The sequence below is a fragment of the Actinomadura chokoriensis genome, from assembly GCF_039529475.1.
GTDB lineage: Bacteria > Actinomycetota > Actinomycetes > Streptosporangiales > Streptosporangiaceae > Spirillospora > Spirillospora bangladeshensis.
In genome coordinates this window covers 57,398-168,758 of the sequence record NZ_BAAAMW010000003.1, presented here as the reverse complement: position 1 = coordinate 168,758, position 111,361 = coordinate 57,398, and the positions used below count along the sequence as shown (strand labels likewise).

At 71.6% G+C, this 111,361-nt stretch carries 108 protein-coding genes, 1 tRNA gene, 2 pseudogenes and 1 riboswitch (1 of these 112 only partly in view); of the genes and pseudogenes, 71 read left to right on the top strand and 40 right to left on the bottom strand.

All coding sequences use genetic code 11. The annotated features are described in order from the left end of the window. A protein-coding gene (locus ABFX46_RS08760; RefSeq protein WP_346040846.1) for a cellulase family glycosylhydrolase crosses the window boundary here: on the bottom strand, positions 1-1,001 show its 5' portion. 865 nt of this gene lie to the left of the window's left edge; only the first 1,001 of its 1,866 coding nucleotides appear in the window; it begins with the start codon at positions 999-1,001; the stop codon falls past the left edge of the window. Positions 1,002-1,078: 77 nt separating this feature from the next. Between ABFX46_RS08760 and ABFX46_RS08755 the strand changes: the two genes are divergently transcribed. Together ABFX46_RS08755 and ABFX46_RS08750 are read left to right on the top strand one after the other, a co-directional pair. Continuing rightward, positions 1,079-1,693, top strand: a complete 615-nt coding sequence (locus ABFX46_RS08755) for a TetR/AcrR family transcriptional regulator (protein ID WP_346040845.1) — start codon at positions 1,079-1,081, stop codon at positions 1,691-1,693. A gap of 197 nt (positions 1,694-1,890) precedes the next feature. Further along, positions 1,891-2,700 carry a transporter substrate-binding domain-containing protein gene (locus ABFX46_RS08750; protein WP_346040844.1) on the top strand — a complete coding sequence of 270 codons (810 nt, stop codon included), beginning with the start codon at positions 1,891-1,893 and terminating at the stop codon, positions 2,698-2,700. On the opposite strand, the gene ABFX46_RS08745 is transcribed toward ABFX46_RS08750, so the two are convergent. Both ABFX46_RS08745 and ABFX46_RS08740 read right to left on the bottom strand, forming a co-directional pair. Continuing rightward, positions 2,701-3,393 carry a hypothetical protein gene (locus tag ABFX46_RS08745; protein ID WP_346040843.1) on the bottom strand — a complete coding sequence of 231 codons (693 nt, stop codon included), beginning with the start codon at positions 3,391-3,393 and terminating at the stop codon, positions 2,701-2,703. Beyond that, a complete protein-coding gene (locus ABFX46_RS08740; protein WP_346040842.1) occupies positions 3,390-4,043 on the bottom strand; it encodes an RNA polymerase sigma factor in 654 nt (217 codons plus the stop codon). Before ABFX46_RS08740 ends, ABFX46_RS08745 begins: the two co-directional genes overlap by 4 nt. 117 nt (positions 4,044-4,160) lie before the next feature. Here ABFX46_RS08740 and ABFX46_RS08735 point away from each other — a divergent pair, with 117 nt between their 5' ends. From ABFX46_RS08735 to ABFX46_RS08720, 4 genes and pseudogenes are all read left to right on the top strand, one after another. Further along, a complete protein-coding gene (locus ABFX46_RS08735; RefSeq protein WP_346040841.1) occupies positions 4,161-4,694 on the top strand; it encodes an RAD23 family protein in 534 nt (177 codons plus the stop codon). Next, positions 4,664-5,176, top strand: a pseudogene (locus ABFX46_RS08730) (polysaccharide deacetylase family protein); the annotation flags it as partial. The gene ABFX46_RS08735 and the pseudogene ABFX46_RS08730, both read left to right, overlap by 31 nt. 685 nt (positions 5,177-5,861) lie before the next feature. After that, complete coding sequence (locus tag ABFX46_RS08725) at positions 5,862-6,857, top strand: glycosyltransferase family 2 protein (RefSeq protein WP_428831227.1); 996 nt, start codon at positions 5,862-5,864, stop codon at positions 6,855-6,857. Between the two features lie 204 nt (positions 6,858-7,061). Then, positions 7,062-7,670, top strand: coding sequence for a TenA family protein (locus ABFX46_RS08720; RefSeq protein ID WP_346040840.1), 609 nt, complete (start codon positions 7,062-7,064; stop codon positions 7,668-7,670). Here the strand turns inward: ABFX46_RS08720 and ABFX46_RS08715 are convergent. Together ABFX46_RS08715 and ABFX46_RS08710 are read right to left on the bottom strand one after the other, a co-directional pair. Next, positions 7,667-8,752 (bottom strand): alkene reductase, encoded by a 1,086-nt coding sequence (locus tag ABFX46_RS08715; RefSeq protein WP_346041414.1) that lies wholly within the window; start codon positions 8,750-8,752, stop codon positions 7,667-7,669. The two genes, ABFX46_RS08720 and ABFX46_RS08715, sit on opposite strands and share 4 nt — an antisense overlap. Positions 8,753-8,757: 5 nt before the next feature. Further along, positions 8,758-9,156: a RidA family protein gene (locus tag ABFX46_RS08710; RefSeq protein ID WP_346040839.1), complete on the bottom strand. Its 399-nt coding sequence runs from the start codon at positions 9,154-9,156 to the stop codon at positions 8,758-8,760. A gap of 96 nt (positions 9,157-9,252) precedes the next feature. On the opposite strand from ABFX46_RS08710, the gene ABFX46_RS08705 reads away from it, so the two are divergent. After that, on the top strand, positions 9,253-9,690 hold the full coding sequence (locus ABFX46_RS08705) for a MarR family winged helix-turn-helix transcriptional regulator (RefSeq protein ID WP_346040838.1): 438 nt from the start codon (positions 9,253-9,255) through the stop codon (positions 9,688-9,690). 157 nt (positions 9,691-9,847) lie between these two features. On the opposite strand, the gene ABFX46_RS08700 is transcribed toward ABFX46_RS08705, so the two are convergent. From ABFX46_RS08700 to ABFX46_RS08690, 3 genes are read right to left on the bottom strand one after another with little or no spacing between them, the layout of a single operon-like run. After that, positions 9,848-12,121, bottom strand: coding sequence for a heavy metal translocating P-type ATPase (locus ABFX46_RS08700; protein ID WP_346040837.1), 2,274 nt, complete (start codon positions 12,119-12,121; stop codon positions 9,848-9,850). 31 nt (positions 12,122-12,152) lie between these two features. After that, positions 12,153-13,097: a hypothetical protein gene (locus ABFX46_RS08695; RefSeq protein ID WP_346040836.1), complete on the bottom strand. Its 945-nt coding sequence runs from the start codon at positions 13,095-13,097 to the stop codon at positions 12,153-12,155. A gap of 55 nt (positions 13,098-13,152) precedes the next feature. Further along, positions 13,153-13,359 (bottom strand): heavy-metal-associated domain-containing protein, encoded by a 207-nt coding sequence (locus ABFX46_RS08690; RefSeq protein WP_346040835.1) that lies wholly within the window; start codon positions 13,357-13,359, stop codon positions 13,153-13,155. A 192-nt stretch (positions 13,360-13,551) separates the two neighbouring features. Between ABFX46_RS08690 and ABFX46_RS08685 the strand changes: the two genes are divergently transcribed. Next, a complete protein-coding gene (locus ABFX46_RS08685; protein WP_346040834.1) occupies positions 13,552-14,415 on the top strand; it encodes an Fpg/Nei family DNA glycosylase in 864 nt (287 codons plus the stop codon). An 82-nt stretch (positions 14,416-14,497) separates the two neighbouring features. Next, on the top strand, positions 14,498-15,334 hold the full coding sequence (locus tag ABFX46_RS08680) for an LURP-one-related/scramblase family protein (RefSeq protein ID WP_346040833.1): 837 nt from the start codon (positions 14,498-14,500) through the stop codon (positions 15,332-15,334). Positions 15,335-15,697: 363 nt separating this feature from the next. On the opposite strand, the gene ABFX46_RS08675 is transcribed toward ABFX46_RS08680, so the two are convergent. Then, positions 15,698-15,967, bottom strand: coding sequence for a hypothetical protein (locus ABFX46_RS08675; RefSeq protein ID WP_346040832.1), 270 nt, complete (start codon positions 15,965-15,967; stop codon positions 15,698-15,700). Continuing rightward, the gene (locus tag ABFX46_RS08670; RefSeq protein ID WP_346040831.1) at positions 15,964-16,230 is read right to left on the bottom strand and encodes a hypothetical protein; all 267 of its coding nucleotides are present in this window, start codon (positions 16,228-16,230) and stop codon (positions 15,964-15,966) included. The genes ABFX46_RS08675 and ABFX46_RS08670 overlap by 4 nt, the downstream gene beginning before the upstream one ends. Before the next feature lie 327 nt (positions 16,231-16,557). Here ABFX46_RS08670 and ABFX46_RS08665 point away from each other — a divergent pair, with 327 nt between their 5' ends. Beyond that, positions 16,558-17,406, top strand: a complete 849-nt coding sequence (locus tag ABFX46_RS08665; RefSeq protein WP_346040830.1) for a helix-turn-helix domain-containing protein — start codon at positions 16,558-16,560, stop codon at positions 17,404-17,406. Then, positions 17,399-17,599 carry a DUF397 domain-containing protein gene (locus ABFX46_RS08660; protein ID WP_346040829.1) on the top strand — a complete coding sequence of 67 codons (201 nt, stop codon included), beginning with the start codon at positions 17,399-17,401 and terminating at the stop codon, positions 17,597-17,599. Before ABFX46_RS08665 ends, ABFX46_RS08660 begins: the two co-directional genes overlap by 8 nt. 101 nt (positions 17,600-17,700) lie before the next feature. Here the strand turns inward: ABFX46_RS08660 and ABFX46_RS08655 are convergent, their stop codons facing one another. The 3 genes from ABFX46_RS08655 to ABFX46_RS08645 all read right to left on the bottom strand — a co-directional run bounded on the left by ABFX46_RS08655 (position 17,701) and on the right by ABFX46_RS08645 (position 21,286). Further along, positions 17,701-18,567 (bottom strand): hypothetical protein, encoded by an 867-nt coding sequence (locus tag ABFX46_RS08655; protein WP_346040828.1) that lies wholly within the window; start codon positions 18,565-18,567, stop codon positions 17,701-17,703. Positions 18,568-18,658: 91 nt separating this feature from the next. Beyond that, positions 18,659-19,786, bottom strand: coding sequence for a helix-turn-helix domain-containing protein (locus ABFX46_RS08650; protein ID WP_346040827.1), 1,128 nt, complete (start codon positions 19,784-19,786; stop codon positions 18,659-18,661). 201 nt (positions 19,787-19,987) lie between these two features. After that, entirely contained in the window at positions 19,988-21,286 is a 1,299-nt protein-coding gene (locus ABFX46_RS08645; RefSeq protein WP_346040826.1) for an FAD-binding oxidoreductase, read from the bottom strand. A gap of 274 nt (positions 21,287-21,560) precedes the next feature. Here ABFX46_RS08645 and ABFX46_RS08640 point away from each other — a divergent pair, with 274 nt between their 5' ends. Beyond that, complete coding sequence (locus ABFX46_RS08640) at positions 21,561-22,268, top strand: response regulator (RefSeq protein WP_346040825.1); 708 nt, start codon at positions 21,561-21,563, stop codon at positions 22,266-22,268. 25 nt (positions 22,269-22,293) lie between these two features. Here ABFX46_RS08640 and ABFX46_RS08635 read toward each other — a convergent pair whose 3' ends face one another. Further along, positions 22,294-22,755: an SSI family serine proteinase inhibitor gene (locus ABFX46_RS08635; protein ID WP_346040824.1), complete on the bottom strand. Its 462-nt coding sequence runs from the start codon at positions 22,753-22,755 to the stop codon at positions 22,294-22,296. A 49-nt stretch (positions 22,756-22,804) separates the two neighbouring features. On the opposite strand from ABFX46_RS08635, the gene ABFX46_RS08630 reads away from it, so the two are divergent. The 4 genes from ABFX46_RS08630 to ABFX46_RS08615 all read left to right on the top strand — a co-directional run bounded on the left by ABFX46_RS08630 (position 22,805) and on the right by ABFX46_RS08615 (position 27,692). After that, positions 22,805-23,137 carry a rhodanese-like domain-containing protein gene (locus tag ABFX46_RS08630; protein ID WP_428831234.1) on the top strand — a complete coding sequence of 111 codons (333 nt, stop codon included), beginning with the start codon at positions 22,805-22,807 and terminating at the stop codon, positions 23,135-23,137. A 45-nt stretch (positions 23,138-23,182) separates the two neighbouring features. Further along, positions 23,183-23,299: riboswitch (TPP riboswitch) on the top strand. After that, positions 23,292-24,695, top strand: a complete 1,404-nt coding sequence (locus tag ABFX46_RS08625; protein WP_346040822.1) for a purine-cytosine permease family protein — start codon at positions 23,292-23,294, stop codon at positions 24,693-24,695. Its footprint overlaps the riboswitch before it by 8 nt. A 76-nt stretch (positions 24,696-24,771) precedes the next feature. Continuing rightward, complete coding sequence (locus ABFX46_RS08620) at positions 24,772-26,778, top strand: sensor histidine kinase (protein ID WP_346040821.1); 2,007 nt, start codon at positions 24,772-24,774, stop codon at positions 26,776-26,778. Positions 26,779-27,149: 371 nt separating this feature from the next. Beyond that, positions 27,150-27,692 (top strand): ATP-binding protein, encoded by a 543-nt coding sequence (locus ABFX46_RS08615; protein WP_346040820.1) that lies wholly within the window; start codon positions 27,150-27,152, stop codon positions 27,690-27,692. Positions 27,693-28,133: 441 nt separating this feature from the next. Here the strand turns inward: ABFX46_RS08615 and ABFX46_RS08610 are convergent, their stop codons facing one another. After that, positions 28,134-29,342 (bottom strand): arginine deiminase, encoded by a 1,209-nt coding sequence (locus ABFX46_RS08610; protein ID WP_346040819.1) that lies wholly within the window; start codon positions 29,340-29,342, stop codon positions 28,134-28,136. Positions 29,343-29,372: 30 nt separating this feature from the next. Between ABFX46_RS08610 and ABFX46_RS08605 the strand changes: the two genes are divergently transcribed. The 5 genes from ABFX46_RS08605 (at position 29,373) to ABFX46_RS08585 (ending at position 34,762) form a co-directional block, all read left to right on the top strand. Beyond that, on the top strand, positions 29,373-30,626 hold the full coding sequence (locus tag ABFX46_RS08605; RefSeq protein ID WP_346040818.1) for an MFS transporter: 1,254 nt from the start codon (positions 29,373-29,375) through the stop codon (positions 30,624-30,626). Between the two features lie 63 nt (positions 30,627-30,689). Further along, a complete protein-coding gene (locus ABFX46_RS08600; protein WP_346040817.1) occupies positions 30,690-31,310 on the top strand; it encodes an RNA polymerase sigma factor in 621 nt (206 codons plus the stop codon). After that, on the top strand, positions 31,303-32,214 hold the full coding sequence (locus tag ABFX46_RS08595) for a CU044_5270 family protein (protein WP_346040816.1): 912 nt from the start codon (positions 31,303-31,305) through the stop codon (positions 32,212-32,214). The genes ABFX46_RS08600 and ABFX46_RS08595 overlap by 8 nt, the downstream gene beginning before the upstream one ends. A 305-nt stretch (positions 32,215-32,519) precedes the next feature. Continuing rightward, on the top strand, positions 32,520-33,704 hold the full coding sequence (tuf, locus tag ABFX46_RS08590; protein WP_346040815.1) for an elongation factor Tu: 1,185 nt from the start codon (positions 32,520-32,522) through the stop codon (positions 33,702-33,704). Between the two features lie 179 nt (positions 33,705-33,883). Beyond that, positions 33,884-34,762, top strand: a complete 879-nt coding sequence (locus tag ABFX46_RS08585; protein ID WP_346040814.1) for an endonuclease/exonuclease/phosphatase family protein — start codon at positions 33,884-33,886, stop codon at positions 34,760-34,762. Between the two features lie 96 nt (positions 34,763-34,858). Here the strand turns inward: ABFX46_RS08585 and ABFX46_RS08580 are convergent, their stop codons facing one another. Together ABFX46_RS08580 and ABFX46_RS08575 are read right to left on the bottom strand one after the other, a co-directional pair. Continuing rightward, complete coding sequence (locus tag ABFX46_RS08580) at positions 34,859-36,415, bottom strand: long-chain-fatty-acid--CoA ligase (RefSeq protein ID WP_346040813.1); 1,557 nt, start codon at positions 36,413-36,415, stop codon at positions 34,859-34,861. An 85-nt stretch (positions 36,416-36,500) separates the two neighbouring features. After that, on the bottom strand, positions 36,501-36,671 hold the full coding sequence (locus ABFX46_RS08575; RefSeq protein ID WP_203596397.1) for a hypothetical protein: 171 nt from the start codon (positions 36,669-36,671) through the stop codon (positions 36,501-36,503). A 196-nt stretch (positions 36,672-36,867) separates the two neighbouring features. On the opposite strand from ABFX46_RS08575, the gene ABFX46_RS08570 reads away from it, so the two are divergent. After that, complete coding sequence (locus ABFX46_RS08570; RefSeq protein ID WP_346040812.1) at positions 36,868-37,620, top strand: response regulator; 753 nt, start codon at positions 36,868-36,870, stop codon at positions 37,618-37,620. Next, entirely contained in the window at positions 37,617-38,732 is a 1,116-nt protein-coding gene (locus ABFX46_RS08565) for a sensor histidine kinase (RefSeq protein ID WP_346040811.1), read from the top strand. The genes ABFX46_RS08570 and ABFX46_RS08565 overlap by 4 nt, the downstream gene beginning before the upstream one ends. Here the strand turns inward: ABFX46_RS08565 and ABFX46_RS08560 are convergent. Then, complete coding sequence (locus tag ABFX46_RS08560) at positions 38,729-39,094, bottom strand: hypothetical protein (RefSeq protein ID WP_346040810.1); 366 nt, start codon at positions 39,092-39,094, stop codon at positions 38,729-38,731. The two genes, ABFX46_RS08565 and ABFX46_RS08560, sit on opposite strands and share 4 nt — an antisense overlap. A gap of 221 nt (positions 39,095-39,315) precedes the next feature. On the opposite strand from ABFX46_RS08560, the gene ABFX46_RS08555 reads away from it, so the two are divergent. From ABFX46_RS08555 to mptB, 3 genes and pseudogenes are all read left to right on the top strand, one after another. Then, positions 39,316-39,651: an STAS domain-containing protein gene (locus ABFX46_RS08555; RefSeq protein ID WP_207923771.1), complete on the top strand. Its 336-nt coding sequence runs from the start codon at positions 39,316-39,318 to the stop codon at positions 39,649-39,651. A 143-nt stretch (positions 39,652-39,794) separates the two neighbouring features. Next, the gene (locus tag ABFX46_RS08550; RefSeq protein WP_346040809.1) at positions 39,795-40,526 is read left to right on the top strand and encodes a glycosyltransferase family 2 protein; all 732 of its coding nucleotides are present in this window, start codon (positions 39,795-39,797) and stop codon (positions 40,524-40,526) included. Beyond that, positions 40,523-41,677: pseudogene (gene mptB, locus ABFX46_RS08545) on the top strand (polyprenol phosphomannose-dependent alpha 1,6 mannosyltransferase MptB); the annotation flags it as partial. The gene ABFX46_RS08550 and the pseudogene mptB, both read left to right, overlap by 4 nt. Before the next feature lie 178 nt (positions 41,678-41,855). On the opposite strand, the gene ABFX46_RS08540 reads toward mptB, so the two are convergent. Continuing rightward, complete coding sequence (locus tag ABFX46_RS08540; RefSeq protein WP_346040808.1) at positions 41,856-44,108, bottom strand: hypothetical protein; 2,253 nt, start codon at positions 44,106-44,108, stop codon at positions 41,856-41,858. 53 nt (positions 44,109-44,161) lie between these two features. Here ABFX46_RS08540 and ABFX46_RS08535 point away from each other — a divergent pair, with 53 nt between their 5' ends. The 8 genes from ABFX46_RS08535 to serS all read left to right on the top strand — a co-directional run bounded on the left by ABFX46_RS08535 (position 44,162) and on the right by serS (position 53,217). Then, on the top strand, positions 44,162-45,466 hold the full coding sequence (locus tag ABFX46_RS08535) for a glycosyltransferase 87 family protein (RefSeq protein WP_346040807.1): 1,305 nt from the start codon (positions 44,162-44,164) through the stop codon (positions 45,464-45,466). Continuing rightward, positions 45,466-45,921 carry a DUF4446 family protein gene (locus tag ABFX46_RS08530; RefSeq protein ID WP_163055740.1) on the top strand — a complete coding sequence of 152 codons (456 nt, stop codon included), beginning with the start codon at positions 45,466-45,468 and terminating at the stop codon, positions 45,919-45,921. The genes ABFX46_RS08535 and ABFX46_RS08530 overlap by 1 nt, the downstream gene beginning before the upstream one ends. A gap of 92 nt (positions 45,922-46,013) precedes the next feature. Then, entirely contained in the window at positions 46,014-46,955 is a 942-nt protein-coding gene (gene pheA / locus ABFX46_RS08525) for a prephenate dehydratase (protein ID WP_346040806.1), read from the top strand. A 58-nt stretch (positions 46,956-47,013) separates the two neighbouring features. Beyond that, the gene (locus ABFX46_RS08520; RefSeq protein ID WP_346040805.1) at positions 47,014-47,736 is read left to right on the top strand and encodes a DsbA family oxidoreductase; all 723 of its coding nucleotides are present in this window, start codon (positions 47,014-47,016) and stop codon (positions 47,734-47,736) included. Between the two features lie 85 nt (positions 47,737-47,821). Continuing rightward, complete coding sequence (locus ABFX46_RS08515; RefSeq protein WP_346040804.1) at positions 47,822-49,417, top strand: hypothetical protein; 1,596 nt, start codon at positions 47,822-47,824, stop codon at positions 49,415-49,417. A 28-nt stretch (positions 49,418-49,445) separates the two neighbouring features. After that, positions 49,446-51,083 (top strand): hypothetical protein, encoded by a 1,638-nt coding sequence (locus ABFX46_RS08510; RefSeq protein ID WP_346040803.1) that lies wholly within the window; start codon positions 49,446-49,448, stop codon positions 51,081-51,083. A 14-nt stretch (positions 51,084-51,097) separates the two neighbouring features. Continuing rightward, positions 51,098-51,904 (top strand): class I SAM-dependent methyltransferase, encoded by an 807-nt coding sequence (locus ABFX46_RS08505; protein ID WP_346040802.1) that lies wholly within the window; start codon positions 51,098-51,100, stop codon positions 51,902-51,904. Positions 51,905-51,957: 53 nt separating this feature from the next. After that, on the top strand, positions 51,958-53,217 hold the full coding sequence (serS, locus tag ABFX46_RS08500; RefSeq protein WP_346040801.1) for a serine--tRNA ligase: 1,260 nt from the start codon (positions 51,958-51,960) through the stop codon (positions 53,215-53,217). Positions 53,218-53,267: 50 nt separating this feature from the next. On the opposite strand, the gene ABFX46_RS08495 is transcribed toward serS, so the two are convergent. After that, positions 53,268-54,146, bottom strand: a complete 879-nt coding sequence (locus tag ABFX46_RS08495; protein ID WP_346040800.1) for a tyrosine-protein phosphatase — start codon at positions 54,144-54,146, stop codon at positions 53,268-53,270. A gap of 126 nt (positions 54,147-54,272) precedes the next feature. Here ABFX46_RS08495 and ABFX46_RS08490 point away from each other — a divergent pair, with 126 nt between their 5' ends. Then, a complete protein-coding gene (locus ABFX46_RS08490) occupies positions 54,273-55,076 on the top strand; it encodes a Cof-type HAD-IIB family hydrolase (RefSeq protein ID WP_346040799.1) in 804 nt (267 codons plus the stop codon). A gap of 48 nt (positions 55,077-55,124) precedes the next feature. Here the strand turns inward: ABFX46_RS08490 and ABFX46_RS08485 are convergent, their stop codons facing one another. Beyond that, a complete protein-coding gene (locus tag ABFX46_RS08485) occupies positions 55,125-55,667 on the bottom strand; it encodes a bacterial proteasome activator family protein (RefSeq protein WP_346040798.1) in 543 nt (180 codons plus the stop codon). Between the two features lie 13 nt (positions 55,668-55,680). Then, on the bottom strand, positions 55,681-56,637 hold the full coding sequence (locus tag ABFX46_RS08480) for an NAD(P)H-quinone oxidoreductase (RefSeq protein WP_346040797.1): 957 nt from the start codon (positions 56,635-56,637) through the stop codon (positions 55,681-55,683). A 172-nt stretch (positions 56,638-56,809) separates the two neighbouring features. Here ABFX46_RS08480 and ABFX46_RS08475 point away from each other — a divergent pair, with 172 nt between their 5' ends. The 4 genes from ABFX46_RS08475 to ABFX46_RS08460 all read left to right on the top strand — a co-directional run bounded on the left by ABFX46_RS08475 (position 56,810) and on the right by ABFX46_RS08460 (position 59,559). Further along, entirely contained in the window at positions 56,810-58,765 is a 1,956-nt protein-coding gene (locus tag ABFX46_RS08475) for a MinD/ParA family ATP-binding protein (protein WP_346040796.1), read from the top strand. Positions 58,766-58,808: 43 nt separating this feature from the next. Next, complete coding sequence (locus tag ABFX46_RS08470) at positions 58,809-59,186, top strand: cupin domain-containing protein (protein WP_346040795.1); 378 nt, start codon at positions 58,809-58,811, stop codon at positions 59,184-59,186. Positions 59,187-59,259: 73 nt separating this feature from the next. Continuing rightward, positions 59,260-59,348, top strand: a tRNA-Ser gene (locus tag ABFX46_RS08465). Positions 59,349-59,391: 43 nt separating this feature from the next. Next, positions 59,392-59,559, top strand: a complete 168-nt coding sequence (locus tag ABFX46_RS08460) for a hypothetical protein (RefSeq protein ID WP_203596398.1) — start codon at positions 59,392-59,394, stop codon at positions 59,557-59,559. 16 nt (positions 59,560-59,575) lie between these two features. Here ABFX46_RS08460 and ABFX46_RS08455 read toward each other — a convergent pair whose 3' ends face one another. Continuing rightward, positions 59,576-60,316, bottom strand: coding sequence for a M15 family metallopeptidase (locus tag ABFX46_RS08455; RefSeq protein WP_346040794.1), 741 nt, complete (start codon positions 60,314-60,316; stop codon positions 59,576-59,578). 152 nt (positions 60,317-60,468) lie between these two features. Here ABFX46_RS08455 and ABFX46_RS08450 point away from each other — a divergent pair, with 152 nt between their 5' ends. Then, complete coding sequence (locus ABFX46_RS08450) at positions 60,469-60,888, top strand: hypothetical protein (RefSeq protein ID WP_346040793.1); 420 nt, start codon at positions 60,469-60,471, stop codon at positions 60,886-60,888. Between the two features lie 6 nt (positions 60,889-60,894). Here ABFX46_RS08450 and ABFX46_RS08445 read toward each other — a convergent pair whose 3' ends face one another. After that, positions 60,895-61,356, bottom strand: a complete 462-nt coding sequence (locus ABFX46_RS08445; RefSeq protein WP_346040792.1) for a MarR family winged helix-turn-helix transcriptional regulator — start codon at positions 61,354-61,356, stop codon at positions 60,895-60,897. Positions 61,357-61,523: 167 nt separating this feature from the next. Here ABFX46_RS08445 and ABFX46_RS08440 point away from each other — a divergent pair, with 167 nt between their 5' ends. From ABFX46_RS08440 to ABFX46_RS08425, 4 genes are all read left to right on the top strand, one after another. Beyond that, positions 61,524-61,898 carry a pirin family protein gene (locus ABFX46_RS08440; RefSeq protein WP_346040791.1) on the top strand — a complete coding sequence of 125 codons (375 nt, stop codon included), beginning with the start codon at positions 61,524-61,526 and terminating at the stop codon, positions 61,896-61,898. A 141-nt stretch (positions 61,899-62,039) separates the two neighbouring features. Next, positions 62,040-63,269, top strand: coding sequence for a helix-turn-helix domain-containing protein (locus ABFX46_RS08435; protein ID WP_346040790.1), 1,230 nt, complete (start codon positions 62,040-62,042; stop codon positions 63,267-63,269). 233 nt (positions 63,270-63,502) lie between these two features. After that, positions 63,503-63,742, top strand: a complete 240-nt coding sequence (locus ABFX46_RS08430) for a hypothetical protein (RefSeq protein WP_346040789.1) — start codon at positions 63,503-63,505, stop codon at positions 63,740-63,742. Next, entirely contained in the window at positions 63,739-64,122 is a 384-nt protein-coding gene (locus ABFX46_RS08425; RefSeq protein ID WP_346040788.1) for a hypothetical protein, read from the top strand. The genes ABFX46_RS08430 and ABFX46_RS08425 overlap by 4 nt, the downstream gene beginning before the upstream one ends. 116 nt (positions 64,123-64,238) lie before the next feature. On the opposite strand, the gene ABFX46_RS08420 is transcribed toward ABFX46_RS08425, so the two are convergent. The 6 genes from ABFX46_RS08420 to ABFX46_RS08395 all read right to left on the bottom strand — a co-directional run bounded on the left by ABFX46_RS08420 (position 64,239) and on the right by ABFX46_RS08395 (position 70,331). Continuing rightward, on the bottom strand, positions 64,239-65,330 hold the full coding sequence (locus ABFX46_RS08420) for a phage tail tape measure protein (protein ID WP_346040787.1): 1,092 nt from the start codon (positions 65,328-65,330) through the stop codon (positions 64,239-64,241). Positions 65,331-65,340: 10 nt separating this feature from the next. Then, positions 65,341-66,768, bottom strand: coding sequence for a phage major capsid protein (locus ABFX46_RS08415; protein ID WP_346040786.1), 1,428 nt, complete (start codon positions 66,766-66,768; stop codon positions 65,341-65,343). Between the two features lie 276 nt (positions 66,769-67,044). Next, positions 67,045-67,320, bottom strand: coding sequence for a hypothetical protein (locus ABFX46_RS08410; RefSeq protein WP_346040785.1), 276 nt, complete (start codon positions 67,318-67,320; stop codon positions 67,045-67,047). 1 nt (position 67,321) lies between these two features. Further along, positions 67,322-67,591, bottom strand: a complete 270-nt coding sequence (locus ABFX46_RS08405) for a hypothetical protein (protein WP_346040784.1) — start codon at positions 67,589-67,591, stop codon at positions 67,322-67,324. Positions 67,592-68,391: 800 nt separating this feature from the next. Next, positions 68,392-68,634, bottom strand: a complete 243-nt coding sequence (locus ABFX46_RS08400) for a hypothetical protein (protein WP_346040783.1) — start codon at positions 68,632-68,634, stop codon at positions 68,392-68,394. Between the two features lie 209 nt (positions 68,635-68,843). Next, on the bottom strand, positions 68,844-70,331 hold the full coding sequence (locus ABFX46_RS08395; RefSeq protein WP_346040782.1) for a recombinase family protein: 1,488 nt from the start codon (positions 70,329-70,331) through the stop codon (positions 68,844-68,846). Positions 70,332-70,528: 197 nt separating this feature from the next. Between ABFX46_RS08395 and ABFX46_RS08390 the strand changes: the two genes are divergently transcribed. The 3 genes from ABFX46_RS08390 (at position 70,529) to ABFX46_RS08380 (ending at position 73,181) form a co-directional block, all read left to right on the top strand. Then, the gene (locus tag ABFX46_RS08390; protein ID WP_346040781.1) at positions 70,529-71,101 is read left to right on the top strand and encodes a pirin family protein; all 573 of its coding nucleotides are present in this window, start codon (positions 70,529-70,531) and stop codon (positions 71,099-71,101) included. A 307-nt stretch (positions 71,102-71,408) separates the two neighbouring features. After that, a complete protein-coding gene (locus tag ABFX46_RS08385; RefSeq protein ID WP_428831233.1) occupies positions 71,409-72,593 on the top strand; it encodes an ATP-binding protein in 1,185 nt (394 codons plus the stop codon). 288 nt (positions 72,594-72,881) lie between these two features. Next, a complete protein-coding gene (locus ABFX46_RS08380; protein WP_346040780.1) occupies positions 72,882-73,181 on the top strand; it encodes a hypothetical protein in 300 nt (99 codons plus the stop codon). Between the two features lie 145 nt (positions 73,182-73,326). Here the strand turns inward: ABFX46_RS08380 and ABFX46_RS08375 are convergent, their stop codons facing one another. Next, entirely contained in the window at positions 73,327-74,145 is an 819-nt protein-coding gene (locus tag ABFX46_RS08375) for a MauE/DoxX family redox-associated membrane protein (RefSeq protein ID WP_346040779.1), read from the bottom strand. Beyond that, positions 74,142-75,095 carry an RlpA-like double-psi beta-barrel domain-containing protein gene (locus ABFX46_RS08370; RefSeq protein WP_346040778.1) on the bottom strand — a complete coding sequence of 318 codons (954 nt, stop codon included), beginning with the start codon at positions 75,093-75,095 and terminating at the stop codon, positions 74,142-74,144. Before ABFX46_RS08370 ends, ABFX46_RS08375 begins: the two co-directional genes overlap by 4 nt. Before the next feature lie 266 nt (positions 75,096-75,361). Here ABFX46_RS08370 and ABFX46_RS08365 point away from each other — a divergent pair, with 266 nt between their 5' ends. The 3 genes from ABFX46_RS08365 to ABFX46_RS08355 all read left to right on the top strand — a co-directional run bounded on the left by ABFX46_RS08365 (position 75,362) and on the right by ABFX46_RS08355 (position 79,352). After that, positions 75,362-75,841, top strand: a complete 480-nt coding sequence (locus ABFX46_RS08365; RefSeq protein ID WP_346040777.1) for a SigE family RNA polymerase sigma factor — start codon at positions 75,362-75,364, stop codon at positions 75,839-75,841. A gap of 86 nt (positions 75,842-75,927) precedes the next feature. Continuing rightward, entirely contained in the window at positions 75,928-77,550 is a 1,623-nt protein-coding gene (locus tag ABFX46_RS08360) for a long-chain fatty acid--CoA ligase (protein WP_346040776.1), read from the top strand. Between the two features lie 191 nt (positions 77,551-77,741). Continuing rightward, positions 77,742-79,352 carry an RNA polymerase sigma factor gene (locus ABFX46_RS08355; protein ID WP_346040775.1) on the top strand — a complete coding sequence of 537 codons (1,611 nt, stop codon included), beginning with the start codon at positions 77,742-77,744 and terminating at the stop codon, positions 79,350-79,352. A gap of 22 nt (positions 79,353-79,374) precedes the next feature. On the opposite strand, the gene ABFX46_RS08350 is transcribed toward ABFX46_RS08355, so the two are convergent. After that, positions 79,375-80,130, bottom strand: coding sequence for a MerR family transcriptional regulator (locus ABFX46_RS08350; RefSeq protein WP_346040774.1), 756 nt, complete (start codon positions 80,128-80,130; stop codon positions 79,375-79,377). A gap of 62 nt (positions 80,131-80,192) precedes the next feature. Between ABFX46_RS08350 and ABFX46_RS08345 the strand changes: the two genes are divergently transcribed. The 14 genes from ABFX46_RS08345 (at position 80,193) to ABFX46_RS08280 (ending at position 94,791) form a co-directional block, all read left to right on the top strand. Further along, the gene (locus ABFX46_RS08345; protein WP_346040773.1) at positions 80,193-81,173 is read left to right on the top strand and encodes an adenylate/guanylate cyclase domain-containing protein; all 981 of its coding nucleotides are present in this window, start codon (positions 80,193-80,195) and stop codon (positions 81,171-81,173) included. A gap of 317 nt (positions 81,174-81,490) precedes the next feature. Further along, on the top strand, positions 81,491-83,047 hold the full coding sequence (locus tag ABFX46_RS08340) for an N-acyl-D-amino-acid deacylase family protein (RefSeq protein ID WP_346040772.1): 1,557 nt from the start codon (positions 81,491-81,493) through the stop codon (positions 83,045-83,047). A 79-nt stretch (positions 83,048-83,126) separates the two neighbouring features. Then, entirely contained in the window at positions 83,127-84,176 is a 1,050-nt protein-coding gene (locus tag ABFX46_RS08335; protein WP_346040771.1) for an ABC transporter substrate-binding protein, read from the top strand. Between the two features lie 2 nt (positions 84,177-84,178). Continuing rightward, entirely contained in the window at positions 84,179-85,738 is a 1,560-nt protein-coding gene (locus ABFX46_RS08330; RefSeq protein WP_346040770.1) for a sugar ABC transporter ATP-binding protein, read from the top strand. Further along, positions 85,731-86,675, top strand: a complete 945-nt coding sequence (locus ABFX46_RS08325) for an ABC transporter permease (protein WP_346040769.1) — start codon at positions 85,731-85,733, stop codon at positions 86,673-86,675. Before ABFX46_RS08330 ends, ABFX46_RS08325 begins: the two co-directional genes overlap by 8 nt. Next, on the top strand, positions 86,672-87,637 hold the full coding sequence (locus ABFX46_RS08320) for an ABC transporter permease (protein WP_163063019.1): 966 nt from the start codon (positions 86,672-86,674) through the stop codon (positions 87,635-87,637). Before ABFX46_RS08325 ends, ABFX46_RS08320 begins: the two co-directional genes overlap by 4 nt. Then, positions 87,637-88,794, top strand: a complete 1,158-nt coding sequence (locus ABFX46_RS08315; RefSeq protein ID WP_346040768.1) for a M20 family metallopeptidase — start codon at positions 87,637-87,639, stop codon at positions 88,792-88,794. Before ABFX46_RS08320 ends, ABFX46_RS08315 begins: the two co-directional genes overlap by 1 nt. Continuing rightward, the gene (locus tag ABFX46_RS08310; RefSeq protein ID WP_346040767.1) at positions 88,791-89,534 is read left to right on the top strand and encodes an MBL fold metallo-hydrolase; all 744 of its coding nucleotides are present in this window, start codon (positions 88,791-88,793) and stop codon (positions 89,532-89,534) included. The genes ABFX46_RS08315 and ABFX46_RS08310 overlap by 4 nt, the downstream gene beginning before the upstream one ends. Continuing rightward, positions 89,531-90,442 (top strand): IclR family transcriptional regulator, encoded by a 912-nt coding sequence (locus ABFX46_RS08305; protein WP_346040766.1) that lies wholly within the window; start codon positions 89,531-89,533, stop codon positions 90,440-90,442. The genes ABFX46_RS08310 and ABFX46_RS08305 overlap by 4 nt, the downstream gene beginning before the upstream one ends. Continuing rightward, positions 90,439-91,650, top strand: a complete 1,212-nt coding sequence (locus tag ABFX46_RS08300; RefSeq protein WP_346040765.1) for an alanine racemase — start codon at positions 90,439-90,441, stop codon at positions 91,648-91,650. Before ABFX46_RS08305 ends, ABFX46_RS08300 begins: the two co-directional genes overlap by 4 nt. Positions 91,651-91,660: 10 nt before the next feature. Next, on the top strand, positions 91,661-92,302 hold the full coding sequence (locus ABFX46_RS08295) for a bifunctional 4-hydroxy-2-oxoglutarate aldolase/2-dehydro-3-deoxy-phosphogluconate aldolase (protein WP_346040764.1): 642 nt from the start codon (positions 91,661-91,663) through the stop codon (positions 92,300-92,302). Further along, complete coding sequence (locus ABFX46_RS08290) at positions 92,299-93,246, top strand: sugar kinase (RefSeq protein WP_346040763.1); 948 nt, start codon at positions 92,299-92,301, stop codon at positions 93,244-93,246. Before ABFX46_RS08295 ends, ABFX46_RS08290 begins: the two co-directional genes overlap by 4 nt. 13 nt (positions 93,247-93,259) lie before the next feature. Then, positions 93,260-93,643, top strand: coding sequence for a RidA family protein (locus ABFX46_RS08285; RefSeq protein WP_346040762.1), 384 nt, complete (start codon positions 93,260-93,262; stop codon positions 93,641-93,643). Continuing rightward, positions 93,643-94,791: a hypothetical protein gene (locus ABFX46_RS08280; RefSeq protein WP_346040761.1), complete on the top strand. Its 1,149-nt coding sequence runs from the start codon at positions 93,643-93,645 to the stop codon at positions 94,789-94,791. Before ABFX46_RS08285 ends, ABFX46_RS08280 begins: the two co-directional genes overlap by 1 nt. Here ABFX46_RS08280 and ABFX46_RS08275 read toward each other — a convergent pair. Next, positions 94,788-96,398, bottom strand: a complete 1,611-nt coding sequence (locus ABFX46_RS08275) for a serine/threonine-protein kinase (RefSeq protein ID WP_346040760.1) — start codon at positions 96,396-96,398, stop codon at positions 94,788-94,790. The genes ABFX46_RS08280 and ABFX46_RS08275 overlap by 4 nt on opposite strands. A gap of 121 nt (positions 96,399-96,519) precedes the next feature. Between ABFX46_RS08275 and ABFX46_RS08270 the strand changes: the two genes are divergently transcribed. The 5 genes from ABFX46_RS08270 (at position 96,520) to ABFX46_RS08250 (ending at position 100,204) form a co-directional block, all read left to right on the top strand. Further along, a complete protein-coding gene (locus ABFX46_RS08270; protein WP_131941955.1) occupies positions 96,520-96,930 on the top strand; it encodes a VOC family protein in 411 nt (136 codons plus the stop codon). A gap of 12 nt (positions 96,931-96,942) precedes the next feature. After that, positions 96,943-97,416 carry a helix-turn-helix transcriptional regulator gene (locus tag ABFX46_RS08265; protein WP_346040759.1) on the top strand — a complete coding sequence of 158 codons (474 nt, stop codon included), beginning with the start codon at positions 96,943-96,945 and terminating at the stop codon, positions 97,414-97,416. A 144-nt stretch (positions 97,417-97,560) separates the two neighbouring features. After that, a complete protein-coding gene (locus ABFX46_RS08260) occupies positions 97,561-98,394 on the top strand; it encodes a CPBP family intramembrane glutamic endopeptidase (RefSeq protein WP_346040758.1) in 834 nt (277 codons plus the stop codon). After that, positions 98,391-99,545: a sensor histidine kinase gene (locus ABFX46_RS08255; RefSeq protein ID WP_346040757.1), complete on the top strand. Its 1,155-nt coding sequence runs from the start codon at positions 98,391-98,393 to the stop codon at positions 99,543-99,545. The genes ABFX46_RS08260 and ABFX46_RS08255 overlap by 4 nt, the downstream gene beginning before the upstream one ends. Then, positions 99,542-100,204 (top strand): response regulator, encoded by a 663-nt coding sequence (locus ABFX46_RS08250; protein ID WP_346040756.1) that lies wholly within the window; start codon positions 99,542-99,544, stop codon positions 100,202-100,204. The genes ABFX46_RS08255 and ABFX46_RS08250 overlap by 4 nt, the downstream gene beginning before the upstream one ends. A 14-nt stretch (positions 100,205-100,218) precedes the next feature. Here the strand turns inward: ABFX46_RS08250 and ABFX46_RS08245 are convergent, their stop codons facing one another. Next, entirely contained in the window at positions 100,219-101,238 is a 1,020-nt protein-coding gene (locus tag ABFX46_RS08245; RefSeq protein WP_346040755.1) for a saccharopine dehydrogenase family protein, read from the bottom strand. A gap of 99 nt (positions 101,239-101,337) precedes the next feature. Here ABFX46_RS08245 and ABFX46_RS08240 point away from each other — a divergent pair, with 99 nt between their 5' ends. Continuing rightward, entirely contained in the window at positions 101,338-102,288 is a 951-nt protein-coding gene (locus ABFX46_RS08240) for a helix-turn-helix domain-containing protein (protein ID WP_346040754.1), read from the top strand. Here the strand turns inward: ABFX46_RS08240 and ABFX46_RS08235 are convergent. From ABFX46_RS08235 to ABFX46_RS08215, 5 genes are all read right to left on the bottom strand, one after another. Then, positions 102,278-103,045, bottom strand: a complete 768-nt coding sequence (locus ABFX46_RS08235) for a hypothetical protein (protein ID WP_346040753.1) — start codon at positions 103,043-103,045, stop codon at positions 102,278-102,280. The genes ABFX46_RS08240 and ABFX46_RS08235 overlap by 11 nt on opposite strands. A 661-nt stretch (positions 103,046-103,706) precedes the next feature. Continuing rightward, positions 103,707-105,818 carry a hypothetical protein gene (locus ABFX46_RS08230; RefSeq protein ID WP_346040752.1) on the bottom strand — a complete coding sequence of 704 codons (2,112 nt, stop codon included), beginning with the start codon at positions 105,816-105,818 and terminating at the stop codon, positions 103,707-103,709. A gap of 245 nt (positions 105,819-106,063) precedes the next feature. Beyond that, positions 106,064-106,759, bottom strand: coding sequence for a YqeB family protein (locus ABFX46_RS08225; RefSeq protein WP_346040751.1), 696 nt, complete (start codon positions 106,757-106,759; stop codon positions 106,064-106,066). 2 nt (positions 106,760-106,761) lie between these two features. Next, the gene (locus tag ABFX46_RS08220) at positions 106,762-107,730 is read right to left on the bottom strand and encodes a hypothetical protein (RefSeq protein WP_346040750.1); all 969 of its coding nucleotides are present in this window, start codon (positions 107,728-107,730) and stop codon (positions 106,762-106,764) included. A 267-nt stretch (positions 107,731-107,997) separates the two neighbouring features. After that, on the bottom strand, positions 107,998-109,437 hold the full coding sequence (locus tag ABFX46_RS08215) for an endo-1,4-beta-xylanase (protein WP_346040749.1): 1,440 nt from the start codon (positions 109,435-109,437) through the stop codon (positions 107,998-108,000). Between the two features lie 406 nt (positions 109,438-109,843). Between ABFX46_RS08215 and ABFX46_RS08210 the strand changes: the two genes are divergently transcribed. Beyond that, positions 109,844-111,262: a non-reducing end alpha-L-arabinofuranosidase family hydrolase gene (locus ABFX46_RS08210; protein ID WP_428831232.1), complete on the top strand. Its 1,419-nt coding sequence runs from the start codon at positions 109,844-109,846 to the stop codon at positions 111,260-111,262. Positions 111,263-111,361 lie beyond the last annotated feature (99 nt).

Sequence of the window (111,361 nt, the reverse complement as noted above, 5' to 3'; positions counted from 1 at the left end):
GGGTCCAGCGTCATCCGGGCGCCGTCGTAATAGTGGGTGTTGAACACCATCCGGGTGCCGAGCCGCCCGACCGTCGTCATTCCGCCCTGCTCGAAGAAGCCGGTGTTCCAGAAGACGAGCGGCTCGGCGAAGGTGGGTTTGGACGTCCAGCCGGCCTGGTCCATGGCCGTGCGTATGCGCTGGTAGAAGGGCATGAGGTAGGTCTTCTCCCAGTCCACGCCGCTCTTGCCGTCGAGGCCGCCGTCGAACGGCTCGTTGAACGGGTCGAGGCCGACGATGTTCTGGAAGGCGGGCTGGGGGAGTTTCTGCTTGAGGTACGCCATCGTCGCCTTGGCCTGGGTGAGATAGGCGTCCTGGACGCCCACCTGGCCGGCCGAGGTGGACAGCACGCGGTTGCGCCAGAAGTCGTAGGCGGCCTTCCGTACGGCGGTGTTCGTCTGCATGTTCTGGCCCCACATGATGCAGATGCCGCACGACTCCTTCGGATAGCCGCCCGCGTCGATCACCCACGTGGGCGCGCCGTCGCCGGTGTACCAACTGCCGGAGTTGAACAGGTGCGAGGAGTAAAGGTCCTGGTGGTAATCGAGCAGGACGTGGAATCCGCGGTCGGTGAACGCCCTGATCTGCGCGATCGCGCGATCGAGATAGGCGTAGTCGATCCGATCCGGCGCGGGCTGGACGCCCTCCCAGCTGATCAGGAAACGGATCGCGTTGGCCCCGGTCAGGTCGCGCATCGCCTGCGCCGATTTCGCGGCGTCGGCCGTGCTGCGGAACGGCAGGAGCTCGTTCTCGTAGAGCTTCGTGCTTCCCGAGACGTTGAAACCGCGGAGGGTGATCTCCCGGCCCGCGTCGTCGCGGAACACCCAGTCCTGCTGTTTCGGGGAGACGACGACGTCGGCGTGTGCGGGGGCCGCGGTGACGGCCGCCGCGCCCGCGGCGGCCATTGCCGCGGCGACGGCGATTCGGAGGGAACGGGCGGACGAAACGCGCTTCGCTGCCATGGCGGGGGCCTTTCCGGGGGCTCTTGCCCAGCAGTGTGCAAGAACCTTCTTGCATCCGCAAGAACTATCTTGCATCCGTGGCATCCCCCACGCGCGAGCGCATTCTGGACGCCGCCCTGGAGCTCATCCAGCAGCAGGGCTTCGGCGGCACGACCGTCACCGACATCGAGGAACTCGCCGGGCTCTCCCCCGGCAGCGGCAGCTTCTACCGGCATTTCCGCTCGAAGGAGGAGGTCTTCCGGGAGGTCTTCGAGCGGGAGCTGGCGCGGGCGCAGCGGCGGCGCGAGGAGTTCGAGCGCGGGCCGGTCGCCGACCCCCGCGAAGCGCTGACGCGCCGGCTCGTCCAGCAACTGGAGTACCTCACGCAGGTCAGGCCGCTGATGAACCTGCTGGCCCGGGAGCACGGCCGGTTCCCCGACCTCACCCGCCGGGTCCGCAGCCTCCTCGTCGACCAGGGCATCGCCGAGGAGGCCGAGCACCTCACCCGCGACCTGCCGGCCGGCCCGGGACGCGATGACCCGCACGCCCTGCTCGCCGTGGTCGTGTCCGCGCTGACCGGCTACGAACTGTCCCGAGGCTTTTTCGGCCGCCCGCCGGCCGACATCGACCCCGACCGCTTCGCCGCCGCCCTCGCCGCCCTCATCACCGCCCGCACCGACCCGCGGACGTCCACCGAACCACCGCGTCGTTGACCTGCGGCGTGTTGTTGTTTTCGACGCGCTCATAACAACAACACGCCGCAGGTCAACGCACTCGGCCGGCCGCCGGCGGCATGACGGGGGCAGGCCGGATGCGGTCAGGGGGGTGGAGGGCTTGATCGTCGGCTGCGACGTTGGTGCCGGGTGCGTCCTGCTCGCTGGGACCAGGGCCGGGGATCGGGGGATGCGGGATGCGGCGACGGGTCGCGGCCGGGCTGGTGGTGGCGTGCGCCGCGATGAGCGGGTGCGCCGGCGGCGGCGACGGGACGTCCATCCTGGCCGAGGACACGCTGGTCGCGGGCGTCCGGCCGGACCTGCCGGGCATCGGCTTCAAGCGCGCCGACGGGACGTTCGAGGGCCTCGACGTGGACGTGTCCCGCTACCTGGCCGACCGGATGGGGAAGAAGGTCCGGTTCGCCCCGGCGCTGGCGCGCGACCGCGAACGCCTGCTCCGCGACGGCGACGTCGACATGGTCCTGACGTTCTGGCTGGAACCCGAGTGGAAGCAGCGGCTCGCGTTCGCCGGTCCGTACATGCTGTCGTACCAGGACATCCTCGTCCGGGACGGCGAGAAGCGCGTCCGCGGGGTGCGCGACCTCGCCGGGCGCCGGATCTGCGCCGTCACCGGGTCGGGCGCGGCGGAGGCGGTGACCGTGGAGCGGCAGGTGCCCGCCGTGCCGGTCGCGGCCCGCTCCTACGGCGACTGCATGACCATGCTCCGGGACGGCCGGATCGACGCGATCACCACGAACGACACCATCCTGGCCGGGCTGAAGACCCGGCAGGGCGACGGGTTCCGGCTGCTGAACTCCCGGTTCGGCGAGCGCCGCACCGGCATCGCGATCCGCAGCGGCGACCCCGGCGGCTGCGAGGCGATCAACCGCGCCATCACCCGGATGTACCAGGACGGGACGATGGCGAAGCTCATGCGCAAATGGTTCGGCGCGTCCGGCCTCGACCTGTCGGACGTGGAGGTCCCCCAGTTCGAAGGCTGCCTCTGACTACGGCACCGGGGCGGGGGCCGGCTGCCGGGTGAGGCCGTTCTCGGCGCCGCGCCCCGCGTTCTCGCCGGCCGGTGAGCCCTGCTTCGTCGTGCCGCCGGGGCCGCGGGTCGGCGTCTTGCGGGGGTTGGCGGTCGGGGGAGTGCCGTTGTTGCTGCCGGGCCCGCGCGGCGGCGCGACCGTGCTGTGCGGGTTCGGGCTGTTCTTCTGCTGCCCCGGAGCGGTGGTCTTCCCGTTCTGCTGCTGCTCCTCCGCCGAGGAGGCGGACGAGGACGGCGAGGGCCTCGGCGGCGTGTGCAGCGGCGACGGCGAGTACTGCGTCGCCGGGGTGTTGTCGTGGCCGTCCCCGCCCTGCCGGTGGTGGCCGGGGGACGGCGCGGGCGCCGGGTCCTGGCCGGGGAAGTGCCCGGTCGCGTACGCGACGCCGCCGGTCAGCAGGATCGTCCCGCCGATCAGTGCGATGACCTTGGCGGTCATGAACCGGCGCAGCACGGCCAGCCGGGACGTGCGCGCGGGGGCGGGGGCCGCCAGGAACGCGGCGACGGCGGCGTCCTCGCCGGTGAGTTCCTCCGGGCGGCCCGGCGCGGCGGCGGCCGACAGCAGGGAGTGCAGGGACGCGTGCCCGCCCTCACCGCCGAGCAGCTGCTCGGCGGTGCGCTGGTCGAGCCGTCCGGCCTCGGTGTGGTCGCTCATGACACCCCCTCAGCGCCGGTACCGCCGCTTTTGTCACCCTTGACGAGCGGCCGGGCCCCGCCCGGATCCGCCGCCCGGGCGGCGCCCGCCCCGCTCGCGCCCTCGGCCGCGCCCTCGGGCAGCCGTTCGGCGAGGCGGCGCAGGCCACGGTACGCGGCGGTGCGGACGGCGCCGGCGCGCTTGCCGAGCACCTTCCCGGCCGACTTGGCGTCCAGCCCCACGACGACGCGCAGCAGCACCGCCTCGGCCTGGTCGCGGGGCAGCTCGGAGATCAGCCGCAGCGCCCCCTCGGTGGCGATGCCGTCCAGGGCGTCCAGCTCGGTGTCACCGGCGGCGGGCAGCGCGACCAGCTCCTCGGCGGGCAGGTCGGAGCCGGGACGGCGGGACTTGCGGCGCAGGTGGTCCAGGGCGCGGTGCCGGGTGATCGTGGCGGTCCAGCCGCGGAAGCCGTCGAGGTCGCCGCGGAACGAGCGCAGGTCGCGGGCGATCTGCAGCCACGCCTCCGAGGTCACGTCCTCGGCGTCCGCGCCGACGAGCGCGCCCGCGAACCGGATCAGCCGGGGCTGGACATCGCGGTAGAGCACGCGGAAGGACTCCTCGTCGCCGTCCTGCGCCGCCCGCAGCGCACGACCGAGTTCGTCCTCGTCCATCGCGCCATTGTGCAGAAATTCTCCCCGTGGTGTGACACGTACTCGTGGGTTGGCGCTGAACGATTGACGCCCGTGTCGCCGGGGGCGTCGCCTCCCCGCACCGAATACTGGACGAACATGATCGGCAACTCCCCGTATGACCGGGACGAACTTCTCGTCACCGGCATCCCGCCGGCCGCGGAGCCGCTGGTGAGGCCGCCGGTGGAGTCCCCGCCGGATCCGGCCACCGATACGAGACCGTTGACGGAGGCGGCTCCGGTCTTCGTCGACGCGTCGGGGTGGCGCGCCCGGCTCGGCCGGCGGCTGGGCCTGCTCGCCGGCGCGCTCCTCGTCGTGTTCCTGGGCGCGCTGGGCCTCGGCATGACGACGGGGACGACCGTCCCGCTGACGCCGTGGAGCGAGCCGTCCGCCCGTCCGCACGTGAAGGTGACCCCGCCCCGGGGCACGCCGTCCAGGACGGCTGAGCCGCCGTCCGCCGCCAGGCCCGGCTCCTCCGGACCCGCCGGGACGCCCGCTCCGTCGACGGCGCCCAGGTCGTCCTCCGCGCCCTCCGCGGGGAGGCCCTCGCCGACGGCCGTGACCTCGACCCATCCGGGCAAGTCCCAGGCGGAACCGCCCGCATGGGGTCGCGGCAACAAGAAGCCCCGCTGACCGTGCGACGGAGTGAGCCGCGGGGCCACTGGGTTCTGCTCATGCTCGGCGGGCTGGCGCTGACCGTGCTCCTCCTGCTCGACGGCTTCGCGCACGGCGCCGTCGGCGAGGCGCCCAGGGACGTCCCCGAGCATCCGGTCCCGGCACCGGCCCAGGTCCGCTCCGGCGGGCCCGTGCTCAACCTCGCGGACGGCACCCCGCGCAGCCGCCGCATGCCGCCGAAGACGATCGCGCTGACGTTCGACGACGGCCCCGACCCCGAGTGGACGCCGCGGATCCTGGACGTCCTGCGCCGCCGCGGCGCCCACGCCACGTTCTTCACCATCGGCGCGCACGTGGCCGAGAACCCCGCGCTGACCCGCCGCATCCTCGACGAGGGCAACGAGATCGGGTCGCACACGTACACGCACGTCGACCTGGCCACCGCGCCCGCCTGGCGGGGACGCCTGGAGATGGACCTCACGCAGCGGGCACTGGCGGGCGCGGCGGGCGTCCACGCCCGGCTGATGCGGATGCCGTACTCGTCCCGTCCGGACGGCCTCACCGAGCCGGAGTGGCGCGCGGCGAAGCGGGCGGGCGGGGACGGGTACATCGTCGTCCTCACCGACCGCGACACCGAGGACTGGGCCCGTCCCGGCACCGACGCGATCGTCCGGACGGCGCTGGAGGCGGAGCGGCGCGGCGAGGGCGCGGTCGTGATGCTGCACGACTCCGGCGGCGACCGGGCCGAGACCGTCGCGGCCGTCGAGCAGATCATCGACCGGCTCCAGCCGCGCGGGTACCGGTTCACCACGCTCACGCAGGCGCTCGGCATGCCCGCCGCGGAGGTCCCGGTGCCGGCCCGCGAGAAGGCCGTCGGCTGGACGCTCGTCGCCGCCCAGCGCGCCGCGTCCGCCCTCACCGGGACGATGGGCGCCCTGTTCGCCGCCGCCGGGATCCTGTACGTGCTGCGGCTGATGCTGCTGCTGGTGTTCGCGCACGTCCACATGCGCCGCGTCCGCCGGCCGGGTCCGCCCGTGATGCCGGAGATGACGAGAGTCGGGGAGCTGCCGCCGGATCCGTTCCCGCCCGTGTCGGTGATCGTCCCCGCCTACAACGAGGGCGGGCATCGCGGCGACGATCGGGTCGCTCCTCGACACCGACTATCCGGGCACGGTCGAGGTCATCGTGGTGGACGACGGCTCCACCGACAGCACGTCCGCGATCGTCGACGGCATCGGCCTACCGGGCGTCCACCTGATCCGGAAGCCGAACGGCGGCAAGCCCAGCGCGCTCAACGCCGGCCTGTTCGTGGCCCGGTCCGAGATCCTCGTGCTCGTGGACGGCGACACCGTCTTCCAGCGCGACACCATCCGGCACCTCGTCGCCCCGTTCACGGACCCGTCGATCGGCGCGGTCAGCGGCAACACCAAGGTCGCCAACCGGGGCGGCATCCTCGGCCGCTGGCAGCACATCGAGTACGTCATCGGGTTCAACCTCGACCGGCGGATGTTCGACGTCCTCCAGTGCATGCCGACCGTGCCCGGCGCGATCGGCGCGTTCCGGAGGTCGGTCCTGGCCGAAGTGGGGTGCGTGCCAGGCGACACCCTGGCCGAGGACACCGACCTCACCATGGCGATCTGCCGCACCGGGGCGCGCGTCGTCTACGAGGAGAAGGCCATCGCCTGGACGGAGACGCCGTCGTCCCTGAGGCAGTTGTGGAGGCAGCGCTACCGCTGGTGCTACGGGACGATGCAGGCGATGTGGAAGCACCGCCGCTCCATCATCGAGACCGGCGGCTCAGGACGCTTCGGACGCCGCTGCCTGCCCTACCTGATGGTCTTCCAGGTGCTCCTCCCGCTGTTCGCACCGGCCGTGGACCTCTTCGCCCTGTTCGGCCTGCTCTTCCTGGACCCGGCCGTGCCCGTCCTCACCTGGACGGCGTTCGTCGCCGCGCAGGCCGCCGCCGGTGCCTACGCCCTGTGGCTGGACGGGGAGCCCATCCGTCCGCTGTGGGCACTGCCGCTGCAGCAGTTCGTCTACCGGCAGCTCATGTACCTGGTGGTCGTCCAGTCGGTGGTCACGGCGCTGCTGGGGTCACGCCTGGGATGGCACACGATCCGGCGCACCGGGACCTTCTCGGGGCCCCGGGAACAATCCCGGGGGCCCGTCGGTTACACATGACAGCCGGTGTGCCTGGTGTCCCCGGGCCTCACCTTTTGCCTTTACGGAATACCGTCCGGCTGGAGCCGTATTGTGCCTTTCGCCGAGAGGCGACCCGCACACCGGCCGCACGACCAGGACCCCGCCGGGTCGCACGATCCGGCGGGGTCTGGTCATATGCGGGTGATGTCCAGGTCAGGCCGGGTCTGGGGCAGACTGGCCGCCATGAGTCTCGCCGCACATCTGGAAGAACTCGGCCGTCCCCTGGTGGAGGAGCAGCTCAAGCACCCCACCGTGGCGGGCATCGCCCAAGGGAACCTTGACGAGGCCGTATTCCGCTCCTGGCTCGAACAGGACTACCTCTACCTGCACGACTACGTGCGCGTCTTCTCCCGCCTCGCGTGGCAGGCCCCCGACGGCCACCTGGGCGACCTCGTGGACCTCGCCTACTCGACGTTCCACGACGAGATGGAGCTGCACCGCTCCCTCTCCGCCGAGTTCAACGCCGACCTGGACGGCGCCGAGAAGGGGCCCGCCTGCGTCGCCTACACCTCGTTCCTGCTGGAGAGCGCCGCCGTCTACGACGAGGGCCTCGCCGCCCTGTACCCCTGCATGTGGGGCTACTCCACGCTCGGGCAACGTCTCGCCGAGAACCCGCCGTCGGAACCGCGCTACCGCCGCTGGGTCGACACCTACGCCGACCCCGGCTTCGCCGACCTGACCCGCCGCATCGCCCAGATGATCGACGAGTCCGGCGCCGACACGGAAACGGCCGAGCGCTTCTTCCTGGAGGGCATGCACCACGAACTCGCCTTCTGGAACGTCCCGCTCTAGACACCGGCGGCGGCGAGGGCCGGGTAGTCGACGTAGCCCTCGCCGCCTCCGCCGTAGATCAGTTCGGGGATGTGCGGGTTGAGCGGCGCGTCCGCGGCGAAGCGGGCCGGCAGGTCGGGGTTGGAGATGAACAGCCGCCCGAAGGAGAACAGGTCGGCCAGCCCGACCGCGACGACCTGCTCCCCGGCCCGCCGCGTCGTCGGCTCAGGCCCGTTGAAGTTCCCGATCAGAGTCCCCGACCAGCGCGGGCGCAGGTCGGCGAGCGCCCCGTAGGCGCCCCGCTCGATGACGTGGAGGTAGGCGAGGCCGAGGGGATCAAGGGCGTCGACGAGCGCGCGGTAGGTGCCCTGCGGGTCCTCCTCGGCGATCTCGTTCTCCGGGTTGTGCGGGGAGATGCGCAGCCCGACCCGTGCGGGGCCGACCTCGGCGGCGACGGCCTCCACGACGTCCAGCGCGAACCGCAGCCGCCCGGCGCGGGAGCCGCCGAACCGGTCGGTGCGCCGGTTGGTGTTCTCGGCGAGGAACTGCTGGATGAGGTAGCCGTTCGCGCCGTGCACCTCCACGCCGTCGAACCCGGCCCGGATCGCGTTGCGGGCCGCCGCGGCGAAACCGGCGACGGCCGCCTCCGCCTCGGCGGTCGTCATGGCGCGCGGCGTCACGTGCTCGACGTCGCCTTCGCGCGTGTAGATGGGCTCGTCCTCGATCCGGACGGCCGAGGGGGCGAGGGGTGTCGCGCCGCCCGGCAGGATGAGCGGGTGCGTCATCCGTCCCACGTGCCAGAGCTGGGCGAAGATCGTCCCGCCGGCGGCGTGGACGGCTCCGGTGACCTCGCGCCACCCGGCGACCTGCGCGTCCGTGACCAGGCCCGGGACGCCGGGGCCGCCCTTGCCGAGGACGTCCGGCCAGAGCCCCTCGGTGACGATCAGACCGGCCGTCGCGCGCTGCGCGTAGTAGGTGCCGGTCAGCGGATGCGGGACGCCGGTCGCGTCGTCGGCGCGGCCGCGCGTCATCGGCGCCATGACGATCCGGTTGGGCAGCGTCAGGTGGCGGCCCTCGTAGGGGGTCAGCAGCGTGCCGGTCATCGCGGTCACCTCGCGACGGTGGTGGTGTCGACCGCGGTGGCCTCGACCTCGATGCGCCAGTCGGGCTGGGCGAGCGAGGACACCTCAAGGAGCGTGTCGGCCGGGTAGGGCTCGCTGAGGAACTCCTCGCGGAGCCGGATGACGTCGTCGAGGTCGGCCGCCATGTCCCGGACGAAGATGCCGATCTTCACGACGTCGGCCAGGTCGGCGCCCGCCGCCGCCAGCACGCGCTGGACGTTCCGGAACGCCTGGCGCCCCTGGTCGAGGAAGCCGCCGGGCACCGTCCGCCCGTGCTCGTCGATGCCGGCCTGCCCGGACACGTGGATGAACCCGCCGGCCCGGACGGCCTGGGAGATCCGGTACGGCTCGTACCAGTCGGGGGTGGTGGCGATGCGCTCGATCATGCACTGCTCCTAATTGCATGTACATGCATGAGTTGTATGTACATGCAGATATTGGCAGTGCATGTACGCTGGTGTCAACCAGGAAGCGGGTAAGGCATGAGCGTGGACGAGAAGGCGCCGGTCACGGCTGACGGTCTGCTCTGGGACGGCGTCGTGACCCTGCACGGGCGCGTCGAGGCCCGGCTCGCCAAGGCGCTGCAGAGCCGCCACGGCATCGGCCTCTCGGAGTACCGGGCGCTGTGCCGCCTGTCCCGCGCGGCCGACGGCGAGCTGCGCATGCAGGAGCTGGCCGACCTCATCGGCCTCAACCAGAGCTCCGTCAGCCGCCTGGCCGCCCGGCTGGAGGCCGCCGGGCTCACCCGCCGCGACATGTGCCCCAAGGACCGCCGCGGCGTCTACACCGTCATCACCGACGAGGGGCGTGCCGTCCAGCGGAACGCCGCCCCCACCTACGCCGAGACCCTCACCGCGGCCCTCGACGACGCCGCCGGCGACCCGGCCCTCGCACCGCTGCTGGCCGTCCTGCGCCCCTGACGCGATCGCCCTCGGAGGATGCCGCGCGCCCGCGCTCCGCGTCGGGCCGCTGCGGCACCTCGGCGCGGTCGTTTCCCGTGAAACAGGCGTGGCGAGATGGTGCCCGCATGCGTGAGCGCGCGGCCCCCGGGTGGGAACCGCGCGCTCACGGGCGGGGTCAGGAGGTCGCCTCGACGGTGGTGTCCGAGGCGGCCGTCAGCGGCTTGAACCGGCGCAGCCGGAGGCTGTTGCTGACCACGAAGACCGAGGAGAACGCCATCGCGCCGCCGGCGATCATCGGGGTGAGCAGGCCGGTCGCCGCGAGCGGCAGGGCCGCCACGTTGTAGGCGAACGCCCAGAACAGGTTGCCCTTGATCGTGCCCAGCGTCCGGCGGGAGAGGCGGATCGCGTCCGCCGCCGCCCGCAGGTCGCCCCGGACCAGGGTCAGGTCGGACGCCTCGATCGCCACGTCCGTCCCGGTGCCCATCGCGAGGCCCAGGTCGGCCTGGGCGAGCGCGGCGGCGTCGTTGACGCCGTCGCCGACCATCGCCACGGTCCGGCCCTCGGACTGCAGGCGCTTGACGACGTCCACCTTGTCCTGCGGCAGGACGTCGGCGATGACCTCCTCGATGCCGACCGTGTCGGCGACCGTGCGGGCCACCGTCGCGTTGTCCCCGGTGAGCAGGACCGGATGCAGGCCCAGGGCCTTGAGCTGGTCGATCGCTTCGCGGGAGGTCGGCTTGACCTGGTCCGCGACGGTGATCACCGCGCGGGCCGCGCCGTCCCAGCCGACCGCGACGGCCGTGTGGCCGAGCGACTGCGCCTTCTCCATGGCGCGCTCCAGGTCGGGCGTGAGGTGCTGCGACCACTCGGCGAGCAGCTGCGGACGTCCCGCGAGGACGCCGTGGCCGTCCACCATTCCCTGGACGCCGAGGCCCTCGATGTTCGCGAAGTCCTCGACCGTGCCCAGCTCGCCGCCCCGCTCGACCGCGCCCTTGGCGATCGCCTGCGCGATGGGGTGCTCGGACGCGTTCTCCAGCGCCCCGGCCAGCCGCAGGACCTCGGCCTCGGTGACGCCGTCGGCGGTGATGACGTCGACCAGGGCCATGCGGCCGGTGGTGACGGTGCCCGTCTTGTCCAGGACGACCGTGTCGATCGCGCGGGTCGACTCCAGCACCTCGGGGCCCTTGATCAGGATGCCGAGCTGCGCGCCGCGTCCCGTCCCGACCATGAGGGCGGTCGGGGTGGCCAGGCCGAGGGCGCACGGGCAGGCGATGATCAGCACGGCGACCGCGGCGGTGAACGCGCCGGCGAGGGGCTCGCCGGTGCCGATCCAGAACCCGAGCGTGCCGACCGCGAGCGCGATCACGATCGGGACGAAGATCCCGGAGATGCGGTCGGCGAGCCGCTGCACCTGCGCCTTGCCGGTCTGCGCCTCCTCCACCAGCCGCGCCATCTGGGCGAGCTGGGTGTCGGAGCCGACGCGGGTCGCCCGCACCAGCAGGCGCCCGCCCGCGTTCACGGTCGCGCCGACCACGGCGTCGCCCGGCCCGACCTCGACCGGGACCGACTCGCCCGTCAGCATGGACGCGTCCACGGCGGACGAGCCCTCCTCGACCGTCCCGTCCGTGGCGATCTTCTCGCCGGGGCGGACGATGAACACGTCGCCTGCCGCGAGCTGGTCGACCGGGATGCGCTCCTCGCGCCCGTCCCGGACGACCGAGACCTCCTTGGCGCCCAGTTCGAGCAGGGCGCGCAGGGCGGCCCCGGCGCGGCGCTTGGACCGCTTCTCGAAGTAGCGTCCGGCCAGGATGAACATGGTCACGCCGGCCGCGGCCTCGAGGTAGATGTTCATCGACCCGTCCGAGCGGGTCATCGAGAACTCGAAGCCGTGCTTGATGCCGAGCTCGCCCGCGGTGCCGAAGAACAGCGCCCACAGCGACCAGCCGAACGCGGCGATCGTGCCGAGCGAGACCAGGGTGTCCATGGTCGCCGCGCCGTGCCGCAGGTTGATCGCCGCGGCCCGGTGGAACGGCCAGCCCGCGTAGACGACGACCGGCGCGGCCAGCGTCAGCGACAGCCACTGCCAGCCCTCGAACTGGATCGCCGGGATCATCGCCATCGCGATGACCGGGACCGACAGCACGATCGAGGTGACCAGCCGCTGGCGCAGCGGCCGCAGTCCGTCGTCCGGCTCGGCCTCCGCCGCCGCGTCCGAGGTGGGCGCGGCGGGCAGCTCGGCGCTGTAGCCGGCCTGCTCGACCGTGGCGACCAGCTCCTCCGGGGACACGCCCGGCGAGAACTCGACGCTGGCCTTCTCGGTGGCGTAGTTGACCGTCGCGGTCACGCCGTCCATCTTGTTGAGCTTCCGCTCGATGCGGTTGGCGCACGACGCGCACGTCATCCCGCCGATCGCCAGCTCGATACGCCCGGACTCGGTGTCCGTGCTCATCGCTCCTCCTCTGCCTCGATCGTGCGGGTGCTCAGTGCGTGTGGGGCTGGTCGTCGTGCGCCGGCTCGTCCGCGGGCACCCCGGCGTCGCCGGCGTGCACGGTGAACTCGGCCGTCCGGACCTTGCCGTCGTGCTTGAAGTCCAGGTACAGACGGTATGCGCCGGTGCTGGGCGCTTCGGCGAAGAACGTGATGCCGGGGCCCGGCTCCGTCTTGCCGTCGCCCGGCTCCCCGTCCGGGTGGACGTGGAGGTAGGCGAGATCGCCCTGGCGCAGCGCGACCAGGTGCCCGTACGCCTCCAGGTACGGCTGCAGGTCGGTGACCGGCTTGCCGTCCTTGCTCACCGTTAGGGTGAGTTCGGTGGACTTGCCGGGAGTGAGGCCGCCGGTGAGCCTGACCTCGTACCCGTCCACCTTCGCGACCTGCTCGGGCTTCGGCAGCGGGGTGCGCCGCAGGTCGCCCGGAGCGAAGACGTCGATGCCCAGGGTCAGCTGGCGCGCCGCGCCCACCGGCTGGACGTCGGTGAAGAACCGGTACACGCCGGGCTTCGGCAGCTCGATCGGCACGGTCCAGACGCCGCCCCCGATCTCCGTCGGGTGCAGGTGCTGGAAGCCGGACAGGTCGCGCTGCGCGACGATCAGGTGCAGGCGCTTGCCGTGCAGCGGCGTGAAGCCGGTGACGGGCTTGCCGTCCGGGCCGTTGATGGTGAACCGGAAGTCGGTCTTCTCGCCGGGGGTCACGGTCGTGGTGCGCGGGGTCAGCGTGTAGCCGTCCTCGGACACCTGGAGCCCGCCCGGGGCGTGCGACGCGGCTCCGCCGCCGCCGTGCCCGCCGCCGTGGCCCTCGGCGCCGCCCTCATGGGAGGCCATCTCCGCGGTGCCGCCGACGGGGCCGGCCGCCTTGCCGATCCCGGCCGCGCCGCCGAAGACGACGGCGAGGCCCAGGACGTACGCGCTCACCTTGGTCGCGCTGTTCATGCCGATTCACTCCACTCGATGCGCGTCAGGGTGCGCCCCCGCAGGGGCGCCCCGGTCATGACTGCAGCTGGTATCCGGCCTCTTCGACGGCGCCCTTGACCTGCGCGTCGTCGAGGGGGGCCTCGCTGGTGACGGTGACGTTGCCGGTCTTGAGGTCGACGTCCACGGCGGTCACGCCGGGGATCTGCTCGACCTCCTCGGTGACCGAGCTGACGCAGTGGCCGCAGGTCATCCCGGTGACGGTGTAGGTGGCGGTGCTCATCGGCGTCTCCTTCTCGTTAGTACCCCTGGGGGGTATCTTCCGCTCCTCATGCTGCCATAACGCTACGACCCTGACAACCCGTACCCCCTAGGGGTTATTTCGAGATCCCGGTCACAGGGATTCCCCAGGGTTGTCCACAGGCGTCCACAGCCCTGTGGACAACCACCCCGCCGGTTCGCCGATACTGAGGGCATGCCTGAGCTACCTGAGGTGGAGGCGCTGGCGGGGTTCCTGCGGGAGCGCGTGGTGGGTCACGTCATCGCCCGCGTCGATGTTCTCGCCATCTCCGCGCTGAAGACGTACGACCCGCCGGTGACGGCGCTCGGCGGGCTGACCGTCACCGGCGCGTCCCGGCACGGCAAGTTCCTCGACCTGGACGTCGATGGGCTGCACCTCGTGATCCACCTGGCCCGCGCCGGCTGGCTGCGCTGGCGGGACGAGATCCCGGTGAAGCCCGCCCGGCCCGGCGGCAAGAACCCGCTCGCCCTGCGCGTCCACCTGGACGACGGCTCGGGATTCGACCTCACCGAGGCCGGGACGAAGAAGGGCCTGGCCGTCTACGTCGTCCGCGACCCGTCGGACGTCCCGGGCGTGGCCTCCCTCGGCCCCGACCCGCTCGGCGACGCCTTCACGCCCGGCGCGCTCGCCGCGATCCTCAACGGCAAGCGCACCCAGATCAAGGGGCTGCTCCGCGACCAGAAGGTGATCGCCGGCATCGGGAACGCCTACTCCGACGAGGTGCTGCACGCGGCGAAGACGTCCCCCTTCAAGATCGCCGCAACGCTCACCGACGACGACGTCTCCGTCCTGCACGAGGCGATCGTCACCACGCTCCGGGACGCCGTCGAACGCTCGCGCGGACTCGAAGCCCAGGACCTGAAGGGCGAGAAGAAGACCGGCCTCCGCGTCCACGGCAAGGCCGGCCAGAAATGCCCGGTCTGCGGTGACACGATCAGAGAGGTCTCCTTCGCCGATTCGGCGCTCCAGTACTGCCCGACCTGCCAGACCGGCGGCAAGCCGCTCGCCGACCGCCGCATGTCCCGCCTCCTGAAGTGAACCGGCCCGCCTGAATCCGGTGGGAAGGCGGCGTATCGTGTCGCGAGCAACCCCCCGCTGATCACCTCGGTCAGGAGCCGCCATGGGATACCCCCCACCCCCACCCGCCGGACCGGGCTACGGTCCGCCGCACCCGGGCTACGGCGCTCCCCGACCGGCCCCCGCCCCGCCCTACCCCCCGCAGCCCGGCTACGGCTACCCGCCGCAGCAGCCCGCGTACCCGCCCCAGCAGCCCGGTTACGCCCAGCCCGGTTACGCCCAGCCCCAGCAGCCCGGCTACCCGTCGCAGCAGCCGCAGGCCCCGCGGCAGCAGGGGTTCCCCGACCTGTACGGTGCGCCGATCCTCGTCTACGACCAGCCGGCGCAGTTCTTCTCGACCGAGGCGAACTACACGATCTGGAGCCCGCAGGGGCAGCCCGCGGCCTACGTCCGGGAGGAGGGCGTGAGCGGGGCCAAGAAGGCGTTCCGCGTCCTCAACCAGGCGAGCCAGACCAAGGCCGAGCGGAAGCTGACGATCTACCGCCCCGACGGGATGCCGTACTTCCTCTTCTACAAGCCGTACGGCTTCATGGGCACGCCCCAGATGCAGGTGCTCACCCCGCAGGGCGGCCTCATCGGCCACCTGCGCAAGCGCGCGCTGCGCGGCTGGGAGATCCTGACCGCCCAGGAGCAGCAGATCGGCTACTACGAGCTGCTGAGCGGCCGGGTCACCGACTGGCAGCAGCAGGAGCTGGCCCGCATGCAGCGAGGCTTCGACGGCTACGGCGAGTTCCTGTCGCAGATGTTCACCGGCGCCGACCGCTACGTCCTCCAAATGCACGTCCAGCCACCCGAACCGATGCGCACCCTGATCCTGGCGTGCCCCCTGGCCTTCGACACAGCCGTCTCCCAAAACCGCAGCCTCGGCGGCTGGATCTAACGCCCCAGGTGGCGGCACCGCGCCCCGCGATGCCGCCACCGCACTATCGGAATGTTCGCCCGAGTCTGCGGAGTCTCCCCAGCGCATGCCGTCGGGTTGGATCAACGGACACGGCGGGGAACGCAACCGATCGGGCCTTGATCTCGACGACCGTGCCGGCGAGGTCATGGCATGGCCGCAACGGATCTCCGCCGGACGAGATGAACCAGGGCACGCCACCCGTCCCCGCCTTGACGCTCACGCAGACGTCGACCCCGGACGCGAGAACGAGCAGTACCGGCGGGACGTCGTCATACCGCGCCCGCGTAGACCAGCCCGCCGCGGCGAGTACCTGGCCCAAGGCGCCGAGGTGATCGGCCGCGTTCACATGTCCCGCCACGTCACCGCGCCGGTCGTCTCGTCCCGCCACGCCTCGCCGACGTGACCGAGCTCGACGTACTTCGCGAACCCGGCCGGCGACAGCCCGACACGTCGCACCACCCCGCGCGCACCGCCCTCCACCTCGCGGAGCGCGTCGTGGACGTCCCTGATCGCCTTGACCCGGTCGTCAGTAACGCCACCCCGCCCACCACCACCAGACCGGACGTCCCACGCGTACAGCTCCATAGGACGGCCCAGGTAGGAACCCGTCACCGGACATACCCGCCGAGGCCGCGCCGGTTTGGCGCACCCATGGGCGACGGGACGCTCGCCCGCCTCGCCTGCGGCACGACCACCCGCTTTGCCGGACGGACGCAGACCGTCCCACGGATCATGTCCGCGAGCTCACGCGGGCTCCCCGCCTCCAGAAGCCGATCGCCCAGCATCGCCCACCAGCGCCCGGTGGAGCCGCCGAACCATGCGATCACTCCAGGGAACAGGCGCTCCAAGTCCCGCTTGACCTGGTCGGTGTCCATGGGGAGCGCGTCGGCCGATGTATCGGCGGGTTGCCGGGCAGGCTGCGCCCCCGGGTTCGGAGCTATCCTCATCCGTACCTCCCTTTCGAGGGTGAGGCCGCGCGGCCGGGCCAGGGCTCCAATCCAGGACCCGGCCGCGCGACGACTTCGGACGCACGAGCGAACACACCCGCCGTCCACTCCCACACCGTGACCGTTGAATCACCGTCTGTGGTCTTGCGTAATAATGACTATGTACAGTCCATGATCACAATGGTCTACGGAAATTATGTTGGAGACTCCTCAAACACCCTGCAATTTGCAAGGACGGAGGGCAGACTGCGGTCCATGGTCCAGCCACACAGCCCGACCGTCCGCGGCCGACGCCTGGCCAGAGAACTGCGCGAACTACGCGAACAGGCCGGATTGCGCCCAGAGGATGTCGCCCGCCGCCTCGGCTGGAGCCGTCAGAAGGTCATGCGCATCGAGCGCGCCCTCACCAAGGCCAGCGGCCATGACCTCAACGCGGTCATGGACCTTTACGGCATCACCAGCCCCCGACGTGACGCTCTGCTCCAGTTGGCCAAGGACGCCTGGAAGCGTGGCTGGTGGACGGCCTATCGCGACATCTTCGCCGGCACCTACCTGTCCCTGGAGGACGAGGCGTCCCAAATCCGCGACTGGCAGCCGCAGGTCGTACCAGGCCCTCTGCAGACTCCCGACTACGCACGTGAAGTCGTTATGGCCTTCACTGATGACGCCTCGGACATCGAACGCCGTGTTGCGGCTCGGATGACCAGACGATCGATCCTGAGCCGTCCCAACACCCCGGAGATTCAGGTCGTCCTTGACGAATCCATCCTGTATCGCAGGGTCGGTGGGGCCGAGACGATGCGTGCCCAGTTCAACTCTCTGCTGGCAGACGCCGACCGCCCCCGCCTGACGCTGCAAGTGCTCCCGTTCGACCGCGGCCGCCATCCCGGCCTCAACGGAGCCTTCGTCATACTGACCTTCGAGGCCGGGCTGGACCCTGACATCGCGTACCTGGAGACGCCGGGCGGGGACATCTATCTGGAATCCGCCGACGATGTGGCACGTCGTAGAGTGACCTTTGACAAACTGTCCCAATTGGCGATGTCCCCGGACGAATCACGGGCGCGTATCCAGCGCGCAGCAAGGGAGATCACAGATGACTGAGACGCCCAGCCGGGCATGGCGCCGCTCCTCCCACAGCACCAGCGGCGAACACTGCGTCGAAGTCGCTGCTCTCTCGGCGAACATCGGCGTACGAGACTCCAAGGACCCGGACGGGCCGAGTCTCGCTTTTGCCCCCGCCACGTGGCGCAGGTTTACACAGCAGGTGAAGGCGGACCGCCTTGATCGAGCGTGACGGCACCTAGGTCGAGGTCACGAGCGGCATCGTCGGAGACTTGGTTGACCTGGACGGATCGGCCACCATCGAGGGCGTTGGCTGTGGCACGGGCCGGACCCTCAGAGGTTGGCCAGCTCCGTTGTCAAGCGGTTGATGTAGGCGGGTGCCGCGAGGCGGATCGTTTCCTCAGGAACGTCACCGGTGTGTGCTTCGACAGCCAGGCTGACGCCAGGTGTGTCGGCCCCGCCGAAGAGTTGGCGGAGTAGTTCGAATCCTTCCGATGCGATGGGGCTTACGCGAGGGTCTTGGACGAGGGCGGTGAGGGTCTTGGCTACTTCACGGATAGGTACGGTGGCCATGATCCGGTAGACATCGCCTGCGTCCTTGTTGGTGAGGCGGTCCGGGTGGGTGTGGGCCTTGGCGTGACGGTCGGCGATCTTGTACGCCTTGGCGATCAGGAGGGCTGCGGGGCCGGCGACGTTGGCAGTCACGCTGCGCTCATCTGCTGGGTCGAGACTCGGGATCACCATTGGGGAGCGGTCGACGGCGCACGCCTCCAGACCGGTGACCCAGCGTGCGGTCATTTTCCCGTGCGGCGGGATCTTGGCGCTCCTGCTTCCGGTCTTGGTGAGAATCTTGCCGACCAGGATGTCCAGCTCAATTGGGACGTCCTGGTCGTCAACCTGCTCGGTGCGTTCCCACAGGCCCGGCTGATTGTCCTGTTTGAGGGTGAATCCCGCAGTCCGCAGCGCTTCGTCGACAAGCGGTTGATCATCCAGCGCGGCAGGGTCGAGGCTCAGATCGGCATCGGAGGTGAAGGGGGCGGCTTGCATAGAGGCGCCGGGCGTACGCAAGTAGACGGCTTGGGCTCCGACAACGGTGAGCGCCTCCAGGTGCGGGTGGAGGGCGGTGAGGCCGTCGAGTAGAACCCGCCGGGAAGCGATGACCAGCTGGTTCCGGTCGAGGCCCTCAGGGGCCTTGGCCATGTCGAACTCCTCCGCTTCTCTGACCGGCCACATGCCTTACTGTGGCCGGCTGATTGCTTTCGGCGTTCGATCTTAGGACCAGAGGACCTGATCAGGATGGCAGTCGGTCCAACTGCCACAGAGAGATATTTTTCTCCATGTAGCCCAGGACGGCTTGTCCCTCTGCGGGCATTCGACCGGGGCCGGAGAGACAATCCACGGCAAGCTGGCTCAAAGCGACCCTGCGGATGCCGTTGTGGTCTGCGGTCCGCTCGAAAACCACCGGATCGTGAGCCCGCAGGAGAAGCACATCGCCCCCCTTGTCGACCCGCAACAGCCGTAGTTCGTCTCCGATCTCGTCGGGCAGGCGTGGGCTACCGGCGGGGTGGTAGAACATCAACTGTCCACCCACAGCCAAGGGCGCCACCGTGCGTGCGGCGTATGACCCAGTTAGGACGATCTGCCGCCTGGATTCCTCGGGGAGTGCGCGCAGGGCCTTGAACACTGCTTCGACGCCGTTCGGGGCGATCATCCTCGTGTAAGGGTTATGCCGCAGAAGGCGGTAGTGATCGGCACGGACGCGCAGGAGTTGCGGCCAGTCCACGGAGGTGATGACTCGGCCATCACGGCGGATCAGTAGTTGGTCCTCCAAGGTGTCGAGAAGCCGGGAGACGTAGGGCAGGCTGAGCTCGGCTGCCTCGGCGAGTTCTGTAGCGCGGTATGGCGGCGTGACGTCGGCGAGGAGCCGTACAAGACGGCCGGCTTTGAGTCCGGCCAGAGTTGCCTTGCTGCTTTTGGCGGTCCTTGACCGGGGAGAGCGGCTTGCGCCCTGGGTGTAGATGGTGATGGCCGGCCGGGAGACACGCAGGGATGCGTTGCGGGTGAGATCGATATATCCGATGCCGTACTCGCGTAGGAGTTCCTGAACGCGCGGCGAGATCCAGGGGGCGACCACCACAAGGTTCGTGTAGTGGTTCACCTGTTGCAGCAAGCTCCACTTGGGCAGCAACTGCTCCTCCACCAGGCGGGCGGAGACGCTCATCTTCAAGTCGATCATCAACTGCGTCAAGACGCTGTCGCCATCCGCCTTCACCTCGACTAGAGCGTCCAAGGGGTTGCCCCCCTTCGCCTCTCGCGTGGGGGGCTGGACGGTGACCTGCCAGCCGGAGCCGAGGAGGTCACGCAAGACTGTCAGCCCCCGCTCGAGGAGCGTGTCCGGAGTCAAGTCGTCGAAGCCCACCCTGCCATCTTGGCATGCGGGTCCTGGCCGCGCTCAGGCAAACTTGCCTGGATGGCCAACTTTTCTCCTTGAGGAAAGTTGGCCATCCAGGCAAGTTTGCTTCGACTGCTACTTGCCTGAGCCGGGCAACTCGAGATTCTGAGCAAGTTGCGGACGGTGTCGGCGCCCTTGGGGATGGGGCTCTTGCGGTCACGGCTGACGTCACTGGTTGAGGACGGGGTGGTTGGCGCGGCAGGTGTTGTGCGGGTCGCGGGAGCGTTTTAGGGCGCGTAGGCGGGTGAGGGTTGGTTCGGGGAACGCGTTGGCGGCGGATTCGTCCCGGGTCAGCAGCGTGTAGGGCTTGCGGCCGGTGATGACGGCGGCGAATCGCTCGGCGAGGTGGCGTTGGCGGGTGCGGGTGGCGTGTGCGAGGTTCGGGTCAGGGCCGACGCCGGTCATCTGGAGGAGGTACGGCTCGGCCAGCGGTCCGCTTGCGCCGGAGGCGGGTTCGGCCAGCGCACCGCCCAGATGCCGGAGCTGGATGGAGATCAGCGGGTCGATCGGCTCGGTGACCAGGCCCTCGTCCAGGCGCGTCAGCAGTTCGGCGCGGATCAACCCGGCGGTCGGGGCGGTCGACTCGCCGGCGATGTCGCCCAGGTCGGCCACCGCCACGAGCCCGCGGTTGTCGCTGATCACGCCGTCGATCCCGTCGAGCCTCCGCACGAGTTCGGCGCCTTCGCCCGGGTCGCCCAGGTAGGTCATGTCCAGTGCGACCATGGGCGGGGCTCCGGGGAAGGCGAACCGGCTGAACCAGACGGCCAGTTCGGGCGGCGCGCCTTTGGTGATCTCTCGGAAGAGCTCGAACACCTCGCCGCCGTGCGCGTCCGGCCAGATCACCCTCCCGCCGTACACGCGGGGCGCCGAATACAGATCGAACTCCAGCGACGTCACCAGGGCGAAGTCGCCTCCGCCGCCCCTCAGCCCCCAGAACAGCTCGGGGTCGGACGTCTCGGTCACCCGGCGCTGGTCTCCGTCGGCGTCGACGATGTCGAAGGCGCGCACGCTGTCGGCGGCCCAGCCGTACTTGCGTCCGAACCAGGACAAACCCCCGCCCAGCGTGTAACCGGCCACGTTGACCACCGGTGAGCTGCCCGCCAGCCCGATCAAGCCATGGGGCCCGGCCTCCGACAGGACCCGCCCCCAGTTCACTCCCGCGCCCACCCGAGCCACCCGTTCGGACGCGCGCACCCGCACGCCGTCAAGACGACCGGTGCGCAGCAGGATCGCACCCTCCACGTCACCCGAGGCGTCATGGCCGCTGGCCTGCGCGGTCACCGTGGACCCCGATCGCCGCGCGTACCGGACGAGCGCGGCCACGTCCTCGGCGTCCGCGGCCTCCACCACGGCCGCCACCGGCTGGTCGACCGCCAGATTCCAGGCCTTGCGCGCCGCATCGAACCCGTCATCATCCGGCCGCCAGACCCGCCCCTTGACCACACTTCGCAGGTCGTCCCCCGCCATACCGGCCCCCTTCCCGGACGACATGAACGGACACTTCCTGCGGCTGCCATGCACGTCTTGCCCTCGGGCACGGGCGACGGCTACGGCGAGTTCCTGTCGCAGATGTTCACCGGCGCCGCAGCCTCGGCGGCTGGCTGTGAGCGCGCCGAGTAGGCGGTGGCTACTACGGCGGCAGTACTTCTCGAATACTGCGTAGAGAGGGTTACGCGGCCGCCCTGCGTCGTTACGGTCGGGGCGTGACGAGGCCGGGCCGCTGCGTGGAAGAGAAGACGGCGTGATCCGCGTGGCGCTGGCGGACGACCAGGTCCTGGTGCGGGCGGGCTTCCGGGCGCTCCTTGAGGACGAGGACGGCATGGAGGTCGTCGCCGAGTGCGGGGACGGCGAGAAGGCCGTGCGCCAGGCCGTGGAGTTCCGCCCCGACGTGATCCTCATGGACGTCCAGATGCCGGTCCTCGACGGGATCGAGGCCACCCGCCGCATCACCGGCGATCCGCGGCTGCGGGACGTCCGGGTGATGATCCTGACGTCCTACGAGTTCGACGACTACGTCTACGGGGCGATCGAGGCCGGTGCCAGCGGTTTCCTGGTGAAGGACACCGAACCGCTGGAGCTGATCATGGGCGTCCGGGCCGTCGCCCGCGGGGACGCGCTGCTGGCGCCCAGGGTGACCCGGCGGCTGTTCAGCGAGTTCGCGTCCCGGATCGCGCCTCCGCCGGCCGCCGCGGAACTGGGGGCGCTCACCGCCCGCGAGCACCAGATCCTGGCGCTGGTGGCCCAGGGGCTGTCCAACGAGGAGATCGCCGGACGGCTGGTGGTGTCGCCGGCCACCGTCAAGACCCATGTGAGCCGCATCCTGGCCAAACTCGGGGTCCGCGACCGCGCGCAGCTCGTCGTCCTGACCTACGAGACGGGGCTGGTCCGCCCGGGGTGGCTGCGCGGCGGCGTCAGGCCCCGGCGGGCGCCGGGGCCTGAACTCGGGTGACCGAACCGGAACGGGGAGGGCTCGGTCAGCGGACCTTTGGGACGTTGCCGAAGACGGGCGCCACTTCGGTCCAGCGGTGGAGCTGGCAGCCGTCCTGGCGGGTGAACGTGGTGTCGATGGCCTTGTCGTGCCAGGTGCCCTTGACCGTGGCGATCTCAGGGCCGCCGTAGATCTTGGTGCACATCTGGTCCTTCGGGACGGGTTTGAAGGGGTCTTCGGCCTTGGTCAGGGACGCGCATGCGTCGGCGGCCTTCGGGTGGGTACCGCCAGGGGGATCGCAGGTCAGCGTCCAGGTCTTGGCGGGGGCCTCCGCGGAGGCCCTGACGGAGATGGTCAGTGAGTCGGCGGGCGTGCCGGAGGGCTGAACGGACGTCGTGCCGGACGGCGCTTCGGCGGGGTTTCCGTTGGCCTGTTCGTCGCCGCAGGCGGCCAGGGTCAGGAGCATGGCCAGCCCGGGCGCGGCGAACAGGAGCGTCCGATACCGCATACGTGATTCGACGCGAGGCGGGTTCGCGCGGTTCCATGGGGGTGTGATGATTTTCGGGGAAGACGTGCCGGGCGTCGACGCGGCCGACGTTCCGCGGGACGGCTATCTGCTGGACGTCCGGGAGCAGGACGAATGGGACGCGGGCCATGCGCCCGAGGCGGTCCACATCCCCATGCGGCAGCTCGGCGACCGCGCCGGGGAGATCCCGCGCGACCGGGAGGTCTTCGTGATCTGCCGGTCCGGGCAGCGGTCCGCGCAGGTGACGGTGGCGCTGAACCAGGCGGGCTGGCTGGCGAAGAACGTCGACGGCGGGATGAAGAGCTGGGCCGAGGCCGGACGTCCGATGGAGGGCACCGGCGACGTCCCGCCCTATGTGGCGTGATCGTCCCCTTGGGGGAGATGACCGTCGGTTGTACGATCGGGTCTGACCGATAACCGCGGGAGCTCGGGCCAGAGCCGGGCTGAGAGGGCGGCCTCCAAGGCGTCGCCGACCGCATGAACCTGTCCGGGTAATGCCGGCGTAGGGAGCGTGTCCCGTGACGTCCGATGTCGAAAAGCGCCCTCGGGGCGAGCGGCCCGCCGACGAGGCCCCCTTCACTCTCGATGAGCCCGCCCCCAAGGTCCTCGGGTTCTGGGACCAGAGCGCGTTCTGGGCCAACCTCGGCGTCAGCCTGCTGGCCTTCTCCGGCGCCTACACGGTGCTGGCGCCGGACGGCGACGGCAGGCCGACCATCTCCATCATGGCCGGAATCGTCGCGATGGCCGTCGGCACGATCATCGGCGGGCTGATGCTGGGCCTCGCCGCGGTCCCGGGGGCCCGCACCGGCCAGCCCGCGATGGTGCTGCTGCGCGGCCTGTTCGGCGCGCGGCTGTCGTACGCGCCGACGGTCCTGAACATCGCGCAGCTCATCGGCTGGGGGACGTTCGAGCTGATCGTCATCGCGGACGCCGCGCAGGAGCTGTGGGACGGGGTGCCCCGCTGGGGCTACGTCGTCGCGGCCGGTGCGATCACGACCGTGCTGACGGTGTGGCCGCTCGGGTCCGTGCGGCTTCTGCGCCGGTATGTGACGGTCGCGGTGGCGATCGCGCTCGTCTACTTCTACGTGGAGCTCGTCCGGCAGCCGCTGCCCGACCTCACGGAGGGCTCGTGGGGCGGCTTCTGGATCGGGGCGGACGCGGCGCTGGCCGTGTCGATCTCCTGGGTTCCGGTCGCCGCCGACTACACCCGGCATTCCCGGACGGAACGGGCGGCGTTCGGCGCGGCGTCCGTCGGCTACTCGGTCACGCAGATCATCGCCTACGTGCTCGGCCTGCTGGCGCTCGCGCTGGTCGCGGGCGACACCGGCCGGGTGTTCGACCCGTTCCTCGGCGCCTCGCTCGGCGTGGTGTTCTTCGCGATCTTCGTGCTGCGGGAGGCGGACCAGTCGTTCGCCGACACCTACTCCACGGCCGTGTCGATCCAGAACCTCTTCCCGCGCGCCGACCGCCGGGTGCTGAGCGTGCTGCTCGGCGCCGGCATCACCGTCCTCGCGCTGGTCCTGGACATCGACGACTACGCGGGCTTCCTGACGCTGATCGGCTCGGTCTTCGTCCCGATGCTGGGCGTCCTGGCCGCCGACTTCTTCCTCGGACGCCGCCGCGACCGCGCCGCCTCTTCCGGTGCGGTGACCCTGTCCAAGGGGGAGGCCGCGGCCGACCTGGACGGATGGGACGTGTCGCGGCGGGCGCCGTCGCGGTGGGGGATGATCGCGGCCTGGGCGATCGGGTTCACCGTCTACCAGTTGATCAACCCCGGCACGGTCGAGCGCTGGGCGGACTTCTGGCGGGACGTCCAGGACGCGCTGCACTTCGCCCCGCAGAGCTGGATGAGCGCCTCGCTGCTGTCGTTCCTGGTCGCGGGGGCCGCCGCGCTGCTCATCGGCAGGATTACCAGACGGTAGCCTTACCAAAAGGTAAGGTTCACGTGGCAATTTTCGATGCAAGTTACCCGGCGCCGTGCCGGAGTCCGGTGGCACGATGACAGGCGTGTACCAGCACGTCCACGATCCGATCGCGCGGGCCGTCATCGAGAGCGCCGCCGACGCCATCGTGGCCGTTGACCAGCGGCATCGGGTGACCGTGTGGAACCCGGCCGCCGAGCGCATGTTCGGCTGGAGCGCCGCGGAGATGATCGGGCGCGTCCCGCCGATCGTCCCGCACGAGCTGAAGGCCGAGCACAACGCCGTCCAGGAGCGGCTCCTCACCCGGCCCGCCGGCGAGGGCGACAACGGGCAGATCTCGATCGCGACCCGCCGCTTCCACCGGGACGGCCGCCTCATCGACGTGCGCATCGACACGAGCCTGCTGAAGGACCCGGGCGGGACGCTGCTCGGCTGGGTGGGCGTGTACCACCCGGTCGAGGAGGACGACATCGTCCAGCACCACATGACCGAGCGGGCGCGGCTCGTCCGGCGGCTGAACGACATCGTCGCCGACCTGAACGCCGAACTCGACCTCGGCGTCGTCCTCGACCGGATCACCACCGCGCTGATCGAGCTGACCGGTGCCGATGCGGGCGGGTTCGTCCGGATCGAGGGCGAGCGACTGCGGCTGGTCAGCATGTCCGGCCTGCCCGAGCACATGCGGGGACGGTCGGCCGAGCTGCGGCCCAGCCTGGTCGGCGAGCTGCTGCGGTCGGGCAAGACCGTCAAGCTCGCGACCGGCGAGCGGCGCCTCGGCGACCTGATCTGGTCCGAGCTGCCCGGTCTGCACACGATCGCGCTCGGGCTGTCCTACCTGCAGAACCGGCCCTACGGGGCGCTCTACGCGCTGTTCTCCGGCAGCAAGGCCGGGCACACCGAGCTGGAGCTGCTCGAACTGCTCGCCGGGCACGCCGGCGTCGCGGTCGGCAACGCCGTCGCGTACGCGGAGGTCGTCCGGCAGCGGGCGCACGAGCGGGCGGTGATCGACTCCAGCGCGGACGGCATCGCCGTCCTCGACCACGACCTGGTCGTCCGGCAGTGGAACCCGGCCGCGCACGCCCTCACCGGCATCCCGCCGGAGGCCGCGATCGGGCACCCGCTGCCGTTCGACATGCCGGGGCTCGGGGAGATGCTCACGTTCCGGCTGGAGTCCGGGACGTGGCTGAACGTGCTGGCCGCCGAGATCGAGGAGACCGGCGAGCTGGTCGTCGACTTCCGCGACGTGTCCGAGGCCAAGGCGCTCGAAGAGGCCAAGGACCTGTTCCTGGCGACGACCAGCCACGAGCTGCGCACCCCGATCACGGTCGTGCAGGGCTTCGCGTCCACGCTGGTCAACCGGTGGGACGAGATGGCCGACGACGACCGGCGCACCGCCGTCGCCACCATCGCCGAGCGCGCCCAGTCCCTCGGCCGGCTGGTCGAGCACCTGCTGCTCGGCTCCCGCGCGGGCGCCGACGAGCTGGCCGTGACGATCGAGGCGTTCGACCTGACCCGGGTGCTGGAGGGCGTCGTCGGCGGGTTCCGGTCCCTGTCGCCGCTGCACCGCGTGGAGCTGGAGATCGCGCCCGACCTGCCGCCCTGCCGGGGGGACGCGATGGCGACCGACATCGTGCTCGGGCAGCTGCTGGAGAACGCGTTCAAGTACTCCCCGGACGGCGGGACGGTCAGCGTCCGCGCCCGCTGCGAGGGCTCCGACATCGTCGTCACGGTCGTGGACGAGGGGATCGGCATCCCGCCCGGCGACCATGAGCGGATCTTCGAGCGGTTCGTCCAGGGCGACGCCGGCGACCGGCGGCGCTTCGGCGGCATCGGGCTCGGGCTCTACATCGTCAAACGGCTGACGGAGGCACAGGGCGGGAGAATCTCAGCTCATCCGGCCGAACGTGAGATAAGTCACACACAATCACGCAAAGTGCCGGTAAGCCGCGAAGTACCAGAAATGGAACGGGCCATCGGCCGTCCGAACGCGCTTCTCCGGTCCGCGGACGGCCGCGGACCCGCAGGTGGTGCGCGTGCGGGCGACGGAACCTGCATGCGGCTCGTGCTGCGCGGCGCCCGATGACCGGTTTCGGTTACTCACCGTGACGACACTCCCTCCCCGGCGGCCGGGTGAGACCGTTGTGACCTGGGCGTTCAGCGGTCTCGACGGGTGGCAACCTTGGCGGATGCGAGAAAGTACGGTGACCGCGGGGTGTGATGGACGAAACGCGCGCGCGAGGAGTAAGTCCGCCGTTGGCTGGATAGATCCTTTGATGGTTGCCGTTGGTGACGAGATTCCGTTCCGGGGGTGATCACCGTGACCGGACGGCCGGTGACTCGTTGTGCAGGTGATGGACTGGATCGTCCGGGTTTCCGGTCGCGTACATCAGGGCATTTCGGTCGTACTGGAAGAGCGACGGCGGGACTCGTCCGAGTAAGCGGAACCACGGGGAGGTGAGGGCGTCGAGCGTCGTACTGCTGCCACACGCACCGTCCAGCGTCGCGGTCGCCCGCAGGCGCCTCAGCTCGGAACTGGCCGACTCGGGGGTCTACGAGACGGTCGTGGACGACGCCAGCGTCATCCTCAGCGAGCTCATCAGCAACGCCCTCCGGCACGCGCGGCCGCTGCCGTCGGGCCAGGTGAGGGTCTGCTGGCTGCGCCGCGGCGACGTCCTCGAACTCGAGGTCAGCGACGGGGGCGCCATGACCGAGCCCAGGCGCGGCCCGGGCACGCTGTCCTCGCTCGGCGGGCGCGGACTCGGCATCGTTGAGGCCCTGTCCGAGGGCTGGGGAGTGCGCCACGAGGACGGCGCCACCACGGTCTGGGCCGTCGTGCGGGCGCCCAAGTCCGCGAGCGGGAGCGGGACGTCCGACCCGGTGGGGATGCACGCGGTCCCTGATCTGGCCGACTTCCCCGACCTCCTGGATGAACCGGACGAAGATCTCTACAACGGAACCACGAATAGAACTGCTCCAAGTAGGGCATATCCGGCATAGGAGGACCCCGCCTGGAAGGAACCCCGCCCTACCTTGTATGGTCCTCTCCAAGCTCGGGCGCTGTCGTGCCCCCGTCGACACCGCCCGAGCTCTATTTATTGTATTTTTCTCCTCCTTCGGGCCTTGGCGGCCCTCCATCGTCGAAAAACACGGCGATCGCTGGCATCGCTTTCGACTCGCCTAGCGGCTCGCTTCGCGATCAGGTTCTTGCTTCGCTCGAACCTGCCTTCGGACGCGATCGCAACGTCCCGCTCCCCGCGACCTCAGCTTCAGGACGTCTGTCTTACTGTCCGCGCGTGGCCGAGGCCCCGCGCCTGGGGTCGCTGCGTGCCTTCCGCCCAGCGCACCTTGCTCCCCTGTGCGCCTTCGACCACACGAGTCTTCGCATCCCGTGCGCCGTTGCGGCGTCCAGGCGTCGCTCGTGCGTTCTGGGGGCCGCCGTTAGATGTCGTCGCGGAGGGTGGGGCAGGACATGCAGCGGGGGCCGCCTCGGCCGGTGCCCAGCTCGCTGCCGCTGATGCGGATCACTTCGATGCCCGAGGCCTCTAGCTGGGCGTTCGTTTCCATGTTGCGTTCGTAGGCGACGCAAAGGCGGGGTGCAACGGCGAGGGTGTTGTTGCCGTCGTCCCATTGTTCACGTTCGGCCGTCACGGGGTCCAGGCCGGTGTCGATGACCTTTAGGCGGTCGAGCCGCATCGCCTCGGCGGCGGCTTCCAGGAAGGGACGCGGCTCTGAAACGCGCAGGTCGCCGTTGGTGAGGGTGACCTTGTGGGCCATCAGGGAGTGCGCGACCGGTGGATACATCACGACCGTGTCCACGTCGACCATGGTGCAGACGGTGTCCAGGTGCATGGTCGCTCGTTCCTGGGCGATGGGCACCGCCAGGACGGTGTGCGCCAGGTTCGCCTTGAAGACCTGGCGGGCCAGGCGTTCCACGCCCGCGGGGGTTGTTCGTTCTCCGGTGCCCACCGCGATTACGCCTGGGGAGAGCAGGAGGACGTCGCCTCCCTCTACGTGTTCCAGGGACGGTGAGTAGACCGGCTCCACGCCTGCGAAGCGGGGGTGGTGGGCGTAGATGAGGGCGGTCAGGGCGGACTCGCGGCGGCGGGCCTCCATGGCGAGGCTCGTCACCGCCACCCGGTCGCCGATCCAGGTGCTGTTGTCGCGGGTGAACAGCAGGCCGGGGAGGGGGTCGATGATGAAGTCGAGCGTGTCCATGAGGCGGTAGACCAGGCCGTGCCCGGACTTCAGCTCCTCGTGGGCCAGGCCGCCGATCAGGGTCTGGGTGAGGTTCTCCGGGTCGAGGTCGCGCAGGCAGTCCTCGACGATGCGGCGGAGCTGGTCGCCCAGGCGCAGGTCGACGGTGGCGTCGGCGATCGCCTGCTCGCGGGCCGGCTCGTACTCCAGGGCGTCCTGCAGCAGCTCGGTCAGGTAGAGGACCTCCACGCCGCGCGAGCGCAGGGCCTCCGCGAACGCGTCGTGCTCCTCCTGGGCGCGGCCGGCCCACGGGATCGCGTCGAACAGCAGCTTGTCGCTGTTGCGCGGGGTGAGGCGTTTCAGTTCCGCGCCGGGGCGGTGCAGCAGGACGGTCCGCAGCCGTCCGACCTCGCTGGTGACCCGGTGCTCGTGCACTGCCTTCGCTGCCGTCACTCTTCGCAGTCTATGTGCCAGCATTCGAGCGTGATCGGACGGAATGCGGCGCTGCCGCTCCACCTGACGTCGGCGACGATGTTGCGCGTGTCGGCGGAGGGTGTCGCGACGGCGCTCGTCCTGACCGTCCAGGCGCGGACGGGGCACGCGGCCACCGCCGGCTACCTGCAGACCGCGATGACGCTGCCGTACGTCCTCAGCGGGCCGATCATCGGGAACGCCCTGGACCGGGTGGGGCGTCCGCGTTCCGTCGCGGTCGCGCTGGCCGGCTGCTACGCCGCCGCGACCGGGCTGCTGCTGGTGATGGCCGGGAGTTCGCCGCTCTACCTCGCGCTGTGCGTCGCGGCCGTGATCGGGTGCACCGAACCGATCGTCGTCGCGCTGACCAGCCTGCTGCCCCGGTTCGTCCCGGCCGGACGGCTCTCGCGCGCTTATGGGCTGGAGGCGTCCAGCTACAACCTCGCGGGCATCGCGGGCCCCGGCCTGGCGGCGGGCCTGGCGGCGCTGGCCGGTGGCGAGTACGCGGGTACGGCCGTGGTCGCCGTCGGCGTTCTCGGCCTGCTCACCTTGCCCCTCCTCCCGTTTCCCGGGCCCGGCGCCGGTGGCGCGGCCACCGGGATCGAGGCGGGGCAGGACCTGCGTGCGGCGACCGAGGCGGGCGACGCGGCGCCGTCCGAGCGTCCCGGCATCGCCTCGGTGATCACGGGCGGGCTCGTCGTGCTGGCCGAGGGACGGGTGCTGCGGGCGCTGACGGTGGCCACCACCCTCGCCTGGACGGGGTTCGGCGGCGTCGCGGTGACGGCGGTGCTGCTCGCCGAGCACATCGGGGCCGCGCCGAGCGCGGGCGGGCGGCTGCTCGTCGCGCTGGCGGTCGGGTCGCTGATCGGGTCGCTGGCGTCCAGCCGGTGGCTGACGCCGAGGCACGCCGAGCCGGTGATGCTCGCCGGGCTGGTCGCGTTCGGGGCGGCGCTCGCCGCGCTCGCCGTGGCGCCGTCGCTGCCGTGGGCGACGGCGGCGTTCGTCGCGGCGGGGATCGCGGAGGGGCCGGTGTTCGCGGCCACGCTGATGCTGCGCCAGCGCGAGTCGCCGCCCGACCGGCTCGGCCAGGTCAACACGACGGCGGGCAGCCTCAAGATCGGCGCGTCCGCGGTGGGCGCCGCGCTGACCGCCGCCGCGGCGGACGCCATCGGGCCCGTCGGTCTGGTGCTGGCGATCGCCGCCTTCCAGTTCGCCGGCGCCGCCGCCGGGTTCGTCCTTCTGCGCGGGACGGCGGGCGACGCGTAGATCGAGGGGACCTGCGGGAGGGCGGTCGGGCAAAAGCCGGTGAACCGACCACGACCGAGAGGCATGAGCATGCTGTCGACGAGCAGATCCTCGCCGCCCAGATCCTCGCCCGAGCCCGACGCGTCCTTGATCGCCGCGTCCCGGGCCGAGCCCGAGCGATTCGCCGGCCTGTTCCACCGGCACGCCCCCGCGATCATGCGGTATGCGGCGCGGCGGCTCGGCCGGGACGCGGCCGAGGACGTCGTCGCCGAGACGTTCCTGGTCGCCTTCGACCGGCGGTCCCACTACGACCTCGCCCGCCCGGACGCGCGGCCCTGGCTGTACGGGATCGCGTCCAACCTGATCAGGCGGCACCGCCGCGCCGAGGTGCGGGCGCTGCGCGCGCTCGCCAAGGGCGGCGTCGACCCCGTCACCGAGCCGTTCACGGACGCGGTGGAGAGCCGCGTCCACGCCGGCCGGCGGTCCCGGGCGCTGGCCGCCGCGATCGCCGCGCTGCCCGCCGCGCAGCGGGAGGTGCTGCTGCTGGTGACCTGGGCCGGGCTGACCTACGACGAGGTCGGCGAGGCCCTCGGCGTCCCGCCCGGGACGGTCCGGTCCCGCATGAACCGGGTCCGGGTGAAACTCCGCCGCGCGCTCGGCGACTCCGCGTCCCCCATCCCGACTGAGGAGCCCCACGATGGATGAACTGATGCTGGTGGAGCGGCTGCGCTCCGAAGTCCCCGAGGACATCGACGTCACCGGCGCCGAGCGGCGCTGGCGGCGAGGGGCGCTCGGCGGGCGGCCCGTCCGGCGGCGGCGCCCGCTGCTGCTGTCCGCGGTCGTCGCCACCGCCGGTGCCGCCGCGCTCGGGGTGGTCGTGCTCGACGGGCCGGACACCGCCCCGATGGCCAACGTGGCCGCGGTCCTCGACCAGGCCGCCGACACCGCGTCGGGCGACCCCGTCCCCGGGCCCGGCCAGATCGTCTACCAGGACACCGTGGAGCGGCGGCGCACCGGCGAAGGCCGCTGGTACCGCGTCCGCACCGAGACCTGGCTGCCGGCGGGCGGCGCGGGGACCGGGCTGATCCGGCAGGAGAACTCGATCAAGGGCGCGGGGCTTCCGCCGGACGGCGAGACGGCCGTCGGCCCGTGCCCGGCCGCGGCGCCGATCGACCGCCCCTATCTGGGCGGCGTCCCCGCCGACCCGGACGCCCTCCTCGACCTCATGAACGGCATGGGCGAGGGCGGCCGGGGAGAGCGGCTGTGGAACGCGGCGTCCGACCTCATCGACCGGCCCGCGCCGCCGAAGGTGCGCGCCGCACTGTTCCGGGCGATCGCCGACATTCCCGGCGTGCGACTGCGCGACGACGGGGTGGACGCGGCCGGACGGCACGGGATCGCGGTCACCCGCGTCCAGGACGGCGTCCGCGACGAGTTCCTCTTCGACCGCGCGACGCACCGCTTCCTCGGCACCCGCACCGTCGTCGCCGAGCCGGGCAACGGCTTCGGTGCGCCGGGCACCACCGTCTACGCCAGTGCCCTGATCCGCACGGAGATCGTCGACCGGGCCCCGGAGCCCGGCCCCGACGCCGAACCCTCCGGGTGTTAACCGGCCCGTCATGAAAAACCGGTCGATTTCGGAGGAAGTCGACCGTAGTGTCCGAGGCATGTTCTTCGCAGCCGGCACCAGGACGCTCGCGGGCATCGCCCCGCTGAGCGCGGTGCCGGCTGCCTTCTCGGCAGCCGCCGCCGACGGCCAGCGCGTTCCCTGTGGGGGGACGACCCCCCACGCCCCCCGGTTCGCTGCGCTCGTCCGAAGCTGACCCCTCTCCGTCCCGCCCTTCCGGAGAACCAGCGGAGGGGGGTGGTTTCGAGCATGGTTTCTCACCGGATCCACCAGTGAGGACAGGGCCGATGGCCAAGCAGGTGTACGAGCGCGACAAGCCCCACATCAACATCGGGACGATGGGGCACGTCGACCACGGCAAGACGACGCTGACCGCGGCGATCACGAAGGTGCTCGCCGAGCGGGGGCTGGCGTCCGCGGTGCCGTTCGACCGCATCGACCGCGCCCCCGAGGAGCGCGACCGGGGCATCACGATCAACGTCGCGCACGTCCAGTACGCGACCGCGACCAGGCACTACGCCCACGTCGACATGCCGGGCCACGCCGACTACGTGAAGAACATGGTCTCGGGTGCGGCGCAGGTGGACGGGGCCGTGCTCGTGGTGTCCGCGCAGGACGGGGCCATGCCGCAGACGCGGGAGCACATCGTCCTCGCGCGGCAGGTCGGCGTCGAGCACATCGTGGTGGCGCTGAACAAGGCCGACACGGTCGACGACACCGAACTGCTCGACCTGGTCGAGCTGGAGGTCAGGGAGCTGCTCTCCGAGTACGGCTTCCCCGGCGACGAGGTGCCGGTCGTGCGGGTGTCCGGGCTGCGGGCGCTGGAGGGCGACCCGTACTGGACGGCCCGGATCGGCGACCTGCTCGACGCGATCGACGGCTACGTGCCCGTCCCGCGGCGGGTGCTGGACAAGCCGTTCCTCATGCCGGTCGAGAGCGTCCTCACGATCACCGGGCGCGGCACCGTCGTGACCGGGGTCGTGGCGCAGGGCGCGATCCGGCTCGGGGACGCGGTCGAGGTCGTCGGCCTCGGCGCGTCGTTCGGCTCCGTCGCGACCGGGCTGGAGACGTTCGGGCAGGCCATGGACCGCGCGGAGGCCGGTGACAACGCGGCGATGCTGCTGCGCGGCGTCAAGCGCGACCAGGTGCGGCGCGGGCAGGTGGTCGGCGCGCCGGGCGCGATCCGGCCGCACGCGCGGTTCCGGGCGCGGGTCCGGGTGCTGACGGCCGCCGAGGGCGGACGGTCCAGGCCGTTCTTCCACGGCTACCGGCCGCAGTTCCACTTCCGCACGACGGACGTGGTCGGCGGCGTCGACCTCGGCGGCGCGGGCGGCATGGCCATGCCCGGCGACACCGTCGACATGGCCGTCGAGCTGGGCCGGCCGGTCGCGATGACCGAGGGGCTCGGCTTCGCGATCCGCGAGGGCGGCCGGACGGTCGGCGCCGGCACGGTCGGCGCGCTGCTCGACTAGCGCCGGCGAGCGGGCGGGGGCCCGGCGGGAGCATCCGCCGGGCCCCTCTAGTCTGGGCCGCGGCGGAAGATCGTCAGATCATGAGTGACCGCGTGGTCGTGCGAAGCGGTGGCGGATGCGATCTTGATGTGGTGAGATTCCGGCATCACCCCCCGCAGTAGCCCCATTCTGGAGAATGTGTGCGATCCCCCCGCGCCCTGATTCCGCTCCTCTCGGTCTGCGCCGCCGCCGCGGTCGTCACCATCGCCGCCGCCGGCGCGAGCATCGAGGGCCTGCCGGGCGGTGGCGGCCCCGCCCACGCCGACGGCGCCGCCGAACCCCCGCCGGCCGTGACGATCAACGCGGTCACCTGGAACGTCTGCGGCGGGCCCGGCTGCCCGTCCGAGACGGCGCCGGCGAAGCTCACCAAGCAGATCGTCCAGCGGATGCACGCCACCGAGGTCGGCGGGCGCAAGGTCAAGACGAACGCCGTCCTGCTCCAGGAGGTCTGCGAAGGGCACGTGCGCACCTTCAAGAAGAGCATGGGGTCGTGGACGTGGGCGTTCGCCGCGTCCCCCGACGGGTCGTCCTGCGCGCAGGGCCAGGGGCGGGCCGGTGTCGCGCTCGGCACCGAGGCGCCGCTCACCGCGACCCGCCAGGCCAAGCTCCCGGCGCCTCCCGGCCGGACCCGCGTCGCGCTGTGCGGCGAGGTCCCGTCCTGGGCGACCCGCGTGTGCGTCACCCAGCTCAGCCAGGCCGAGGGCGACGAGTGGCGGCAGAAGGAGACCCGCGCCCTCGCCGAGATCGCCGGGACCGGCCGCGTCCTCCTCGGCGGCGACTTCGCCGCGGGTCCGGACAGCCCCGCGCTCGACCCGCTCTACGCCGCCTACGACGAATGCGACCAGACCGGGACGTCCCGCACGGGGGCGAACACGCGGCAGAACTGGCAGGGCGCCGCGGTCGAGAAGACCGACTACCTCTTCATCACCAAGTCGGCCGCCGTGTCCTGCAGCGTCCCGACCGACCGCACCACGACGTCCGACCACCGCCCGATGTCCGCCGAGGTCCGCTTCAAGTAACCCACCTGCGGCACGCGCCACGTTGACCTGCGGCGTGTTGTTGTTATGAGCGACGGGATAACAACAACACGCCGCAGGTCAACGGAGGCGGTGGGGTTAGTGGACGGCTCGGTCCTTGCCCTGCCAGTAGGGGGCGCGGAGCTCGCGCTTGAGGATCTTGCCGGTGGGGTTGCGCGGGATCTCGTCGCGGCGCTCGATGGAGGTCGGGCACTTGAAGTGGGCCAGGTGCTCGCGGCAGTAGTCGATGAGGTCCTGCTCGGAGACATCCGAGGTGAGGACGACCAGGGCCTTCGGCGTCTCGCCCCAGCGCTCGGACGGGACGCCGATCACGGCGCAGTCGGAGACGTCCGGGTGGCTCATCAGGACGTTCTCGACCTCGGCCGGGTAGATGTTCTCCCCGCCCGAGATGATCATGTCCTTGACGCGGTCGTGGATGTAGAGGTAGCCGTCCTCGTCGAGGTAGCCCGCGTCGCCGGTGCGGAACCAGTTGTCGTCCGACAGCGCGGTGGCGGTCGCGTCCGGCATCCCCCAGTACCCCTTCATGTTCTGCGGGGTCTTGCAGAGGATCTCGCCGACCTGCCCGGCCGGCACCTCCTCGCCGGTCGCCGGGTCGACGATCTTCAGGGTGGTGGTGGCGTTGGCGAGGCCGGCGCTGCGCAGCCGGTGGGTGTTCGCGCCGTCCGGGTCGTGGTCGGCGGCGGGCAGCATCGTGATCGCGCCGGTGACCTCCGTCAGCCCGTACACCTGCATGAACTCGGTGCCCGGCAGCATCCGCATGGCGCCGCGCAGCACGTCCTCGCTGATCGGGGACGCGCCGTACAGCATGAGCCGCAGGCTCGACAGGTCGCACTCGGCGACCTCCGGGATCAGCTGCATGAACTGCAGCAGCACCGGGACGAGGAAGATGTGCGTGACGCGGTGCCGCTCGATGTCCCGCGCGATCACGGTCGGGTCGGGCTCGCGCGCGATGACGCCCGTGATGCTGTTGTAGATGGCGGAGACCGTGAGGACGTTGCCCGCGACGTGGTACATCGGCATCGCGACCATCAGGACGGACGACTCGTCGATGTCCCACACGTCGGTGGTCACGCTCAGCGCGGCGAGGAAGTTGTCGTGCGTCAGCATGACGCCCTTGGGCAGGCCCGTCGTGCCGGACGAGTAGAGCTGGACGAACACGTCCGCGGTGTCGGGCACGTGGTCGGACGGGGTGTCGGGCGCCCCGTCGACCCAGGCGGCGTAGTCCTGGTAGGCGTGGCCGGAACCGCCGATGACCACCATGTGGTCGGTGTGCTCCAGCTTGCCGGCGATCGCGTCCAGGACGGGGACGAACTCCGGCCCCACGATGAAGACCTTGGCCTGCGCGTTGTTGACGATGTAGGCGACCTCGTCGGGCGCCAGCCGGTAGTTCACCGGGACCTGGACCGCGCCGATGCGCGCCGCGCCGAACAACTGCTCGGCGTATTCGAGGGAGTTCTTGTCGAGGATCGCGACCCGGTCGCCCAGCCCCACGCCCGCGGACGCGAGCGCGTTCGCGACCTGGTCGGCGCGCCGGTCGAAGTCACGGAACGTGACCTCGGCATCGCCCGCGATGTACGCGACGCGATCGGGATGTGAACGTGCGCGCTCGCGCAGCACCTCTGTCAGACCCGGCACGGTTGAGTCCCTTCGCCGATGACCGCCTGGTTATCCGGCATCATGCGGTCACCGGCGACGCCCCGCAAGGGGATTGAGCTGCTTGCTAGTGGCTTTTGGACATTTTGGACACGACGGTTACGGCGAGTACCACGACGACGGCGACGAGTCCGATGAAGAAGAAGAACTTCAGCATCGAGATGACGGCGCCGATGACGGTCATCGCCAGCCATACCGCGAGCACCACGCCGATGATGGTCAGGATCGTCTTACCCATGCCTCCACCGTATGCGCCCGCCCCGCGGAGGTCATCACCCTTGGGAACGAGCCCGGACGGCCCTCGCCCCCACCGCACGGCGGACCCCGACCCTGACGTCCCCGGCAGCGTCACCCTGACCCGTCTCAGGGGCCGAGTCCTTACAGGGTGGTGACGGAATCCCGGGGCGGCGCCGGCGGCACCGTAGCGTTGAGGGGTGAACTCCCCGATCCCCTCCGGGCGCGTCCTGGTGGTCGACGACGATCCGGTGGTGGCCGACGTCGTCGCCCGGTACCTGACCCGCGACGGGCACGAGGTGGTCCGGGCGGCGGACGGGCCGACCGCCCTGCGCAGGGCGCTCGACCATCCGCCGGACCTCATCGTCCTCGACCTGATGCTGCCCGGCATGGACGGCCTGGAGGTGTGCCGCCGGCTCCGCGAGACCTCGACCGTCCCGATCGTGATGCTGACGGCGCTCGGCGCGGAGACCGACCGGCTCGTCGGGCTGGAGACCGGCGCCGACGACTACGTGACGAAGCCGTTCAGCCCGCGCGAGCTGGCGCTGCGCGTCCGGTCGGTGCTGCGCCGGGCGCGCGGCGCGCTGGTGCCGACCGGGCCGTCCGGGCCGCTGCGCGAGCCGTCCGGGCCGCTGCGCGACGGCGACCTCGTCGTGGACGTCGGCGCGCACGAGGCGGGGCTGCGCGGCGAGCGGCTGGCGCTCACGTCCCGCGAGTTCGACCTGCTGGCGTTCCTGCTGCGCAACCCGCGCCGCGCGTTCACCCGCGACGAGCTGCTCGAACGCGTCTGGGACTGGACGTTCGGCGACTCCTCCACGGTGACCGTCCACGTCCGGCGGCTGCGCGAGAAGATCGAGGACGACCCGACGGCCCCCCGCCGCATCGTGACCGTGTGGGGCGTCGGCTACCGCTACGAACCGGTCGCGCCCGCGGCGGCGGAGGACGAGTCGTGATCCCCTTCGAGGACCTGCTGTGGGTCATCTGGTACGCGGCGCTCGCCGCGTTCACCGTCGCGGCGGTGGCGCTCGCCGCCCTGTACGCGCTGCGCGGCCGCTCGGTCGCCACCCAGCTGATCGTGGTGGGCGTCGCGACCGTGCTGGCGACGATCTCCGGCATCATCGTGATCTCGTTCATGATGATCCTGAACGACCATGACCGGGCGGTCGTCCTCGCCGTGGTGACGTCCGCCGGCGTGGTCGCGATGGCGGTGTCGGTGCTGCTGGGGCGCCGCCTGGTGGCCGCGAACCGCACGCTCGTGGAGGCCGTCCGGGCGGACTCGTTCCGTCCGCCGGCCGCGCGGCTGCCCGCGGAGCTGGCCGAGCTGTCCCGCGAGCTGGAGGCCGCCTACGCGCGGCTGGCCGCGTCCCACGAGCGCGAGCAGGCCCTGGAGGCGAGCCGCCGCGAGCTGGTCGCCTGGGTGAGCCACGACCTGCGGTCCCCGCTCGCCGGCCTGCGCGCGATGGCGGAGGCCCTGGAGGACGAGGTCGTCGCCGACGACGACACCGTCCAGCGCTACCACGGCCGCATCCGCGTCGAGGTGGAGCGGCTCACGGAGATGGTGGACGACCTGTTCGAGCTGTCCCGGATCCACGCGGGGGCGCTGCGGCTGTCCCGCGAACGCGTCGGCCTCGCCGACCTGGTCGCGGAGGCGGTCGCGGGCGCCGAGGCGCTCGCCCGCGCCAAGGGCGTGAAGCTGCGCGGCGACGTCCGCGAAGGGCTGCCCGTGCAGGTGGACGCGGGCGAGCTGGGCCGGGCGCTCCGCAACCTCGTCGTCAACGCGATCCGGCACACCCCCGGCGACGGCGCCGTCCTGATCATCGGCGAGGTGCGCGAGGGGGAGGCGCGGGTGACGGTCGCCGACGCGTGCGGCGGCATCCCCGAGGACGACCTGCCGCGCGTGTTCGACGTCGCGTTCCGCGGCGAGGCGGCCCGCACCCCCGGCGGCGGCGCGGGCCTCGGCCTCGCGATCGCGCGCGGCATCGTGGAGGCGCACGCCGGGCGGATCGGCGTCGCCAACGAAGGCCCCGGCTGCCGCTTCGAGGTCCGCCTCCCGCTCACGGCCTAGGTGTCGATGGCGTCGGAGATCGTGCGGAAGGTGGGGCACGGCCAGCGGGACATGCAGGCCCGGCAGCGCCGGATGGGGCGGTCGGGGTCGCTGGTGATGCCGCCGGCCTCCTGCGGGCGGTGCAGGTCGAGCAGCCGGACGCCGAGGTCGGCGAACGCGATGACCTCCTCCCGGGCGCCGGCGAGGAAGGCGAGGTCCTCGCGGGACAGCCGCGTCCGGACGGGGACGAAGCCGTTCCGGTTGACCAGCCGGTACAGCACCTGGGTGGACGTCCGCCACGAGCTGGACTTCGCCGAGCGGGTCCGGATCGCCTCCAGGCGCTCGCGCAGCCGGGTCTCTCTCGGATCGGCCTTCTGTTGCACCCGCTCAGCCTCTCTCACTCCGGGCCCGCGTGCGGCGCGAACCGCCTAGATCGCAGGGCGGGTCCGGCGCCGCCGCAAGGCTGAAATCACGACAATACCCTCCGTAGTTCGCAAAGCGTATGGGGCTGGCAAGCTACCGACACGCCCAGGAAACGCCCACGCCACACGGGACTTGGCGAACAGCCTGGCTCCGGCGCCGTTCGCGAGATAGTGTGCCGGACGTGGAGCTAAACGTCTCGACCGCGTCTCAAGGAGGTCACGCCGTCGTTACGGCGACCGGCGAACTGGACCTGTACACCGCACCCAGGCTGCAGGCGGCCCTCGCGGGGCTGCTCCGCGAGCAGGTCACCCGCATCGTGGTCGACCTGAGCGGCGTCGAGTTCTGCGACTCGACGGGCATGAACGTCCTGCTGTCGGCCATGAAGCGGCTCAAGGAGCAGGGCGGCGCGCTGGAACTCGCCGCCCCGCGCCCGGCCGTCCGGCGGATCCTGCAGGTCACCGGGCTCGACACCGTCTTCACCGTCACGGAGAAGGCCCCGGTGCTGGACGCCGGCTGACCCGCCGGCGGCCGGACCACCGACCGAGTGGCGGCCTGCGGGGTGAACCCCGGGGGTCGCCGCGCGGGCGCGCCGGTAACGGTTCGCGGCGGCATGCCGCGCCGCACGCCCGTCCGGGCCCGTCCCCGACTACCATCGCGGATATGCAGGACGTAGCGGTGATCATCCCGGCCAAGGACGAAGCCGACCGCATCGCGGCCACCGTCAAGGCCGCGCAGGAGCTGCCCGGCGCCGGCCTGGTCGTGGTGGTCGACGACGGCTCCGCCGACGGCACCGGCCGGGTGGCCCGCGAGGCCGGCGCGAAGGTCGTGCGGCACAGCCGCAACCGCGGCAAGGGCGCCGCGATGGAGACCGGCGCCGAGGCGGTCCGGCTCCTCGACGATGGCCGCGACCAGCCCCGCCACCTGCTGTTCCTCGACGCCGACCTCGCCGAGACCGCGCGCGAGGCCGCGCCGCTCGTGCGGCCCGTCCGGGCCGGCGACGCCGACATGACGATCGCGGTGTTCACCACGACCGTGAAGCTCGGCGGGCACGGGTTCGTGGTGCGGCTGTCCCGCGAGGGCATCCGCCGCGCCACCGGCTGGGAGCCGGACGCCCCGCTCAACGGGCAGCGCTGCCTCACTCGCGCCGCGTTCGACGCGGCGCTGCCGCTCGCCGCCGGGTTCGGCGTGGAGACGGCGCTCACCATCGACCTGCTGCGGCAGGGGTTCCGGGTGCGGGAGGTGGAGGTGCCGCTCGCGCACCGCGCCACCGGCACCGACTGGCGCGCCCAGCTGCACCGCGGCCGCCAGTTCCGGGACGTGGCGCGGGCGCTCGCCGTCCGCGAGCCGGCGGTGGTGCGGCGACTCGGCCGGATCCGCGGCAGCCGCCCGTGACCCGTCGTCTCGGGACGGGCGGGCTGTGGGGCATCGGGGTCGGCATCGCCTGCTTCCTCGGCACCGCCCTGCTGGGCCCGTCGGTGTTCGAGCCGGATCTGGAGGGCTCCCGGGGGCAGCCGCCGTACTCGCTGGTCGTCCATCCGTCGCCGTACCTGGTGATCGGGCTGGTCGTCGCGGGGATCGTCGCGAGCACCGCCGGGCTCGCGCTGTGCTTCGCCGCCGTCCGCAAGGGCTGGCGGGTCCCGGCGCGGCCGCTGGTGATCGCCGGGCTGCTGGCGGCGGCCGCGTTCATGGTCATGCCGCCGATCGGGTCCACCGACCATCTGAACTACGCCTCCTACGGGCGGATGGCGGCGACGGGCCACGACCCGTACGTGACCAGCGCCGACGACCTGTCCCGGGACCCGGTCGCCGGGGCGCCCGAGGAGTGGCGGACGACGCCGTCGGTGTACGGGCCGATCGCGACCGGCGAGCAGGCGCTCGCCGCGTGGATCGGCGACGACTCCGTCCGGCTGACCGTGTTCGTCATGTCCGTGGCGAACGTGCTCGCGTTCGCGGTCACGGCGCTGATCCTCTACCGGACGTCCACGACCGGGGAGCGGCGGCTCCGCACCGCGCTGCTGTGGACGTGCAACCCGCTCGTGCTGTTCCACCTGATCGCCGGCGCGCACAACGACGTCCTCGCGATCGCCCCCATGGTCGCCGCGCTCGCCGTGTTCGGGCGGCATGCCGGATGGGTGCGCGCCCTGGCCGCGGGCGCGCTCGCCGGGGCCGGCGCCGCGATCAAGCTGCCGGCCGCGCTCGTCGCCGGCGGGCCCGCCCTGGCGCTGCTCCGCGAGCGGCGATGGCGGTCGCTCGGCCGCCTCGCCGCGCTGGCCGCCGGCGCGGCGGCCGTCACGGCGGCCTCCTACGCGCTCGCCGGGCCGCATGCGCTCGACCAGGTCCGCGAGGCGAGCAACATGGTGTCGTTCGCGACCCCCTGGCACCTGCTGGACGAGTCGCTCGGCAAGGGCTCGCAGCGCGACGTCATCAAGACGGGCGCGATGATCCTCGGGCTGGTGCTGTTCCTGCTGCTCGTCCGGGCGCTGCCCGACGAGGAGGGGCAGGAGCAGCGGCGCTACGCAGCCGCGATCGTCCTCGCCTGGCTGCTCGTCGCCCCGTACGCGCTGCCCTGGTACGACGGGTTCGGCTGGGCGCTGCTGGCGCTGCTGCCCTGGACCCGGATCGACTGGATCCTGCTCGCCCACACCGCCGCGCTCAGCCTCGCCTACCTGCCGGCCCGCGCCCCCGCCCGCATCCGGCTGCCGGACGACCTGGAGTGGCTGTTCACCGTCGTTCGGCCGATGGTGATTCCGTGGACCCTCCTGGCGATCCTGCTGGCGCTGGTGGCGGCGTGTCTGCGTTCCTCAGGTCGATCTCCAGCGACCGCAGCCCGGCCGCGAGCATCAGCGGGGTCGCCAGGCTGAACGCCACCGACAGGATCACCACGCCGGAGTCGTTCACCAGCGTGCCGATGACGCCGACGGCCAGCGCGCAGATCAGCGCCGGGCGCATCGACAGGCTGTGCTTGTAGGCGCCCTGCAGCAGCGACACCCGCCACCGCGTCGGCCGCGCCAGCACGAAGAACAGGAACACGACGGCGGCGGCGACCGCGAGCGTGTACGGCCAGTACCCGAGGCTGTTCAGCATCGCGTTGAACTTGCGGGTGACGATGCCCCAGGCGTCCCCGTCCATGAGGTCCTGCCAGAAGCGGCCGAGGTGCGTCGGGTTGGCGCTCCGCGCGTTCAGGTAGGAGATGAACAGCACGATCGCGGCGCCCGCCGCGAAGAAGATCCCGAGGCGCGGCGCCGACACCCGCTGCCCGGCGACCATCAGGCCGAGCATCGCGAACGCCGGGACGATCGCGAGCACGCCGCCGAAGTCGCTGCCGAACGCGGGCAGCCCGTCCACCAGGACGGCGAACACCCCGATCACGGCGACGATCCCGACCGCGACCGCCTTGCGGCCCTGCCGCAGCGGCCACTCGGTCAGCCACGCCGCCGTCAGGATCGCGGCGACCGCGAACAGCGAGAACGCCTGGTTGCCGAAGCCGTAGAACCGGCCCGCGACCAGTGCCGTGTACCCCATCAGGGTGTTGAGCTGGAGGTTCGAGCCCGTCATCACGTCCAGCGCGAGGACGGCGGTCGTCACCCCGGTGATCGCCAGGCCGGGGACGACCACCGACCGGCGCCAGGGGCCGGCGAGCGCGACGCCCGTCAGCAGCCCGGCGAAGCCGAGCACCGTGCAGATCAGGACGGGCGTCGGATGCTCGGCCCGCCACCACGGCAGCAGCCCGGCGAGGAAGGACGCGCCCGGCGCCGCCCCGCCCAGCAGCGCTATCACGCGGGTGCCGCCCAGTATCCGCGCCCGCGACCGGCGGTCGCCGCCGAGGCGCCGCAGCGCGACCACCGCGATCCCGTACAGGACGAGCTGCGTCGCGAACAGCACCCAGTAGAACGACGTCTGGACGCTCCGGATCGCCTGCGCGGCGACGTCCTCGTCCACGAGCGCGTCGACCCGCTCCAGCGCGGACGCCTTCGACGGCTGCGCCTTCCACACCGACCCGACCGCCTGCTTCGGCTGCGGCAGCCCGAGCAGCTTCAGCGCGGTCGCGGTGACGTCGGTGAGCGTGACCAGCCCCTCCTGCCGGGTGGCGCTGGAGGTCATGAAGCCGGGCCCGTACCCGTCGCCCGCCGCGATGGCGACGCGCAGGTGCGGGACGGTGCCGATGTCCGACAGCCCGGCCAGCAGGATGGTCGTGCCCTGCGGGACGCCCTTCACGACCTGCGCGACCCGGCGGTCGGCGGCGGCCGCCGCGGCGGCGCGCTTCTTGTCCGAGAGCGGGATCTGGTCGCCGTGCGGGTCGACGCCCGCGTCGATGTAGGCGCGGAACAGGTCGTCGACGTCGACCGCCGCGAGCGGGCAGCGCGCCCAGTCGGCGGCGGTGACCTTGTCGGGGGAGGCGACGTAGCGGTCCACCCGGCCGCCGCCGTTGCCGACGCCGAACACCGCGCCGGGGCCGACCGCCAGCGTGCAGCCGCCCGCCTTCTGCACGGCGTCGCCGAGCAGCCCGATCTCGGCGTGGTAGTTGGTGCCCGCGTTGTCGCTCTTGATCGCGGGCCAGCCGGCGGCGATCGCGCCGCCCGCCGGCGGCGGGCCGGTCGGGGAGTCCTGGCCGGGCAGGATCGGCGCGGCCGGCAGCGCGCAGTCGCCGTGCGGCAGCCGCGACCGCTGCCCCGCCGACACCGACAGCCAGCCGTCGGTGGGGCAGGTGTTGACGCGGGTCGTCCGGACGCTGAGGCCCGCCGCCGACCCGCCGGCCGTCAGGTCCCACAGCGCGGGGGTGCCCTGCCGGGTGACGTCGCTCCACATGAGCCCCGGCACCCCGACGATCACCACGCGACCGGTGGCGGCGGCCGTGCCGGCCGCCGGGGCGGCCGCGGGGGCGTCCGCGTGCGCGGGGGCCCAGCCGAGGACCCCGGTCAGCGCCGCGGCGAGGGTCGCGAGGAACACAGCGATCTTCGTTCCCCGGGGCATCATGGCGATCAGGCTACAAGAGGCCCACCACTGTGCAGGGGCCATATCCTGCGGCTGTGGACGGATCGATGGCGCGGCAGGCCGGTGCTGCCCGGGGCGGACGCCTGCACTGGCTGCTCGTGTGCGCGGGGGCCGCCGTCGCCGTGCTCGCGGTCGTGCCGATCGTCACCCGGTGGCTCGGCAACCCGCCCGACCAACGCCTCGTCGACCTGGAGGTGTACCGGGAGGGCGGCCTCGCCGTGCTGCGCGGCGCGCCGCTGTACGAGTTCCTCACGCAGCCGCCGCAGCTGCTGCCGTTCACCTACCCGCCGTTCGCCGCCGCGCTCGCCGTCCCGTTCACGCTGCTGCCCTGGCGGGCCGCGCAGTGGACGTGGGTCGTGCTGATCTACGTCGCGCTGGCGATCGTGGTCTGGTACGCCTTCCGCGACCTCATCCGCCGGACGGGGCGCTGGGCGCCGCTCACCGCCGGCGTGCTGTTCGCCGCGATGGCGTGGCTCGACCCCGTCCGCGACCAGGTCCGCTTCGGCCAGGTCGGGCTGTTCCTGCTGGCCATGTGCCTCGCCGACTGCTGCGCCCGCACGCCCCGCTGGCCGCGCGGCGCGCTCATCGGCCTCGCCGTCGCGATCAAGCTGGTGCCGGGCGTCTTCCTCATCTACTTCCTGCTCACCGGGCGGCGGGACGCGCTGGTCAACGCGGTGCTGACCGCCGCCGCCGCGACGCTCGCCGGGTTCGCGCTGCTGCCCGCCGACTCGTCCGCGTACTGGTTCGGCGCGCTGCTGCAGGGCGGCGACCGGACGGGCGCGGTCGACGGCACCACCAACCAGGCGATCAACGGGATCGTCGCGCGGATCTTCGACGAGGGCCCGGTGCGGACGCTGGTGTGGCTCGTCCTGGCGCTGATCGTCGCGTACGCCGGTTTCCGCTGGGCGCGCCGCGTCACCCTCGCCGCCGACGAACTCACCGGGACGGCCGCGTCCAGCCTGCTGCTCGGGGCCGTCGCGATCGTCGGGCTGCTGTCGGTCGTGCTGTCCCCTGTGGGATGGATTCACCACCTTGTCTGGATGATCGCGGTCATTGGTGCTTTGGCCGGTGACGGGCGGGACACGCGAAGATGTCTGCTCGCGCTCGGCACCTGGTTCTTCTTCCTGTGGCCGCTGCCCTGGTGGGGACGGAACTGGATCGGCCCAGAGCACTCCGCACCGGCGGAATTCGGCGGCCAGGTCCTGCGCGACTCGTTCGGCCTCGCCGCGCTCGCGGCCATGGCGCTGCTCGGCACCTGGCTGGTCAAAAGGGTGAAACCGGACGTGGATCAGGGGGATCCTTCGCAACCGAAGGCCGAGGTGGGTACGCTCGCCCCGTGATGCTAGTCGCGGTGGCCGTAGCGGGCCTGGTCGCCGGTGTTGCGGGGCTGTCCATCGCGGTGGTCGCGCACAACCGGGTGAACCAGGTCGTCGACGAGTGCGGGGAAATGCTCAGGCGCCAGCTCCAGGTCGCCAGCGGATCGGTGGACGAGCGCGCGCTGCGCGACCTCGCCATCGTCCACTACGACGCGCTGAAGGAGATGTCCGGGCACCGGTCGTTCTCCCTCGCCCTGATCAACGCGGTCGGGGACGGAGTGGTCGTCAGCTCCATCAACGGGCGCACCGAGACCCGGACGTACGCCAAGGTCGTCCAGGCCGGGCACCCGGTCGAGACGCTCTCCCCCGAGGAGAGCCACGCGCTGCGCGCGGCCCGGCTCGGCAAGGGCCCGGTCGTGTCGCTGGACGACCCGCTCGCCGACTTCGGCAGCGGCGACCGCACCTCCGCCCGCGCCTGACGCGCCTCGGGGGCGCACGGGCCGCACGGGCTTTACCCGCAGGGAAGTAAACTCGGCGTGTTTCCGCACACCACTCGCCCCGGGGGACTCTCGTGACCGCAGACGACAGGCCAGCGCGCTACGCCTACCTGGGTCCGCAGGGCACGTTCACCGAGGCCGCGCTGCTGACCCTCCCGGGAGCGGCCGAGGCCGAGCAGGTCCCGTGCGCCACCGTCCCGGCCGTCCTGGAGGCCCTCCGCAACGGCGAGGCCGACACGGCCGTCGTCGCGCTGGAGAACTCGGTCGAGGGCTCGGTCCCCACCACGCTGGACGAGCTGGCCACCGGCGAGCCCCTGCAGATCGTCGGCGAGATCACCCTGCCGGTGTCGTTCGCGCTGCTCGTCCGCCCCGGCACGGCGCTGGACGACATCAAGACCGTCGCGTCCCACCCGATCGCGCAGCCGCAGTGCCGCCGCTGGCTGCTGGAGAACGTCCCGCACGCCGAATGGCGCGCCGCCACCTCCAACGCGGAGGCCGCGCAGCACGTCGCCGACGGCCACTACGACGCCGCGCTCGCCGGCTCGTTCGCCGCGGCCCGCTACGGGCTGTCCGTCCTCGCCGAGGACATCCACGACGTCGCCGACGCCGTCACCCGCTTCGTCGTCCTGAACCGCCCCGGCCCGCCGCCCGCCCCCACCGGCACCGACAAGACGACCGTCGTCGCGTTCATCGGCGAGGACCACCCGGGCGCCCTGCTGGAGATCCTCACCGAGTTCTCCGTCCGCGGCATCAACCTGACGCTGATCCAGTCGCGCCCCACCGGCGCCGGCCTCGGCTCCTACCTGTTCTGGATGGACTTCGAGGGCCACGTCTCCGACGCCCGCGTCGGCGAGGCCATGATGGGCCTGCGCCGCGTCTGCGCCGACGTCCGCTTCGTCGGCTCCTATGCGCGCGCCGACCGCGTTCGGCCGGACATCCGCCGCGGCACCCGCGACACCGACTTCACCGAGGCCGCCTCCTGGCTCACATCGATCCGCACCGGCCGCCCGTCCTGAAACAGAACCGGACCTGTGCGTGTTGCATGCGGGTGACGCCGAAGAGAAGGGTGCCCCCGTGCGAGTTGAGATCTGGTCCGACGTCATCTGCCCCTGGTGCTACATCGGGAAGCGGCACTTCGAGAAGGCCCTGGAGGGGTTCGACCACCGCGACCGCGTAGAGGTCGTGCACCGGTCGTTCCAGCTCGACCCGTCCTTCCCCGCCGGTGAGACCGTCGACGTGGCCGACATGCTGGCGGAGAAGTACGGCATGACGCGCGAGCGGGCCGTCGAGATGAACCGGCAGATGGAGCAGCGCGCCGCCGGCGTGGGCCTGGAGTACCGCCTGGAGGGCGGCCGCGCGGGCAACACCGCGGACGCGCACCGGCTGATCCACCTCGGCGCCGAGCGCGGCGTGCAGGACGCGGTCGTCGAGGCGCTCTTCAAGGCCCACTTCACCGACCGCCGCTCGGTCTTCGACCACGACTCCCTGGTGGAGGTCGTGGCGGAGGCGGGCCTGGACGAGGCCGAGGCGCGCGAGGTGCTCGCGTCCGACCGGTTCGCCTCGGACGTGGACGCCGAGCAGCGCGCGGCGCGCGACATCGGCGCGACCGGCGTCCCGTTCTTCGTCATCGACCGCCGCTACGGCGTCTCGGGCGCGCAGCCGACCGAGACGTTCGCGCAGGTCCTCGACAAGGCGTGGGCGGAGGCCAACCCCGCGCTGACCACGGTCGGCGACGACGCCGCCACCTGCACCGACGACGCCTGCGCCGTCCCCGCGGACGACCCTTCGCCCAGGTGACACAAACCGGTCGGCGGGGCCGGTAAACCACTAGTGGATCTTGGACGTCAACTCCACACCAGCAATCAGTGGAGAGGTCCCCCCTGTGCGTCGCTCTTCGGCCATGCTCGCCACCACCGCCCTGACGGCCGCGCTCTTCACCGTTCCCGCCACCGCCGCTCACGCGGACGTCACCGACCTCAGGGCGACCACGGTGTTCGACCGGCTCGACCCCGACCGCATCGCGACCGTGACGGTCACGGCCAAGTCCGCGAGCGGCGTGACCGACGTCCGCGCGAACGTGCGGTATCCGAACGCCCAGTCAGAGGTGTACGCGACGCTGGCGTTCGAGCGCGTGGCCGGCACCGCGAATGACGGCACGTGGCAGGCGCGGTTCCATCCGGACGTGGAGACCCGGCCGGGGAACAGCGCCATCGAGGTGCTGGTCACGTCCGCGGACGGCGCCACGGCGACCGGGTACACGGGCCTCCTCGACTGCTACGTGACGTCCATGGCGGATGTGACGACCGGCCCCGACGTCATCGACGCGGACCGGCCGATCGTGACGACCGCCGGCCGGGTCATGGTGCAGAAGTCGCGCGATGCCGCGCTCGCGCCCGTGCCGAACGTGCTGGTCGAGGGCCTGACCGACGACACGACCGGGCCGGACGGGTCGTTCAGCGTCACGAGCGACGCCCGCAACACCCTCTACGTCCGGATGTTGCGGCAGGGAACGTACTGCTCGACGGCCACGTACGGCACGATGCCCACTGTTGCGAAGCAGGCGACGCAGACGTCCGCGCGGACGACCACGCCGCAGCCGGTCGCCGTCGGCACCAAGGTGTCCGTGGAGGGCACGGTCCTCAGGAACGGTGCCGTCGGCCTCGTCCCGGCCGCGGGTGCGACCGTCGACATCTACCGCGACTACGGGAACGCCGGGCAGCGGCTGCTGGCGATCGGGTACGCGTCCGAGGACGGGACCTTCCAGATCTCCGCCACTCCCGACAAGTCCGGCCCGCTGACCGCGGTGGTCCCCGACACCACCTTCCTGACGGGCAGCCAGGCGGCCGCCGGCGCGGTGGACGTCCGCAGGCCCGTGCAGATCGTCGAGGGGAACGCCTACCCGGAGCCGGGGCGCTACGGTGACGCGCTCGACGTCGTCGGGAAGCTGGTCAGCGGCGGGAACGGCGTCGCCGGCGTCCCGATGATCATGGAGTTCTCCACGGACCGCACCACGTGGAAGAAGATGGCGACGGCCACCACCTACTCCGACGGGTCGTTCCACCTCACGACCTACGACTCGAAGAAGGACGGGTACTGGCGCGCCCGCTACGCGGGCAACGCCGAGTACATGCCGGCGGTGAGCGGCACCGACTACATCGACATCAAGTACCGGACGCAGTGGTACAACTTCAACGCTTCGCCCGAGCCGGTGAAGAAGGGCGCGACCATCACGGTCAAGGGGCAGCTCTACCGGTTCCGCGACACGGCCGGCCCCGGGCCGCACGCGCCGGTCTACGTCTACTTCAAGCGCGCCGGAACGACGACCTACACGCAGGTCGCGACCGCGACGACCGATGGCAACGGCTGGTTCAAGAAGACCTTCAAGGCGTCCGTGGACGGCACCTGGATGGCGGTCTACAAGGAGACCGGCGGCTACCTGAAGTCCACGTCACAGGGCGACTTCGTCGATGTCAAGTGACGCGTTCCCCCCGAGAATGGAGGTCCCTGTGCGGCGTTTAATCGCCCTGCTCACGGTCGTGGTCACGACCCTGGCCCTGGCGTCCGTCCCCGCGACCGCGGCGGCGGAGTACCTGCGGGCACGCGCCGTCCGCTTCCCGACGCCCGGCGCCACGACGAAGATCGAGGTCGCGGCCGACTCGAACATCGACATCACGAAGGTGCGCGCCGTCGTGCGGGCGTACGCCGGCGGCCCGGCGGAGACGCTCACGGCGGACGACTTCGAGCTGGTCGACGGCACCGCGGCGGACGGCGTGTGGCGGACGAAGTCCGCGGTCACGGTCGACCAGGGCCGCTGGTGGGTCGACATCGAGCTGACCAACGCCGACCGGACCGTCATGTACAAGCAGCGCGCCACGATCGACAACGGCCTCGACACGGTGATCACCGACTTCAAGGTCACTCCGGACGTCGTGGACGCCGACCACCCCGAGGTCACCTACACCGGACGGCTGATGAGCCGTACCGCCGGCGGTGACCTGGCACCGGTGCAGGGTGCCGCGCTGGTCCTGTCCGGCGGGGACGGGGCCGACCCGGCGATCACCGGAGCGGACGGCTGGGCACGGGGAACCGTCGACTTCACCTGGTCGGGCAACGCGCTCTTCCGCTATGCCGGAGGTTTCCTGTACCGGCCCACCACGAGCACGGCGGTTCCGGTCTATCTGCGGGAGCTTCTCACCCGGGTCACGGTGAGCGTCCCCGACCGCCTGGTCGTGGGCGACCAGGTCACCCTCAGCGGGCGCCTCGAACGGGAGGACCGGCAGGGGGCCTGGGCGCCGTTGGCGGGCAAGCAGGTCATTCTCCGGTTCGCCCCGGCGACCGGTGGCGACGCGAGGACGGTCGCGACCGCGACGACCGACGCCTCCGGCGACTACAGCGCGAAGGCGACCGTCACCGAGGACGGCACGTGGTCGGCGCAGTTCGCGAAGGACCGGGTCGCTCAGCCCACTGACTACCACTTCTACATCGGGTCCGAATGGTTCGCCGAGCCCCGGGAGGTCGCGCACCGGACGGCCATCACCGGTGGGAACGCGGGACCCGAGCCCGTGGGCAAGGGCGAGATGGTCACGGGGACCGGGCGCGTGATGAACAAGCTGGCGGACGGCCGCTGGGTCCCCAACCCGGGGACCGCGTCCGTGCAGCTCCAGTTCTCCACCGACCGCAAGAAGTGGAGCGCCAAGGGCGCCGCCGGTGTCTGGCGCGACGGAACCTTCGACGTCCAGGGCCGCGCCGACCGCGACGGGTACTGGCGCCTGGTCGTCCTCCGGGACAGCTCCAGCGAGCCGTCCGTCAGCGGCACCGACTACATCGACGTGAGGTACCGGACGCGGATCTTCGACTTCAACGCGGCCCCCGAGCCGGTGAAGAAGGGGCGCACCATCACCGTGATGGGGACGCTCTACCGGCAGACCGACAAGTGGAAGCCCTACGCGTCCAAGACGATCAAGTTCTACTTCCTGCCCAAGGGCTCGTCCAAGTGGGTCTACATGGGTTCGCAGAAGACCGACCGCATCGGCCGTTTCCGGAAGGGGTTCAAGGCGTCCAAGGACGGCACGTGGCGCGCCTACAGCGGCGTCGCGACCAGCTACGCCAAGACCTACCGGGACGACTACGTGGACGTGCGCTGACGTAGGCTGCCCTGGTGGGCAAGGACTTCGATCTTTACGAGCGGGAACTGTGGGCCGGGCGGGCCCCCGCGTACGAGCGGGGGTTCGCCCGGCTCACCCGTTATCTGGTCGGTCCGCTGCTGGACGCGGCCGGGGTGACCGGCGGGACGCGGTTCCTCGACGTCGGGACGGGCCCCGGGTTCGTGTCGCGGGAGGCCGTCGGCCGCGGCGCCGAGGTGTCGGCGATGGACGCCGAGGAGAGCATGGCGGAGACCGCCCGCCGGAACGTCCCCGGCCTGGACGTGCGGGTCGCCGTCCTGCCGGAGGTGCCGTTCGAGGACAGGTCGTTCGACGCGGTCGCCGGGAACTTCGTCATCAACCACGTCGGCGACCCGGGCGCGGCGATCGGGGAGCTGCGGCGGGTGCTGCGGCCCGGCGGCGGGCTGGCGCTGTCCTGCTGGGTGATGCCGGGCAGCGGGGCCCTCGGGATCGTCCGGGAGGCGATCGAGCAGGCCGGGGTGGCGTGGCCCGACGACATCCCCGAGTCGCCGTTCGTCGAGTACGGCGAGGCGGTCGCGTTCCGGCGGCTCGTCGCGGACGCCGGGCTCAGCGACGTCGCGGTCGAGGAGGTGACCTGGGAGCACGTCGTCGACCCCGAGGAGTGGTGGGAGACGGGCGCGCTGTCCAGGGTCGGCACCAACGGCGTCATCGTCGGCCGGCAGGACCCGGAGACCGTCGCCCTGATCAAGGACGCCTACGACACGATCATCGCCGACTACGGCGTCGAGGGCGGCAAGGTCGCCCTGCCCGCCCACGCCCTGCTGGCGAGCGGCGTCCGCTGAAACCGCGGTTATGCGCGCGCGAGGGAAGGTGCCGTAACGGTAGCCTCGGGTCTGTGATTGACCTGCGAGCTCTTCGAGAGGATCCGGAGCGGCTGCGCGCGTCGCAGCGCGCCCGCGGTGAGGATGACGCCGTCGTCGACCGGCTGCTCGACCTGGACGGCAGGCGCCGCTCTGCGCTGACGTCGTTCGAGCAGCTCAGGGCGGAGCAGAAGAGTTTCGGCAAGTCGGTCTCCAAGGCCAAGGGCGACGAGCGCGACGCGCTGCTCGCCCGTGCGAAGGAGCTGTCGCAGCAGGTCAAGGAGCTGGAGGCGGAGGCCGACCGGCTCGGCGAGGAGCTCGACGCCGTGCTGAAGGGCGTCCCGAACCTCATCGAGGAGGGCGCCCCGCCCGGCGGCGAGCAGGACTTCGTCGTCCTGGAGCACGTCGGCGAGCCGACCGCGTTCGACTTCGAGCCGAAGGACCACCTGGAGCTCGGCGAGAGCCTCGGCGCCATCGACATGGAGCGCGGCGCGAAGGTGTCGGGCGCGCGGTTCTACTACCTGACGGGCGTCGGCGCGCGGCTCCAGTACGCGCTGCTGAACCTCGCCATGGAGACGGCGATCGGGAACGGGTTCGTCCCCATGTACCCGCCGGTGCTGGTGAAGCCGGAGGCGATGGAGGGCACCGGGTTCCTCGGCGCGCACGCCGCCGAGGTGTACCGGCTCCCGGCGGACGAGCTGTACCTGGTGGGGACGTCGGAGGTGCCGCTCGCCGCGTACCACATGAACGAGATCATCGACGAGCTGCCGCGTCGGTACGTGGCGTGGTCGTCGTGCTTCCGCCGCGAGGCCGGCTCCTACGGCAAGGACACGCGCGGCATCATCCGCGTCCACCAGTTCGACAAGGTGGAGATGTTCTCCTACTGCGACCCGGCCGACGCGCACGCCGAGCACCTGCGCCTGCTGGACTGGGAGAAGGAGATGCTCGCCAAGGTCGAGATCCCGTACCGGGTGATCGACGTGGCGGCGGGCGACCTCGGCTCCAGCGCGGCCCGCAAGTACGACTGCGAGGCGTGGGTGCCGACGCAGAACACCTACCGCGAGGTCACCTCGACGTCGAACTGCACCGAGTTCCAGGCGCGGCGGCTCGCGGTCCGGCACCGGGACGCGGACGGCAGGAACCAGCCGGTCGCGACCCTGAACGGCACGCTGGCGACGACCCGCTGGATGGTGGCGATCCTGGAGAACCACCAGCAGGCCGACGGCTCGGTGCGCGTCCCTGAGGCGCTGCAGAAGTTCCTGGGGCTCGATGTCCTGGAGCCGGTCAAGCGCTGACCTTCGCTCAACCGGGGCCCGTCCTGCCTTAGGACGGGCCCCGTTCGCGTCTATTGCACGAGGCGTGCGCGGAGGGCCTGCTGTGTGGCGGCGTCGATGCCGAGGCCCTGGGTGAGGAACGCGTCGAAGGTCCCGTAGTCGCGCTTGATCTGGTCGAACGCGGCGTCCAGGTACGAGGCTCGGACGGTCAGGAGGGGTTCGATGAGCGCCGGGTCGATGCCGTACTTGGCGAGTTCGGCGAGTTCTTCCTTGTTCTTGGCGGCGAGTTCCTCGTTGGAGCGCAGGTAGTCGTCGTACACCTGCGCCTTGTCCACGCCCAGGAGCGTCAGCAGGATCGCGGTCATCACGCCCGTCCGGTCCTTGCCCTCGGTGCAGTGGTAGAGGACGGCGCCCTGCCCGGACGCGATGCGCCGCAGCGTGTCCGCGAACTGCTCGCGCGAGGCGGGGTCGTGGACGAAGCCGCGGTAGGAGAGGGCCATGAACTCGCCGGGCTTGTCGTCGGCGAGGATCGCCTTGAGGACGTCCGGCATCAGTTCCAGCAGCGTGAGCGAGACGACGTCGATCGGCGCGGCGACCGGCGCGGTGCCGGCGGGGAGGCGGTCGGGGCCGTCCAGCATCACTTCGAGGCCGGACCGGAAGTCGACGGACGCCGTGAGGCCGAGCCCTCCGAGCTGGGCGATGCCCGCGGGCGTGACGTCGCTGAGGGACGCGGAACGGTAGACGAGCCCGCTGCGCACACGGCGTCCGTCGGCGGTCGTGTAGCCGCCCACGTCGCGGACGTTGACGGCGCCGTCGACCTGGACGGACGCCGGCGTGAAGGCGGGCGCGGCGACCGGTGCGGCCGACGCCTGGACGGGGACGGTGAGCGGACTGAGCACGAGGGCGCCCACGAGGGCGGCCGACGCCAGCCGGGGGAATCTGGCGACCATGGAAGACCTTCCGCGCGACTGCGAACGTGAAGAATCTTCAACCCGGACCGGGCGATCAGTCCAGGCCCAAGGCTCCGATGTCGGCGGCGTCGCTTATGGTTTGTGGCATCTGCCCAGGAAGGTGACATGAGCCAGTCTTCGCCGCGCGTGATCGCCACTGACCTCGACGGCACGATCGTGCGCTCCGACGGCACCATTTCCGCCCGGACGGTCGCGGCCCTGGCCCGGGTCGAGCGGGCCGGGGCGATGCTCGTCATGGTCACCGGCCGGCCGCCGCGCTGGATGACCGACATCGCCGCGGCCGTCGACCACCACGGCGTCGCGATCTGCGCCAACGGCGCCGTCGTGTACGACCTGCACACCGAGACGATCCTGGAGACCCGGGAGATCCCGCCGGACGTGATCGCCGAGGCCGTCGGGCGGCTGCGCGGCATCGCGCCCGAGCTGCGGTTCGCGGTGGAGCACCCGACTGGGTTCTACTTCGAGCGCAGCTACATCCTCGGCCGCTGGGACGCCAAGGACTTCGGCGGGCAGGCCGTCGACGCCGACCAGCTCGTCCGGCGGCCCGGCACCAAGCTGCTCGCCTTCCACCCGGACGCCGACCCCGACACGCTGTCGGAGAAGGCGGTCCAGGCGGTGGGCGACCTGGTCACGGTGACGCACTCGTCCGGGCGGGGGCTGCTGGAGATGAGCGCGCTCGGCGTCACCAAGGCGAGCGCGCTCGCCGCGCTCTGCACCGAGCACGGGCTCGTGGCTGACGATGTCACCGCGTTCGGCGACATGCCCAACGACCTGCCGATGCTCACCTGGGCGGGCACGTCCTACGGCGTCGCGAACGCGCACCCGCTGGTGCTGGCGGCGGTGACGCACAAGACGTCCCGCAACGACGACGACGGCGTCGCCGAGGTCCTGGAGCGCCTGTTCCCGTAGCGACGGCCGCACCCCCTGCCGTGCGGGGTGCGGCCGTTCGCGGTGTCCTTACAGGTACGGGCCGGACGAGCGGTGGCCCGACGGGGGCTCCTCCTCGGCACCGGGCGGCATCATGCCGGCGGGCAGCGCGCGGCGCATCTGCTCCAGCTGCGCCCGCGCCGCCATCTGCTGCGCGAACAGCGTCGTCTGGATGCCGTGGAACAGGCCCTCCAGCCAGCCGACGAGCTGCGCCTGCGCGATCCGCAGCTCCGCCTCGCTCGGCACCGTGCCCTCGGTGAACGGCAGCGACAGCCGCTCCAGCTCCTCGACCAGCTCGGGGGCCAGGCCGTCCTCAAGCTCCTTGATGGACGACTTGTGGATCTCCCGCAGCCGGGCCCGGCTCGCCTCGTCCAGCGGGGCGGCCTTGACCTCTTCGAGGAGCTGGCGGATCATCCCGCCGATCCGCATCACCTTCGCGGGCTGCTCGACCATCTCGGTGATCGACTTGCCCTCGGACTCGCCCCCGCCGGAGCTCTCCATGGCGATGCCGCCGGGGCCGACCACGAGCACCTGCGGTTCCTGTTCGGACTGGTTCTTCGAAGGCTCGCTCATAAACTCCACATCCTCACACGGTCAACAGGATCTTGCCGACGTGACCGCTCGCTTCGAGCAGCTCGTGCGCGCGCGCCGCGTCCGCCATGGGGAAGCGCCGGTCGATGACGGGCCGGACCCGCCCCGACTCCAGCAGCGGCCACACGTGCTCGCGGACCCCCGCCACGATCTCCGCCTTCTCGGGGGCCGGACGGGCCCGCAGCGTCGTCGCGTGCACCAGCGCCCGCTTCCTCAGCAGCTTGCCGAGGTCCAGCTCCGCCTTCGCGCCGCCCTGGAGCCCGATCACCATCAGCCGTCCGCCGGTGGCGAGCGCCTCCACGTTGCGGGCGAGGTACTTCGCGCCGATCAGGTCGAGGATCACGTCGTAGGGTCCGCTGTCGACGAAGTCGTCCTCGCGGTAATCAACGGTCACGTCGGCGCCGAGTTCCCGGCAGCGGGCCGCCTTCTCCGCGCTGCCCACGGTCGTCACCACGCGGGCGCCGCGCGCCTTGGCGAGCTGGATCGCGAACGTCCCGATGCCGCTGCCGCCGCCGTGGACGAGCAGCGTCTCGCCCGCGCGCAGCCCGCCGAGCCGGAACACGTTCGACCACACCGTGCACGCGACCTCCGGGAGCCCGGCCGCCTCCACGACGTCCACCCCGCGCGGCACCGGGAGCACCTGCGCGGCGGGCACCGCGACCCGTTCGGCGTACCCTCCCCCGCTGAGCAGCGCGCACACCTCGTCCCCGACGGTCAGTCCGGTGACGTCCGCGCCCAGCTCGGCGACCCGTCCGGACACCTCCAGGCCCGGGTACGGGGGAGCGCCCTCGGGCGGCGGGTAGAAGCCGAGCCGCTGCATGACGTCCGCGCGGTTCACCGCGCTCGCCGCCACCTCGATCAGCACCTCGCCCGGCTTCGGCTCCGGGTCGGGGACCTGCGTCCACTCCAGGACGTCCGGTCCGCCCGGCTCGCGGATCACGATCGCATGCATACCGATCACGCTACCGGGCGGCCCGGCGACCCGGCCCCGTCCGCCCTCCCGCGCCCCAATGCCGATCTACGTGCGGCATACGTGATATTGGGTCATGGGTATCCTGCGTGGGGGTCGGTTTGCCCACCCGCACCGTGTTGATCATCAGAGGCGTGCCCGAGGGGGAAGAACGGTGGCGAGGAACGAGCACGATGGGCGCTCCCTGGAGGAGCGCCTGGCCTCCCTGGACGCGATGAACGAGGACACGGCGGAACCGTCCCCCGAAGGCGAGAAGGCGGCGCCGCCCGTCCCCGCCGAGCAGGAGAACGTGCCGCCGCCTCCGCCGCCCCCCTTGCCGGGGTCGCCGCAGGCTCCGGAGAACAACCCCTGGCTCGCCGCGCCGCCCGCGTTCCAGGGCGGCCCCGAGAGCTTCGGCCCGCCGCAGCCCCCGCCCTACGAGGGCGGCCCCGTGCCGCCGCCCCCCTACGAGGGCGGGCCCATGCCGCAGCCGTTCGACGGCGGGATGCTGCCGCCGCCGTACTACCCGGCCCCGGCCTACGACCCGTCCCAGCCGCCGCAGCCCCCGCAGCAGGCCCCGGAGCCCCCGCAGGGCCCCCAGCAGTCGCCGTACGACGCCAACGGCAACGCCGCCCCGCCGTTCGACCAGCTGCCGCCCTACCCGTCCGACCAGTACCCGCCGCAGGACGCGGGCGGGCAGTACCAGCCGATCGACCCCGCGACCGGGCAGCCCTACCCGCAGGACACCGACGAGTCCGGGCAGCCCTACGTGCCGATCGACCCGAGCACGGGCCGTCCGCTGGCCCCCGACGCGGGCGCCCCGCAGTTCCCCCCGATGGACCCGAACGCGGGCGCCCCGCCGTACCCGCCGATGGACCCGAATACCGGCCAGCCCTACCCTCCGGCCGCTAACGGCGCGCCGCCGCAGTTCCCCCCGGCCCCGCCGGCGGACCCGAACGCCGGCCAGCCGTACCCGCAGCAGTACCAGCCGATCGACCCCAACACGGGCCAGCCCTACCCGCAGGACCCGAACGCCGCCGCTCAGCCGTACCAGCAGATCGACCCGAACACCGGGCAGCCGTACGTGCCGATCGACCCGAACACGGGGCAGCCCTACCCGGGGTACGGCTACCCGGCGGCGGGCCCGCACGGCCAGATGGTCCAGCAGGGGCAGGGCGCCCCGCCGCAGGAGCCGCAGAACACCGACAGCCTCAGCTCCGAGAACCTCCTGGGCGAGCGGCGCATAGCGCCGTCCTCGGGGTGGCGGCGCGCCATCTACAAGGCGACCGCCGGGAACGTCCACCCGGGCGAGTCGCAGGGCGAACTGCGCCGCAAGGACCTGATCGCCCGCGCCCGCACGCCCGTCGCGGGCGGCCACCACCGGGTCGCGGTCATGTCGCTGAAGGGCGGCGTCGGCAAGACGACCACCACGACCGGGCTCGGCTCGATGCTCGGCTCCTTCCGCGGCGACCGGGTCATCGCGGTGGACGCCAACCCCGACCGCGGGACGCTCTCGGACAAGGTCCGGCTGGAGACGGCCGCCACCGTCCGCGACCTGCTGAACAACCGCGACCAGATCCACCGGTACGCGGACGTCCGCGCGTTCACCTCGCAGAACGAGGCGCGGCTGGAGATCCTCGCGTCCGACCGCGACCCGGCGGTCAGCGAGGCCTTCTCCGCCGAGGACTACGCCGCCGTCGCCGTCGTCCTGGAGCAGTACTACTCGGTCTGCATCACCGACTGCGGCACCGGCCTGCTGCACTCGGCGATGGCGGGGGTGCTGAGCCTCGCCGACCAGCTCGTCCTGGTCAGCTCCCCGTCGGTGGACGGTGCCCGCTCCGCGAGCGCGACCCTGGACTGGCTGGAGGCGCACGACCACGGCCACCTCGTCCGCAACGGCGTCGTCGTCCTGTCGATGGTCCGCAACCGCACCCGCAGCCAGGTCGACCTCGACAAGCTCCAGGCGCACTTCGAGAGCCGCTGCCGCGCCGTCGTCCGCATCCCCTACGACGACCACCTGGAGGAGGGCGCCGAGGTCGAGCTGGAGCAGCTCGCCCCCTCGACCCGCGAGGCGTACCTCACCCTGGCCGCCGTGGTCGGCGACGGCTTCGCCTTCCAACGCCCGCAGTAGCCCTTGCCGTCCGGTCCCGGGCCGGACGGTAAGGTCACGTTCCGTGACTGACGGCGATGGCGTGTACGTGGGGAAGGCCGGGCCGGACGCGGCTCTCGACCGGGGGTGGCTGCTCGGCCATTTCAAGCCGGCCGGCGACCTGCGGCACAGCGACGAGGTCGAGATCAAGTGGGGCGTGCACCCGAAGGGCGAGCGGCGCGCCGTGTGGACGGACGGCGACAAGCGCACCGCCCTGCTCGTCCTGATCGGCGGCCGGTTCCGGCTGGAGTTCCCCGAGCGGAACGTCGTGCTCGCCGAGCAGGGCGACTACGTGGTGTGGGGGCGCGGCGTCGACCACTCCTGGGAGGCCGAGGAGGAGTCCGTCGTGCTGACCGTCCGGTGGCCGTCGATCCCCGGCTTCCGCGTCCCGGACGAACCGTAGGCGACCCGGTATGCGGTCGATGGCAGGGGTCCGCGACCGCTATCGTGGGCGGTGGCCGGGCGACCGGCCGCCGGGAGAGTTCGCATAGTGGACTAGTGCAGGCGCCTTGAAAGCGCCCAGGGCTGGGGACAGTCCTCGTGGGTTCGAATCCCACACTCTCCGCTCCGCCTTACTCGGGCATAAGGGATCCGTTACCCTCTTCGGCATGTCGCAGACACCGAATGATCCGGCGGGCACGACGCACCAGTTCCAGAACTTCGCCAGCCAGGCGCAGCCGCAGAAGTCCGGGCCGAACGTCGGCATGATCGTCGGCATCGTCGCCGTGGTGGCGGTCCTCGCCGTCCTGGTCGGCGCGATCATGATGCTCGGCTAGGCCGGCCGGCGGAAGGTCAGCGGCCCGACGCCGAGAAGTGCTGGTAGTCCTTGGCGCCGCTCCATTCGCCGCCCCAGCCCCAGCCGATCGAGGCGAACGCCTTCACCACCTTGTCGCCCGCGTGGATCATGCCGGGCGCGTCGAGGTCGCGGTTCTTGTACTTCGTGCAGTCCTTGTGGGCGGTGCGCCCGTCCGCGTAGACGTAGGGGTTCTGGCAGGGGTTGATGTCGACGGCGAGGCCGTACGCGTGCTGGGAGAACGAGCTGGACCCGGTCGCGTTGCGGCAGTTGAACGCGGAGGTGTTGTTGGCCTCGATCGAGTCGAAGTCGCTGCCGCCGTACTTGTCGACCGGCTCCATCCGCTCGATCGGGTAGCGCATGGCGTAGAGCTTCTTGAAGACCGAGACGAGGTCGTCGGCCGCCTTGGCGTTGACGACGAGCCGCCCGCCGGTGTGCGGCTTGTCGTCCATGCCCCAGTAGGTCATCTCGATCATCCGGAGCCCGGACGGTGCCACGGGGCAGCCGCGCCGCCAGGACGACCTCAGGTCGCCGGCGGTCACTTTCCTGATGTCGGCCTGGAAGACCTGCTTCGTCGGCGACGGCGACGGCGCCGCCGAGCCGGACGCGGTGGGCGGGGTCGCGGGCGGCGCCGACTCGCCCGAGTCGTCGTCGCCGCGGCCACATCCGGTCGCCGCGAGCGCCACCGTGAGCAGGACACCGAGGAAAGTCGCGCTGGAAATCGGCCCTCTACCTGGCATCTTCGCAGCATACGCAGGCCGAGGGGCGTTCGCGTCGCGGTACCGATTCGCTACGGTGCGTTTGAGGGCGCGCCCGCCGGATAGGGGCGGCGTGGAACTTCAATCGACCGCCGGGCATGTCGTCCGGTGATGTCCGGTCCCAGGGAGCCGGGATGACGGAAGCTCAGGAGAGCGACCTGCCGAGCCTCGAAGACGAGATCTTCGCGGTGGCGCACAGCGTGGAGGTCGAACCGGAGGCCGCGCGGCCGCGGCTGCCGGCGGACAAGGCCCAGGCCGTCCTGGAGCGCGCGGGCGCGTTCCTCGGCCGGGACGTGAAGGCGCTCGCGGCGGGCTTCGGCCTGTTCGTGTTCGTCGACATCGTGATGATGTGGGCGCCGCTGATGATGAGCCGCCGCCCGAGCCTGCTGCCGCAGTTCGTCACGCTGCTGCTGCTCGCGTTCGGGCTGGGCGGGCTGCTCGTCTGGCAGGTCGGCGGCCGGTGGCGGACGTTCGGCATCGGCATGATGCTCGCCTGGGGGTTCCTGACCCTCGTGTCGGTGGGCTTCCTGACCGGGGTGACCGTCCCCCTCTAGCGGGGGTCAGGTCGCGGGGCCGATCCGCTTCAGGACGAGGCTGAACGCGCGCCCGATCGCCTCGAGGTCCTCCGGCTGGACGACGTCGATGAAGAACGTCCGGACGGTCTCGACGTGGTCGCGGGCGGCGCGTTCGAGGGCGGCGTACCCCTCATCGGTGAGGTGCGCGAAGACGCCGCGCTTGTCGTTGGGGCAGCTGTCCCGCTTGACCAGGCCCTTGGCCTCCAGGCGGGAGCAGGTGTGCGACAGGCGGCTGCGGGACTGGCTGGCGTTCTCGGCGAGTTCGGCCATGCGCAGCCGCCGCTCGGGCGCCTCCGACAGCCGGACGAGGATCTCGTACTCCGACACCGACAGGCCGTGCTTGGTCTTGAGGTCGCGGTCCATCGTCTCGGTGAGCCGGACGCTGCCGTCCACGTATGCCCGCCAATCGCGCTGCTGGGCGGCATCGAGCCAGCGAGGTTCGCTCATACCGGAAAGTATAGTTCATATGTTGAACATTCAACTAGTGCGCGCTATCTTCACGGTAGCAGGACGGGCCGACACCGCCCGTCCGCGGAAATAGTTGAACCATCAACTATGTTGCAGGAGGCAGTGCACCGCCCGGCCCGGACGGGCACCCGACGAGGGGAGAACCCATGCCTGCCGTGATGGCCGATCCGCTGACCCTGCCCCGCCTGCCGCTGCTGCCGCAGGAGGACACCGACTGGCGGCGCGTCGCGAAGGTCGTGACCGCCCAGCGCCACCTCGAGGGCGAGGGGTTCCAGGTCAGGCGCCCCTTCCCGGGCATCGACCTGTCCCTGGCCGACCCGTTCCTGCTCCTCGACCACATGGGCGCCGTCGAGTACGCGCCGGGCGAGGCGAAGGGGACGCCTTGGCATCCGCACCGCGGGTTCGAGACGGTCACCTACATCATCGACGGAGCGTTCCAGCACCAGGACACCACGGGCGGCGGCGGTCTCATCGCCGACGGCGCCACGCAGTGGATGACGGCCGCAGTAAGAATCCGCTAACCCGTACCGACTTTCTCCGCGTTCGGAGTCCGTTCGGAGTCCGTTCGGAGTCCGGTCGGAGTCCGGTTCGCAACGCCTATGACGTGGTGAGGCCCTGCACCGTAGCCTGAGAGTGCGACGTCATCAGGAGGTGCAGGGCCTATGCCCGAGAATAACAAGCGGCTCGATCCGGCCGCCCCGTTCGCCGCACGCGTTCAGTACTACCGCGAACGCACCGGTTTCTCCCGGCCGGTACTCGGCGGCCTGGTGGGACGTAGCGGCGAGTGGGTCAAGGGCATCGAGACCGGCCGCCTGCTGCAACCGCGGTTGCCCATGCTGATCAGACTCGCGAACGTCCTGGGCATCGATCTTGAGCGCCTCACCGGCGAGCAGGGGTTGCCGCTCTCGACCTACAGCAAGGCCGCCCACGATGCCCTACCCAACGTCACAGAGGCGCTGACCCGGTACGTAGTCGACACGCGGGACGTGGTACCGCTGACCGCGGTCGAGCTGGCGTCACGCGTCGCGCAGGCGTGGGACCTCTGGCACGGTGCCGCCCGGCAGCGCACGGCGGTCGCCGTGGTCCTCCCCGACCTGATCGAACAAGCACAACTCTCGGTACGGCTCCATGACGGGAACGAACGACGCGCCGCGCTCTCTCTGCTCGCGCAGGTCTACCACCTCGCGCAGCTCTACCTGTCGTTCCAGCCAGCGCCCGAGATGCTCATGCTCACTGGGGACCGGGCAATGACAGCGGCGCAGGATGCAGACGACCCGCACGCAATCACGGCTGCGGCGTGGTACATGAACCACATCTTCCGAGACGCCGGCGAACGCGACGAAGCGCGCATTGACCTCGCGACCCGAGCGAGCAGGCTGCTACGCCCGGACGACGGTGGGGAAGACCTCGCGCAATGGGGCCTGTTGCAACTGGCCATAGCGCTCTCTCACGCGAAGTCTGGCCACGAGGGACACGCGTTGAGCCATTGGGATAAGGCCGCGGGCGCTGCGGACGCCCTCGGGGCGAACTACGCGCACCCATGGCTGATCTTCGGCCGTGGCATGGTGGACGCGTACGCGGTGACCATCCAGGCCGACCTAACGCACGGCGGAGAGGCGACCCGCCTTGCCGGTCGGCTCGATCTCGCTGCGATGCCGTCCGCGACCCGGCGCAGCTTCCACCTGGCCGAGGTCGCGCGCGCCTACTTCCTACGCCGTGAGCACGTCGGCACCGTCCACATGCTCAGGAAGGCGTATCGGGAGTCGCCCGAGACGGCGCGGTTCAGCCGCTTCGCGCGGTCGGCCGTACTGGAGCTGACCGAGACGGCCGGGCCTGCGATCCGTGACGACGTGGCGGAACTCAGCCGTGACCTCGGGCTGAACGCCGCATGATCGTTTAAGGGGTACAACCTGTACCCGTGAACGCCGGGGTATCGACTGCACCCGCTCCGCACATGCGGGCGCGCGTGAATGTGTCGCGTGACACAAGTCGGCCCCGGACGCGGTGATCTGACCCACCGGCCGGGACCTGACCAGGAAAGTAGGTCCTGGCTATGCCAAATCGTATGATCTCTGGCGACCCGCTAGCAGCGCTTGGCGCGCATCTCTCGGCGCATCGGTTCACCGTGGACCTGACGTCCGGCGGGCTCCGGGTCGTGAACGAACACGTTCCCGGATGCTGTGCCGAGGTCGTCCACCCGTCCGTCAGGATCACGTGCCGCAAGCGGCGCGAGGACTCCGGGAACCCGTGGTTCTGGACGTCCTGGCGCGAGCCGATCGCGCCCGCCGACCGGATCACGGATGCCTCCGTGGTCATCCTCGGCTACCTGACGGCGCGTCCCGAGACGGGAAGGCCGAACCGGTGACGGCGCCGTGGATCGCGGCCGAGGTCGACCCTGACCGCGTCGTGGCCGAGCTCGCGAAGCGGTTCCCCGGCATCTCGGCATGGCTCGGGGAGTTCACCGGACATTGGTGGGCCGTCGCACTCGACCGCATGGGCAGCTCCCAGCTCGTCGAAGCGGCGACCCCGGCCGCGCTCGCGAAGCGCCTGGACGAGATCGGCGCGCGGCAGTTCTCGCCCCCGTCCGCGCCGACGTACGCCCGTCGACCGGCCGCCGCGCCCGTCCAGGCGCCGCCGCGGCCGGTGCGCCCTGCAGCGCCGAGCCGGTCCGCGGCGGCGCGTCACGAGCACCGACGCCGAGCCGGTTGGTTCCGCTCCATGATCTGCGCTCTGACCAGCGCCTAGCAGACCGGGGCGGCGATGCGGCGAACCCCCGCGTCCCGTATCGTCGCCTCAACCAGGACGCCGCACGGCTGCGCAGCCTTCCCGGGCAACGCGCAGCCGTGCGGCCCCTTTCCGTCTTAGATCGGCTTGAACGCCTTCTCCGGGCTGCCCTGGCCGTAGACGCGGACGAGCGAGCGCAGGAACGTCAGCGTGGCCCGGTCGGCGCCGCGAGCTTCGAGGACGATCCGGACCTCTTGCGGACCACCGCGGCCGAGCGGAGACACCGCGGCGCCGGTCGGCAGATGAACGACTTCGGGGCCTGCCTCGCCGACGATCGCGAACCCGGCGCCGCGGATCATGCCGCCCTTGGCGAGCATCGGCAGCCGCGGCATGGACCACCCGGCGCCGCCGATACCAGGCACCCACGACGGGACGCGGAACGCGAGCCGTCCGGCCGTCGAGTTCCAGAACCGGCTGATGGCGTTGAAACCCCACCGGAACGGCGCCGAGATCCATTGTCCCACTTTCGAGAATCCAGACGCGATTTTGCCTGGCAGGCCGGAAAGCCACCGCCAAACGGCCAAGCCACCCGCTTTGATTTTGTCCCAATTCTTCGTTATCGCGAGCGTCGCCCATCCGATAGGACCGGCCAGGATTCCGAGCAGTAGCGGCCAATTTTTCTTGGTCCAGTCCCACACCCATTTTATGGCGGACCACACTGCATTGAAGGCGCCCTTGACGATGTTGCGGAACGTCTCCGATTTCTTCCACAGCAGGACCAAGCCGACGCCGAGCGCGACTAGACCGGCGATGATCAGCGGAATCGGCCCGAGCGCTGCCAGCCACGCCAGCGCGGCCTGAATCTTCACACCGATCAGACCGGACTTCATCGCCGTCAACGATGGCACTAGAAAGTTGTAGATCCCCGAGCCGAGGTCACCGATACCCGCACCCAGCGTCAAGAACCCCTCGAAGCTCGGGCCTTTCGCAAGCATCGCCGTTCCCGCCATGGTGTCCTGAACGCCGGTGAGGGTGTCCCGGAATCCCATAGCGCGTGTATCCGCAGTATCTGCGGCATTTCCGAATCGGGTGAGGCCATCCGCGGCCCCACCGTCAACGGTGCTCATCTTCTGTTTCATCCGGTCGATCGATTCGGATGCCTGGTCGAATCCCCCGGACGCTTTGTCCTTCGTGATGAGGCTGAAGACCAGTGACGTATCCGACGCCATCGGACAACCCTTAGGCCGTGGTGGGGACGTTCAGCAGTCGCAGCGCCTCGGGCACGACCACGCCCGAGCCGGTACGCGCGAACAGGAACGCGTGACGCTCCGCGGTCGGCCTCGGCCGGACCGGGTCTGTGCCGTAGGCGGGCAGGAACTCCACCGACGTCCCGACGCGGTCAACGATCACGAACCCGCGTCGGACGTCCCCGTAGACGAGCACGCGATTCGCCTCCGAGACGGCCGGATTGATGACCCCGTCCATGAGGCTGTTCTCGTGCCACCGCTTCCCCAGCAGCATGGGCGGGCTCTGCCGCAGCTCGGGGAACTTCAGCGCCCCGTTCGTGGTCTCCATCTGCCGGAACGCGTTCGCCGTGGCGATGTGCGACATGAACACCGCGTTCGCGCTGAACCGCGCGCCGAGGTCGTCCTGCAGCTTGTACGGGTCGCCGTCGTCCAGGGCCTCGGTACCACCGCCGGTGATCTCCGACGCGGTGCCGGCTAGACCCGTGATGATGCCCTCGGGCTGCCCGATCCCGGTCCCCGTGGTGTAGCCGGTCGCCCACAGGTTGTCGAGCGCGTCCCCCATGACCGTGGTGAGCTGGTTCAGGAAGTCCGGGCCGTCCTGCGCGACCTCGTACGAGAACAGCGCGTCAACGTCCGAAGAGTGCACGGGGATCTCGGCCGGAGCGGCGGCCGGGGTGCCGTCCGCCGCCTCATCGCCCTCGGGCTTCCATTCGGCCGTTGCGCCCGCGGAGGTGATCCCGGTCCACTTGCTCGTCACGGTCGTGACGACGTGGGCCAGGGAACGCAGCGGCGAGGCGCTGCCATCGTTGGTCAGCATGACGACCGGGTCAACGGTCACCGGCAGCACGTAGCCGCTCGTCGTCAGACCGGCGCGGCCTTCCACGCGACGGCGCATCTCGGCGACGGCGCGGAACGCGTCCTGTTCCTCGCCCGTCCACTCCAGGTGTCCGCGCTGTGGGTCCACGGCGAGTTTGGCGAACGCGGACCGGTAGGCCGGGTGACCAGCGGTCGCTGCCCAGAGCGCGGCGGCCTGGCGCTCGGCGTCGGGGCCGGGCGCGTCCAGGAGCGCCGAGACGCGTTCGGCGCCGTGACCGGGGAGCCATCCCCGCCTGACGGCCTGCTCGACCTGCCGGAGCGCCGTCGAGCGCAGGGAACCGGTCGTGCCGTCTGGGCTCGGCACCGGGTCAGGGCCGGAGCCGAATCGGGTTGCGCCGGTACGGGAACGCGACTGCCGGAGACGCTCGGCGCGCTCGGCGTCCCGCTGCGTCCGCAGGTCCTCCAGCTCGGTCGCGAGCGCGTCCCACCGGTCGCGCGCCTCTCCGACCAGATCGGCGTTTCCGGCGTCCTGGTCGAGCGCCTCCAGCTCCCGACCGATCTCGGCAATACGCCGTTCGATCTCTGCGGCGGTCATCTGCGGCATGCGGCCCTCCCTGGGCGAAGACTGTCGGGTCTTCCGCTTCGGGTGTCGGGGCCTTCCATGCGAGGCGTGACGGGCCGTGCGGTGCAGCGTGTCCGGGCGGGCGACGGGGCCTCTGACGAGACGTGCCGCGCCGCTTGCGGTGCTGCTTGACGATCAAGGATACCGGACACCCCCGACACCGCGCCCGAGTCGCTCACGGCGATGCCGGGGAGAGAGAAAGAAAGTGTTGGGCATGGGGCCTTCCGGCCGCCGCTGCCCAAAAAATCCGTGGCGTGGTCACGCGTCGGTGAGGTCGCGCGCGTCGTCCGGGACCTCGGGCACGGCCAGCGGTGGCGGCAGCTCTGTCGAGTCGTCGGCGAGTATTGCGCGCTCGACCGCGGCGAGCGTCCGGCCGCCCCAGTCGAGCCGGATCATGTCGCCTTCATCGAACATCGTCACGCCGTGCTGTCCGGTCGAGCGGCACCATGCGATGCGTTCGGTTCGGTCGGTGTCGGACAGTCCGACGATGCTTGCGGTGATGATCGTTCGTAGCTTGATCTCGAAGGGGGTCACGTCATCTCTCCTTGATCTGCTCGTCAGCCAGCCAGCCGAGCACTTCGACCAGGCCCGCCCGGTGGCCGAGCCGCGCGCGAACGCGTGCGACGTTGCGGCGAGAACGCCGGACCCATGGGCGAGGCAGCTTGAACCAGCCTTCCGCGTCGCGTTCCGCGCGCTCGTCAATGGTTGCCCTGACGACGTCAACGGGTAGGGCGAGGATCAGGGCCAGGCCCTCGATGGTTGGGACGTCTCGGCCGTCTGTGTCGCTTACGTGATACGTCGTCATGGGACCTCCACGGGTCGGTGCCTAGCAGAGGCGCAAACGAAGCATGAGCCGTCCGGATCGAGCACGGTGCGGCAGTGCTCGCATGTCGGTTGTGATTGATCTCTTCGTCGTCTGTCGTCTTCGCTCGCTCGCGCGTGCGCACTACCTGAAGGTCCGTGACCAGACGAGCCGACTACTCCTGTTCTAAGTCCTCCGTCCTCCTCCTTCTCCTCGGGACCACGCTTACCGTGGTCCGTTGTGACGCTTACCGTGGTCCGTTCGTGACGCTGACCGTGGTTCGTTGACGACGCTGACCGTGGTCCGTTCGCCCGTGCTCGATCACGCTTCGGTCCACGGTGACCGTGGTCCGAACGGTCCACGGTCACCGTGGTTCGTGGGCCAGTGAGGTTGAGCGCGTACCGTGCGTTCCGGCCGCCGGGTGCGCTCGCTCTAACGAGTTCGATCGCTCCCGCGTCGGTCAGGTCCTTCAGCGCGCGGTCTACGACGCGGAACGCGGCTCTGCGCTCTCGGATGACGGCCGGGTCGTCATCCTCTGGCGGTATGGTGCGGCCTAGCGCCATCGCTAGAGCCTCGCGGCCGGCGAAGTAGACCGGCGGAAGGTCATCGTCCAGGCTGACAAGCGCCATGTGGACGAATGCCCGCATGGATGCGTGCGACAGGTTGCGCCACATGTGCATTGCGGCTTTGGCGTTACCGGCGCCCATCACGGCCGTCCGTGCTGGCGTATCGTGGTGGTGACGTCTACCTCGCCAGGTCGAACGTTGTGAAGGCCGCCCCTGTCGTCGGGGCGGCCTTTCTCGTCATGCGGCATCCGATGCACCGCCGTCCGGCGTGGTGGCGGACTGACGGAACAGCGCAACGAGGCGGGCTTTCTGCTCGCCGGTCAGGGGCGGGAACGTCTCGACCAGACCACGGATGTACTCCTCGGCTCGCGCGGCCTTGAGAGCCCGTTCAAGATCGGTCGTGTCCGCGTTCGGGTTGCGCCGCTTCGCATTGGCGATGCGTGCGCGGTAATGGGTCCATGAGTTGGGCGACGTGGGCATGACGCTCCGGACATGAGGATTCCGATAACGAACCCGACGTCCAGGCGGCTGTACGGTCGGCTAGTGCCGCCGCATGCGCCTACGCACCGTCTTGGCGGTTTACAGCGACCCGAGGTCAAGCCTCGGGCGCGCTGATGGTCGGCCCATTCGCCGCATTCGGGCGACCCCGACCCCGCTAGGCCATGTTAGCGCATATGTTCGATTCTGATTTATTCCATTTCTTCCGGGTTCTTGAGTCGCACCCATTCCTCAGAGCCACGGGGAAGCACGCGGACGCGCGTCCAGTCGAGAGAGCCGCGGCGGCCGCCGCGCGTCGACGACCGGTCGAGCGCAATCCGTTCGAGGATGACGCCGATGACCTCGCGCTTAGCGGGAACGCTCATCGCCTTCCAACGCGCGTCTACGTCGGCGTCCGGCTCGACCAGTTCCCGCAACGCCCGAGGGATGGCAGCATCACGGGCCCGCCGGTCCGCGTCCGCGATCTTCGGCTTTAGCCTGCGCTCGATCCGGCCTAGGGCATCCTCGGTGATCTTGCCATCGGCCGCCCGGTCAATGAAGCTCTCCAGGCGCGCCCGCAGCTCGGCCGCCTCGCGCTGCGCGTCCACGACGGCCTTGTCGTCGCTCGCAGCGAACGCCTCGTACGCGTCCGGTCGCTTGAGTCGCGCCTTGACGATGCGCTCGATCGGCTCGTTTAGCCACGCCTCGCGGGTGGAGACACAGTCCGTCTTTGAGCAGTTCACCGACCAGGCGTCCGACGCCGTAACGTACCGGCCGGACAGCGGCGCCTCGCATTTCCCGCACTCGGCGAAGTAGGTCAGAAGGTGCACCTGGCGGCCGGGACGCGTCGTCTTCCGCTTCGGGTCAGACAGGGTTCGGACGGCGCTCCAATAGGTCGCCTCCCACTCCGTGTCGTCGCCGTCGTTGTCGAGCGCGGACCATGTCGCGTCGGACAGCTCGCCGTGATGGCTGCGCTTGCCGATGTAGACGGGGTTGGTCGCGACGCGCTTGACGATGTACCGGCTCCATGCCTTGTTGCGCGGGCTCGGGATGCCGCGCGCGTTCAGGTCGTTCGTGATCGTGATGACGGGATCGCCGCCCGCTGTCCGAGTGACGATCTCCCGGACGATCCCGGCCGGGCTGAACTCCTCGCCCGTGACGCTCTCCCGCGGTTCGGTGTCCGGCACCTGGGCGACAAGCGCGCCCGTCTTCGGGTCGTACTGCCGGACGTACCCGTAGGGCACGTGACCGTGCGGACGTCCGGCGCGCGCCGACGCGGCGACGTCGCGTCGCAGTCGACCCGACGTCTTCTCGGACTCGTACGCGTTGTCTACGCCGTCTTCGGCGAGCGTCCGCCAGTCGCGAGCGTTCCGCATGTCGTACGTCCGGCCGTGGCTCGTCACGTGGATCAGCACGCCGTGTTCCCGGCAGAGGTCGAGCATCCCCGCCCACTCGCCGAGCTTGCGCGAGCCGCGCGACGTCTCCCACATGACGAGCACGCCTAGGCGCCCGGCGTCCAGGTCGGCGAGCAGGCGCGCGAAGTCGTCACGCTGCTTGGTCGCGAACCGGGACGCGGACCGGTTGGCGTCGCCGTCGTACTCGGGGCCGGGAGTCCATCCGTTCGCGCCGATGGCCCCGCGGTTCTCCTCGCTCTGCTGCTCCATGGACCGCCGGTCGCCACCGCGGGCGACCTTGCTCACGCGGTCATAGATGCCCGCGACCAGCGGTGATGTAGTCGGAGCGTGCTTGCCTGCCACGTGAAGGTCTCTTGTCATCTGGGCCATGACGAGAGCATACGGGCTAGCGAATCTAATCCGCATCCGGTATCCAGCACATCGAGCAGCCGCCGCCGGAGCTGGTCGCCAAGGGCGGGCTGTTCCACGGCGTCCAGCTCTGGGTGAACCTGCCGCGCGCGCAGAAGTGGCTTCCGCCGCGCTACCAGGACATCAAGGCCCGCGACGTCAAGCTGCTGGCCGCCGACGACGGCTCGTCGCTGGTCCGCGTCATCGCCGGGTCGGTCGCCGGATACGACGGCCCCGGCGTCACCTACACGCCGATCAACTACCTGCACGCGACGGTCGCGCCCGGCGCCCGGCTCGCACTGCCCTGGCCGCGCGACTTCAACGCGCTCGTGTACGTCCTGTCCGGACGCGGCACGGCCGGCGTCGAGGAGGTCGGGCTGGACGAGGGGCAGCTCGCCGTGTTCGCCGGCTCCCACCGCAAGGGGGACGGTGACGGGCTCGTCGTGCGGGCCGCCGACGCCCAGCCGCAGGCCAGTGCGAACGGATGGGAGATCCTGATCCTGGGCGGCCTCCCGATCCGGGAGCCGGTCGCCCGCTACGGCCCGTTCGTGATGAACACCCGCGAGGAGATCGTCCAGGCGTTCGAGGACTTCCAGGCCGGCCGGATGGGCACCGTCCCGGCCGAGCAGGTCCCGCACCGGTCCGACGCCGACGAATCCCTCACCTGACCCCCGCAGGCGGTCCTGCCCGGATACCCCGCTCCGGACAGGGCCGCCCGCGGGCCCGCCCGTCGTTATCCGGATTCGCGTGACGGTGGCGGACGCGTGCGCTAGTGTGTTCGAATAGTCGAACAGAAGTTCGACCTGTTCGGAAGCGCTCGCCCGGGGAGGCGGCATGGTGGCGACCGCCATGAGGGGAGTCGAGGCTCCCGCGCGCTGCGGGCGGCGGCGCGAGCACGCGACACGCCGCAGCGATTTCTACGTAAATCTACGGCCGCAGCTATATCGCCTCATAGAGTCCGAGAGCGTGGACCCCGTGCGCAACCCCTATGCCCCCGGCGCCGGGCAGCGCCCTCCGGAGCTGGCCGGCCGCGACCGCGAGCTCCGGCAGTTCGAGGTGGTGCTCGAACGCGTCGCCCGCGGGCGTCCCGAGCGCAGCATGATCATCACCGGGCTGCGCGGGGTGGGCAAGACCGTGCTGCTCAACGCGTTCCGGTCGCAGGCCATCCAGCGGCTGTGGGGGACGGGCAAGATCGAGGCCCGGCCCGACCAGTCGATCCGGCGGCCGGTCGCCTCGGCGCTGCACCGCGCCGTCCGGGAGCTCGCGCCCCGGCACCGCGCGCCCGACCGCATCGAGGACTTCCTCGGCGTGCTGAAGGCGTTCGCGCAGTCCGGGCCCGAGCCGGCCGGCAAGAGCAAGGCGCGGGCGCACCGCTGGCAGCCCGGCATCGACGTGCCCGCCGCGCGCGGCCGCGCCGACTCCGGCGACCTGGAGATCGACCTCACCGAGCTGTTCGTCGACGCCGCGTCCGTCGCCACCGACGTCGGCGTCGGCATCGCGCTGTTCGTCGACGAGATGCAGGACGTCCCGGCCGACGACGTCTCCGCGCTGTGCGCCGCCTGCCACGAGCTGTCGCAGGTCGGCGGGCCGCTGATCGTGGTGGGCGCGGGGCTGCCGCACCTTCCGGCCGTGCTGTCCGCCAGCAAGTCCTACTCCGAGCGGCTCTTCCGGTACGCGCGGATCGACCGGCTCGACCGCGAGTCGGCCGACTTCGCCCTGATGGCGCCGGCCGAGCGGGAGGACGTCACCTTCACCAGGGACGCCCTCGACGCGCTGTACGGGGCGGCCGACGGCTACCCGTACTTCGTCCAGGCGTACGCGAAGGTCGTCTGGGACGTGGCGCCCGACACCCCGATCACGGCCGACGACATCAAGGTCGCCGCCCCGGAGGCGGAGAGCGAGCTCGCGGTCGGCTTCTTCGGCAGCCGCTACGAGCGCGCCACCCCCGCCGAGCGCGACTACATGCGCGCGATGGCCGGGCTCGGTGACGACCCCGTGCCGACGGCCGCGGTCGCCGACGCGCTGGGCCGCAAACCGTCCAGCCTGTCGCCCGCCCGCGACGGGCTCATCAAGAAGGGCCTCATCTACAGCGCCGAGCGCGGCATGGTCGCGTTCACGGTGCCGCACTTCGGCAAGTTCCTCCGCTCGCAACCCGCCTGACGGTCGATCCGTCCGTATCGAGTTCTCTAGCGAAAAGGCTAGAGAACGGTAGAAAGCCGTGCCCGGACGTGGTGTCCGGCCAATATCCGGTTCTCTAGCGATAGCAGTAGAGAACCGTAGATTTGGCTTGCGTTGCCTCTGGCTTTATCTAGGCTTCTCTAGGTTTTTTTATAGAAAGCCGTAGACGGTGCTGAGGTGGGTGAGGCCGGTGTTGCCGCGCGGTGGCGGTTGGGTAGAACCCGGACGAATGCCTACCTATCGGGCACCAGGTCTCTATCGGGGGGAAAGATGACAGACCGAGAGCGCTTCCGCGGTCAGGATCCGGACAACCAGTACGGCCAGGAGGACTACGCGGGCCAGGACGACACCCCCTCCTCCCTGGACCACGACTCCGCCATGGGCCACGACTCCGGCATGGGCTACGACGAGACGCGGGACCAGGGCGGCCGCATCCCGAGCGGCGACTACAGCGGCCAGGGCGACTACGCGTCCGAAATGGCCGACGGCCTGCGGACCTCCCGCCCCGGCGAGGGCCCCGGCCGCCAGGAGGACGAGTACGGCCCCCACGACGACGACAGCCCCTGGTAACCCCACCAGCCCTGCCGCCACTTCGTTGACCTGCGGCGTGTTGTTGTTATAGGGCGCCTCATAACAACAACACGCCGCAGGTCAACGCATCCGGGGGCGGGTTGGGGGTGTCTCTAGGTGTCTCTTGGACGTGTCTGAGAGTGCGCTAGACGGTGGCAGACGGTTCCGGTACCGCGATGGCCGATCGGACGGTTCGGTCGCGTTCGGCGGTGGAGACGGCGAACACGACCTCCACGTCCCGGTCGTCCACCCGGGCGGCGAAGGCCACGAACCGCCAGCCGCCCTCCCGCCACACGTCCAGCGGGACGGCGCTCGCGATCGCGTTCTCGTGCGCCGCCCACGCCTCGCTCTCGTAGAGCGTCGCGTACGTCTCCGCCATCGGGCTGCGCCGCCGCTCGCACGGCAGGTCGGCGGGCATCCTCCGGCGCTCCAGCAGTTCGGCCAGCTCCGGCGACAGCACCGCGAGCAGGGCGACCTCCATCGCGAACACCAGCCCGACCTGGACCTGCACGTCCCGCAGCACGTCCACGCCCGCGAGCGGCGCGCCCAGCGAGGCGATCCCCGCGCCGGTGAACAGCACGGCGCGCAGCACGCTGCGCCGCCCGACCCTCTTGCCGCTGAGGCCGCCGAAGCAGCCGCACCCGGCGTCCGGCCGGTGCACCCGCAGTTCGCCGACGACCCAGGTCGCCGCCGCGAACGCGATCGTCGTCGCGAGCCGCACCGACAGGTGCGAGGTGACCAGCAGCGCCAGCCCGAGGACGCCCTCGCCGAGCCCCAGCCCGACCGTCATGCCGCGGCTGCGGCGCACCGCCGTCAGCCGCGCGAGCCCCGCCGGCACCGGCACGCCGTGCACATGGTCGGGCGCGTCCGCCGCCCGCTCCCGGACCGTCAGCTTCGCCAGGCACGCGGCCAGCAGCACCGCCGCGAGCAGCAGCACCTGGGTGTTCTGGAACGCCGTCATCATGGCCCCTCCACCGGCAGGTCCGGGCGGACGGACGCGTTGAAGCAGCCCGCATCGAGGTCGCCGCCGAGCGCGGCGAACGCGGCGGGCGTCAGCTCGACGATCCGCCCGCGCGGGGACGCGCCGCACTCCACGCACCGGTCGCAGAACCGGGCCGCCGTGCAGCCGCACTCGACCACCGGCACGGTCGCGGCCCGCCCGCCGCACTCGTTGTGGACGGTGATCCCGCTGCCCAGCGACAGGTACGGGAACGGGGCGCACCCGGACGGGGCGTCCGCGCATCCCCCGGCGGCCCCCTCGGAGTCGACCGCCGGGTAGGCCGCCCCGTCCGGTGCCTCACCGCCGGCGTCCCCGAACCAGGTCGCCGTCCCGCGCAGCACCTCCGGCACGGGCGCGGTCGCCTCCGGCGCGGCGAGGTCGTCGGCCCGGTATCCGGGCTGGGACGTGCCGGGACGCACCGCGCGCGGCCCGTCCGGCGACCCGACGCAGATCACATCGATCAGGTAGCCGGGCTCCAGGCGCGGATGCCGGACGAGGATCCGGCCGAGGGCGTGCGGGGGGATCACCACACGGGCGCGCCCGCGGTGAGCGCCCATGTCCACCTCCACGGCGTCCCGCCCGCACGCCAGGATCGTGCCCGCGACGCGTCCGATCTCGACCCAGACCCGCTCGGCGACGCCGCGCTCGCCCCGCCGGACGATCACCGGGCGGCCCGGCCGGAGCGCGGCGAGGCCCCCGCGCCCGCCGTGCCAGACCCGGGTGTCCCCGCTCATCGCGAGCCGCACCTCCGTGCCGCCGGCGGCGAGCACCAGCAGGTGCGGGCTGGCGTCCAGCACGATCCCGGAGACCGCGCGCAGCGGCGGGCGCGCCTCCGCGGGGCCGGGCGGCGCGGGGGGCGCCCCGAACACGGCGGCGCGCCGGCGGCGGCGCGCATCACGGCTGGGCGACGGCATGGCGGCACTCCGGCATTGATCACTCTGGGCACGGACGGGTAGACGGTGAGTCATAGGCTCACGTGCCGTGACCTCGCCTGTCGATGGATTTGTCGCGATAAGTCAACCGGCGGTGGATGTCTGATCTACCTGGGATGAAGATTATGAACTGGTTGACCCGGATATGTGATTTATGTAGGCCCGAAATTACGATCTTCCTGCGATCGTCGACCATACCCCGGGAGCGGTCCGGTGCCGACTCCCCAACCCCTTGGTCCGGTGATGTTGTGAACGCGACGCGGCACGAGGAGTTCGGTGCGTACGTGGCGGAGCGCAGGCCCGTCCTGCTGCGCACGGCGGCTCGGCTGGCCGGCGACCGCGCTGAGGCCGAGGACCTGCTGCAATCCGCCCTCGCCAAGACCTACGTCGCCTGGGACCGCATCGAGGACCGCGCCGCCGTGGACGGCTACGTCCGCCGCGCCATGGTCAATACGCAGATCTCCTGGTGGCGGCGCCGCAAGCTCGAGGTCTACCCCACCGACCGGCTCCCGGACCGCCCCGTCGAGGACCACACCGACCGCAGCGAGATGCACGACGCGCTCGGCCGCGCCCTCGACCGCCTCCCCGAGCGCCAGCGCATCGCCGTCATGCTCCGCTATTACGAGGACATGTCCGAACGCGAAATAGCCGAGGCCCTCGGGGTGAGCGTGGGCACGGTCAAATCCACCGTCTCCCGGGCGATGACCCGCCTCCGCGAGTTGTACTGAAGATCCGGAAGCGGAGGCCGGGGGATGGCCCCTCCGGGCGAACACTGCGAAAATCCCGGTGGGGAGCCGTTCTCGCAGGAGGCGCCGTGTTCAGTACCATGCAGGACTTTCCGCTGACGATTACCACGATCATGCGCTATGGCGCGGGGGTCTTCGGCGATGCCGAAGTGTCCACCTGGACGGGGGACGGCGCCCGGCGCCGGACCTACGCGGAGGTCGGTGAGCGCGCCGCCCGGCTGGCGGGGGCGCTGCGCGGCCTCGGCGTGGACGGCGACCAGCGCGTCGCCACGTTCATGTGGAACAACGCCGAGCACTTGGAGGCGTACCTCGCGGTGCCGTCGATGGGGGCGGTGCTGCACACCCTCAACCTGCGGCTCTTCCCCGACCAGCTCGTCTACATCGCGAACCACGCCGAGGACCGGATCGTCCTCGTCGACGGGTCGCTGATCCCGCTGCTGGCGCCGGTGCTGCCGCAGTTCAAGACCGTCCGGCACGTGGTCGTGGTGGGGGACGGCGACACCGCGCCGCTGGAGGGCGCGGGCAAGGAGCTGCACCGGTACGAGGAGCTGCTGGCCGCGGCGCCGGCGGAGTTCGACTGGCCGGAGATCGACGAGCGGTCGGCGGCGGCCATGTGCTACACGAGCGGCACGACCGGGAACCCGAAGGGCGTCGTCTACTCGCACCGGTCGGCGTACCTGCACTCGATGGCGACCTGCACGGGCAACGCGATCGGGCTGAGCGCGTCCGACATCGTGCTGCCGGTGGTGCCGATGTTCCACGCGAACGCCTGGGGCATGCCCTACGCGGCCGTCATGGCGGGCGCGTCGCTGGCCATGCCGGACCGGTTCCTGCAGGCCGAGCCGCTCGTCCGGCTGATCGAGGCGGAGCGCCCCACGGTCGCCGGGGCGGTGCCCACGATCTGGTCGGACGTCCTGCGCCACACGAAGGAGCACGGGTCCGACCTGAGCTCGCTGCGGCTCGTCCCGTGCGGCGGGTCGGCGGTGCCGGCGGCGCTGATGCGCGGGTTCGACGAGATCGGCGTCCGGATCGTCCAGGCGTGGGGGATGACGGAGACGTCGCCGGTCGCGTCGGTGGCGCACCCGCCGGTGAACGCCTCCGAGGAGGACGCCTGGCGGGCGCGTGTCAGCCAGGGCCGCGTCCTCGCGGGCCTGGAGATGCGGATCGTCGGGGACGGCGACCGGGTGCTCGCGAACGACGGCGAGGCGGTGGGGGAGGCCGAGATCCGCGGGCCGTGGATCACCGGCGCCTACTACCTCGACGAGGACCCCGGGAAGTTCCACGACGGCTGGCTGCGGACGGGCGACGTGGGGACGCTGTCGGCGGACGGCTACCTCGTCCTCACCGACCGGGCGAAGGACGTCATCAAGTCGGGCGGCGAATGGATCTCCTCGGTCGAGCTGGAGAACCACCTGATGGCGCACCCGGACATCGTGGAGGCGGCCGTGGTCGGCGTCCCCGACGACCGGTGGCAGGAGCGCCCGCTCGCCTCGGTCGTGCTGCGGGAGGGCGCCGAGGCCACGCCGGAGGAGCTGCGCGAGTTCCTGTCCGACCGGATCCCGAAATGGCAGCTCCCCGAGCGCTGGTCGTTCATCGCCGAAGTCCCCAAGACGAGTGTGGGAAAGTTCGACAAGAAGGTGCTCAGGCGCCGGTACGCGGACGGTGACCTGGAGGTCAGGCACGTCGGCTGACGGGATTCTGACCCGGAGTCACGGGACGCGTCGTCACGGAGAGAGGCGATATCTCACCCGGGTGTTACCTTAATGGTGGATTTCGGGAGATGATGTGGTGCAGATGGGGTCCGCGGGTGTATGCAAGGTGGGCTGATTGTCCGGATGACCCTCGTGGGGGCGGACCCCTCATGCCGCTGCCGGGAGCGTGAATGCCCAGGTTGTCCACCTCCGCACACTCGGCCGACCGTGACCTGGTCAAGGGGCTGAACGAAGGCGACGAGGCCGCCCTCGCCGCGCTCTACGACGAGTACGCCGAGCGCCTCTACGATTACGCATCGTCGATGACGGGCGATGAGAAGCTCGCCGCCGACATCGTCCACGACACGTTCATCGACGCGTCCCGCCGCGCCCCCCGGCTGCGCGACCACCTGCACCTCGGCTCGTGGCTGTACGGGGCGGCGCGGCGCCGCTGCGTCCGGCGGGGCCGCGCGAAGGTGCTGTTCTGGGACCGGGACGGCGAGTTCTCCGACGCGCCGTTCGTGGACCGTGCCGACGACGACGAGCTCGGCCTCGAATGGCCGCCGCCGGACGAGCTGCACGGCCTGCTCCGCGCCTGCCTGTCCCGGCTGGAGCCCGTCGACCAGGAGATCATGGTCCTGGTGTTCCGGCACGGGCTGCGCCCCGCCCGGCTCGGGGCGGCGCTCGGCTTGTCGCCGCGGCGGGCCGCGATGCGGGTGCGCCGGGGGCGCGCCGAACTGGAGGCCGCGCTCCAGCAGGTGATCCGCGGCACCGAGCGCGCGTGCGCCGCCGGACCGGCCGCGACCGGGTCCGAGCGTGAGCCCGAGCCGACCGCGGTCGCCGTGCTCGCCGCCCGCGCACCGGCGCGGGAGGAGCCCGCGCCGGCCGTCCCGTCCCGTCCGGCCGGGGGGCTGGCGCGGATGCTGCGGCGGCGGGGCGACGACTCCCCCGCCGACCCGGGGATCGAACGGCACGTCGCCGACTGCCTCGACTGCCTGCGGCGCGGCCGGGTGTCCCCCGCCGCGCTGCTGCGCCGCGCGCCCGCGCCCGTGCTGCCGGCCGCGCTGCGGCACCGTGTCATGCACACCGCCACCGACCCGGAGCTGGCCGGCTACCGGGCCGACATCGCGGCGCGGGGCGGCGCGCTCACCCCGTCCGGCCTGCCGAGCCAGCCGGACGTGCCGTCGCCGTTCACCCGGCGCTGGCTGTTCACCGGCGGCGGCATGGCGGGCGCGCTGGTCGCGGCCGTCATCGCGGTGCTGGTGATGGGCCCCGGCATCGGCAGCGGGACGCTGTCCTGGCCGCCGTTCCGGACGCAGCCGCAGCCGTCGATCACCCATGAGTCCCCATCGGACGGCGGTGGCGGCGGGCGGCCGACCCAGGGGACCGGCGGGGGGCGGCAGACCCGGCCCGCGCAGCCGCCCGGGCCGCAGCCGACCGAGCGGCAGGACTCCGAGCACCCGACGAGCCCGCCGGCGACGCCGTCGCAGCCGGCCGACCCGCCCGCGAAGCCGGGCGTCCTCGTGGTGAACCCCGCCAAGGTCGAGATGTACGGGACGAAGACCGCGCACGTCAGCCTCGCCGCCAGCGGCGGCCCGGTCTCCTGGACGGCGATGACGTCGACGAGCCAGCTGATCCTGTCGGAGATGCAGGGCGGCATGTCCGACGGCGACACGACGAACCTGACGCTCACCCTCCGCACGGCGATCATCGGCCTGCCCGGCCAGGGGACGCTCACGTTCACCGACTCCGAGGGCGCGCCCCACCAGGTGACGGTCGTCTGGGGCGCCACGCTGCTGTGACGCCGTGGTGGCCGCGGCCCGGTCAGTCGCCCGCGGGCCGCTCCCGGAGCATTTCGAGCCGCTCGCCGAGCGCCGCCTGGACGCGGGTCTCCATCGCCCGCGCGATGAACGGCTCGACGACCATCTTCACCAGCGGCCGCATCCGGCGGACGACGGCGGCGACCTCCGCGACCTCGTCGCCGTCCGGGACGGGCTGCGCCTCCAGCCGGCCGAAGACGTGCTCCTGGACGAGGTTGACGAACCGCCCGGCGATCACATCGCAGTCGTCGCGGATCTCGGCGGCTATGTCGAGCACCGAGTCCAGCGGGATCCCCGCCGCGACCAGTTCGGCGCCCACATGGAGCAGCCGCGGGCTCGGCACCCGGAACTTGTCGCCCTCCGGCTCGATCAGGCCCAGTTCGACGGTCCGCTGCTGGATGCGGACGATCTCGTCCTCGTCCAGGCCGGTGCCGAAGATCTCGACGAGCTCCTCGTAGGTCGTCGTGCCGGGGATCTCGTCCGACCAGGGGTCGGTCAGGACCTTCTCCAGCCCGAGCACCTCGCCGACGTCCTTGCCCGTCTCCCAGGCCGACAGCAAGTCCTTGATGATCGCGAACGTGTAGCCGCGGCCGAGCAGCTGGCCGATCAGCCGGAGCCGCGCGAGGTGCGAGTCGTCGTACAGGCCGACGCGGCCCTCGAGGCGCGGCGGCGGCAGCAGCCCCCGGTCCTGGTAGGCGCGGATGTTGCGGACGGTGCTCCCGGCCAGCCGCGCCAGCTCGTCGATTCGGTACTCGGCCATGTTCCCGCGATCTTACTCTGGCCCCATTGTGACATCGATCGATGGCACATAGGCTTGCCGCCATGGCGGACGACATCGAGGAGACCCTCCTCGGCGGCCCCCTGCGCTACACGCGCAAGGAGGTCGAGGCCCTCTCGGGCGTCACGGACGACTACGCGCGCCGCATCTGGCAGGCCCTCGGCTTCCCGGCCCCGCCCGACGACGAGGTCGCCTTCACCGACGGCGACGTCGCCGCGCTCCACGAGATCAAGGACCTGCTCTCCCACGCCATGGTGGACGAGGAGATGGTCCTCCAGCTGGCCCGCGCCGTCGGCCAGACGATGGGCCGCCTCGCGAGCTGGCTCGGCGACGTCTGGCTGGCGCGGCTCGGCGAGCTGCCGTCCGACGAGCCGCTCACCGCCGACGCCGTCACCGCCGCGCTGCTGGCCACCGAGGAGCTGCGCCCGGCGTTCGAGCGCCTCCTCCTGCACGGCTGGCGCCGCCAGCTCACCGCCGCCGGCATGCGCGCCGCCGCCACCACGGCCACCGCCCACGCCGACCCCGCCGCCGGGCTCGCCCACCTCGCGGTGGGCTTCGCCGACATCGTCTCCTTCACCCGCCTGAGCAGCCGCCTCGACAGCGACGCCCTGGCCGCCTTCATCGAGCGCTTCGAGTCGACCGCCGCGGAGATCGTCGCGGAGGCCGGCGGCCGCATCGTCAAGACCCTCGGCGACGAGGTCCTGTTCGTCGCGCCCACCCCCTCGGCCGCCGCCGAGATCGGCCTGCGCATCGCGGAGCGCTTCAACGAGGACCCGGCCTCCCCCAAGATCCGCGTCGGACTGGCCTACGGCGAGGTGATCCAGCGCCTGGGCGACGTCTTCGGCACCCCGGTCAACATGGCCGCCCGCCTGACCTCCACCGCCTACCCGGGAACGGTCCTGGTGGGCCCGGCCCTGGCCGCCGCCCTCCCGAAGAGCGACTACGACACCTCGTCCCTGCGCCCCCGCCCCCTCCAGGGCCTGGGCCGAGTGAAGCCCCACCTCCTCCGCCGCCCCCGCCCCTAACCGTTGACCTGCGGCGTGTTGTTGTTATGCGGGCCCGCATAACAACAACACGCCGCAGGTGAACGAGGCTCGGTCAGAGGGCGGGGGTTGATGTCGGCGGCATGCCGCGCTCCGTGTGACCACGTCCCAGCCACGGCGGGTGTTGGCCTGCGCCCGGTTCGGAGCACGTTCCTGGGTAACGTCGCAGGTCGGAGGGGTGGTTGTGCAGTGCAAAATGATGTGTTGCAAATCTGGTGCGAGGCCCTGGGGTGCGCCTAGCCTCCCGGATTACCGGGATGGAAGTCCGGTTACGCGCTCTCTGGGGTGAATGAGGTCCAATGTACGATCTGCTGGTTCGCGGGGGGACGGTGCTGGACGGCACCGGCGGCCCCGGGCGCCGTGCGGACGTTGCCGTCTCCGCGGGCCGGATCGTCGAGGTCGGCGTTCTGCCGGGGGCGCGGGCGGTCGCGGAGATCGACGCCGGCGGTCGGTACGTCATGCCGGGCTTCATCGACACCCATGTGCACGGTGACGCGGCCGTGTTCGACCGCGACGTACAGCTCGCGGCGCTCCGGCAGGGCGTGACCACCTTCGTGCTCGGGCAGGACGGCGTGTCCTACGCGCCGGCCGGTCCGGAGACGCTGCGGTACGTCGGACGCTACTTCGCACCGGTCAACGGCACCCATCCGGGTTTGGACGGCGGGCCGGTGTCGGTGGCGGAGCTGCTCGCCACGTACGACCGGCGCGTTCCGCTCAACACCGTGTACCTGCTTCCGCACGGGACGATCCGGCACGGCGTCATGGGCACCGCGCGGCGGGCGCCGGACGCCGGGGAGCTGGCCGCGATGCTCGCGCACGTCGAGCGGGGGCTGTCGGAAGGCGCGGCCGGGCTCTCGACCGGGCTGGAGTACGTGCCCGGCGCTTACGCGGAGGCGCAGGAGATCGCTTCCCTGTGCGCGCCGGTCGGCGCGGCCGGTCTGCCCTACGTGACCCATATGCGCGGCTACGAGGCCGAGGCCGCCAAAGCGATGGCCGAGGTGCTGGAGATCGCGCGGGCCGGCCGGGTGGCCCCGCACGTGTCGCACTACCACGGGCCCGGGGACGAGCTCATCGGCCTCGTTGACGGCGCACGGGCGGCGGGCATCGACCTGACCTTCGACAACTACCCCTATCTGCGCGGGTCCAGCACGCTGACGCTGGTCACGCTGCCCTCGTGGCTGCCGATCGCCGATCTCGACGCGACCCTCGACGCGCTCGCCGACGCGGCCGTCCGGGACCGGCTGGAGACCGAGTGGTTCGCGCACCGGGCCGAGGTGTGGCCCCGGATCACGCTGTCGCACGTCCCGGCCGGTGAGTTCCGGTGGGCCGAGGGCATGACGCTTCCGGACGCGGCGGAGCGGGCCGGGAAAGGCCCCGGCGAGTTCTGCTGCGATCTGCTCGTCGCCACGCGGCTGGAGGCCGGGTGCGTGTTCGGGCAGCCGCCGACCAACAGCGAGGAGTCGGTGCGGGCGCTGCTGCGGCATCCCGCGCAGACGACCGGCTCGGACGCCATCTACCAGGGCGGGCACCCGCACCCGCGGGGGTGGGGCGCGTTCGCGCGGCTGCTGGGACGGCATGTCCGGGAGCTCGGCGACTGGACCTGGGAGCAGGCCGCCGTGCACCTGGCCGGACGCGCCGCCGAGCGGTTCCGCATGCACGACCGGGGCCGCGTCGAGGCGGGGCGCGCCGCCGACCTCGTCGTCCTCGATCCCGCCACCGTCGGAGACCGCGCCACCTATGAACGGCCGCGAACGCCCGCCGTGGGCGTCGAGCACGTGATCGTGAACGGCGAGATCGCGCTGCGCGACGGCGTCCTGGAGGAGGCCGCGCCGGGGCGTGCACTGAGACCCGCCTGACCCGCCTGATCCCCCACATTCCCCCCGCCCAGTTCGCCGGGGCCCGGCCGGGCCCCGGACAGTCACAAGGAGTACCCCCATGATCGGTAGGTTCACGCGCGCCGTCGTGGCCGTCACGGCGCTGGGCACGCTGGCCGCCACCGCCGCGTGCGGCGTCGACTCCGGCGACGAAGGCTCGTCCGGCGGCGACAAGTCCAAGGCCCTCAAGGTCGGCTGGTCCACCATCTACCTGACGCCGTCGTGGATGCAGCAGACCGACAAGATGCTGAAGGAGGACGTCGCGAAGCTGAAGCAGGACGGCAAGATCGCCGACTACCAGGTGTTCAACGCCAACGGCGACACCTCCCAGCAGATCGCCCAGATCCGGGCGATGATCCAGCAGAAGTACGACGTGATCCTGGTGGACGCCGGGTCGTCCACCGCGCTGAACCCGGCGATGGAGCAGGCCGTCGACGCGGGCATCACGGTCGTCAACTTCGACAGCCTGGTCACCTCCGAGAAGGTCGTGCGCGTCGGCACCGACCAGAAGGAGTGGGGCCGGATGATGGGCCAGTGGCTCGGCGACGAGCTGGGCGGCAAGGGCGAGATCATCGCCTTCAACGGCCCGGCCGGGGTGGCGGTCAGCGAGGAGCGCTGGTCGGGCGCCGAGGAGGCGCTGAAGAAGTTCCCGGACATCAAGGTCGTCGCGAACATCCACAGCGAGTACAACCTGGCGCCGGCGGCGCAGGCGTTCGCGTCGGCGTACTCGGCGAACCCCGACATCGACGGGGTGTTCGCGCAGGGCGGCGCGCTGTCGGCAGCGGCGATGCAGACGCTGCTGAAGCAGAAGAAGAAGCTCGTCCCGATCACCGGCGAGAACTACAACGGCTTCCTCAAGATGTGGAAGGAGCACAAGGCCGACGGGTTCTCCTCGCTGTCGACCGCGCAGCCCAACTACCTCGGCGTGATCGCGCTGCGCGCGGCGGTCGCGAAGGCGGGCGGCGCGACCGTGCCGAACCAGATCATGGTCCCGCTGCCGGAGATCACCGACGAGAACCTGGACCAGTACGTCAAGCCGGACCAGCCGGACGACTCCTACCCGATCCAGCCGCTGCCGCAGCCCGAGATCGACAAGCTGATCGGGAAGTAGCGATGACGCTCCTGGCCGTCGAGCAGGTCTCGAAGTCCTTCGCGGGCAACCGCGTCCTGCACGAGGTGAGCTTCGACGTCCGCGCCGGTGAGGTGCTCGCCCTCGTGGGCGAGAACGGCGCGGGCAAGAGCACCGTGCTGTCGCTCGTCACGGGGATGCTGGCGCCCGATTCCGGACGCGTGGTGTACGAGGGGGAGCCCGTGCGGGACTGGTCCCCGCATCGCGCTCGGGCCGTCGGGATCGGCTCGGTGCACCAGGAGCTCAGCCTGAATCCGCACCAGAGCGTCGCCGAGAACGTGTTCCTCGGCCAGTGGCCGGCGCGGCGCGGGCTCGTCCTGCGCCGCGACCTCGCCCGCCGCGCCCGCCCGCTGCTGGACCGCGTGGGCCTGGACGTCGATCCGCTGACCCGGGCGGGACGCCTCCCGCTCGGGCAGCAGCAGCTCGTCGAGCTGGCGAAGGCGCTCGCGTCCGGACCGCGGCTGCTGATCCTGGACGAGGCGACGTCCGCGCTGGACGACGACCAGGTCGGCGCCGTGTTCAAGGTCGTGGACGAGCTGCGCGCGGCGGGCTCGTCCGTGATCACCGTCAGCCACCGGATGGGCGAGCTGTTCGCGATCGCCGACCGGCTGACCGTCCTCAAGGACGGCGCGGTCATGGCCACCCGAGAGCGGGCGGAGACCGACCACGACGACATCGTCCACCTGATGATCGGGCGGGAGCTGTCCGACCTGTTCCCGCCCAAGGCGGCAGAGCCCGAACGGCCCGCACCGGCCGAACGGCCCGCGGAGGCCGCGCGGTCTGCGGGGCGCCCGGCGGAGAAGGCGGTGCTGAGCGCGCGGGGGCTGACCGTTCCCGGCGCCTGCGCCGGTGTCGACCTGGACCTGGAACCCGGCCGGATCATCGGTCTCGGCGGGCTCCAGGGGCAGGGGCAGCGCGCGGTGCTGCGCGCGCTGTTCGGGCTCGTCCGGCACACCGGGCGCATCGAACTGGACGGACGGCCCGTCCGCCTGGCGTCCCCGCGCGAGGCGATCCGCCGCAAGATCGCCTACGTGCCGGAGGACCGCAAGGTCGAGGGGCTGCACGTGGCGCAGACCGTCCGGGCCAACCTGGCCCTCACCAACCTCGGCACCGTGACGCCCGCGCGGCGGCTCACCACCGTGGACCGCCGCGCCGAGGCCGCGCTGGTCGCCGACCTGATCGAGCGGATGCGGATCAAGGTGGCCGGCCCCGAGCAGGAGGCCCGCCGGCTGTCGGGCGGCAACCAGCAGAAGGTCGCGCTGGCCCGCTGGCTGCCGGCCGAGCCGCGGATCCTGCTGCTCGCGGAGCCGACGCGCGGCATCGACGTCGGCACCAAGCGCGAGATCTACCACCTGCTGCGCCGGCTGGCCGGCAGCGGCGTCGCGGTGCTGGTCACCTCGGGAGACACCATGGAACTCGTCGGCCTGTGCGACGAGGTCGCCGTCATGTACGAGGGCGCGGTCGTGGACCGGCTGTCGGGCGGCGACCTCACCGAGGAGCGGCTCGTCCGCGCCTCCGTCACCGGGACGGTGGCCCATGCCTGACAGGCTGACCGGGGTACTGCGCGGCAATCTGGACGTGGTCGGGCTCGGTGCGCTGCTGGCCGTCCTGCTGGCCGCCTACAGCCACTACGACTCCGAGGTGTTCACCCCGGCGTCCATCACGATCCTGTCGGCGCAGTTCCTGCCGCTGATCCTGGCGGCGATGGGGCAGAGCACCGTGATGCTGGCGGGCGGCATCGACCTGTCGCTCGGTTCGGTGCTGGCGCTCGCGATGGCGGTGTTCGCCGTCCGGGCCGAGGACGGCGTGCTGACGGCCGCCGTGCTGGCACTGGCCGTCGCCGCCGCGACCGGCGCCGCCAACGGCGTGCTCGTCGCCTTCGCCGGGCTGCCGCCGATCATCGTCACGCTCGCGGCGTCGTTCCTGTGGGGCGGCGTCACGCTGGTGGTGCTGCCGAAGCCGGGCGGCAGCGTCCCGTCCGGGCTGGTGAAGGCCTACAACAACGGCTGGAACGGGATCGCGCTGCCGTTCGTGGTGATCGTCCTGGTGCTGCTGCTCTGGAAGATCGTCCGGACGACGCGGTTCGGGCTGTCGCTGTACGCGGTCGGCGGCAACGAGCACGGCGCGTACGCCAGCGGCATCGCCACCCGCAAGGTGAAGATCTCCGCCTACGCGCTGGCCGGCGTGTTCGTCGGGCTGGCGGGCATCGGGCTCGCCGTGCAGACCGGTTCCGGGGACGCCACGATCGGCGCCCCGTACACGCTGAACTCGATCGCCGCGTCGGTGCTCGCCGGGGTCAGCTTCTTCGGCGGCGTCGGCCAGATGCGCGCCACCGTGCTCGCCGCGCTGCTCATCGGGCTGCTGGCGAACCTGCTGCTGTTCACCGGACTGTCGCCCTTCTACCAGCTGATCATGCAGGGCGCGGTGCTGATCGTGGCGATCGCCGTCAAGACGTTCGCGACGAGGGAGAGGACGGAATGATGACCGCGTTGCCGCGCACGGCCGTCGCCGCCGTGCCGAAGGTGCTGCGGGACAACCGTCCCGCGTGGGCGTTCGGCGTGCTGATCGTGACCTGGGTCGCCGCGATCCTGTTCGCGAAGGGGTTCGACAGCGTCTCCAGCGTCCGCTACCTGGTGCAGACCGCCGCTTTCCTGGGGATCGTCGCGATCGGCCAGACGCTCGTCGTGATGATGAGCGGCATCGACCTGTCGGTGTCCGGGGTCGTCGCGCTGTCGGCGGTGGTGTGCGCGCAGGTCGCGTCCGGGTCCGGCGGGCCCGCCGGGATCGCGGTGGCGCTCGCCGCGAGCCTGCTGGTCGGGCTCGCGAACGCCGCGGGGGTGACGTGGCTGCGGGTGCCGCCGATGGTGATGACGCTGGCCACCGGCACGATCGTCGCCGGCGCGCTGCTGGTCTACACCCAGGGATCGCCGAAGTCGGCGCAGGTGCCGCTGCTCGCCTCGCTGGCCAACGACCGGGTGGCGGGCGTGCCGCTCGCGTTCGTCCTGTGGATCGGGATCACGGCGGTCGCGGCCTGGCTGCTGCACGCGTCCCGCGTCGGACGGTACGTGTTCGCGCTCGGCAACGGGGAGCGCGCTTCGCGGGCCTCCGGCGTGCCGCTGGCGCGGACGGCGTTCATCGCCTACGGGGCGTGCGCCGTGCTGGCGGGGGTGTCCGGGCTGGTGCTGCTCGGGTTCACGTCCACCAGTTCGCTCACGATGGGCAACCCGTACCAGCTGCTGTCGATCGCGGCGGTCGTGCTCGGCGGGACGTCCATCCTCGGCGGACGCGGGCACGTGCTCGGCACCGTCGCGGGCGCGCTGCTGCTGACGCTGCTGACCGCGCTGCTGGCGGCGTGGAACATGTCGGAGGGCGTCCGGCAGATCATGCTCGGGCTGCTCATCATCGCGCTGCTGCTCGCCTACGCGCGGGAACGGCGGTCCTGATGACGGCATCGGGGGAGCTGCTCGCGGCGATGGTCGGCATCGCCAGCGTCAATCCGCGAGGCGGGCCCGTGACGGGCGCGGGGGCCGGGCCCGGCCTCGGGGAGGCGGCGGTCGCGCGGTACGTCCGCGATTGGCTGGGCGCGCGCGGCGTGCGGGCCGAGCTGCGGGAGGTCCTGCCGGGACGTCCCAACGTGGTCGCGACCGTGCCGGGACGCGACCCGCGCGTGGTGCTGCTCGAGTCGCACCTGGACACGGTGGAGACCGGCGGCATGACGATCGACCCGTTCGCGGGGACGATCCGGGACGGCCGGCTGTACGGGCGCGGCGCCTGCGACGCGAAGGGGCCGCTCGCCGCCTTCATGCTGGCCGTGGCGGAGCTGGCGGCCGGTGATCCGCCGCCGTTCGGCGTCGTCCTGGCCGGGGTCGTGGACGAGGAGCACGCCTACCAGGGCGTCCTCGGCCTGATCCGCGACCTCGCGGACGCGTCGGTCGTCGGCGCGATCGTGGGGGAGCCGACCGGGCTCGTCCCGGCCACGGCGCACAAGGGCTGCGTCCGCTACACCGTCCGGACGCTCGGCGAGGCCGGGCACAGCTCGCGCCCGGACGAGGCCGTCAACGCCGTCACCCTCATGGCCCGCGTGATCGACCACATCGGCGGGGCGGCACCGGGCGTCCCGCCCCATCCGCTGCTCGGCCCCGCGACCCGGTGCGTCACCCGGGTCCGCGGCGGTGAGGGCCCCAACACCGTCCCCGGCCGCTGCGAGATCGACATCGACCGCCGCACCCTCCCGAGCGAGGATCCCCTCCAGGTGTGGAAGCGGGACAGGGAGGAGCTGGTCGCGCTCATTCCCGGCCGCGTCGAGGTGGACGAGCCCTTCACCGTCGACTACGCGCTCGACACGCCCGCCACCAGCCCGGTGCCCGCCGCGCTGTGCCGCGCCCTGGCGGCGGCCGGGCGCCCCGCGTCCGTCCAGGGCATGCCGTTCGGCACCGACGCCAGCAAACTCGCCCGCGCCGGCATCCCCTCGGTGGTCTTCGGGCCGGGCTCGATCGCCGACGCGCACTCCGCCGACGAGTCGGTCGCGCTCGCCGACGTCGACGTCGCCGCCCGCCTGGTCACCGAGACCGTCCGCTCCCTCTCCGGGGGGCCGGCGTGAGGCTGACGCAGCATGTCGAGCTCGTCGGCAGCGGTGGCGCCGGGTTCGACCTGACCGATGCGCTCGACTGCCACGTGTACCTGGTGCGCGGGCCCCGGGGCGCGGCGTTGATCGATGCGGGGGCCGGGGCGTCCGCGGGGCTGTTCGCGCGGCGGCTGCTCGCGGCGTCGGGGCCCGCGCGGGAGCGGCATCTGCTGCTCACGCACGGGCACGCCGATCACGCCGGCGGGGCGGCCGAGGCGGCGCGGCTCGTCCCGGACCTCGATGTCCGGGCGGGGGCTCCGGCGGACGCGTGGATCGCGTCCGGGGCGGAGCGGATGCTGAGCGTCGATCGCGGGAAGGCCTCCGGGGTGTATCCGCCGGAGTACGCGTTCACGGCGTGCCCCTCGGTGCGTCCCATCGGGGACGGGGAGCGGATCGACCTCGGCGGCGGAGTCGTGCTCACCGCCGTCGCGACGCAGGGGCACGCCGACGGGCACACCTGCTACCTACTGGACGCGCCCGAGGGCCGGGCGCTGTTCTCCGGCGACTGCGTGTTCACCGGCGGACGCGTCTCCCTGCAGAACGTGCACGACGCGCGCGTCCCCGAGTACGCCGCGAGCCTGGAGCGGCTCGCCGAACTGGAGATCGACATGCTGCTGCCGGGCCATCATGAGATCTCGCTCGCCCGCGCCGGGCGGCACCTGGCCGCGGCGCGGGACGTCCTCCGCCGCGGCCTGCTTCCCGGGAGCACGACATGACCACTGACCAGGACGAACGCAATGACCAGCCCCGACGGCGGGCTGCGTCGCCCGGTGGGGCGGCACCCCGTGAGCGGGAGAAGCCCCGCAACCAGTCGTCGTCGCTGCGCCGCGCGCTCGCGGTGCTCGACCATGTGCGCGAGAACACCGACACGCGCGGCGTCTCGCTGACGCGGATCGCCGACGACCTCGGGATCAGCAAGAGCACCGTGCTGCGGCTCGCGCAGCCGCTCATCGACGGCGACCTGCTCACCCGCGACCGGGAGACGGGCTGGTTCCGGCTCGGGCACGGGGTGCTGCGGCTCGGGCAGGCGTACCTGTCGTCGCTCGACATCCGCTCGGTCGCCGCCGACCCGCTGCGCCGCCTCCAGCACGTTGTGGGGGAGACCTGCCACCTCGTCGTCTACGACGCCCTCGAAGTGCTCTACATCGACAAGGTGGAGAACGAGCACAACGTCCGGATGGCGTCCCGCGTCGGGATGCGCATGCCCGCGTACCGGACGGCGGTCGGCAAGGCCATCCTCGCCTGGCTCGGGGACGAGGAGTTCCAGGCCGTGGTCGCGGCCGGCATGCCGCCCGCCACCGAGCGGACGATCACCGACCCGGCGCGGCTCGCCGCCGAGCTGGAGCGGGTGCGGCGCACCGGATACGCCGTGGACGACCGGGAGAACGAGCCGGAGGTCCGCTGCGTCGCCGCACCGGTCTTCGACCACAACGACCGGGCGGTCGGCGCGCTGAGCGTGTCCGGGCTGACGTCCCGGATGACGCCGGCGCGGGTCCGCGAGGTCGGCCCGATGGTGGAGCGGGCGGGCTTGGAGATCTCCCGCGTGCTCGGCTCGACCCGGCCGCGCCGCCGCCGTATCGAAGGCCGTACCGAAGGCCGTACCGAAGGAGGGAACCAGCCGTGAGCATCACCGTGCCGGCCGAGCACGTGGACTGGCGGACGAAGGGGCTGTGGCAGCCCGCGCCCGTGCCGCTGGAGGAGTTCGCCGCCGCCCGGCATCCGCTGTTCGGCGGGCCGTTCACCTGGCCGGTCATGGTGGCGCGGCGGACGGCGCTGGAGCACAACATCGCCGCGCTCGTCGCGTTCTGCGCCGAGCACGGGCTGGCGTTCGCGCCGCACGGCAAGACGTCCATGGCGCCGTCGCTGTTCCGGGCCCAGCTCGACGCCGGCGCGTGGGGCATCTCCGCCGCGACCGCCAACCAGGTGCTCGCCTACCGGACGTTCGGCGTCCCCCGCATCCTGCTGGCCAACGAGCTGCTCGACCCGACCGCGCTGCGCTGGCTCGGCGGCGAGGTCGACAAGGGCATGGAGTTCCTGCTCTACGCCGACTCCGCCGAAGGCGTCGCCGCGATCTCGGCGGCGGCCGGGGAACGCCCGTTCCAGGTGCTCGTCGAACTGGGCCACGCGAACGGGCGGACCGGCTGCCGGACCGTCGAGCAGCTGACCGAGGTCGCCCGCGCCGTCGCCGCCGCGCCCGGCACCGAGCTGGCCGGGGTCGCCGGGTACGAGGGCGGGCTGCCGGACGTCGCCTCCGCCGGCGCCTACCTCCAGGGCCTGCGGGACGCGACCGTCGCGCTGTCGCCGCTGCTGCCGTCCGAGGTGATCGTCACGGCGGGCGGCAGCGCCTACTTCGACCAGGTCGCCGAACGGCTCGCGGGCGATTGGCTGCCCGGCCACGACCTCACCGTGGTCCTGCGGAGCGGCGCCTACGTCTCCCACGACGACGGCATCTACACCGAGCGGACGCCGTTCAACCGCGTCCCCGGGTCGCTGGACGCGGCACTGGAGATCTGGGCGCAGGTGACGTCCGTCCCGGAACCCGGCCTCGCGATCGTCGGGATGGGCAAGCGGGAGGCGCCCTACGACGCGGGACTGCCCGTCCCGCTGCGCGTCCGCCGGCCGGACGGCACGATCCTCCCCGCCGAGGGGCTCCGCGTCACCGCCACCAACGACCACCACGCCTATCTCGCGGTCGAGGGTCCGGCTCCGCGTCCCGGCGACCTGATCTGCTTCGGCGTCTCCCACCCGTGCACGGCCTTCGACAAGTGGCAGGTCATCCCGGTCGTGGACGACGACCACACCGTGACCGACCTGATCCGCACGTACTTCTGAGAGGACGACCATGACCCCCCGCTTGGCGCCGGGAGGCGCGCTGACGGCGACCGGAGTCGTCGCCGTCGTGCGCGGCACCCGCGCCGACCGCGTCGCCGACGTCCTGGACACCCTCGCCGCCGCCGGCGTCCGCTGCCTGGAGATCACGTTGAACACCCCGGGGGCCCCGGACGCGCTGCGCGCCGCCCGCGACCGGCTGCCCGCCGGCACCGAACTCGGCGCCGGAACGGTCCGGACCGCCGCCGAGGCGTCCGCCGCCGTGGCCGCCGGTGCGTCGTTCCTCGTCGCCCCCGACACCCGCGCGGAGGTCGCGGCCGTGGCCCGCGAGCACGGCGTCGCCTACTATCCGGGCGCCCTCACCCCGAACGAGGTCGCCCGCGCATGGGACGCCGGCGCCACCGCGGTGAAGGTGTTCCCGGCCGGCGCGTTCGGCCCCCGCTACCTGCGCGACCTCCGCGGACCGTTCCGGGACGTCCCGCTGCTGCCGACCGGCGGCATCGGGCCCCGCAACGCCGCCGACTACATCGCCGCCGGGGCCGTGGCCGTCGGTGCGGGCGGCTCCCTCATCGGCGACGCCCTCGACGGCGGATCCCTGACCGCGCTGGCCGACCGCGCATCCCGCCTGCTCGCCGCCGTGGAGGCCGCCCGATGACGGACCTCGTCACGTTCGGCGAGACCATGGCGCGGCTGGAGAACGCCGTCGTCGGGCCCATGCGGCACGCCCGCAGCCTCGACCTCGGCATCGGCGGCGCCGAGTCCAACACGGCGATCGGGATGTGCCGGCTCGGCGGCACCGCCGCCTGGTTCGGCCGTGTCGGCGACGACGAGTTCGGCCGGCTGATCACCACCGCGCTCGCCGGCGAGGGCGTCCGGCTCGACCACAGCGTGGTGGACGAGACCGCGCCGACCGCGCTGCTGTTCAAGGAGCGCCGCTCGGGCACACTCACCCGCGTCCAGTACTACCGGACGGGCAGTGCCGGATCGCGGCTGCGGCCGGCGGACGTCCCGCACGACCTGATCCGGTCCGCGCGCGTCCTGCACGTCACCGGCATCACCGCCGCGATCAGCGACACCGCCCGGCAGGCCCTCGACGACGCCGTCGAGACCGCACGGGACGCCGGCGTCCCCGTGTCGCTCGACCTCAACTACCGGACCGCGCTCTGGACGCCCGCCGAGGCCGGTGAATGCCTGCGCGACCTGGTCAAGCGCGCCGACCTGGTGTTCGCGACCGAGGCGGAGGCGCGGCTGGTCGCCGCCGGCGACGACGCGGCCGGGCTCGCCACCGCGCTGGCCGCGCTCGGCCCCCGCGACGTGCTGGTGAAGCGGGGCGCGGCCGGGGCGGTCGCGTTCTGCGAGGGACGCCTGCACGTGCGGCCCGCCCACCGCGTCCCGGTCGTCGACCCGGTCGGTGCGGGGGACGCGTTCGCGGCCGGCTACCTGGCCGAGTTCGTCCGCGGACGTCCCGTCGCCGAACGCCTGGCCACCGCGGCGGCCGCCGGCGCGTACGCCGTGACCGTCCGCGGCGACTGGGAGGGACTCCCCAACCGCGCCGACCTCGACCTGCTGAAGACCGCCGAAGACACCGTCACCCGTTGAAGGAGACAGATCGATGAGCAAGCGCGAACTACGGAGTTCGGACGCCCCCGAGCCGCTCGGCACCTACTCGCAGGGCCTCGTGGCCGGCGACTTCGTCTACACGTCCGGCATGGGGCCGATCGACCCGAAGACCGGCGAAGTGGTCGGCACGGACGTCGCCACCCAGACCCGGCAGGTCCTCGCCAACCTGACCGCGATTCTGCGCGAGCACGGCCTGGGCTTGGACGACGTGGTGAAGTCGACCGTCCACCTGCAGGACCTCCACCGCGACTTCGCGGCCTACGACGAGGTGTACCGCGCGCACTTCAACACGCCGTACCCGGTGCGGACCACGGTGGGCTCCGACCTGATGAACATCCTGGTCGAGATCGACTTCGTCGCCCATAAGAAGAGTTGATGGACTCCTCCCTCTACGTCCTGGTGGAGGATCTGCCCGGTGCCGATGCCGCGCGGATCCTCTCCCACGGCGTCTCATCCATCACCATCGGCGCCGCCTACCACCGCGCACGTGACGTGACACCCCACGGCAGGACGCGCGTCACCTTCCGCCACGACGGAGTCCACTTCCCCCTGGGCGACCTGTTCGACGGCCTGCGTCTCGTGCCACCCGTCCAGAAGGGCGCAGATCAGGAACCCATCCGCGTCCTACGCGAACAGACCCAGGCCCTTGGCGTGCCCCTCCACGGTTGGGGTGTGTTCCTGCACAACACCACGCTCGGCCTCGCCTTCCCGGACGTCACCCAGGAGAACTGTTTCGGCGACCGTGCGGCGCCCGCCGACCTGTGCCCGTCCAACCCGGAGGTACGCGCCTACACCATCGCCTTGGCCCGGGCCATCGCGCGCCAAGGCGTGGACTCCGTCGTCACCGAATCCCTGCACTTCGGGACGTTCGGGCACGGCTACCACCACGAACGATCCTTCGTAGACCTGGGCCCAGCGGCCGAATTCGCGTTGGGCCTGTGCTTCTGCGTTCACTGCCGGGCCCGCATCCCGGACGCTGAACAGGCCCGCGCCGAGGCGTCCCGCCTGGTGAGTGCGGTTCTGGATGGCGGCCCACCCGCCCACGACATCCCGGACGTCCTCGAAAACTACGCCCGAGCCCGATCCCCGATCGTCACCACCCTGGCCGCCTCAGCCGCCGAAGCCGTGGCGGCCGAAGGCTCCCGGTTGACGTTCCTGGACCTGACCGGCGCGGTGCTGGGCTACGCGGACGGCCGCCCGACCGGTGCCCCTGCCGCGTCCTCCGCCTGGCGGATCGGCGTGGACCCGGCGTCCCTGGCCTCGGTCGTCCCGTCCTACGCGATCCTCTGCTACGCCCGCGACACGTCCCGCGTGGCCGAAGACGTAACCGCCTACCGGAAGGCCCTGGGCCCGGACACCACCCTCCGCGCCGTCCTCCGCCCCGGTCTCCCCGACACGACGTCCGCCGACCACCTCGCCGCCAAGGTCGGCACTGCGCATACCTCCGGCGCGGACACGGTCGACTACTACCAATACGGCTTGGCGCCCTTGCCCGTCCTGGCCCGCATCCCGGTACCCGGCTAAGGGCCTGCGGGGACGGTCTTGATGACCTTGCCCTTGGTGTTCACCGCCAGGTAGCCGCCGCCGTAGTCGTCGGTGAGGTAGACGAGCATGGTCGGCTGGTCGCCGTTGAACGTCCAGGACGCCTTCACGATGACGTACCTGTTGGTCGGCTTCGGCACCTTCAGCGTGCGCGCCGCGCGGCTCATCAACGCCGGCAGGGCGTCCCAGTCGAAGGCGCGGAGGTTCACCTTCGCGTCACCGGTCGTGATGGCGATGCTGGGACGGTTCCGGACGGCCGCGTCCGCACCGCGCTCGTAGGTGTAGTTGTCGAAGGCGCCGCGCCGTCCGGCCACCGGGGCGTCGGCCGAGGCGTGCTTCTCGTACACGGTGAACTCGGCGAACTCCCTGCTGCCGGACGCCTCCTCGAACTTATTGATGACGTTGCGGACGGCGGCCGGAGTGAGCAGCGACGCGACCTTCTCGCCGCCGCCGTCGCTCCCCTTCGCCCCGGTGCGGCCCTTCGACGAGGACGACGAGGATGCGGCGTCGAACGGAGTGCGGGTTCCCTCCGGCTCGTCGTCGTCCATCAACGCCGGAATGATCAGGAGGACCATCGTGAGGAGGATCGCCGCCGCCCCGGCCACCACGGCGAGAACCGCCGCGGCCAGGGGGGAGCGGCGTTGACGCGGACGTCCGGGATGGGTGGCCGGCAGCGGGGGCGGCGGCGCGTGCGTCCCGGGGCCCGGCATCGTGACGAGGGGCGGAGGCGGAGGCGGCGAGCCGAAGGACGTCGCGACCTGGCCGGCGGCCTGGGCGAGCATGTGGTCCAGCTGGTCGGCCTTGGGGCGGGCGGCCGGGTCCCGCGCCAGCAGCGCCTGCAGGACGGGCGCCAGCGGCCCGGCGCGGTGCGGCGGCGGGACCGGCGCGGTCATGACGGCGGCCAGGGTCGCCGCCGTCGTCGGGCGGCGCAGCGGGTTCGCCCCCTCCACGGCCACGTAGAGCAGCAGGCCGAGCGACCAGAGGTCGGACGCCGGGTCGCCCTCGTGCCCGTGCAGCCGCTCCGGCGCGATGTACTCCGGCGAGCCGACGAGCCCGCCGGTGACGGTGACGCGGGACGCCTCCTGCAGCACCGCGATGCCGAAGTCGGTGAGGACCGGCGTCCCGTCCGCCCGCAGCAGGACGTTCGCGGGCTTGACGTCGCGGTGGCAGATGCCCGCCTCGTGCGCCGCCCGCAGCGCCGAGAGGAGCCCGCGCCCGACGGCGGCCCCCTCGGCGGGCGACAGCGGCCCCTGCGCCAACCGGTCCTGGAGGGACTGCCCGCGGACGAGCTCCATCACCAGCCACGGATGCGGCATGTCGGGGGAGTCCACGATGTGGTGGATGGTCACCACGTTGGGGTGGTCGAGCCGGGCGAGGGCGCGGGCCTCGCGCATCACCCGCTCGCGCATCATCCGCGCGAAGTCCGGGTCGAGGTCGCCGGTGCCGGCGTCGGCGAGCCGCACCTCCTTCAGCGCGACCTCGCGCTCCAGGGCGAGGTCGAACGCGCGCCAGACCGTGCCCATCCCGCCGCTGCCGAGCCGTCCGCGCAGCTCGAAGCGGCCGTCGATCACCATCTCCCCAGAGGTCACGGCGGAAAGCCTAAAGCCAGAACAACCACAAAGCCCCGCAAACCGGCCTTCGGGCGGGCCCCGCCGGATCGGTCAGGAATCGAGAAGCGCGGGCCGCGGCCGCGCGCCTAGCCTGATCTGCATGGACATCACCATTCACACCAGCTTCCTGCCGCACGACGACCCGGACGAGTCCGTCGCCTTCTACCGCGACGTCCTCGAGTTCGAGGTCCGCAGCGACGTCGGGCAGGGCAAGATGCGCTGGATCACGGTCGGTCCCGCCGGGCAGCCCGACACGTCCATCCTGCTGGCGCCGCCGTTCGCCGACCCCGGGGTCACCGACGACGAGCGCCGCGTGATCTCCGAGATGATGGCCAAGGGGACCTACGGCTGGATCCTGCTCGCCACCCGGAACCTCGACGCCACGTTCGAGAAGGTGCAGGCCCACGACGTCGAGGTCGTCCAGGAGCCGACGGAGCAGCCCTACGGCATCCGCGACTGCGCCTTCCGCGACCCGGCCGGGAACATGGTCCGCATCCAAGAGATCGGCTGAGGGAGTCCCGCCATGTGCTACTCCGAGTGGGGGCGCGCCCGCACCGAGGCGCAGCGCCTGGACGAACTGGCGCGGCTGCGGCGCGTCCGCGACCGGATCGACCGGGAGTACGCGCGGCCGCTGAACGTCGAGGCGCTCGCCCGCGGCGTGCACATGTCCGCAGGCCACCTCAGCCGCCAGTTCCGGCAGGCGTACGGCGAGTCGGTGTACGCCTACCTGATGACGCGGCGCATCGAGCGCGCAGCGGCGCTGCTCCGCCGCGGCGACCTCAGCGTCACCGACGTCTGCTTCGCGGTCGGCTGCTCGTCGCTGGGCACGTTCAGCACGCGCTTCACCGAACTGGTCGGCATGCCGCCCAGTGCCTACCGCCGCCAGGCGGAGCCTCTGGCGGAGGCCGGAAGGGGCGTGCCCGCGTGCGTGGCCAAGCAGGTGACCCGGCCGATCAGGAACCGGCGGGCACCGGCCCGCGAGCTTCAGCCCGCCTGACGGCATGGCCCGTACGGGGGGCCTGTCCCCCGTGCGAGCTACCGGAGAGTGTCCACCGCACGGTGAAGATTCCGAATCGCGTGATCCATAGCGTTCTTCCTGGCCGCGGCGCCCCTGCCGCGGGGATCTCGCGAAGGAGTCGACATGAAGCTGCTGATCCAGCTCCTGGCGGTCGGGGCGGTCGCCGCCGCCGGCGGCGCCGCCACCCAGGCGGTCAAATGGGACACCCTCCCCACGCTCGGCCTCGGCCTCGCGTCCGCCGTGCTGGCGCTGCTCGTGTACGCCTTCGTGGTCGGCCGGACGGAGCACCGCCCGGTGGACGAGCTGGCCCGCGCGGGCGCGCTCCCCGCCCTCGGCCGCGGCGCGCTGATCGGCCTCGCGATGTTCGGCGCCGTCATCGCCAACCTTGCCTTCCTCGGTGACTACGAGGTCACCGGCTTCGGCTCGGCGACGGGCCCGATCGCGCTGGTCGGCTTCATGGCCGCCGCCGCCGTGACGGAGGAGCTGCTCTTCCGCGGCGTCCTCTTCCGCATCATCGAGAGGTACATCGGCACCTGGTGGTCGCTGGCGGTGACCGGCCTGGTGTTCGGCCTGATGCACCTCGGCAACGAGAACGCCACCGTGTGGGGCGCCCTCGCCATCGCGATCGAGGCGGGCGGCATGCTCGCCGCCGCCTACGCCGCGACCCGGACCCTGTGGCTGCCGATCGGGCTGCACTTCGCCTGGAACTTCGCCGGCGCCGGCATCTTCGGCACCGCGGTCTCCGGCAGCGAGAGCCCCGACGGGCTGCTGAACGGCGCGACCTCCGGCCCGGAGCTGATCAGCGGCGGCGAGTTCGGCCCTGAGGCGAGCCTGTACTCGGTCGGGTTCGGCCTCGCGGCGACGGCCGCCTTCCTGTGGCTGGCCCACCGGCGCGGCACCCTGGTTCCCCGGAGGGGCCGCGCCCGCGCCGCCGCGCCCGCTAGCCTCGCCCAGTGATCGATCTCCGGACGATCCCGGACATGTGGCGCCGATGGGACGCCATGGTCCGGGATCTGCCCCTCGCGCTGCTGCTGGCGGTCGGGTCGCTCATCCCGGCGCTGCACGGCCTCGGAACCCACGTCGGCGGCCTCCCGAGCCGGCCCTACGATGCGCTGGCGATCGTCGCGGTCGTCCTGCAGAGCCTCCCGCTCGTGGTGCGCCGCCGCTGGCCGGACGTGTGCCTCGTCCTCGTGGCGATCGGGTTCGCGATCGACCAGCTCCGCGGCTACCACACGTTCGCGGGCACCGGGCTGGCCATCGCGGTGCTGAGCGTCGGCGCCCACCTGGACCGGTTCCGCCGCACCGCCATCGTCGTCGTCACCGCGGCGTACGCGGTGCTGGCGGTCGCCCTCGACCGGAACGGCGGCGGCGAGCGGCCGGACGAGTACGTGACGTTCTACCTCGCGCTGGGCCTCATCTGGGGCGTGGGCGCGTGGCTGCGCTCCACCCGCGCCGCCGAGGCCGAGCGCCGCCTCCGCGTCGCCGCCGACACCCGCGCCGCCGAACGCGCCCGCATCGCCCGCGAACTCCACGACATCGTGACCCACCACGTGACGGCGATGGTCGTCCAGACCGAGGCCGCCCGGTACCTGACCGCCGCCCCCGACCGGCTCGACGAGACGCTGACCGCCGTCACCGACACCGGCCGGCGCGCCATCACCGATCTGCGGCACCTCCTGGACGTGCTCAACCCCGACCACGGCGGGGAGTTCAGGACGCCGTCCATCGACGACCTCGGCACGCTCATCGAGCAGACGCGCCGGGCCGGGCAGCCGGTCGAGTTCACCGAGGAGGGAAAACCGGCGAGATCCACCGGTAGTGCCGAATTCACTACTTACCGGGTGGTTCAGGAGGCCCTGACGAACGTGCTCAAGTACGCTCACGGCAGCCGGACCGAGGTCCGGGTGCGGTACGGCGAAGGGGAGATCACCGTGGAGGTCGGGAACGACGGCTCCGGATCGCGGTCCGGGTCGCCCGGCGGCGGCGGACGGGGGCTCACCGGCCTCGGCGAGCGGGTCGAGACGCTGGGCGGCGAGTTCAGCGCGGGCGCGCGGGCGGACGGCGGCTTCACGGTCCGGGCCCGCATCCCGGCGGAGAGCGCGTCGTGACCGAGCCGGTCCGGGTGCTGGTCTGCGACGACCAGGCGCTGATCCGCACCGGGTTCGCGACGATCATCGACGCGCAGCCCGACCTGGAGGTGGTGGGCGAGTGCGGGGACGGCCGCGCCGCCGTCGACCTCGCCGGCCGCCTGAAACCGGACATGGTGGTGATGGACGTCCGGATGCCGGTGCTCGACGGCATCGAGGCCACCCGCCTGCTGGCCGGCGCCGGCGTGCCGGACCCCGTCAAGGTGCTCGTGGTGACGACGTTCAACCTCGACGAGTACGTCTACGAGGCGCTGCGCGCGGGCGCGAGCGGGTTCCTGCTGAAGGACGCCCCGCCGGCGCAGCTCCTGCACGGTATCCGCACCGTCGCGACGGGCGCCGCGCTGCTCGCCCCCGAGGTGACCCGGCAGCTCGTCGGCAGGTTCGCGGCCCGGATCCGTCCGACCGACGAGGGCGCCCCGCCCGAGACCGCGCTGACCCCGCGCGAGCTGGAAGTGCTGCGGCTCATTGCCGACGGGCGGTCCAACAGCGAGATCGCCGCGACGCTGGTGATCAGCCAGGAGACGGTCAAGACGTACGTCTCGCGCATCCTCACCAAGCTCGACCTGCGCGACCGCGTCCAGGCGGTCGTCTACGCCTACCGCCGCGGCCTGGTCACCTGAGAGGTGCCGGGCCCTTATCGGTGCAGTTCGAGTGTCATGTGCGGGGACAGGGCGTCGAGGAAGTCGGCGGCGTCGAAGATCTCGCCCGCGGACGCGACTCCGGTGACCTTCGTCCGTCCGGTGAGGATGCGGGCGACCGCCTCCACGGCGAGCGGCGCGGTGACGGCGTAGATGTCCCGGCCGCCGGCCGCGGCGCGCCGTTCACTGCCGCCCGCGCGCACGACGACGTCCACGAGGAAGGTCTGCGCGGAGCGCCCGCGCTCGTCCGCCGCGGCCGGTGCCGGGGTGTCGGGGGACGAGAGGTCCGCGGCCGCCTCGACCGCCATGTAGGTGCGCACCTCGGGGATGGGCAGGTGGCTGGGAATGGTGATCACGTCGGCCATCGTGAACTCCCCGATGACCTCCCGGACGCCCATCGGCTCCGGAAAGGACCACTTCAGGGTGGGCGGCGCGTCGGTGCGGTACTCCAGCCGCCCGTTCGCGTAGCGGACGCGCCGGCCGTCCCGCCGCTCCCTGGAGACGTCGCCGGAGGCGCGCGTCCCCTCCGTCGGGTGCCAGCCGCTCAGCCCGTAGGCGATGTGCGCCTCGTCGGCCGCCGTCCAGCCGCCCATCGCCGCCGTGGCCAGCAGGTCGCCGAGGCCGCCGAAGAAGGCCATCGCCGGGACGACCACCGCTCCGGCGGCGCGGGCACGGCCGCCGAACCGCGCGAACGTGTCGGCGTTGGCCTCGATCTCGGCGGCCACGTCGACATAGGGGATCCCGGCGCGCAGCGCGGCCTCGATCACGGGGGCGGCCGTGGCGGCGAACGGCCCGGCCGTGTTGATCACCGCCGCCGCGCCGTGCAGCGCCCGGTCGAGCGAGGCCGGATCGTCCACCGACGCCGGCCGGGCCCCGAAGCCGGACTCGGACGCGAGGAGGGCGAGCTTCCCGGCGTCGCGCCCGGACAGGACCGGGACGAACCCGCGCTCCCGCAGTTCCGCCACCACGAACCGTCCGGTGTGCCCGTACGCGCCGAACACCGCCACCTGCTGCATGGGCTCTCCCTGTCCTGACCGACCCGATGGCGATCATTCTTCGGTGGCGGGCAGGCGCCCGCGAGTGTCTGGAACGCCACGACCCGTACAATTCCGGACATGCGTACTGTCGCGCTGGCCGTCACCGACGGGATGCTGCACTTCGAGCTGTCCCTGGCCTACGAGGTGTTCGCCGACCCGCCTGCCGCCGTGACCGTCCCCTGGTACGACGTCACCGTGTGCGGCTCGACCGGCGTCCAGGTCGGCCCGTTCCGGGTGTCCCCCGACCTCGGGCTCGACCGGCTCCGGGACGCCGAGACCGTGATCGTCCCGAGCCTGGCCGACGTCGACGAGGACCCGCCCGCCGGCCTGGTGGACGCGGTCCGCGCCGCGCACGAGGCGGGCGCGCGCGTGGTCTCCCTCTGCACGGGCGCGTTCGTGCTGGCCGCCGCCGGCCTGCTGGACGGGAAGCGCGCCACCACGCACTGGGCGCACACCGAGGCCCTCACGGCCCGCTACCCCCGGGTGGACGTCGACCCGGACGTCCTCTACGTGGACAGCGGCAGCGTGCTCACGTCCGCCGGGAAGGCCGCCGCCATGGACCTGTGCCTGCACATCGTCCGCCTCGACCACGGCTCGTCGGTCGCCAACACCGTGGCCCGCCGCCTGGTCGTCCCGCCGCACCGCGCCGGCGGGCAGGCCCAGTTCGTCGCCGCCCCGGTGCCCGCCCGCGACGACCACCCCCTCGCCGCCCTGTTCCCCTGGATCATCGAACGGCTCGACCAGCCGCTGACCGTGGACGACCTGGCCCGCCAGGCGGGGATGAGCTCGCGCCACCTCGGCCGCCGGTTCCAGGCGGTCACCGGCACCACTCCGCTGCAATGGCTGCTGACCCAGCGCATCCGCCACGCGCAGGAGCTTCTGGAGAAGACCGACGACGGCATCGACGCCATCGCGTCGCGCACCGGCATGGGCACGGCGACGACACTGCGCCGGCACTTCAACCGCACGGTCGGCGTGCCCCCGGACACATACCGCCGGACGTTCCGGGCCGAGCGGGCTACGCCATGATGGCCGAGTCCACCTGAGTGGGGTACTCCTTCACGACCCGGTCGCCGTTGTAGAGCCTGACCGTCACGGGAACCATCTGACCACCGGGCAAGGGGCCGCTCGTACCGCCGCCGCTCCTCCTGAGGACGAAGAACCGATCGGTCACCGGGGCCTCCGCCGACCTGCCGTCCGAACCCGTGAAGGTGATGCGCGTGGCGCCCGGCGCGATCCGCCCGGCGACGTGCAGCTCCCAGCCCGTCTTGGAATCGGGATCGTCGAAACGCAGATCACCGCCGCCCGTGTGGTCGTAGATCACGCGGTCGGGGACGATCGTCAGCGGGACGCCCCAGGGGTGGGCGGCCTGACGCGGAGCCCGGTCGCTCGTCGTCGGCCTGCCGGACCGGTCGAGCGCGCACAGCCGGAACGCCGTCCCGCTGCCGAGCAGGACCGTCCGCCCCCGCGAGTCGCGGACGGACTCGGCCAGCACCCGGAAGTCGGACACGCTCGTCCCCGGCCCGGTCAACGTCTGCGAGTTCACCGGATCGCCCGGGATCGGCGCCATGACCAGGGGGTCACCGACCATGCAGGCCCGGACGACGGCGAGCTGCGCGGGGGTGTTGCCGGGCAGCGTCCGCGCCCCGGCACGGCGCTCGGCCACCTCCTCCGCCGGCCCGGACGAGTCGGCCGAAGCCAGGAGCAGCGCCGTCACCGCCCCGGCCGCGCCCACGGTGCCCACCGCGATCAGGACCGTCCGCCCGAGCCACCCGATGTCTCCCACCGCCGCCTCCTCGCGGTCACAGAACACGATCGTGCCGCCCGCCGTCCGCCGCCACAACCCCGGACGCGCACCGGCGCCACGGTCCGGCGCGGTGGGCCGCGTGACCTGCGCAAACCGCGTAAGGAATCGGTAAGGGCCGGGCGGCCTCATGCGGCCCGTCCCGGGCTCCGTACTGCCGCTGGGCCTGGTCACCGCCCTCCCCGCCGCGGCCGCGCACGCCGGGCCCGCCGACTGCGGCCGGGTCGTCAGGCAGTCCGCCACCCGCCCGGACGGCGTCCTCCAGAACGGTTTCGTGTGGGACGCCGCGAACGGCATGCGGCGGCTGCCCGACCACGACAGCGGCAACTCCGCCAAGCCGGCCGCCATCAGCAACACAGGTGTGATCGCCGGGAACTACCGCCTGCGACCTCGGGAAGGGCGCGGCCGTCTGGACGTCCCCGGCCGACGACCCGTACCTGCTGCCCCGCCTCGCCGGCGCCGTGGACACGATCGCCCAGGACGTCAACGACCGGGGCCAGATCGTCGGGACGGCCGTCTACCCGGGCGGCGAGACCCGCGCCGTCCGCTGGGACCGGAGGAACTGACCCGGACCGCCCGCTCTCCGCGCGGGAGAGCGGGCACCCGGGCCCTCCCACCGGTATCCGCGCGGTGGCGTCGGCGACTACCGGCGCTCGCGGGGAGGGAGGTGGGCTTCTTCCAGCGACCAGGTGCCGTGGCCTCCGGTGACCTGGAGAAGTGCGTGCGTGCGGAGATGGAATTCGGTGTCGCCGTCGTCCGGAGTGGCGAGCGTCCGAACCGGGGTCAGGGCGGCGTCGAGTTCGAGGACGCCGAAGGCGTCTCCGCTGCGGAACAGCACGGGCCCCGGTGGCCCCAGGTAGCGCACCACCGCCGTCCGGTCGCCCGCGATGGAGCGATCGAACGGCCGGACGCGGCCGGGGCCGTCGGCGTCGGCCTGTTCCAGAGGCGTGACGTCGATCCGCCAGTCCGCCCCCGGTGCTCTGATCTGCAGTACCGCCTGCGCCGGAAGGGCGAACCTGCTGCGGCCCGCCGGGGACGGCTCGCCGCCCGCCGCCGTGGACACGACCGGGTCGCAGCCGGGGAGCGCGACCAGGTTCGGCCCGTACAGGCGGACCTGGTGGGGCTGCCCGTCCGGGCAGGTCACGACGGCGATCCCGGCGGGCCCCTGGTAGCGGAGCACTTCGGCCCCGCTGCCCGTTGCCGAGCCGGTGAACGCGCGTGCGCGGTCCGGCCCGCTGATCGTGACGGTCCACGGCCCTTCGGACTCGACGTGCAGGTACCTCTTCGTGAGCGCCTTGCCGAAGACCGGCCGGTCGTCCAGGACGATCGTGGCGGACGGTGCCTCGGGGCCGCACACCGCGACCCGTGTCCCGCGGCCGAACTCGGTGCGCCGGAGCCAGGCCCGCAGCGTTCCGGGGCCGTCATATCCGAACTCGGCCAGCACCGGCTGGGGAAGCGTCCCCTTGATCTTGACGCGCGCAGTTCCGGTGCCGTGGTGCGTGCGGACCGTGCCGTAATAGGCGTGATCGATCGGCGCGAATTCCGGCGCTGGGAGTGCCTCGTCCTCCGCCAGCCAGTGGTCGAGGTCGGTGGCCATCCTGCGCGGCTTCTTCACCCGAAGGGACAACCAGTGGGCCCGCCGCCCGCGCTGAGGCATGTCCGTCTGCGGCTTCAGATTCCGAAGCGTCACCATGACCCAGAACCAATTGCCCCACCGCAGCCGGCGGGCGGGAAGAGAAATGTCGTCCCGCATCTCCAGGGTGAGGTTGAGTTCCTCCCGGAACGGCGTCAATTGGAGCACACCGTCCTCGATCTCGCGCCGCCGCGGCTCATCGCCGTAATGGATCGCCGCGATTCCGCCGCGCGGGATTCGCAGCACCTTCCACAGCAGCAGTGCGTCCCAGATGACGATCTCGTCGTCCGTGACCCAGATCCGGGGCCGGAGCAGCACCAGCCTGAACGTCTGGACCGCGACGCCCACGAGGACGACCCCGAAGACCGGGTACCACAAGGCCCCGGCCAGTTCGGTGCGGGTGGGCGCCTTGTTGAACACGGCCCAGATGAGTTCGAACACCACCGGCGAGGCCGCCAGCAGCAACAGGCCGACCGCCGCGGCCAGTGTTCGTCCCGCGGACCTGGCGACTTTGACCCGGATCACGGACGTGCCGGGCCGCGCCGACCAGATCCACCGGTCCCGGTCGGTTAGCCCGCGCAACCCGGGACCCCCGTGCTCCCTTACCGACCGCCTGCGCGACGCGGGAGCGGCCCGCGTCCAATAGACGCCCCACACCACCATGGCGGTCAACCCGAACCCGAAGGAGCCGGCCAGGGCGGCGAGGAATCCGACGCCGAGCGGCTCCCCCCATTCCGGGGGCCCGCCCTTCACCTGGACGAAACTCCCCGAGCCGACGTCGAGCGCGGGAATCTCCTCTCCGACTTGAACGGAACGGCCGCCGTCCCCTCTCAGTTCGACCCTTTCCGGGGTCAACTCGAAGAAGGCGTCGGTCGTGAACGTGCCGTACCAGCTACAGTTCGATTTCGCGCACGCTTCCGATTGCGCCGTGAACGTGCCGGGAATCCCTTCACCTTTCGCGGCGCGCCCGGTGGCGGTGACCTCCTCCACCACGACGCCGAAGAGGAAGGTCCAGACCATCAGGCACACGATGCCGAGCACGAGCTGGCAGGCGGCGAAGCCACCGAGGTTATAAGGGCCGAACCTCTTCGCGCCTCGACCGCCCCCGCGTCGCCCGTCCATGTGCACCCCATCAGGCCCGCCGCCCTTTACGCCCCAGGATCACACGGCGGCCGTAGAAAAATCGAATGAACCGAGTCGATCGGCGATCTGGCTGGCGTCAGTCGTGGGGTGATGGAAAAGCCCAGGATGACGGCGGCGGACACCACGACATGCCCGGCGCCAGATCCTGCTCGGACGCCGCCCGGCCCGAACTGTGCCCGCGATACCGCTCGCATCCGACCTCCTCGTCGCTCCGCCGGCTTTGGTCACCGCCGGCCGGGGCCACGCCAGTACTGCTGCTTGCCCTTGTCGCGGACGACGATGCCGATCCGGGACAGTTCGCGGCGCAGTTCCTTGACGGAGTCGCCGGAATCCGACGACTTCATGGCCTGCGCCCGAGCGGCGAGCAATGCGTTCGCGAGGTCGGGCAGTTCCGGGGTCTGGGGAGCCCAGATTCGGAACTCGTCCTCGTACGGGTCGCCGTCCGCCCAGGCGTAGCCGTACCCGGTGAAGACCGCGGCCAGGCGCCGGACGTTCAGGTCGCACTTCTCCCGGGCGATCTCCTCGCCCTTCGGGCCGAGCAGGACCAGCCGGTCCTTCTCCCGGAAGACGTGGCCGACCTGTTCGCGGACGACCTCCTGGACGTGGCCCGGCCGCTTCAGGATCACCCGCTCGCCGCTCACGGTGACCGAGACCTGCTCCAGCGAGTCGAAGAAGATCAGGCCGGCCCCCGCGAGCGCCCCCACCGCGATCAATCCGATCGTGAGCCATGGCTCGGGGACGGACACCAGCAATTCGGCGGGCCCGCGCATCGGTGCCCATTCGAGGCCCACCAGCCAGTTCGCGAGCGGATCGAGCAGCCAGCCGACCCCGGCGAGCAGCACCGCGGCCCCCGCGTAAAGCGCCCCCTGCGCCCAGGCCGACCGCGCCAGCGTCGTGGACACGTCCGGATGCGATCGCATGCTCAGAACCTCCCGACCGGCGCGGCGGACTCCGAAGAACGGCGCAATTGACGGTCGATCGCGACCAAAAGGAACAGCACCCCCAGCAGCAGCACACTATTGACGGCGTACTTGACCGGATACGACGTCTCGCCAAGCGGCTCGACCACGAAGGCCAGCGCGGCGTTGACCACGAGCGCGGCCCCACTGGCCGCCAGGATGTGCCGCTGGTTCCAGCCACCGCGCCCGGAGTACCGCAGCAGGCACCCGGCCGCGAGAGCAAGCGCGAACACCGCGATCGCCACCCCGGCCCAACTCGCGGGCGCCAACTGATGGGTGCCCCACAGCAGCACGGCACCGCATCCCACGACCCACGGCGCCGGAACCCGACCAAGCCCGGACGCTGACCGGCGCGGAAGGGCGAACGCCGCGACACTCAGCAGCACGGCGATCGCCGCGGTGGTGCCCAACTGCGCGGGGCTCGCCATGAAGTCCGTCGTGTGCTCCCTGAAAATGATCAGTGCACCCAGCCCGTACAGGACGACCATCACCGTGATGCCGGCCCGCCCCAACCACGGACGCTTTGCGGAGCGCGGCGCGCACGCCTCGATGACCGCGATCGGCGCGCCGAAACTCCAGATCACATGCCCGGCGACGAAGCTCAGCAGGTAGTAGGCGCTGAGGCCCAGTTCCGGGACGTGCGTCGGCAGCCGATCGCGGTCCCAGGACGGCTCGTCCACGAAGTCGGGATTGAACAGGCTCTGGTCGATCAGCCCCGCCTGGACCAGCCCGAACGCCGCACTCAGCAGCACGATCGTCGGCCAGCCCCGTCCGGTACGGCGGGCGGCCTCACGGATCAGCACCGCGACGGTCCCGTACAGCGGGGCGAGGATCAGCAGCCCGCCGAGCAGCTCCAGCGGCCGCCCAATGATCTGGTCGTAGCCGATGAGGTACTCGGCGCAGACCGGCGACAGCACGAGCAGCGCCGCCACCAGCGCGATCCGGCGCCGGAGCGGAGGCCGATCAGTGACGTCCACATTCATGATCCCGAACCTAGAAGCCCGCCCCCCACGCCGGCAGCCGCCGAAAGACGGCCATCACCCTTCAAAGGTCGCTACCCGCCCAGCCTTTAGTCGGCCGGACGGGACGACGGAGTGGAGCCGGGGCGACCCCGGCTCCACTCCGCCGTACGGGCGTGTCACGGGAACTGTGCGAAGAACATCCAGACCGTCTCGGCCCTGTGGTTGCGGCGGGTCAGGTCAGCCGAGAGTCCAGTGCTGGTTGCTGCCGTTCCAGCAGGAGTAGAGCTGGATGGGGGTGCCGTTGCCGCTGCCGGCGGCGTCCAGGCAGAGGCCGGACTGGACGCCGACGATGGAGCCGTCGGAGTTCAGGCGCCACTTCTGGTTGTCGCCGCCCCAGCAGCTGTAGATCTGGACCTTGGTGCCGTTGCCGGTTCCGGCGGCGTCCAGGCACTTGTTGCCGTAGACGCGGAGCTCCTGCGAGGAGGTGTAGGTCCACTGCTGGTTGGTGCCGCCGTGGCAGTCCCACAGCTGGAGCTGGGTGCCGTCGGTGGTGCTGGCGTTCGGGACGTCCAGGCAGCGGCCCGAACCGACACCCTTGATCGTTCCCGCGTCCTGGGTCGGCGGGTCGGTGGGGTCGCCCGGGTCGCCGGGGCTGCCGTTGTTGAGGGCGTTGAGGACCGAGGAGTAGGCGGACTTCTTGTTGCCGTTGCCGTCGAACAGCAGCGGCGTGTCCTGCGAGCGCCAGGAGTCGGTGTCGCGCACGCCCCAGACGGTGATGCCGAGGCAGCGCGAGACGGCCAGGCAGTCGTTGGTCACGTTCGCGTAGGTCGTGGGCGAGGCGCCCTGGATGTCGAGCTCGGTGATGGCGACGTCGACGCCGAGCGCGGCGAAGCTCTGCAGGGTGGTGCGGAAGTTGCTGTTGTAGGGGCTTCCGCTGTTGAAGTGGGACTGGAACCCGACGCAGTCGATGGGCACGCCGCGCTGCTTGAAGTCGCGGACCATGTTGTACACGCCCTGGGTCTTGGCCCAGGTCCAGTTCTCGATGTTGTAGTCGTTGTAGCAGAGCTTTGCGGACGGGTCGGCGGCGCGCGCGGTGCGGAAGGCGACCTCGATCCAGTCGTTGCCGGTGCGCTGCAGGTTGGAGTCGCGGCGGCCGCCCGAACTGCCGTCGGCGAAGGCCTCGTTCACGACGTCCCACTGCGCGATCTTGCCCTTGTAGTGGGCCATGACGCCGTTGATGTGGTCGATCATCGCCTGGCGCAGGCTGCTGCCGCTCAGGCTCTGCATCCAGCCGGGCTGCTGGGAGTGCCAGGCCAGGGTGTGGCCGCGTACCCGCTTGCCGTTCTGGACGGCCCAGTTGTAGACGCGGTCGCCGGCGCTGAAGTTGAACTGGCCCCGCTGGGGTTCGGTGGCGTCGATCTTCATCTCGTTCTCGGCGGTCACCATGTTGAACTCGCGGTTCGCGATCGTGGTGTACGCGGAGTCGTTGAGCCGGCCCGAGGCGATGGCGGTGCCGAAGTAGCGGCCGCTCTGCGCCGCCGCGGCGCCCAGCGTGCTCTCGGCCGCGACGGCCGGAGACGGTGCCGCCAGAGCGGCGCTCGCGCAGAGCACGCCGAGGGCGCCTGCGAGGAAGGCCCGCTTCCGGACTCCGGGCCTGGGCTTGGCTTTCGTACGCACGTCTGTTCCTCCATGAAAGAAGCGGAGACGGGGAGCACGGACACGGCCGTGCAACAGACGCCGCGCTCCATCACGGAAACGCACACCACCGGGGCGTCGCGGACTCAGTGTGCGAGCCCGCCGAAGTTTCGTCAATGGTTTCAAAATCTTTCATGGCGGAAGTTCGGACGCCGGCCTGTACGCGGTGATCTGGCAGGCAAGCCGTGCACGAAATGTTTCGAGGCCGTCGGCCCCTTGACGAGTCGCGCGGCCTCGTATTTACTCCGGCGCACCACCACCTCCCCCCAATCGCCGATGGAGAGAAGGTCCTGCCCGGCCAGAAATGTTAGCGCTAACATTCACGCACGAAGGGAAGAAGTCCATGCTGAGGACCGGTGCAGCAGTGCTGGCATCGCTCCTGCTGTCGATGTTCCTGTCCGTGATCCACACACAGGCCGCGCAAGCCGCGACAGTGGACGTGAACAAGTGGTACGTCCTGGTCAACCGCAACAGCGGCAAGGCCCTGGACGTCTACAACCTGGCGACCAACGACGGCGCCCGCATCACCCAGTGGACCAGGAACGACCAGAACCAGCAGCAGTGGCAGTTCGTCGACTCCGGCGACGGCTACTACCGCATCAAGTCCCGCCACTCCGGCAAGGTGCTGGACGTCTACAACTACTCCACCGCCAACGGCGCCTCGATCGTCCAGTGGGCCGACCACAACGGCACCAACCAGCAGTGGCGGCTGGCCGACAGCTCGGGAGGCTACGTCAGGTTCATCTCGCGCAACAGCAACAAGGCCCTCGAAGTTCAGGGCGGCTCCACCGCCGACGGCGCGAACATCGTCCAGTACGACGACTGGGGCGGCTCCAACCAGCAGTGGCAGCTCGTCGAGGTCGGCGGCGGCGATGACGGCGGCGGCGACCCCGGTCAGTCATGCGACCTTCCGTCGTCCTACCACTGGACGTCCACGGGCCCGCTGGCGCAGCCCAAGTCCGGGTGGGTCTCGCTCAAGGACTTCACCGTCGCCCCCTACAACGGCCAGAACCTCGTCTACGCCACGACCCACGACACGGGGACGCGCTGGGGCTCGATGAACTTCGGCCTGTTCGGCGACTGGTCGCAGATGGGCTCGGTCAGCCAGAACACGATGGCGAATTCCACCGTGGCGCCCACCCTGTTCTACTTCGCGCCGAAGAACATCTGGGTGCTCGCCTACCAGTGGGGTGCGAGCGCCTTCTCCTACCGGACCTCCAGCGACCCCGCCAACCCGAACGGATGGTCGTCGGAGCACGCGCTCTTCACCGGGAGTATCTCCGGCTCCGGAACGGGACCCATCGACCAGACGCTCATCGGCGACGGCTCGAACATGTACCTCTTCTTCGCCGGTGACAACGGCAAGATCTACCGGGCGAGCATGCCGATCGGGAACTTCCCGGGCAGTTTCGGCAGCAGCTCGACGGTGGTCATGAGCGATTCGACGAACAACCTCTTCGAAGCTGTTCAGGTCTACAAGCTCAAGGACCAGAACCGCTACCTCATGCTCGTCGAGGCGATCGGCTCTCAGGGCCGCTACTTCCGCTCGTTCACGTCCACGAGCCTGAACGGTTCATGGACGCCGCAGGCCGCGTCCGAGGGCAATCCCTTCGCCGGCAAGGCCAACAGCGGCGCCACCTGGACCAACGACATCAGCCACGGCGAACTGATCCGCACCAGTGCCGACCAGACCTTCACCGTCGACCCCTGCAACCTGCGACTGCTCTACCAGGGGCGCAGCCCCAACTCCGGCGGCGACTACGGCCTCCTGCCCTACCGGCCGGGTCTGCTGACCCTGCAGCGCTGACGACGTGACGCGGGTCCGGTTCGGGGCGGACCCGCGTCACGAACCCCGGCGTGGCGGCCCGGTGCGGCGCGCTCGGTGAAAGGCCGAGCCCGCCGCCCA

Bases quoted from the DNA above. Each gene is read 5' to 3' on its own strand.
- ABFX46_RS08645 (WP_346040826.1), bottom strand. From the start codon at position 21,286: ATGGCGGGGGACGACCTGCGAAGTGTGGTCAAGGGGCGGGTCTGGCGG.
- ABFX46_RS08245 (WP_346040755.1), bottom strand. From the start codon at position 101,238: ATGCAGCAGGTGGCGGTGTTCGGCGCGTACGGGCACACCGGACGGTTC.
- ABFX46_RS08480 (WP_346040797.1), bottom strand. From the start codon at position 56,637: ATGCATGCGATCGTGATCCGCGAGCCGGGCGGACCGGACGTCCTGGAG.
- ABFX46_RS08265 (WP_346040759.1), top strand. From the start codon at position 96,943: ATGTGCTACTCCGAGTGGGGGCGCGCCCGCACCGAGGCGCAGCGCCTG.
- ABFX46_RS08490 (WP_346040799.1), top strand. From the start codon at position 54,273: ATGAGCCAGTCTTCGCCGCGCGTGATCGCCACTGACCTCGACGGCACG.
- ABFX46_RS08445 (WP_346040792.1), bottom strand. From the start codon at position 61,356: ATGAGCGAACCTCGCTGGCTCGATGCCGCCCAGCAGCGCGATTGGCGG.
- ABFX46_RS08655 (WP_346040828.1), bottom strand. From the start codon at position 18,567: ATGGCCAAGGCCCCTGAGGGCCTCGACCGGAACCAGCTGGTCATCGCT.
- ABFX46_RS08405 (WP_346040784.1), bottom strand. From the start codon at position 67,591: ATGACGACGTATCACGTAAGCGACACAGACGGCCGAGACGTCCCAACC.
- ABFX46_RS08575 (WP_203596397.1), bottom strand. From the start codon at position 36,671: ATGGGTAAGACGATCCTGACCATCATCGGCGTGGTGCTCGCGGTATGG.
- ABFX46_RS08355 (WP_346040775.1), top strand. From the start codon at position 77,742: ATGCCCAGGTTGTCCACCTCCGCACACTCGGCCGACCGTGACCTGGTC.
- ABFX46_RS08485 (WP_346040798.1), bottom strand. From the start codon at position 55,667: ATGAGCGAGCCTTCGAAGAACCAGTCCGAACAGGAACCGCAGGTGCTC.
- ABFX46_RS08740 (WP_346040842.1), bottom strand. From the start codon at position 4,043: ATGGACGAGGACGAACTCGGTCGTGCGCTGCGGGCGGCGCAGGACGGC.
- ABFX46_RS08270 (WP_131941955.1), top strand. From the start codon at position 96,520: ATGGACATCACCATTCACACCAGCTTCCTGCCGCACGACGACCCGGAC.
- ABFX46_RS08400 (WP_346040783.1), bottom strand. From the start codon at position 68,634: ATGCCCACGTCGCCCAACTCATGGACCCATTACCGCGCACGCATCGCC.
- ABFX46_RS08715 (WP_346041414.1), bottom strand. From the start codon at position 8,752: ATGACCGGCACGCTGCTGACCCCCTACGAGGGCCGCCACCTGACGCTG.
- ABFX46_RS08285 (WP_346040762.1), top strand. From the start codon at position 93,260: ATGAGCAAGCGCGAACTACGGAGTTCGGACGCCCCCGAGCCGCTCGGC.
- ABFX46_RS08620 (WP_346040821.1), top strand. From the start codon at position 24,772: ATGACAGGCGTGTACCAGCACGTCCACGATCCGATCGCGCGGGCCGTC.
- ABFX46_RS08705 (WP_346040838.1), top strand. From the start codon at position 9,253: ATGAGCGTGGACGAGAAGGCGCCGGTCACGGCTGACGGTCTGCTCTGG.
- ABFX46_RS08330 (WP_346040770.1), top strand. From the start codon at position 84,179: ATGACGCTCCTGGCCGTCGAGCAGGTCTCGAAGTCCTTCGCGGGCAAC.
- ABFX46_RS08690 (WP_346040835.1), bottom strand. From the start codon at position 13,359: ATGAGCACCGCCACCTACACCGTCACCGGGATGACCTGCGGCCACTGC.
- ABFX46_RS08290 (WP_346040763.1), top strand. From the start codon at position 92,299: ATGACGGACCTCGTCACGTTCGGCGAGACCATGGCGCGGCTGGAGAAC.
- ABFX46_RS08225 (WP_346040751.1), bottom strand. From the start codon at position 106,759: ATGCGATCGCATCCGGACGTGTCCACGACGCTGGCGCGGTCGGCCTGG.
- ABFX46_RS08350 (WP_346040774.1), bottom strand. From the start codon at position 80,130: ATGGCCGAGTACCGAATCGACGAGCTGGCGCGGCTGGCCGGGAGCACC.
- ABFX46_RS08260 (WP_346040758.1), top strand. From the start codon at position 97,561: ATGAAGCTGCTGATCCAGCTCCTGGCGGTCGGGGCGGTCGCCGCCGCC.
- ABFX46_RS08230 (WP_346040752.1), bottom strand. From the start codon at position 105,818: ATGGACGGGCGACGCGGGGGCGGTCGAGGCGCGAAGAGGTTCGGCCCT.
- ABFX46_RS08240 (WP_346040754.1), top strand. From the start codon at position 101,338: ATGCGTACTGTCGCGCTGGCCGTCACCGACGGGATGCTGCACTTCGAG.
- ABFX46_RS08325 (WP_346040769.1), top strand. From the start codon at position 85,731: ATGCCTGACAGGCTGACCGGGGTACTGCGCGGCAATCTGGACGTGGTC.
- ABFX46_RS08380 (WP_346040780.1), top strand. From the start codon at position 72,882: ATGACAGACCGAGAGCGCTTCCGCGGTCAGGATCCGGACAACCAGTAC.
- ABFX46_RS08320 (WP_163063019.1), top strand. From the start codon at position 86,672: ATGATGACCGCGTTGCCGCGCACGGCCGTCGCCGCCGTGCCGAAGGTG.
- ABFX46_RS08660 (WP_346040829.1), top strand. From the start codon at position 17,399: ATGACTGAGACGCCCAGCCGGGCATGGCGCCGCTCCTCCCACAGCACC.
- ABFX46_RS08635 (WP_346040824.1), bottom strand. From the start codon at position 22,755: ATGCGGTATCGGACGCTCCTGTTCGCCGCGCCCGGGCTGGCCATGCTC.
- ABFX46_RS08435 (WP_346040790.1), top strand. From the start codon at position 62,040: ATGCCCGAGAATAACAAGCGGCTCGATCCGGCCGCCCCGTTCGCCGCA.
- ABFX46_RS08695 (WP_346040836.1), bottom strand. From the start codon at position 13,097: ATGAACAGCGCGACCAAGGTGAGCGCGTACGTCCTGGGCCTCGCCGTC.
- ABFX46_RS08595 (WP_346040816.1), top strand. From the start codon at position 31,303: ATGGATGAACTGATGCTGGTGGAGCGGCTGCGCTCCGAAGTCCCCGAG.
- ABFX46_RS08450 (WP_346040793.1), top strand. From the start codon at position 60,469: ATGACGGAAGCTCAGGAGAGCGACCTGCCGAGCCTCGAAGACGAGATC.
- ABFX46_RS08460 (WP_203596398.1), top strand. From the start codon at position 59,392: ATGTCGCAGACACCGAATGATCCGGCGGGCACGACGCACCAGTTCCAG.
- ABFX46_RS08280 (WP_346040761.1), top strand. From the start codon at position 93,643: ATGGACTCCTCCCTCTACGTCCTGGTGGAGGATCTGCCCGGTGCCGAT.
- ABFX46_RS08530 (WP_163055740.1), top strand. From the start codon at position 45,466: ATGCTAGTCGCGGTGGCCGTAGCGGGCCTGGTCGCCGGTGTTGCGGGG.
- ABFX46_RS08685 (WP_346040834.1), top strand. From the start codon at position 13,552: ATGCCTGAGCTACCTGAGGTGGAGGCGCTGGCGGGGTTCCTGCGGGAG.
- ABFX46_RS08420 (WP_346040787.1), bottom strand. From the start codon at position 65,330: ATGGCGTCGGATACGTCACTGGTCTTCAGCCTCATCACGAAGGACAAA.
- ABFX46_RS08680 (WP_346040833.1), top strand. From the start codon at position 14,498: ATGGGATACCCCCCACCCCCACCCGCCGGACCGGGCTACGGTCCGCCG.
- ABFX46_RS08710 (WP_346040839.1), bottom strand. From the start codon at position 9,156: ATGATCGAGCGCATCGCCACCACCCCCGACTGGTACGAGCCGTACCGG.
- ABFX46_RS08745 (WP_346040843.1), bottom strand. From the start codon at position 3,393: ATGAGCGACCACACCGAGGCCGGACGGCTCGACCAGCGCACCGCCGAG.
- ABFX46_RS08415 (WP_346040786.1), bottom strand. From the start codon at position 66,768: ATGCCGCAGATGACCGCCGCAGAGATCGAACGGCGTATTGCCGAGATC.
- ABFX46_RS08345 (WP_346040773.1), top strand. From the start codon at position 80,193: ATGGCGGACGACATCGAGGAGACCCTCCTCGGCGGCCCCCTGCGCTAC.
- ABFX46_RS08665 (WP_346040830.1), top strand. From the start codon at position 16,558: ATGGTCCAGCCACACAGCCCGACCGTCCGCGGCCGACGCCTGGCCAGA.
- ABFX46_RS08370 (WP_346040778.1), bottom strand. From the start codon at position 75,095: ATGCCGTCGCCCAGCCGTGATGCGCGCCGCCGCCGGCGCGCCGCCGTG.
- ABFX46_RS08670 (WP_346040831.1), bottom strand. From the start codon at position 16,230: ATGGACACCGACCAGGTCAAGCGGGACTTGGAGCGCCTGTTCCCTGGA.
- ABFX46_RS08540 (WP_346040808.1), bottom strand. From the start codon at position 44,108: ATGATGCCCCGGGGAACGAAGATCGCTGTGTTCCTCGCGACCCTCGCC.
- ABFX46_RS08305 (WP_346040766.1), top strand. From the start codon at position 89,531: ATGACCACTGACCAGGACGAACGCAATGACCAGCCCCGACGGCGGGCT.
- ABFX46_RS08375 (WP_346040779.1), bottom strand. From the start codon at position 74,145: ATGATGACGGCGTTCCAGAACACCCAGGTGCTGCTGCTCGCGGCGGTG.
- ABFX46_RS08735 (WP_346040841.1), top strand. From the start codon at position 4,161: ATGATCGGCAACTCCCCGTATGACCGGGACGAACTTCTCGTCACCGGC.
- ABFX46_RS08700 (WP_346040837.1), bottom strand. From the start codon at position 12,121: ATGAGCACGGACACCGAGTCCGGGCGTATCGAGCTGGCGATCGGCGGG.
- ABFX46_RS08335 (WP_346040771.1), top strand. From the start codon at position 83,127: ATGATCGGTAGGTTCACGCGCGCCGTCGTGGCCGTCACGGCGCTGGGC.
- ABFX46_RS08440 (WP_346040791.1), top strand. From the start codon at position 61,524: ATGCCTGCCGTGATGGCCGATCCGCTGACCCTGCCCCGCCTGCCGCTG.
- ABFX46_RS08720 (WP_346040840.1), top strand. From the start codon at position 7,062: ATGAGTCTCGCCGCACATCTGGAAGAACTCGGCCGTCCCCTGGTGGAG.
- ABFX46_RS08750 (WP_346040844.1), top strand. From the start codon at position 1,891: ATGCGGCGACGGGTCGCGGCCGGGCTGGTGGTGGCGTGCGCCGCGATG.
- ABFX46_RS08495 (WP_346040800.1), bottom strand. From the start codon at position 54,146: ATGGTCGCCAGATTCCCCCGGCTGGCGTCGGCCGCCCTCGTGGGCGCC.
- ABFX46_RS08550 (WP_346040809.1), top strand. From the start codon at position 39,795: ATGCAGGACGTAGCGGTGATCATCCCGGCCAAGGACGAAGCCGACCGC.
- ABFX46_RS08210 (WP_428831232.1), top strand. From the start codon at position 109,844: ATGTTCCTGTCCGTGATCCACACACAGGCCGCGCAAGCCGCGACAGTG.
- ABFX46_RS08315 (WP_346040768.1), top strand. From the start codon at position 87,637: ATGACGGCATCGGGGGAGCTGCTCGCGGCGATGGTCGGCATCGCCAGC.
- ABFX46_RS08455 (WP_346040794.1), bottom strand. From the start codon at position 60,316: ATGCCAGGTAGAGGGCCGATTTCCAGCGCGACTTTCCTCGGTGTCCTG.
- ABFX46_RS08340 (WP_346040772.1), top strand. From the start codon at position 81,491: ATGTACGATCTGCTGGTTCGCGGGGGGACGGTGCTGGACGGCACCGGC.
- ABFX46_RS08600 (WP_346040817.1), top strand. From the start codon at position 30,690: ATGAGCATGCTGTCGACGAGCAGATCCTCGCCGCCCAGATCCTCGCCC.
- tuf (WP_346040815.1), top strand. From the start codon at position 32,520: ATGGCCAAGCAGGTGTACGAGCGCGACAAGCCCCACATCAACATCGGG.
- ABFX46_RS08295 (WP_346040764.1), top strand. From the start codon at position 91,661: ATGACCCCCCGCTTGGCGCCGGGAGGCGCGCTGACGGCGACCGGAGTC.